The organism is Shewanella atlantica (assembly GCF_003966265.1).
In the GTDB taxonomy this organism is placed as follows: domain Bacteria; phylum Pseudomonadota; class Gammaproteobacteria; order Enterobacterales; family Shewanellaceae; genus Shewanella; species Shewanella atlantica.
This window is the reverse complement of the sequence record NZ_RXNV01000004.1, coordinates 115,343-230,685: the sequence shown is the minus strand read 5'-3', so window position 1 is coordinate 230,685 and position 115,343 is coordinate 115,343. Positions and strand designations below refer to the sequence as shown.

Below are 115,343 nucleotides of genomic sequence, written 5' to 3'. Positions count from 1 at the left end.
GGCGGCTAATGGCTGAGGTGATCGCTTTTCATGAAGGTATACCCGGGCACCACTTATGGTTGACATACCCCCGGGATAATCCATCCAAGGGTTATAATGCCGGTATTCTTGAAGGTTGGGCACTCTACTCTGAATATCTGGCCGATGAAATGAATCTCTACTCCTCAACGTACGACAGACAAGGCATGATCACCAAACATCTTTGGACCGCGAGTCGTCTCATTGTTGAGCCCGGCCTTCACTTGCGATCTTGGTCGCGTGAGGATGCTATTCGATTCATGTTGGACAATACGGTGATGTCTCGTACCGAGGTTGAAATTGAAGTCGACCGCTATATTGCCATGCCAGGTCAATCGCTTAGCTATATGCTTGGTGCTGATCTGATCTTGTCCGAACGCAAGCGAGCGAATGATATTATGGGCGATGCATTTGATATTGCTGCATTTCATGATGTAATCCTAGAACCGGGCGTGCGCCCACTGCCTGAAGTTCGTGAAAATATTAGAGCCTGGGTCCAGCTGGGTAAGTAAATGAAAGGCACTACAAAGTCAGTAATGACGCATTGACGCAGTATCAGGGAGCATCCATCTCATTAGCATAATTTTTGTTATTTGACTTAGTTTCTACCGACTTACTATTTTGAAACCCTACTGACACTATGCTGTCAGTAGGGCGCGCGTATTCTTGTTGGTGAGTTATTCATTCAACAAGGAGAGCATTATGTTACAACAAGCACCTTTGGTCTGGGGCGAGATAGCCGTCGACAATATGGACCGCGCCGTCAATTTCTACGAGACCCATTTTAATGTGAGTTTTTCTCGCGAGACCATGGATGGCATGGAGATGGCCATATTGGAAACCGAAGAGAGGGAAGCGGCCAGTATTGGCTTAGTTAAGCATGAGATGATGAAGCCCGGCACCGACGGCAGCCTTCTTTATCTGCATCTCAGCGATAAGTTGACTCCACTGGTTGAGAAGCTCCATATGGCTGAGGTTAATGTGCTACTGCCCGTAACCCCGATTAAAGGGGGGGAGTGTGGCTTTATGAGTATCTTTATCGACAGCGAAGGCAATAAGGTGGGATTGTGGTCTAAGCTTGGCTAACGCTGATTTACATGAGTATGTAAGAGTCTTAGTCACAACAAACAGGGAAACATAATCGATGGAACGTATTCACAAAAGCGCCCAGGGGCTATCAGGGCTCATCACCCGGACCAATAATGCTGCAGAAACAGAAGCTGAAACCGCCAAAATTGGCCCGTTATGGCAGCAGTACTTTGCCGAGAATAACGGCCATTTAACACAAGGTAAGCCTATGTATGGCGTCTACCATGATTATCAGTCTGATATGAATGGAGATTATTCTGTGCTGGTTGGAACCCTGGCGGAACCGGATGATATGTGTGATATCCGCTTAGCCGAAGGGGATTATCTGAAGTTCAGCGGCAGTGGGAAAATGCCGGATTGTGTGGTTGAGCAATGGACAGAAATCTGGCGATACTTCAGCTCACCCGAGTGTCGGCATCAACGTAGTTATCTGACCGATTATGAAGTTTACCCGGATACCACTGGAGTGGATATTTACATCGGTATTATAGGCTAGTCATATTTTTCTATAAATAACCAAAGCTATGAGCCAGGTTTAATCTCAGATTGAACTTGGCTCTCTTGTTTGGGAAGATGAGAGCGCTTTAAGTGCCCCTAAAGGATGACAATGCGCCGCGCCGATAGATTATTTCAAATCGTACAAATCTTAAGACATCGAAGGCTCACGACTGCCAAGGAGTTGGCAGAGCGATTAGAGGTCTCGACACGGACCATTTACCGTGACGTACAAGACTTGTGTCTGAGCGGTATTCCCATCGAAGGGGAGGCGGGTGTGGGATATCTGTTGCGCCAAGAGGTGAGTGTTCCACCTTTGATGTTTAATGAGATCGAGCTCGAAGCGATACAAGTCGGGATGCGTATGGTGCAGGCGCGGGGCGGAAAAGAGTTAGCCAGCGCAGCCAGACAAGCGATGATTAAAGTGGAGGCCGTGTTGCCGACGCGTTTGCAGGAATACCAATCTTTGATGTTTGCCCCCGACTTCTATATCGACAGTGATGAATTTAAATTCTTGGATCTGCTTCGCAAAACCTCCAGAGAGCGGGAGTACCTGCAGATGGATTATAAAGATGCTAAAGAGGCGGTGACCCGGCGTGAGTTACGCCCTCTGGCTATCTATTTTTGGAAAGGAATGTGGACCCTGCTTGCCTGGTGCGAGTTGCGCAACGATTTTCGAAACTTCAGGGTAGACCGGATAGCCTGCTTGACTCCTTTGGGGCGTCATTTCAGTCTTACGCCCGGCCAGGAGATGCATGACTACATCGAGTTGATGGAAGGCGAGTATGGCAGTCGAAACTGAGGTGTATGCTCACTTCGCCGGAATTATCTCATCGATTTATCGGGTAACAGAGCCCTTTGGGCGTTATTGACTAATAATGAATAGAATCGATTGTGAAACTATCTGAAAGGAGATGGGTTTATGCCATCAGTAAAGTTAATACTTCGCCTGTCGGCTTTGCTGGCGTGCGCCTCACTCCTGGGTTGTGCTGCTCCCCGCGAAGCAAGTTCAGATAACAAGCTCACTGCGACTATAGCTACGACTACGGCTGTGACAGTTATGCAGGTATTGACTGATAACGAGGCGGGCGTCGACGGGCTGGATAACCCAAGGGCTGTAAAAATTTCCCCAGATGGCACTTATGCCGTCGTTGCCAGTGGAGACGATAATTCACTGGCTATCTTCGACATTAATGATGATTTCAGCCTGAGCTTTAATCGGGTATTTAAAAACAATACCCATGGTGTTAGCGGTCTGGAAGGTGCTTCGCAGATCGCTTTTCTCCCCGGCAGTAACAAGTTTTTTGTCGCCAGCTTTTATGATAGTGCGCTGGTGGTGTTCGAGCGCGATGAAGATAATGAATATAGGTTCAAGCGCAGGGTGAGTGACGGGCTGAGTATTGAACGTATCTTTAACAGTACTGAGCCCCTTGGGGCTTTAGATACCCTGGGGTTATTAGGGGCCTGGGATGTGGTCGTATCTGATGATGGTCAACAGCTATTTATTGCCAGCTATAAGAGTAATGCGCTCTCAGTATTTGAAACATCAGTCTTTGACGCATCAGAGCCCGGCGTATCAGGGGGCGATAATCATTCAGATGACAGTGTGCTTGTTAATCGCGTCGAGGGAGGGGAGCTTGGGTTAGGTGGCGCCGTTGGCCTGGCCTTGTCTGGTGATAACACCTTGCTTGCTGTCACAGGTTTTGATGAACATATGCTGACACTATATAACCGCACAACGGATGGTGATCTGGAGTTAAGTCAGACGTTGAGAGGAGGGGATACGGGGATCCCTCAGTTGGTTAACCCACAAGTCGTTAAGTTTTCGCCCGGTGGTCATTACATCTATGTCGCCTGCGCTGGCAGTGACGCTATAGTGGTATTTAAAAGAGATAAAATCGGCGGAGAAACGGCAAAGTATGCCCTGTTTCAGACTCTAACCAATGAGCAACTCGGCGGTGGGTTGAAAGGTGCCGGCAGTTTGGCTATCTCACCGGATGGACTCCGTATTTTCGTTGCCGGCGAGGCGGATACCGGTGTCATCGTGTTGAGAAAAGAAAGTGACGGCCGGTTAAGGCTTGAGTCGAAACTCCTTACTACTGACCTGATCATTTCAAGCTTGGCCATTGATGACAGTATCCTTGCTAATTTTTTACAGGGGATATCGTCGCTTCAGCTCTCAAAAGACGGCCAATATTTGCTGGTGACATCTGCAAAACAGGATTCATTGTCCGTGCTTAAGTTAGAGTCTGGTCCGGAGGATTAATGGCGGATAAGTAAAAAGGAAGAGATCAAATCTCTTCCTTTTCTTTATCTTAAGCATCTGAATATGCTCAAACCCCTGATATCAGTGCACAGGGGCTTAGCCCTGCTAGGCCAGTTTAAACTTACTCACGAGCGCGGTGAGCTGCTCGTTAGCCGCAGCCAGATTCTGAGTACTCTCAGCAGCTTCAACACCGTTTTGCGAGAGCTCCTGTACCGTTGCCTGAATCGTACACATGTTGCGGTTGATCTCTTCGGTAACCGAGCTTTGCTCTTCGGATGCAGTGGCGATCTGCGAACTGAGGTCGTTAATCAGAACCACAGAGTCAGACATGATATCTAAACTCTCGGTGACCCTTGAGGTTTTCTCTGCCGCTTCCTGGCAACTCCTCTTCGTGGCATCCATAACTTCAACTGCGCTAGCCGCATCTTGAGTTAAACGGGATAAGATGGTGTCAATCTCTGCCGTACTGTCCTGAGTTCGCGCCGCAAGAGTGCGCACTTCATCGGCGACCACAGCGAAGCCACGCCCCTGTTCTCCGGCTCGGGCAGCCTCGATTGCCGCATTGAGCGCCAGCAAGTTCGTCTGATCGGCGATACCACCAATTACGCCGAGCACAGATACAATCTGCTGAGTATTGGTATTCATGGTGTGGATGCGAGTCGATGCTTCATCGACCTCATTGACTAACGCCATTACACTGCTGGAAGCATCGGAGACGATCTCTTTCGCAGCCATGGCTTCTTCGTTAGCACTTTGTGTGTTCGATGCCGTTTGAACCGCGCTCTGTGCCACGGTATCGGCAGTTGAACTCATCTCTGTGATGGCGGTAACAGCCAGCTCGGTCTCAGACGAGTGGGTGTTCAGGGCGACGTTATTGCGCTCAGATTGTGCGTTAAGCTGCAAGATATCATCGGTGATCTGCACCGTGGCCTGAGAGATATCCAACATCATAGACTGCAGGTAGCCGATGAAATTATTGACCGACTGGCTGATGTCACCCACCTCATCATGAGAGTGGATATCCAGACGAGAGGTCAGGTCGGCTTCACCGGTCGACAGGGTATCGATTCTATCTTTAAGTATCACCAACTCTTTGATGATGCGGCTGACGACCCACACTGATATAGCTAGTGCAAAGATGAATAGCACGGCGGCAAAGGTTATGCTTTCAATGACCTTCTCGGTAAAAATCTCTTCGGTAGCATTGGTCAGGCCTTCCTGGATCTCGGTGACATCGCTCAGGTAAGCACCCGTACCGATAATCCATCCCCATTCGGGCAGAATGCGGCGCACATAACCAATCTTCTGCTCGGTCTTACCTGTTTGCGGGTTTTCAAACTCCATGCGTACAAACGCATCATCTTTACCCCTGAGGCTGGCTACAGACTGCTTGGTGCTCTTTAGTGTTTTGCCGACGACCTCCTGCTTAGGATGCGCTAGAATCTTCCCTTGATTGTCCTGGATCCAGAAGTAACCATTCTTGCCGTACTTAGAGGCGGTAATATTTTTAAGTACCTGGTCGATTTTGTCCTGCTTCAAGGTGCTGACATATTCACCTGTGGCAACGACCAGGTTCATCGGCTTGAAATAGAAGGAGGCTGAGATCTTCTCCTCAACCTTGCCCGATGTCTCGTTGAGGAAGTAGTAGCTGGTAAAACCAACCTCCTGGCGTTTCGCTGCACTGACAATATCACGGCCGTAATAATTGCCCTTCTTGTCAGTCGAATCTTTCTCATTTTTGCCTATGTAGCTTTTATGAGCACCATTGGCCACATTCACTATTGAGTCGGCATCATAGGCGAAGATATAACGTCCATTATCCCATCGATATTCGTTGATGAAGGCATAAATTGCTATTTTAGCTTCTTCATGTGAGGCGCTGCTGTTGTAGATATTCTTGATAGTGTCGGTGAACGTTGTCAGCTCGGCTTGTAAGGCCAATTTGATGTTCGTGACTTTAGATTGTTCATACAGCCCGGATATAGATAGGGTAATACTGTCTACCTGACCCTTAAGCTTATCGTTGACCAGTTCTTCAACTTTATCGGTAACATTTATTTCCTGCTCTTCGAGCACCGCAAGTTCGGTGTTTATCATGTTAGTGATAAAAAAAGCACTGATAGCTAATAGTGCAACGCTAACCGTTGCAATGAGTTTTACCTTTATGGTCATTTTCATTGTGTCTTCTGCCCCCACAGTTTTGACTGGCGAAAATAAAAAAAAGCAGTGGATTCTATCGATCTGTTTCGGGTTGCACAATTAGTGAGTTCTGTATCTGTGATGTGTGAACTTGTTATTTGTGTGATGGGTAATTGTGATACTGGCTTTATTGTTAACATATTGTTGTAATAGGACTTTGTGCAGCAATTGCTTAAGTAGTTGAGCTTGGTTTACACCGCATTAGAAGGATGAGCTTTGAATATCCGGAATGTGTAGAAAGGGAGATTAGTAAAGGGGCTTCTGCCAAAGAGTCGAGATATTTTAGCATCGGCTGCAACTCAAATTTTCTTCGATTAACCGGCTTGACTGTGTGGTGGTGTGAAAAGCATAAATGAGTTTACGTTAAAGAGATGAATGGACGACGTGAATTGGCGAATAGATGCCGTATAGCTAAGCTTTATACAGGCACATCATCTTACTTTAAAGTCGATGAGTGCCTGTAGGGGAGCTGTCTGTGTATTAGGTTTTTGCCAGTTCCAACAACTGGGGCAGGAATTTCTTATCTTGTGAGGCGATTTGCGTCTGTTCGACGAGTACCTGCTGCAGAATTTCATCGGTCGTCAACGGGTTTGCCAGCACGACACGAAATACCACAGACTTCAGATCGACACCTAAGTCATGGTTGTTTTCAGGATTAATACGGGTACGGGAGACGAAGGAGGTGCCTTGCTCACGCTGACGTTTCTGCACAAACTTAGTTAATCCATCGAGCAGACGATTAAACTGCAATAACCTCTCAATATCACCATCGGCTCTCGCTTGTTGCATAGCCTCTTGTACAGCCTGTGGCACATAGCGGTAGGTTAGCAGACACAGCTCTGGCTCTGATACCAGTTCAAAGTTGTCTGTTGTCTTGATTAACTCGGCAAAGTAACGGGCTTTTTCCAGACTGTTATTGATCAGTATCTCGTAGCCGTCTCGACCGATGATCTGCAAGCAGGCATGAACTAACATCGCCATACCCGGACGAGATCCCTCCAGGGTCTGGCTACCTAAGTCTTTAGAGCCTTTACGAAGAATGTATTCGGCGTGATGCTTGATGGCGTTGGCGAAGGTCGGATCTTTAAAGATCACCATGCCGGCGCCCATTGGCACATACATCTGTTTATGGGCATCTATGGTTACTGAGTCGGCGCGTTCTATGCCTTTAAGCAGGTGACGGTATTTCTTGGATAGCAAGGATGCGCCGCCCCAGGCCGCATCGACATGGAAGTGACAGTTCAGTTCTTCAGCCAATGTGGCCAGCTTATCTAAGGGGTCGATGTTACCTGTCTCTGTCGTGCCGGCTACGCCCACTATCGCCATGACCTTGATATTGTCACGCTCTAGCGCCTTAGCCGTGATACGCATCTTATCCACATCAACCCGATTGTCGTTGGTGGTTGGGATCTGAATGATGTTTTCCCGGCCAATGCCGAGTAGATCGGCGGTTTTACTCAAAGAGTAGTGGCCACGCTCGGAAACCATAATGGCTAAATCGTTGTAACCATAATGGCGTAGTCCCTTCATCAATCCTTGTGCGGCGATGCCTTTAAAGTCACCATCGGCTTTTAACAGTTGGTTACGGGCGGTCCACAACGCTGTGATGTTAGCCACGGTTCCGCCGGAGCAAAATGCGCCGAGGGAGACGTTTGCACTGTGCATCCAGCTTTTATAAAACGCTTCACTCTCATCATAAATGAGGTGATGCATCATGCCCAAAACCTGACGCTCGAGTGGCGTAAAGGCCTTCGAGGTTTCAATTTTAACCAGGTTTTGATTGAGTCCCACCATCATCTTGGACAGGGGCAAAACAAAATAGGGCAGCGCCGAGGTCATATGGCCGATGAAGCTGGGGGCCGAGGTGTGCACCGAGTGCGCCACTAAGGTTTTCATCATCTCATCGGCATAATCAGAGACAAACTTAGGCGCTGCGGGGATCTGATGTTCCTGAAAGTCGCGTTCGATCTCGGTCAATGGCTTTTCGACCGCAACCACGCTCTCTTGCAAGAATCCCATTAAGTTTTGCGAGATATTTTGTTCAATGACGCTCAGGGTTGAACCCGGGGCTTCGGGGATAGTGAAAATACGCAGTAACGCCTCTTCGGAAGCTTTTGCTTGTCTTGCTGTCATCGGGGTGTCGTCTCTTACCTGGCGTGTCTTTTCTATAGACGTATCTATCGAATGCCGAATACCAAAATGGGAAGTCACTTTACTTTATGATTTATAGCGCATCAAGGGGAAAAGTGAAATCCATTTCATCTTCTGCTAGGGGGAGTAATATTGTTAGTGAATTCCTCTTATTGAGGAGGGGCATTATTTACGGTTAATCTTTCAAGTTTATGGCGTACAGGGCCGCAATATTTCTAGAGCAGGTGTACAGGTTATGTTTGGCATTGGCCAGCACATCTTCTAAGGGCATGGCCCTGGGCGTGATAGAGAATATGGCTTTTATGCCATGCTCCAGAAGCACGTTGGCATCATCACTGACACAACCTGCGATGGCGATGACAGGGATATTTTGTTCATTGGCTGCGCGGGTGACGCCCATAGGGGTTTTACCGTGCAAGGTTTGACTATCGAGTCGTCCTTCACCTGTGATCACTAAGTCGGCGCCATGGAGCTTCTCATCCAGATTAACGGTTTGCATAACGATGTCGATACCGGGTTTGAGTGACGCATTAAGAAAAGCCATGACGCCGAGTCCCATGCCGCCGGCAGCGCCAGCCCCAGGAATGTGTCGTCTGTCGGTTATGCCGGACTGTGCAATCACATCTGCATATTGAGACAGTGCATTATCTAAAGTGACGACCATCTCTGGTGTGGCGCCCTTTTGCGGGCCGAAAACAGTGGTGGCTCCCTTGTCGCCACACAGTGGATTATTAACATCGCAAGCGACCTCAAATTCACACTGTTCAATCAAGGGATGGCGGTCGGTGAGATCTATGCTGTGAAGTTTACTCAGTGCAGCGCCGCCCACGCTAAGCACCTTATTATCAGAGTCCAGAAGATGTATGCCCAGCGCCTGAGCCATACCGGCACCACCGTCGTTAGTGGCACTGCCACCTAAACCGATTAAAATGCGTTGAATGCCGCGGTTGAGGGCATCACAGATAAGTTCTCCCGTGCCATAGCTGGTGGTTATCTCTGGATCTCTGTGTTCGGCACCGACATGGTGCAGACCCGAAGCGGAGGCCATCTCTATAATGGCGGTTCTCTTACGGTTTGAAGTACTGATATCTGAATTGTCACTATCCAGAATGCCACTTCCTAATACGCCACTGCCCAGAATACCATAGTGTGCTTTAACCCGGTTGCCCAAGGGGCCGGTAACCTCGAGTTCGATGATCTCCCCCTGTGTCGCGTCCACCATAGATTGTACCGTGCCCTCTCCACCATCGGCAACGGGCACCTTGATGAATTCGGCGTCGGGCATGACCGACCTGAAGCCGCGTTCAATCTCATTGGCCACTTCCATCGCACTCAGGCTTTCTTTAAATGAATCGGGGGCGATAACTATTTTCATTGGCGTTCCTATCACGAGCTTTTGTATTGATATCGAAAAAGTGGGGAGTATGTAAGCCGTTTCTGAATACCGGTAATGGGCATTCAGAAACTAAGCTTTTAGTTTAATATAAGTTTAATAAACGAGTTACAGGAGTACCAAGCTTAGAATATACACTAATGTCATGGCCGTCAGACCCTGAATGAGTGTAGCCATGGTTTGTGCCTTGTATGCCTGTTTAACGCTCATGCGACTGAACTGAGTCACAACCCAGAAGAAACTGTCATTGGCGTGCGATACCGTCATCGCGCCCGCGCCGATAGCCATCACAGTCAGTACGCGCCCCATATCACTGGCAAGGCCGATATCACCTAACATAGGTGCGACGAGCGCAGAGGTCGCGACCAGTGCAACGGTTGATGAACCCTGAGCCGATTTTAGCGCTGCCGCCACGATGAATGGCATAAAGATACCGATACCCAGTGCCGACAGAGAGGTGCCCAGGAAGGTACCAATATCTGTTGCCTTAAGAACTGCGCCGAATGCGCCACCTGCACCCGTGATCAACAGGATTGGAGCGGCAACAACAAGCCCCTGGCTGATGCGCTCGCTGAACTCTTTGACTTTATCATGACTCTTAAGCAATGAAAGCGACAGGAACAGACCAATCATCAAGGCATTAACGGGTTGGCCTAAGAAAGCCAGAACATCGAACAAGATGCCATCACCCAAAGGCGAGGTCGGGAAGTTGGCGATTGAGCCCAGACAGATGAGAAGAATAGGGATGAAGATTGGGGCAAAGGCACGCTTAGCACTCGGTAGTACCCCGTATGTCTCCTTCAATTTTTCGAAGTCTTCGACATTACTCTTAAGTTCCTCAGCGCCTTCACCATCGGGCTCGGTATTTGCGAAGCGGTTAGCCCAAAGTGTACCTGCCAACGCGGCAATGGCCGCAACAAAGACACCGACGAAGATAACCAAGCCTAAGTTTGACTCCAGGCCTAAGTTACCTGCCGCTGCAATAGGGCCGGGTGTCGGAGGCACGAAGGTGTGAGTGGCATACAAACCGGTTGCCAGCGCGACACTCATAGAGACGCTAGATACCTGCATGCGGTTTGCCATCGATTGTTTAAGTGAGTTGAGGATCACAAACCCCGAGTCACAAAATACCGGGATAGAGACCAGGTAGCCGATGATAGACATGGTGAGTGTCGGGAAGCGTTTTCCCAGCACCTTAATCACCACATCAGCCATGGTGATGGCGGCGCCACTTTTTTCTAAAATCGTACCAATAATCGTACCTAGCACGATGACCAGACCAATATAGCCCAGAATGCCACCAAAACCTGAGGTGATGGTTTTGGCGATACTTGCGCTTGGCAGACCGTAGGCGAAGGCGGTCATAAATGACGCCAGAATTAAGGTTAAAAACGGATGTAGTTTGAATTTTGAAGTAGCGATGACAATGAAAAGAATCACTGCCAACAGAATGATAACTTGGCTCATAGGGTGTCCCTGTTATTGGGTATTATTAGTTATTAGCCATGATGCGGGGCAAGAGTGGAACATTGAATCAAGTTCAACACAGACGCTTTTCCCAAGGGTATTTCAGGCTTGGGCCATTATCCTGTGATATGTACAATCTGGCTTCGTGTCGGGTCACGGAAATACCGATTATATCGACATGATTTTTGTGCGGATGCACAAAAAAACTTTTAGCTGCTCACAAATTGTGATCCAGGTTGGGCTTTTTTACAGTTGGTTTGTTTGTGGTAAGCTGGAGTTATTGCTCTAGTTTGGAGGGGACTGTTCTGCCAACCGTCAATATGAAATTTAAGCTTTGAGTGTCGCCGCTGGGGAATTCAGAACTCATAGTTAGGCGTTGAAAGAGAAGTAGAAGAACATTATAACTGTGGGTCACGCTGCCACTTTTAAAAGCAGCACTATCAAGAGGTGGATAAAGCCAGATGGGTCTGTCATCTGGCTTTATCGCTATGCTTCAGCCGTGGCTGATAAAGCCTGTCTCTTTATTGCCGGCAGTTATCCCTTTGGCAACGCGTTTCATCGCCGACGTCAGCTTGGTGAGCTGAGCCGAAGTGATAACGAAAGGCGGCATGATATAGATTAGGTTGGAAAAAGGTCTGATCCATACACCAAGGTCGACAAACTCCTGTTGAAGCTCGGCGGTGTTCACCGTCGAGTTCATCTCGATAACGCCGATGGCGCCCAATACCCGGACATCTTTGACCTCTTGATAATCGATGGCGTCCTTGAGCTCTATCTTCATCTGACGTTCGATGTGCCTTACCTGATCTTGCCAATCACCCTGGGCGAGGAGATCCAGGCTTGCACAGGCGGCGGCGCAGGCCAGCGGATTGCCCATAAACGTAGGCCCATGCATGAATACACCGGCAGGAGAGTCGCTGATCCCTTGTGCTACCTCATCACTGCACATGGTCACGGCGAGTGAGATATACCCCCCCGTCAGGGCCTTACCCACACAGAGGATGTCGGCTTCTACGCTCTGTCCATCAATGGTGGAATGTTCGTAGGCAAACAGTTTTCCGGTGCGGCCAAAGCCGGTCGCTATCTCATCGAGAATAAGTAAGACGTTGAACTCATCACAAAGTTTACGAAGTTCGACAAGATACTGCGGGCTATAGAAGCGCATGCCGCCGGCACCCTGAAGAATCGGCTCTATGATCACGGCGGCGATTTCACTGTGCTGAGAAATGAGCTTAGCGCGCATCTCATCGAGATCGTGACTTAATAGTGGCTCGTCAAACCCGCTTTGAGGCGCGGAGACAAATTCATGTTGAGTGACGCTGTCACCAAACATAGTGTGCATGCCCCCCTCGGGATCGCACACACTCATAGCGGCGAAGGTATCACCATGGTAGCCACATTTGACGGTAAGGATGCGCTGCTTTTGAGGCTGGTTTCTGCCTTGCCAATATTGCAGCGCCATCTTAAGTGCCACCTCTACGGCAATAGACCCCGAATCGGCCAAAAAGACTTTAGTCAGGTTGGGGCTGGTGATACCAACAAGTTTCTTAGATAGCTCGACAGCCGGCTGGTGGGTGATCCCACCAAACATCACATGGCTTAGGGTACTGAGTTGCTGCTGCATCGTATCGAGAATGGCCGGATGGCTGTAGCCATGTACGCAGGCCCACCAGGAGCTGGTGCCATCGACTAAGACTTTACCGTCGTCGAGTGTGAGCTCGCAGCCCTTTGCCGAGACAACGCCGAAAGTGGGCAGTGCCTGGGTCATCGAGGTATAGGGGTGCCAGATATGTTGTTTATCAAATTCAAAGTCAATAGGTGAGGTTTCGGGCTGATTTTTTTGCAAATTAGCATCGTTCATATTTTAACCGTTAGTAAACCTGTTTATCTGGTTGGCGTTGACAGATTACGACCTACAGGTATCCTAGGCAACATAAAAAAGAAATATATTGAGTGAGAAGGGTAAGTTAAATGTCTGATATACAGCTACGCCACGATTGGAAGCGTGATGAAATTGAAGCACTCTTTGCTTTACCTATGAATGATCTGCTGTTTAAGGCGCATTCATTACATCGTCAGGTTTTTGATCCTAACGAAGTTCAGATCAGCCGACTGCTATCGATTAAAACCGGTGCCTGCCCGGAAGATTGTAAATATTGCCCCCAAAGTGCCCGTTATGATACCGGCCTTGAGAAAGAGCGCCTGATTGAGATCGAAAAGGTGCTGACCGAGGCCCGTAGTGCCAAAGCCGCCGGGGCCTCACGCTTCTGTATGGGGGCGGCATGGCGTAACCCCCACGCTCGTGATATGCCCTATCTGAAAGATATGGTGAGTGAAGTTAAGGCGATGGGCATGGAAACCTGTATGACATTGGGGATGTTGTCAGGCAGCCAGGCAGAAGAGCTGGCCGAGGCCGGACTCGATTACTACAACCATAACTTAGATACCTCGCCTGAGTATTACGGCGACATCATCACTACCCGCACCTATCAGGACAGGCTTGATACCCTTTCCAATGTTCGCGCCGCAGGCATGAAAGTCTGCTCCGGCGGGATCGTCGGCATGGGGGAGCAGGCGAGTGATCGTGCCGGTCTGCTGCAGCAGCTGGCCAATATGGAACAGCATCCGGATTCCGTTCCTATCAACATGTTAGTTAAGGTGGCCGGGACACCATTTGAGAACTTAGACGATCTCGACCCTCTCGAGTTTGTTCGTACCATCGCCGTGGCTCGAATCATTATGCCTCTTTCCCGGGTACGCCTGTCAGCAGGTCGTGAGAAGATGACCGATGAGATGCAGGCCATGTGTTTCTTTGCCGGTGCTAACTCTATCTTCTATGGCTGTAAGCTCCTTACGACCAATAACCCTGAAGAGAATGAAGATATGACCCTGTTTAAGCGCCTGGGTTTGCACCCGGAGCAGGGTAAATATGCCACCGTAGAAGATGATAAAGAGGTGATGGCCAAGGCGAGCGCCAAGGCGAGCGCCAAGGCTAATGCCATTAAGGATAAGCAAACTGGTGCATTTTATGACGCCGGCGCACTCTAATTACTGTGATAAAAAAAGCTGTGGCTAAAGAGGCTGTGATAAAAAAAGCTGTGGTTAAAGAGGCTGGGGTTAAAAAGGCAGGGGCTGAATCTGTGTCTGATGTTAGCGGTGAATCTATGCTTCAAAAACACTCTCTGTCCGACAAGATAGCGAAGCAACAGGCCGAGCTTAACTATGCCGGCCTGTTAAGGCGCAGACAGGCCTTATCGCCCACAGAGGGGGAGTCGGTAGATTTCTCCTTGAATGGCAGGCACTACCTCAATTTCAGCAGCAATGATTACCTTGGCTTGTCTCAGGCGCCGCAACTGCTGGATTCACTGAATAGTGGTGCCAAAAAATATGGTGTCGGCAGCGGCTCTTCCCCATTAGTTACGGGGTATAGCGAGGCACACGCGAGCTTAGAGCGAGCGCTCTGCCAAGTTACCGGGCATGAATCGGGGCTGTTGTTCTGTTCAGGCTTCAGCGCTAACTCAGCATTGATGAAAACCTTGTTCGGTCATGGTGATACTGTGATAGCCGATAAATTGGTTCATGCTTCGATTATCGATGGCTTAACCGACAGCAAGGCGACATTTAAACGTTTTCTGCATAACGATATGCAAAGTGCTGATCGACTCATAGCTAAATATTCTCCCCAGGCCGTTATCACCGAGAGCATATTCAGCATGGATGGCGATATGGCGCCGCTTGAGGCGCTATCAAGCTCTTGCAAACGAGATAATACCTGGTTGATTGTCGATGATGCTCATGGTTTTGGCATTCAAGCTGCCCTTGACAATTATGTTCCTGTCAGCGCCGAACTTGCCGATGTGCAGGTGGTGACTTTCGGTAAGGCTCTGGGTTGTCAGGGGGCTGCGATTCTGGGCAATCAGGCGTTAATCGACTTCTTAGTCGCTAACGCCAGGGATTATATCTACTCGACGGCGCTTTCTCCGGCTAATGCCTGTGTCGCCTTGGCGGCGGTAGAGTTGGCTCAGAGCTCTGATACTCGTGCACTCACTCTTGCGGATAACATCGAATACTTTAAACGAGCTTGCTCGCAGGCAAACATCACGTTGACAGAGTCGATGACCCCCATTCAACCGCTGATCATAGGTGATGTGGATAAAACGGTGTCGGTAGCTCAGCAGTTAAAGGAATCCGGGATCTGGGTCGGTGCGATACGCCCGCCAACTGTGCCTAAGGGCAGCGCCCGATTACGGATAACCATTACGGCGCTGCACACACATGATGAGATCGACAGGCTCGTCAGCGCCTTGACTCTGGCTTTAGGTGTGGCTTCAGATCAGGCCTAGGCCAAGCTTTAGATAAATACTTTTAGCCAGAAGCATTTTAGCCAAATATTTTTAGAGAAATACTTTAGATTAATAACAGACAGCTGCATGACAGTAAAATGAATGAGCTTTGAATTAATAATAGTTGTATGAAAGTGAGCGTGTAGATTGATGAAACCCGAAGTAGTGAATCATGGGAAAACACGGATAGTCGATAACAGCGTGATCGCTGAGCGGTTCTCTGCCGCGGCTAAAACCTATCACAGGCATAACTGTTTGCAACAACTCTCCCGTGATGCCCTGTTTAATGGCATAAAACCCACCGGAACCTTACTCGATATCGGAGCGGGGCCGGGCACAGATTTCAGTCAGTTTGCAGATGTCTCCTCTGTGATAGCGTTAGATATTGCCGAAGGTATGCTTGAACAGCTTAAGAAAACCTACCCTAACTATGAGACGCTATGTGCCGACGCTAAATCGATTCCACTGCCTGAAAACAGTATTGACAGTGTGTATTCAAACTTGGCCCTGCAGTGGTGCGATGACCTGTCGCAGTCCTTTCACAGCACCGCGAAGGTTCTTAAACCATCGGGAGAGTACCATCTGGCCATGGTGGCACAGGGGAGCCTCCCTGAGTTGACGCAGCTAGGATTCAGGGCCAATGAGTTCCGTGCTTTGCCTGAGATAAGCTCACAGTTCGATGCACAAGAGTGGCAAGTTTTCTCGTCCACTCTTGAGCCTATGACGGTCTACTTCGATGATCTCAAGAGTTTACTCTACTCTATCAAGGGGGTCGGGGCTTCAATTCATGCCGATGCCAAAGTGAGTAGTCAGTCCAGGTCTATGGTCAATCATGGTATACGTGGGCGAGGCGACTGGGTGAAGCTCATCGAGCAAGCGGAACGTTTAAGAACGCCACAAGGTATCCCCTTGACCTATCAGATAGCGCTCATTCGTGCAGTAAAACGATAAAAGGTAAATCATGATCTACTTTGTTACGGGTACCGATACCGACTGCGGTAAAACATTTATCAGTGCGGCGCTGCTTAACCGCGCCAAAGAGAGCGGGGTTCATACCCTGGGACTTAAGCCGATTGCCTCCGGTTGTGAAATAACTGAACATGGCCTCAGAAACAGTGATGCCTTGAGTCTAATGGCTGAGTCGACTATCGAGCTGGATTACATTGCGGTTAACCCGGTGTCATTTGAACCGGCGATCGCCCCGCACATTGCCGCCAGCCAAATCGGCATCGATATCTCTCCCGAGTCGATACTCAAGCGATTGAATGCTGTACTGGAAAGCCGGGATACAAGTGAGCTGTGTATCATCGAAGGCGCGGGGGGCTGGCGCTTACCCTTAGGCGAAGGACGTTATCTGTCAGAAGTGGTGAAGCTCCTTTCTGTGCCTGTGATCTTAGTGGTTGGGGTTAAACTTGGTTGCCTGAATCATGCCGTGCTGACACAGGAAGCCATCAAAGCCGACGGGTTAGAGATAGCGGGCTGGGTTGCCAACATTGTCGATGGCGACACCAGCTGTCTCGAGGAGAACCTGGATAGCTTGCAGTCATTGATGAGTGCGCCCTGTTTAGGTGTAGTGCCTCATCTGCAGGATTTGAGCGTAGAGACAGCCGCAAGTTATCTGAGTGTCGACTCTCTGATATAAGCTCATCGAGGGCCTCTATACCATATCTATCCCCCCTCTGTGACAGCCCCGGTGCAAGCTTCGTTCATCAAAAGTTCAAAAGGCATACCTCCATCCCATTAGGTTGTTAATAACATTAACACTGCTGAGATAAAACGTTGAATAGTTATAGTGTGATGGAGTTTGCTGGATAGAATTCGTTATATATTTATCATTTTTGCGATACGGCTAGTGAATAATGAACAAATTAATTGTTACCAAATCAGCTGTTGAAATCCTTTATTAGAAAAACCAGAAAACATTTATATATCATTTAAATATATCAAATTTGTTTTTATTTCTGTTTGATTTTAAAAAATCAATTCATCGATACTAAATATCACTTATGTTGCGTCGAGTTAATTGTTTGTGGCTTTCTTTGTGTGCTTGCTGTTACGGACATTATGTTTAAGTTGCTGGTTGTTAAGCTTTTTTGTTGTAGCTCACTCTTTTTTATTCTGATATTTTCATTTCGGGTCTTAATAAAGAAGAAATAACAATGAAACTACAGAAAACGATATTAGCTGTTGCTTTACTTACTGCACTATCTGCGTGTTCAAGTGACGATGATGACAATAATGCGGCATTTAGCCTTACTATTGCACATGTCAACGATACTCACTCCAACTTCGATCCGGTTAAATCCAGTTTCTCCATGGGAGAAGAGGGAGATGTCGTGTTTAACGAGTTTGGCGGCTACCCAAGGGTGCTCGAGGCTGCCAACGACATAAAGGAAGATGCGGCAGAGGCTAAAGAGCCGTTGCTATTCCTGCACGGTGGAGACGCTTGGCAGGGCACCGCCTATTTTAAACTAAATGATGGTATGGCCAATGCCGATCTGCTGTCGCAGATGGGCATAGATGCGATGGCGCTGGGTAACCATGAGTTCGATCTGGATACCACTAAGCTGGCTTCCTTTATCGATGCCGTAAACTTCCCTCTGCTAGCTAATAACATGAATGCAGACAACGATCCTGCACTCAGTGGTTTGTCTAACCTTTTACCTTATCAGTTGTTTGCATTTGACGGGGCCGTTAAACGTAGAATTGCTATGATCGGCGATGCAACGGCGAGTGAGCAAGTGGTAGCCGTCGTTGGTGTCGTGCTCGAAGATATGCCTACGATTGCCACCGGCACCGGTGAGGCGACATTCTCAAGTGAGATTGAAACCACTCAAAAGACGGTCGATCAGCTAAAAGAGAAAGGGGTTAACAAGGTTATCGTATTGTCTCATATCGGCAATGCGCGCGATGTTGAGCTGGCGGCCGGTACAACGGGTATCGATGTGATCGTCGGTGGCCACTCACATACGCTGCTGGGTGACTTTACCGAGCTTGGACATGGAGATAACGGTCAGTATGCTCAGCTTGTTACCCAAAAAGATGAAGTGGGTAAGACCTGTATCGTTCAGGCCGGACAATATGCACAAGCCATAGGTCAGGCGAGTGTAAGCTTCGATGATAAGGGTGAACTGCTGACATGTAATGGGCACAACACCTTACTGTCTAATGAAACCTATTACAGCGATGCCATGCGTGAATCTGACAGTTTACTGACAGGCGATGCCCATCAAAAGGTTGAGAACTTTATCGATTCGAGTAAGCAGATCGATGATGTTGATGAAGATGTCGCGCTTCGAGCGCATATCGACGCGACCTATAAGCCAGAGGTTGAAAAGGCTTATGGTGAAGTGGTAGCCACAGTTACTGAAGATATTATTCATGAGCGCCGCCCGGGTGACAAGGGCACCGATATGCACGGCTCTGATGTCGCACCATTGATCGGTGAAGGCATGGTTTACTGGGCTAATCAGGAGGGCGTTAAGTCGGTAACCGGTAAGACTGTTCAAATTGGTCTCGTTGGCGCCGGAGGTGTCAGAACCAATATCGATGCCGGTGAGTTCAGAGAGGGCAACGCAAGTCTCGAGATGCTTCCCTTTGCTAACTACCTTTCAGTCTTGACCATTAATGGTGTCGTGCTCAAAGATCTGTTAACTAGCACCATAGACGCGACCCTTCCTGAAGGTAGCCATGCCGGTAAATTCCCCTATGTAGGCGGCATGCGTTACACCTTCACCGAAGATGTGAAACAGCAAAGCGGTCATATCAGTCAGCTGGAGTTAAATACCGGCACCGAAACTGAGCCAAGCTGGGAAGCGATTCAAGACTCGGGTGAATATGTCGTTATCGTTAATAACTATAATGCCAGTGGTAACGATGGCTGGAATGCCCTGGGTGAGGCGCAGCTTACATCGACCGATCGCGTCGACATAGTGATAAGTGGCGATAACTACAAGGCTTACGCGGTCGATCACCTGACCTTCGATGATGGCAGTGGTAAATTCAGTGTCGTTTATGAGGGCGCTGCGCCAAGTTGTGATGACGGCGGTGCAGATATCTGTAATACCGATGCACGCTCTTTTATCGATTATGCGGATCATAAGAAGGTACTAGAGACACTTCCATTCGAGTCAACAACGGTGATCTACAAAGACTAAATAGGGTCTGTTTAGTTAAAGTCTAGAAAGCGCATTCATCGAATGCGCTTTTTTCTTTTCAGTGAATTAATATCGGTAAGAGGGGAGTTTATTCACTCTCACTATGGGGAATGAGCAGGTGTGAAAGCTCACTGCCAACCGGTATCGGGATCTCCTGCTGCAGGCCACAAAACAGGTATGCTTGCTTGTCGCCGATAAGTGATAACTTGTCTCCTTGCCGCCATAGTGCTGTGCCTTCCTGAATGGCGACGATGGGGGTATCAGGATCGACGCAGGTAAATTCGAGTAACCGCTGCGCCCGCGTCTCACCGTTGTGTCCCGGAGCCTGATAGTTGGTGTAATGCGGATTAAGCTGGAAGGGAAGTAGCCCAAGGCTATTGAAGGAGCTGGGTTCAACAATTGGCATATCATTGGTGGTTCGAATACTGAGGCCGGCAATATTTGAGCCCGCACTCCAGCCTATGTATGGCGTGCCCTCACTCACCTTGCTGGTGAGCAGTTTTACCAGATCGTGCTTGTACAACTTATGAAGCAGATTGAAGGTATTCCCTCCACCCACTAATATTCCATCGGCCTGCACTATCGCCTGTCTGGGATCGTCATATTGATGGATCCCGCTTATTTCAATATCGAGCTCGGCTAAGCTGGATATGACCCTAGTCAGATAAGCGTCGTGGCTGATACTGACACCGGCATAGGGAATAAACAGCCATTTTTGATTTTGTGGCTTGATCCGGTTTGCCAACTCAGCAATTAAGGGTTTAATAAAGGGGATGGCGTGGGCAAGGTATGGCGTGTCTCCAACACGTGAGCTGGAGAGAAGTAAGGCGTTTATACTCATATTCAATCCCTTGTGATCTAAATTTAAACCATATTAACAAAGATTAATGCCGATACGCATCTGCTGACAGTAGAGAGCTTATATTTTTAAGATTAGCTTAATGTAAGCCTCCTAGACTGCACATTCTTTAAATTTAGTGGTTTTGTCGTGAGTCCGAATTGAGTCGAATTTGTTCGCTTATACATATTCTTACTCTTCCTCCCTTGAATTCTCATTTTTTGGACATATTATGTCTTTAAGAACGCAAAATCTGGTACTCAGGTACTCTACAGGAGCTTAAATGAAGCGAATTTTTTTATTGATTGCAACGAACATGGCAATCTTACTTGTGGCCTCTATCGTGATGTCGATTCTAGGGGTTAATACATCGACCATGGGTGGCTTACTCGTGTTTGCTGCTATTTTTGGTTTTGGCGGCGCATTTATCAGTTTGGCTATCTCTAAATGGATGGCGAAGAAAACCATGGGTTGTGAGGTTATTACCACACCTCGTGATAACACCGAGCGTTGGTTAGTTGAAACCGTTGCCCGCCAGTCGGAGCAAGCCGGTATCAAGATGCCTGAAGTGGCTATCTATCAATCTCCTGAGCTCAATGCTTTTGCTACCGGCCCGAGTAAAGATAACTCGCTGGTCGCAGTGAGTAGTGGTTTGCTCTATGGTATGAGCCAGGATGAAATTGAAGGCGTCCTTGCACACGAAGTCAGTCATGTCGCTAACGGTGATATGGTGACCCTGACCCTGATCCAAGGTGTGGTTAACACCTTCGTTATCTTCGCTGCACGTGTCGTTGCCGGGATCATCAACAACTTCGTTGCCAGTAATGATGAAGAGGGTGAAGGCCTGGGTATGTTTGCTTACATGGGTGTCGTGTTCGTGTTGGATATGCTGTTTGGTATTCTCGCGTCTATGATTGTGGCCTACTTCTCCCGTATTCGTGAGTTTAAAGCGGATGAGGGCGGAGCTCGTCTGGCTGGTAAAGAGAAGATGATTGCTGCACTCGACCGACTGCGTCAAGGTCCTGAAACCGGTGCTATGCCAGCTCAAATGGCCGCATTTGGTATCAACGGCAAAAAGTCGATGGCCGAAATGATGATGAGTCACCCACCTCTTGAGAAGCGTATCGCCGCGTTAAGAGCGAGCTAATTCTTGGTGCGTTGGTGAATTGAGATGATGATGAATTTCACTCGCACCTCTTGAGAAGCGTATCGCTGCATTAAGAGCGAGCTAATTCTTGGTGCGTTGGTGAGTTGAGATGATGATGAATTTCACTCGCACCTCTGGAAAAGCGTATCGCCGCGTTAAGAGCGAGCTAATCGATTAGTCGATCGCACAGGCGTAAGGCCTGTCGAAATAAAAAAACGGGAGCCTTGGCTCCCGTTTTTTGTTTTTGGCGGTCTAAGCGAAGTACAATTGTTTATCAAAAAGCTTAGGAATTAACTGCATATTTATTGAGTCGTCTGTACACAGATATCAAAATGTTACCCTAACGGACACTATTCAGAATTGCATAGAAAAAGTGTGACAAAGGTCACCTTAATGGCTTTATTGTTTGGTTAAGCAGGGAGTTATTTGATTGAGCGCACGTTTTCTTCTGAGGGCACTTGCTAAAGTAATATAAGCAGAAAAGTTGCGATTTTGCAGTTCCTTAGCTATTTTATGCAAGGTCGTGCTAAGACTTTTGATAGCAAGATGGGGTTAGATCAAGAATAAAACTCCACTATGTTGTCTCTTATAGAGGATATTTATAGTGAGCAAGAAAATTTTAAGTGCGTTATTTGGTGCTGGTTTAGCCGCTTTGGCTTTATCTCCGGCGGCTATGGCTGAATCACAAGAGCTTGCAGAAATGCACGCTGAGATGGATGGTTGTGAAGCATGTCATGCCGATGGCGAGCCTTCTGCAGATGGTGCATATGAGTTTGAACAGTGTCAAAGCTGTCATGGCACTCTGGAAGAGATGGACGCCGTTCATCAACCACACGAAGGCAACCTTATGTGTGCCGATTGTCATGCTCCACATGACATGAACGTGGGTGATAAGCCAGCTTGTGATAGCTGTCATGATGATGGCCGTACTGCGGAATCTACACTTAAGTAATACGCTTAAGTCGTTTTCTACGGTAAATCATTTAAAACGCCAGCCATGAGCTGGCGTTTTTGTATCTGGCACTTTTGCATAAATTCACTTCTCAACAGCATTTCCGACTTCTCCCCGTTATACATAGAAACCTTTAACCTACGTTTCCACTTGTGCACTTTTGGTGCAAAGCCATGCGCTCTTGTTGTTCAATCAATCTAACTATCTCACTATGTCGACATCTTAGTCTAAACAAAACAGTGAGTTAGATTTTGGTATGTCGGTTGCAATACTTCTTTCATCGAACTTGTAGATAACCCCTTGATCGAATTAATGCATGGATAAAGATTCAGTGAATGGCGAGGGGGCATTAGCGGAGGCCTGTTTTGAAAACTGCTGAAATCTTTGAACTGACTGGCGTACTGAAAACCGAAATTAGTCAGGCGCAACCCTATAAGCTGGCTATTGTCGGTGCGGGTTGTGGTGATATTGAGCTGCTGACACTTAAGGCTGCTCGGTTAATATCATCGGCGGAAGTCATCATCTATGACGCTCTGGTCAGTGATGACATTCTTAATTTGGCTACCGAAGCCTGTGAGATGCATTTTGTCGGCAAGCGTTGTGGTCAGCCGAGTAGCACACAGGATGATATCAATGATCTACTGCTTAAATGTGCGCGGCGTGGCATGAGTGTTGTTCGCTTAAAGGGAGGAGATCCAAATGTCTTTGGGCGAGGTTGTGAAGAGGCGCTATTTCTAGCCAGAAATGGCTTTGCAAGTGAATTCACTCCGGGGGTGACCGCTGCACTTGGGTGCGCAGCCAGTGCTGGGATCCCGTTGACGCACAGAGGTGTGGCCAGATCTGTGACTCTGGTGACTGGCACCGTTTTTGATGATAATCCACTAAGGTGGCAATCTTTGTTGTCGGCTCAAACCAGCTTAGTGTTTTATATGGGCAAGGAGCAGGCGGCAAATATTGCCCATGGTTTGTTAGAAGCCGGCGCAAATGTTCAACTTCCGGTGGCGTTTGTCAGTAACGGCGCTCGACCAACACAAAGGTTAACTTATGCCAATTTAGGCAATATGGCCGATGCTGCACGAAAAATTAAGCTTGTCGGCCCCACGCTAATGATTGTCGGTGAAGTGGTTGCTGTGGGTAGGGAGTTATCCGATTTAATGGATAGCTTGGGTGATAACAGGGCTGAATCTGCTCTTGTCCGCGTGGCGAAAGCCGGGGAATAGCTATGAAGCAAGCGTATCAGGCATTGATAAAGGCCCTGGGTCGCGGAGCGAAAGGTGCCAGGGAGTTAACCTTAAATGAGTCAATATTGCTGATCTCAGGTTTTCATTCCGGTATAGGCAGCAAGGTTCAACTTGCTGCGGCATTGATGTTGATGCGGGTTAGGGGGGAAAGCGCTTCAGAGATATCCGGCGTCGCAATCGGCATCAAGTCGACGATAGAAAAACAGTGGGCCGAAGTTAAACCGACAATTGACTGGCCCTGTTATGCCGGTAAACGTGAGCTACTTCCCTGGTTATTGTTGGCCGCAAAAGTGCTGGCGGCTCAGGGAGAACGGGTACTGCTTCATGGGGATCCTAAATCTCTGAGTCATCGCAAACATATCGCCGCCTTTGTCTCTGCATTAGATATCCCGAGAGTATCGACCGCGATTGAAGCCAAATCCGCATTGGATAGTGGCGGGATCTGCTATGTCGATGCCGACTGTTTCTCGCCGCTGGTGGCTAAGTTTCGACATCTGCATCAAGAGCTTGGTCTGAGAAGTCTTTTCCAAACGGCGATACGCTGCACAAATCCGGGTAATGCACCCGTTAGCGTGAGAAGCTACTTTCATCCGGGGTTAGATGAGTTACACGCCGAGATAGCTGCGATTATGGCCGCTTACCCTGCTGATAAAATCATTGACTGCGGTCACAGTCCTTTATATGAGAGCATCTATGAATGCAGGTCTCTGGAGCGAGTCGGAATCTTTAAAGGGGTGCAGGGCGAAAGCGAAATAAACCCAAGGATCACTACAGAGTTGACGATAGTCACCAATCATAGCAGAGATAAAAAGAGCAGAGATAAAGTCTCAATTCCTACCCTGTTAGAGGGGGTTATCGGGCTCAATACCTTAACTTCAACTATTCAGTTGGAGTCAGAGCAAGCCCCCAAACTACTTGCTGAGGTGTGGCTATCAAAGTCGGGAAGTGATGAGGCTTATCGATTTATGTTTCATCAGCAAGAGAGCGCTGAGAAGCTCATGCAGCTTGCTGATGCGAGTGTGATAGGCACCTTGGCTATGGTGTATCTGCTCAATGGACGATCTGAACACTTCAGTGACGCCGAAGCACTTGCACGAACGAGTTGGTTCGGCCGCCATGATGTTTTGAGTAAACCCTTGGTGCATAGGGTCTGCTGAGCTTTAGAATGGTTTTGTGAAAAGCATTTTTTGACGTGGCTTAGGTATTGGTGCTCATCGAAATAAGGGAGGCGGTATGCGAATTTTCACCTGGTTAGATCCACTTTTTTGCCAAACACTTGAATCACGTGGGCAGACACCAGATAACTATCAGTATGCTTTGCGATCGATACCCGAAATGAATGTAAGCAGTGACTGTAATGACATCATCTCACTCACTTCATTGCGGGCGTTGGAAAGTATGCCTCTTTCAGCAAAAGATGATCAGCTATTATTTTTTACCGCGAGTCTGACAGAGCAAGATATCTGTTTCTTACTCAGGTTACTGCGCTTTTCGGCTATCCCTATGATAGTGAATGCCGCGCATTGGCAGGATGAAGGGGTATCGAGATTGCTCGAGTGCGGACGTGTCACATTTGTTCCCGGCGAGCTCGATCCTCAGAGGTTATTAAGCATCATTCAACTCTCTCGTCTGAGGTTTTCTCTAGCAAGTGAACAGGTAAATAAAATGATAGCGCTCGAGTCGTCTCTTCAAGCGCAAAAGTTGCTGGCAAAGGCGAAAGCTGAGCTGCAGCGCCTTGGGTTAAGTGAATCAGAGGCTCATAACATATTACAGAAGCAAGCTATGGAGAGAGGGATCTCCATAGAAAAACTCGTTCATCAACTAGTTTAACCTTGGCTCGTTTTGTCCACACCCTCCACAATTGAAGTCGCACCAGCTCCAGCACCAAAATGGTGCTTTGGGGCTTTTTCTGTGCGTAACCTCTTGTAGATTCGAAAGTTGAAGCTAATTAACCCCTTATTTATTAATTGCTTATAATGATTGTTTTGTTGGCATAGTCACTGCAAGTCTCTATATCAGCTACGACATTTTGTATCTTTGGTTGCAATGTAGCTTAGGTTACATCGTACCTTTACTTGTAATGCAAGTAGCGGCTGCAACCAACAACAATTCAGATCTTATCGGCAATGGCGCCATGTTCTCATCGAGGAGCATGGCGTCTTTTTGTTTTTAACGGTCATCACGAATAATGGAGAGTGCTTCATGGGGTGTATAGAAACTGAGCTGGACCTGAAACCCAAATTACTCGTTGTAGGTAATGGCATGGTCGGTCATCACTTTATCGAGCAACTGTGCGACCAAGGACTTAATGAGCAGTTTCAGGTGGAGGTGTTTGGCTGTGAGAACCTTGCGGCCTATGACAGGGTTCAGCTGTCGAAGTACTTTGAAAATGGCAGTGCGGAGGCGCTAATGCTGGCTAGTGTAGAGGCCTATGCGAAGCGGGGGATCAGGCTGCATTTAGGCAAAGAGATCGTTCGTCTGGACACTGAAACTCGCTCAATATTCGCATCGGATGATGAGAGCTGGAGTTATGACAAGCTCGTTCTCGCCACCGGTTCCTATCCTTTCGTTCCACCAATAGAAGGCAGAGAGCGCCCCCAATGCCTTGTCTATCGCACTATCGACGATCTTGAGCAGATAAGTCAGGCTGCAAAGAAGGCTAAATCTGGTGTGGTTATAGGCGGAGGCTTGTTGGGGCTGGAGGCCGCAAATGCGCTGTTAACTCTGGGAATAGATACTCATGTCGTGGAGTTTGCACCACAATTGATGCCCGTTCAGCTCAATGAAAAGGCGGGGGAGCTGCTATGTGAAAAGATTGAGGCCCTGGGTGTGTCTGTGCACACCAGCAAGGCGACGAGTGCCATCGTTGCGGGTGAACATGCGCGCCATAGAATGATATTTAACGATGATACCTTTCTTGAAACGGATCTCATCGTCTTCTCTGCCGGCATTCGTCCGCAGGATACCTTAGCGCGTCACAGTGGCATCGAAGTGGGTGAACGAGGTGGCATTACCGTGGACTCCCACTGTTTAACCTCTGCACCCGATGTGTATGCCATAGGTGAATGTGCTCTGTGGCAGCAGCGCATCTTTGGCTTAGTGGCACCGGGTTATCAGATGGCGAGAGTGGCGCTCTCCCATATTGCATCGGCAGTATCAGGCTCAGTGGCAACTGAGTTTAACGGCGCCGACATGAGCACTAAGCTTAAACTTCTGGGTGTCGATGTGGCTTCAATCGGTGAGAGTCGAGGGGTTGAAAATGCAAAATTTGTGGAGCTCAGTGACAAACAGAGTGGTACCTACAAGAAGCTCTGGCTGGATGAGACCGGACAATTCCTCAAGGGCGCCGTTCTCGTCGGCGATGCCAGTGATTATAGCCTGCTGTTAAACCAATATCTGTCCGGTGAAAAGATTGAAATGCCGGCGATATCGCTACTGCAACAAGATAGCGATATGCCGGTGGCGTTTAAGGATGATGCCATCATCTGCTCCTGTCACCAGGTGACCAAAGCCGACATAGTAGAGAGAGTCGTTGCAGGCGATCACTCTTTAGCGGCCATCAAGGGCTGTACAAAAGCCGCATCGGGCTGTGGTGGCTGTGGTGCCTTGGTTCAAGAGATCATCAGCCAGACCATGGAGGCTCAGGGGTTAGAGACGCAGCAGGGCATATGCAGCCATTTCGAGCATGACAGGCAGGCCCTGTTTCACCTGTGTCAGGTCGAAGAAATCTCAAGTTTTTCCGCTTTGATCGGCAGGCATGGAACGGTTGATGCCGCTCGGCTGGGGTTAGGGTGCGATATCTGTAAGCCGCTGGCGGCATCGATTTTTGCTTCATTAGAAAATGAATACGTCCTCGCTGTTGAACATGCCAATCTTCAAGACAGTAACGATGCTTATCTGGGGAATCTTCAAAAAGATGGTTCTTACTCTGTCGTGCCCAGAATTGCCGGTGGAGAGATCACCCCGGATAAGTTGATCGCCCTGGGTGAAATCGCCAAGCGTCATGATCTGTATACCAAGATCACCGGCGGGCAGCGTATCGATCTGTTTGGTGCGGCTCTGTCTGAACTGCCCACTATTTGGCAAGCATTGATAGAACAAGGATTTGAGACGGGACACGCTTACGGTAAATCGCTCAGAACGGTTAAATCCTGTGTGGGGAGTACCTGGTGCCGTTACGGGGTGCAGGACTCAGTCGGTTTGGCCATAGAGCTTGAGAATCGCTACAAGGGATTGCGGGCCCCACATAAGATTAAATTTGCCGTATCCGGCTGCACCAGGGAGTGTGCCGAGGCGCAGAGTAAGGACATCGGGGTGATCGCAACCGATAAGGGCTGGAATCTTTACGTTGGCGGCAATGGAGGGATGCGTCCACGTCATGGCGATCTTTTCGCGACCGACATATCCACCTCTGTTTTGGTGGAATACATAGACAGGATATTGATTTTTTACACAAGAACAGCATCGAGGTTGCAGCGCACCTCAGTTTGGCTTGAGTCATTAGAGAGGGGGGTAACCTACCTTAAGTCGGTGATCATCGATGACAGTCTGGGTATCGCAGCGGAACTTGAGCTGCAGATGAAAAAGGTCGTTTCGACCTATCAATGTGAGTGGAAAACCAGCCTCGATAGTCCGGAGTTTTTGGCCAGATTCAGTGAATTCATTAACCCCGAGCAGGTTCCAATCGGTGATACCCCAAAATACCAATATTTAAGAGGGCAACGTTTTCCTGCCGATAAAAAATGGGGCGCGGGAATGATCTCTGTAAAGAATGTCGACGTCGACCCGGGCGAGCAAGGTATGGATGGTTTAGCCATTCAGGTTAGCCCGACAGAACTATTTGAAAAATCGACCCAAAAGGAGTGTGAAGTATGAACTGGTTAGCCATTTGTGAACAGAGCGCGTTACCAGCGTTTGGCGGGATCGCTGCCTGGGTAGAGGGAAAAGCCGTTGCCATTTTTAATCTGGGTGAGCAGGGCATATTTGCCATGGATAATACCGATCCTGCGACCGGGGTCGGCGTGCTGTCCCGGGGCTTAATCTGTGATCTGCAGGAGGATATTTTTGTCGCCTCACCTCTGCATAAACAACACTACAGCCTTACAAATGGTAAGTGCATCGAAGATGAAAGCTTGAGTGTCGAGCTGTATCAGATCAAATGTGAACAGGGAAAGGTGCTAATCAACACCGCAATAGCAGGGGAATAAATGATGAGTAATGAAAAATTTAACCTATTTTCCTTCTCCGGAAAAATGAAAATTATGCACCTGAGTTGGATGGCCTTCTTTATCTCTTTCGTCGTTTGGTTTAATGCCGCGCCTCTGATGAGTGTAATAGCCGAAAGTTTGGGCTTAACCAACGGACAGATAAAGACTTTATTGATTCTCAATGTGGCGCTAACTATCCCTGCCAGAGTGCTCATCGGCATGGTGACGGATAAATTTGGCCCGAGATTGACCTACTCCATCTTATTGGCGGTCTGTAGTCTGCCCTGTTTTATGTTTGCACTGGGAGATAGTTTCGAGCAGTTGGCGTTAGCCCGTTTTCTGCTGGGATTTATTGGCGCGGGCTTCGTAGTTGGCATTCGCATGGTCAGCGAGTGGTTTCCGGCAAATGAGCTGGGCACCGCGGAAGGGATTTATGGTGGATGGGGCAACTTTGGCTCTGCGGCCGCAGCCTTTTCTCTGCCTGTTATTGCCATCTCCTTTGGTGGTGAAAATGGTTGGCGTTACGCCATAGGGCTCACTGGGTTACTTAGCCTGGTGTTTGCTTTTATCTACTATTTTAACGTTACCGATACCCCTAAGGGCTCAACCTATTTTAAGCCCAAAAAAATCGGTGCGCTGGAGGTGACCAGTAAAGGTGACTTGCTTCTGCTGGTGATAATGAAGCTACCCATGTATGCCACCCTATGCCTGCTTGGATGGAAGTTATCGCCGGCGGGAGTCAGCATGCTCAGTCAGGAGACCGTTAATCTCATCTACGCCGGTCTTGGTTTAATATTACTGGTGGATCTTTATCAAACTTATCAGGTGAACAAGTCACTCTTCGAAGGTCCGGTACCCGAATTCGAAAGGTACGCTTTCAAGCAGGTTGCGGTACTGAACGTACTCTATTTTTCCACCTTTGGCTCTGAACTCGCCGTGGTTTCTATGCTGCCGCTCTATTTCGCCGAGACTTTCGAACTTGGTCTGGCGCAGGCGGGAATGCTGGCCTCGACCTATGCCTTTATGAATCTGGCATCTCGCCCCGGTGGCGGCTGGATCAGTGACCGTTTCGGTCGTAAACCCACCCTGATGATCTTAACGGCTGGCTTGGCCCTGGGGTATTTAGGGATGGCTCAGATCACCAGTGAATGGTCATTACCCTTAGCCGTATTCATGGTCATGACCTGTTCCTTCTTCGTGCAAAGCGGAGAGGGGGCCGTATTTGCAGCAGTTCCTCTGATTAAGCGTCGTCTTACAGGGCAGATAGCCGGGATGACCGGCGCCTATGGGAATGTCGGCGCGGTGTTTTTCTTAACGGTTTACTCTCTGGTATCGACTCAGGCATTTTTCTATGTCATTGCTGCGAGCGCCGTTCTGGGTCTGATTAGTTTGCTGTTTTTGACTGAGCCTAAAGGACATATATCTGAGGTGAATGATAAGGGGGAAGTGACCCTAATCAGTGTGAGCTAAGATCAGTGTGAACTGAGGGGCAGTACGAGCTCAGATCTGTATGAAACAGCCTGTTCGGGTGAGTGTTAGTGTGAATTAAGCAAGAAACGGGATAATGATATGACAGCATCGGTACCTGATAAAGTCCTGGATAGCCAAGCTATTTGCTCTCCCGAAGTTACCAAAGCACCGTTATATGATGAAGGGCTGCCACTGAATGGGGCATTAGCAATCGCAGCGGGTCAGTATTCATCCGGAGGTGTGAAGCCGGTAAATGAAGATGCCATCGGGATCCGTATTCCCGATGGTTTGATGCTGACCACCAAAGGGGCCGTGACGGTTATCTGTGATGGGGTAAGCGCCGCTGAGGCGGCTGAGCAAGCGAGCTCGATCAGTGTGAGTAACTTTATCACCGATTACTACTCGACTCCCGACAGTTGGAGTGTAAAAAAATCCAGCTCACAGGTGATCACCGCGCTGAACCGTTGGTTATTTGGTCTGGGACAAGATTACCGGGAGGCACAACGTGGCTATGTTTGCACATTTACCTCGCTTATCTTCAAGTCTTGCACCGCGCACCTGTTACATGTGGGCGATTCGAGAGCCTATCGATTTCGATCGGGAAAACTTGAGCGGTTGAGTCGAGACCATATCACCGTGCTCGGCTCAGATAAGCGCTATTTGGCAAGAGCGCTGGGTTTAGATGTGAAACTTGATGTTGACTATAGAAAGTTGGATATGAAGGTGGGCGATCTCTATCTGCTGACCACGGATGGTATTCATGATGTGGTCAGTGATAGTGAGGTCGGTTCCCGAATAACGGCTTTTAATCGACAATGGCAAGGACTCCGTGAGTCCGTCGATTTGGCTGACTCACATCATTTCGATGATTTTTGTCGGCAGCTCGCCCAAGATTCCATAGCACTGGGCAGCAGGGATAATGTCAGCTGCCAACTGCTCTCGATTGAACGCTTGCCGAGCCAAAATATCGATGATCTCTATCAGCAACTCTCTACACTTCCCTTTCCGCCACCACTGCAACAAGGAATGAAGCTGGACGGCTACCTTATCGAAAAAGTATTGCACCAGAGCCAGCGCAGTCAGGTCTATCTGGTGACTAATAAGAAAGGCGAACGACGTTGTATCAAAACCCCCTCGGTGAATTACTTAGATGACGCCGCATACATAGAGCGTTTCATGTTGGAAAGTTGGATTGGTCATCGTATCAATAGCCCTAACGTGGTCAGATTACTCGACAGAGACCGACCTAAGTCTTCACTCTATTACGTAAGTGAATATCTCAAAGGCATGCCATTGAGCCTATGGATTGATCGAAACCCTAATCCATCTGTACAAGAGGTGCTGATGTTATTAAAGCAGATAGAGGCCGGTGTCAGGGCATTTCATCGTAAGGAGACGATACATCAGGATCTAAAACCGGATAATATCTTATTGACCTATGAAGGACAGATTAAAGTCATCGATTTTGGTTCCTGTCATATCAAGGGGATCGCCGAAATAGCGACCCCATTGCAACGAGATATTATCCTGGGGACGGCGGATTATTCGGCTCCTGAAAGCGTTCTGGGTTACAGAGTCTGTTACAGTGCGGATCTCTTCTCTCTGGCGGTGATAACCTTTGAGATGTTGACGGGACAGCTTCCATTCAAAGGGAAATTAGCTCAGTGCCGCAGTAAGCGTGACTATCATAAATTGAGCTACACTCCCTGTTATGAGCTCAACCCTATGATCCCGCAATGGATGGACCCTGTGATTAAGCAGGCCTTGAGTATCGATCCCGATAATCGGCAAGCGGACACCTGTGAGTTTTTATATGAGCTCACTCAACCCATAAATAAGATGAGTAAGAGGGTGGCAAAGTCTGAATTGTCTCTGATTGAAAGAGATCCACTTCGATTCTGGCAGGGGCTATCGGTATTTTTTGGTTTAATCAGCTTATTGCTGTTAATGACGTAAGGTTTAACGAGCTACGAGCTACGAGCTACGAGCTACGAGCTACGAGCTACGAGCCGCGAGGAACGGGCTAAGCGCAAGAGCAGTTGGTGTTGCCCGCTCATCTCAACTTAGTTAGTTGTTTCTGAAAAGCGTGAAGGTTCATAATTGTAGGAGCGGCTTTAGCCGCGAAGCCTGCCATTTGTCATTTTCATTTGGGTGAGAGAGTGGCCTTAAGCCCTGCCAACAGTGCTCCATAAATAGGATTACAGAAGTCGGCGACCTCATTTTCATTTTCTGACTCGAAGGTTGAGCTCCATTCAACCAAAGTTCCGTTTTCGGACTCCGTAAGTTTAACTACACCTATATATCTGTCTACAGCTGAACTGGAGACAGGGCCTGGTCCATCGTCGATACTGTAAGAGAAAGTGAATGCAGAGGCATCTAGAATCATTAATGTTTCGTGAAACATATCATTCAGTACTCGCTTAGCGCCCACCTCATCTCCATTTTTATCACCGACTTTTGTTACCTCAGTGATAACCTCCGGTGCCCAGGACATGTCATGAAAATCACAAATTGTTTTCCACACAGTTTTGATTGGAGATTTTATCTCTATCTTGTTGTAACAAGTTCCCATCATATTTTCCTCAGCGTGGCTCTAAATTTAAAAAGGGTACTTTTAAATATAGATGAGATTTTGTTGAAGCTAATGGCTTTGGGGATTGATTAGGGAATAATGGGTGGACAAATTTGAATCAATACTGCCTTTACGATACAGTTACAAATGCAATATAAGTCAATGCTTTATTATTGATGGTTAATAAGTATATGAATCATTCAATAGCTGATTTTTTGAGTAAGTCTTAGAGTAGGTATTAGAGTAAGTCTTAGAGTAAGTATCAGAGTGAGCACTTGTCTCTTTATGAAAAATGTTTGTGCGAAAGAGAAACTAATAAGGAGTTGTAGCATGAAACGGATTTTACATAGTCTCTTCCTGGTTATTATCGGCTTGATGCTAATGACAGCATGTTCGAGCAATATTTCATCATCTAAACCTGTTATGCCGCAGACGAATGATAATCTGTTTGAGTCAAAAAGTGATGCTAGCCCCGTCCCCACTCTTGAGCATTTAATGGCGCTGACGCCGGAACAGATAGAAGATCTTCACCAGTTTGTTCGGCGCGAGGATATTGCTCTGTTACCCAAAAATAAGCAGGTACGAGAGTATTTGTTTACTAAGCTGGTCAATTTTAATTATGAAGGCAAGAATCATCCGGCAAGTGTGGCGCTGGAAAAAGGTAGTGGCAACTGTATGACATTGGCGCTCTTGACCTATGCGGTAGCCAGAGAACTTGGAGTTAAAGCCGTGTTTCAGGTGATGCATACTCCGCCTATGCTGTTGGAGGTAACTACTAACCTTGCTGTTACTTCAGATCATGTCCGTACTTTTCTTTATGAAGACGATACCGACAATCAGGGATTTTACTTTTCGGGACGTAGCTATGTTGTTTTAGATTATTTTCCGGACAGGTACGATAGAGGGGGAAGGAAGATTGCTGAGGATCAGTTTTTCGGTATGCTTTATCGCAACCTTGCGGCCGATGCTTTGCTGGCAGGGAAGGTTAATCGGGCCTTTTCTCTGTCAATATACCCAAGAGTATGCGCCACTGCTGAATATGCTGGCAATTGTTCACCGCTGGGCTGGGGATGATGAAACGGCCAAAGAGTTATATCAATACGCGCTAAATGTTTCAGAGTCTAAGATCACTATTTTGAGCAACTACCACTATCTATTAACCCTTAATGAGGAGGTGGAGGCCGCCCACCACGTTAAGTCGCAACTATTGGCCCTCGAAGACACTAGCCCCTATGGATGGTATCTGATGGGAAAGGAGGCTCTGAATGAGGGAGACCATCATAGTGCTGAAATTTACCTGAAAAAGTTTCTAAAAAATACGCCATATTACCACAGGGCATATTTTGACTTGGCTAAGGCTCAACATGCGCAGGGCGAGTCGGCGGCAGCAAGAAACTCATTATCTCAGGCAATATCTTTTGCTGAGCAACCGGAAAGCCAAAGACTATATCAAGCTAAGCTCACCTGGTTAAATCAATAGTGATTCATTACGTCTCCAGAGAGCTAAAGGATAAGTAAGGGGTGGAACAGAGGCGTATTGTTTCGGTAACACTTAAAAGTTACAACACTGGCACCTGGGCTCGTCATACGAATGATTGACAGGTGGCTTGTGTTGTTGCAGACAAATTATCTTTTGTTACGCTTTGAATTTATTGTCTTTTTGCCTTTAATGGTACTTTTGGTGTGTTTCGGCGTAGTGCTTTTGTCTAATTTGATGACCTAGAACGACCCTTTCGGTTACTTTGCTTTCATACTCCCGATGGATGCTCTCTCCATCAGTTCAAGGGATACTTATTAACAATCAATGGCATTGGTCAAAACTTGTTCGTTGACAAGTATTTGGATTGCCGAATAAGAATGAGCTCGTTTAATTAGCCAAAGCACCTACATTATCATATGAAAGTTGTAGCCAGGCTTGTTGCCTTAATGTAGGTTGTATTGTTGCTGGCTTGTTTTGTATTAACTGACTATTTTGTAGCATGGAGTGCGATAATGTTCAAAGTTACCCATTGGGTTGTCATTTCCCGTTCTCAACTTGTGTGTGACCTACTTGAAACCCGCTGGCCCCAAGAATTTCTCATTAAATTGTACAGTGTCAGCCCCGAGTCACTCGAGTGTCAGCTGAGAGAGATGGAGCCATCTCTGGTAATTATCGATCTTGCTTCAGTTGATGTGCAAGTGGCTTACCAATTACAGCGACATATTGAACGTGAATATACAGGCCTGAAAGTTGTTTTCATTCACTTCCCGAAACAGGTCGATATTAAATTTTTAATTAACCCTTCGGTGACGGCTGGTGTTTTTTATAATGATCTCTCCCTCGAGGTTATCGGAAAGGAGTTAAGCAATATTCTCAGAGGAAGGGCTTATATTCCTGCAGAGCTGAACGTTGGCAGCCCTGAGGAGGAGTTAAATCATGAAGAGAGCGAAAGCTTGACGATCCGGGAGCGCGAGGTGCTACAGGCACTACTCTCTGGTAGCACCAATGTAGATATAGCTAATCAACTGTTTGTTAGTGAAAGCACAATTAAGACTCATCTGTATCGAGCATTCAGAAAAATTGGTGTGTCCAGTAGGGGGCAGGCTATTGCCTGGGCTCAGACGCACCTCCATGAGGTTCATGCTTGAGATAGTTTATACCCATATGAAGTCGAGAGAGCAGGAAAGTGATGACTTTCCTGCTTTTTTTTGTCTTGAAAATGGGTGTAATACCGACCGGTAAACGCTTAGTGCCGGGTTTAAGGGGTCACGATGAAGCGAGGTTAAACGCTTGGGTGTTTCCGTGAATATACTTGCGACTATACAGTTGTGTAGTTATTGTGTATACTTGCACGCTCTCATTTACTCATAGAGTAAATTATCATCGTTTAAGTTGAGGTTTTTAAGATGGTTAAGTCACTAACAGCAATCTTCAGCATGCTTATATTGTATTTTGGCACCACAGTTTCTTTTGAATCTAAAGCCGCGACAGTCGGCTGTGAACGCGTTGGTGGGATAAAGTGTCAACATGTGAGCCCTAAACGTGTAAAGAGAGGGGCCGTGATTGTCGTCCCTAAGACTCATCGCCATTATCACTCTTACCACTCTCCTATGTTAACGGCCATGGGAATTGCCATCATTTTGGATGCTGCGGGTAATGCGGTCACTGAAAAGGGACAGCAGGTTGTTGTGTTGGGTGAGGGTAATGAAGTGAGTAATGTGTATGAAAAAGATGGTGTCGTATATCTGATTAAGGCCTAGGAATCATATGAAAAGTAGCAATGAATTTGAGGGGGTCCTCGGGACTCTGGATACGCTGCTCACGATTTCACTGGCTGTGTTGACTATTGGTGGCGGATGTACACTACTGACTATCTATAGCTATCAAGATTCGCTATGGGGAATTCTAGCCCTGCTGACCCTTTCATTTAGTTTGTACATCATAAAGGTCACACTCTTTGGTATGGCGGCAACGTTAATCACCATTGCAACAAATTCGACCCCAAAGAACGATGCAAGAGATGATACGTCGATCGATGAAACCAGGTTGAAGATCATCAAGGTCAAAAGTTTTGGATTATGTTCATGTTGAGACAAAAAATACCCTGGATGGAAAATATGTTTGCTCTGCGTGCCAACACGTTTTGCTCAAATTGAAGGGGTTAGGCTCTATGATCTAGAGTTTGGGCAGGATATCTTGTCTGGCTCTTGATATTTAGAGGTAGCCGGGCGAGTTTGAAACTCGCCCGAGGCGATGGTGTTAGGCTTTTTGTGTTCTTTCGGTATTTAAGAATTCAAAACCTTGTTTGATGAAAGAAAACTCTGCTACATCAGGCAGGTTTTGTACTAATTTGAACATCTGATCGAAGGCGGAATCTATCATGAGTCTATCGGCTAGCTTCAGGTAGTTGTAGACAACGGGTCTCAGTACAACGGTAAAGTCACCGGTTAACTCTTTATACCTCTGCTCTTCAATTGCACAACTGTTTTGCACTAACTCACGCATGCATAGTGCGGCAAGCAGAGAGTTTTTATCACTGAAGGATTGATATTGAGCCGCTCGTGAATATCCGGCCTTCTTATGAACATCTGACATGTTCAGGGCTATCATTCCATGTTCTCTGATCAGATCGGTAGCGGCATTAAGCAACGCGGTTTCTTTATCGGTAAGCATGATGTTATTCCGGAAAAATTTTGTCTATTAGATGCCTAGCTAGTACTCTTGTCAATATCAATGTATATACAATTGTATAATTATTGGCTTTTTGTTTAATTGCTGTTTCTTTTGTGAAGGTGGTTGAACTTGGTAGTAGTTGCTTGTTCATTTAGACAGCAGGTTCAGTCAGCTATAATCGGTGGATGCTTTTAAGAAAGATGAATCTGGTGTGCTATTGATCATAAAGCCTTAAATATAGGTATACTTCTATTATTCCCATCGAGTCGAGGACATTATAGTGGCCGAAGAAACCATTTTCAGTAAAATTATTCGTCGTGAAATCCCTGCAGATATCTTGTTTCAGGATGATTTAGTTACCGCTTTTCGTGATATCAGTGCACAAGCGCCGAGCCATATCCTAATTATACCCAACCATCTAATTCCAACCGTGAACGAAGTTAAAGCATCAGATGAGAAAGCTCTGGGGCGCATGGTGACTGTTGCCGCTAAGCTAGCCGCGGAAGAGGGAATTGCAGAAGATGGATACCGTTTAATTATGAACTGTAATAAACATGCCGGACAGGAGGTGTTTCATATACATATGCACCTGCTTGGCGGTGAGCCTTTGGGACGTATGTTGAACCCTGACAGATAATGGTGAGTACGGAGTCATGAAGGTTAATCCTGAGTTTTTCCCCTTGACACAAATAGCGACCCGTTTCGTCGATCAACTTGCGCAGTGTCGTCGTCTTAAGCTGACAGTGCATGAAGCGAGTGAGCACCATGTACTGATAGAACTGCCCTATAGCAGTGAATTGATTGGTTATCCGGATACCGGCGTTATCCATGGTGGTGTGATCACAACCTTGATGGATACGGCTAGCGGCAGTGCCGTCGTGTGTTCTATCTATGATCACTATCATAGTTTAGAGCTATCACCGACTCTGGATCTGCGTGTCGATTATATGAAACCGGCTGAGCCCAATAAGCCTGTATATGGTTTTGCCGAATGCTATAAAATATCTTCGAGTGTGGCATTTACACGTGCGATTGCCTACCAAGATTCTATCGATGATCCGATAGCTCATGCCGTCGGTTCATTTATGCGGATAAGCCCCGAGATGATAGGCGATAATTTTCGCCAGGCCTTGTTGGGCAAGACTGGTGAGCAGTCCCCGAATGTGTCGCCCTCGACAGAATCTCAAAGCAAGAGTGAAACACACACTCCCGGACGTTCGGCATTGCTGGACGTAAAGGAGATAGTTAAGCAGGCCACCGAGCTAAATGATTTCAGTCACCTGTTAGCCCATGTTCCCTATACCAACTTTATCGGTATGGCAGTCGAGCGTTTCGGTGATGAGCTGGTGTTCAGGCTACCCGCCAAGGATGACAATATCGGTAATCCGACTCTGCCTGCTATTCATGGTGGCGTGATTGCCGGATTTATGGAGATGTCAGCCATCGTTCAGTTAATGGTATTTATGAACACCTCAAAAGTGCCTAAGGTTGTCGATTTTTCAATTGATTACTTAAGGGCTGGTTATCATAAAGATACGTTTGCTGAATGTAAGATCACGCGACAGGGCCGCAGGGTGGCTAACGTCAGCATCGATTGCTGGCAGACAAGCAGGAAGAAGCTTATCGCTACGGCGAGGGCGCACTTTTTGATTGATTAATTTCAGGTTCGGTAACTTCGACCGGAGCCGTTTCTGTTAAAGAGAGAAAATTTACGATGAAAAAATTAATATTGGCGTTTGCCTTAGCACTGTTATTCACCGCCTGTGCCCCACATACCTCAGGTATCATGGGCAGCTCGACCGGTGAGGTGAGAGTCGATAACAGAAGTTTTGGCAGTGAAGTGACTGTTGAGCAGATCCAGGCTCGTCAACAGGGAGATCTGCTGCAGGGCTCGGGGATCATACAGAGCAAGGTTGCCACAGATCTGCGTCTTCAATATAAATTCACCTGGTATGATATCAGCGGCTTTACCATAGAGGATGAAGCGAGTGCCTGGAAATCGTTAAAACTCCACGGAAAGCAACGCATGCAGGTGACGGCGCTTGCCCCGAATGCCAATGCAGTCAGGTATGAGTTGTACGTGAGAAAAGCTTTCTCAAATTAATCATTTTCCGATTAGTCCTATGGTACTCGTTGTGATTGGTTAAAATTTTTACAAAAAACGTCAGTATAGCTGACGTTTTTTTATGAAAATTCACTTAATGATGACATAAGTATGTCAATCACTTGTTTAACTCATGTATACTTGCCGGCGCCAAGGGGTGATCCAGTACTGATAATTGATGGTGCTGTGTCTGAGATGTCACAAGACAAACCCTTTGAACCTGATCCGGCTAATACCGGCGTAGGAATGGGCCAATAAGTACAATTGTATTTGTACAACCTTTCTCGCTTTTCCAGTTGCCGGATCTCAAAATATTAATTTGGGGTCCTATGTTTACGTTTAAATCACTAAGTTTTAATTCTGATACCATAAAACGCGTATCACCCGTCGCACTTGCCATCTCAACGGCACTCTCTACAGCATTGACCAGCGGCTATGCTTTCTCTGCCGAGCCAGTTAATGAGCCTACCGCTTCCGATGATATGGAAGTGATTGTGGTCACCTCCGATTTCAGAGGTGCTTCCTTAGACAAAATGCCTTCGAGCATTACCGTCATCGATCAACAGCAGATCGAAGATGAGGGCGCGCAGCATTTTGAAGAGGTACTTAACTCGATTGCTAACTTCAACTGGTCCGGTGGTAGCTCCAGACCTAAATACTTCCAGATCCGTGGTGTCGGAGAGCAGGAGGAGTATCAGGGCGCACCTAACTCTTCGGTGGGTTACATCATCGATGATATTGATATGTCCGGCCTTGGTATGATCTCCAGCATGTATGATCTTCAGCAGGTCGAAGTGCTTCGGGGTCCACAAGGAACGCGCTATGGTGCTAACGCACTCGCAGGCTTAATCTACCTTAAGAGTAACGATCCTACCGATGTTTTCGAACATGGCGCCGAGGTATCTTTAGGAGGCGATGATCTCACCACATTCAGTGGTTTTAGTTCTGGTCCCTTGACCGATTCGGGCAAGCTACTCTATCGGGTATCTTTGCAGCAACATAAGCAAAATGGTTATAGAGACAACCTCTACCTGGGCTTGGATGACACCAATGGACGTGACGAGTTTACCGGTCGTGCCAAGTTACGTTGGTATGCAACCGACCATCTTGAGCTAGACCTTACCCTGCTTCATGCCGATTATAATAATGGCTACGATGCCTGGACATTAGACAACAACGGTTTCGATACGCTCACCGATGAGCCCGGTGTCGATAAGCAGCGCACCACGGGTAGCTCGCTGAAGATGACCTATTCGGGGGCCGAGTCATTCGAACTTGTCTCTTTGACCTCCTATGCACAAACTCAGCATCATCATGGTTACGACGGCGACTGGGCCAACCCGGATTACTGGGGAGATCTGACTTGTTATGGCGAGGCTTGCCAATATGATTACACCTGGAATAAAGAGGGTGAACGCAAAACCGTCAGCCAGGAGTTCAGACTGAGCTCAACCGAAGCCGGACGAATTTTTGCCGGGAGTACCGACTGGTTAGTGGGGCTCTATGGCATGAAACTCGATGAAGATAACGATACGTTAGAGATCTATAACGGTTGGGAAGATCCATTAACGGCGGAATATGACGCTGAAAACCTGGCTGTCTTTGCGCAATTAGACTCAGATTTAGGTGATGGTTACTCACTTTCTGTTGGTGCCAGAGTCGAGAGCCGTGACAGTGAGTACAGTGATAGTGCCGGCGATGCGTTTAACCCGAGTGAAACTATGTGGGGAGGACATATCGCTCTGAGCAAGACCTTGAGTCATACTCAGCAGGCCTATGTAAGAGTCGCACGAGGTTATAAAGCGGGTGGTTTTAATATGTCGCTGCCAACCGAACTGTCTGACAAGAAAGAGTACGATACCGAAACCCTGTATAACTATGAAATCGGATTGAAATCCAACTGGTTAGAGGGACAGGCGTCAACCAATTTGTCATTTTTCTATATGGACAGACGTGATCAGCAGGTGTCAGCATCTCAGCAAAATCCTGATGAGCCACAGAAGTTTATCCTATATACAGAAAATGCGGGAAGCTCGCACAATTATGGCGCCGAGTTAGAGGGCAATTGGTACGCGACCGATAATCTTAAGCTCTATGCTACTCTGGGCTGGCTGGAAACTGCCTATGGTGATTATGAGTATCAGGATAAGTATGGCGGAACCGTCGACCTGTCGGGCCGTGAACTGGCTCATTCGCCTAACTTCACCTATAGCGCAGGCGCGACCTATCGTACCGATTCTGGCTGGTTTGCTAATCTTACGACCAGTGGCAAGAGTGACTTCTACTATTCAGACAGTAACGAGTCTAAGTCTGATGCCTATACTATCTTTAATGCACGCCTGGGCTATGAAACCGATCTTTGGTCAGCCTACCTGTGGGGACGTAACTTGTTTGATGAACAGTATGGTACCCGTGGCTTCTACTTCGGCAACGAGCCGGATCAGGACTGGGCTGATAAGCAATATATACGTTATGGTGATCCCCGTCAGTTAGGGTTAACCGTTAACGTCAAGTTCATGTAAATCAGTCTAGTGTTAGCTATCTGATGATTTAGTATCTTTTAATTTAATTGTGGCGATTCTCTTCTTCAAAAAGAGGGCTGCCAGAGGTCAATGAAATGAAATTAACTGCTGAGATAAGCTGTTACCCTTTACAAGATAACTACCTGGATCCAATCAAGTGGTTTATCGGTCGGGTCGATAGTTACTCGAATATTGAGCGTAAAACCAATGCGATGGCTACTCAGGTCTGCGGTGAATACAGCGATGTGATGTCTATGCTTGCTGTTGAGATGCAAGCCGCCCATGAGAAGTGGGGCAAGGCCGTATTTGTGTGTAAATTTATTGGTGGTGAGTTGGATCTCTCTCACAGCGAGTAACCGGTATTGCCGGAACACGATGTTATAAACTCATATTTGCTCGTGTAAATATGAGTTTATTCATTTAGCAGATGACTAATCAGACATAGAAAGCGGATAGAGTAATGACAGATTTTTGGGCTGCATTGTTGAATACAGTCAGTGGTGCTTTAGCCGAGGCAAATGCCTTGACGGCGTGGGAGGCAGTTGCGGTTATTCTGGCGGCTGGATATTTAGTTCTGGCGATGAAAGGAAGTATATGGTGTTGGTTTGCTGCATTTTTCAGTACTGCCATCTATACGGCGCTTTTCTGGAAGGTGTCGCTGCTGATGGAGTCGGTGTTAAATATCTACTATATGGCCATGGCCGTGTATGGATTTCAGCAGTGGTCTAAGGGAAAGCAGGATGAACATGGCAGTGCCGTGATCTCCTGGAGCCTGACCCGCCATACTCAGATCATCCTGGTGACGGCGGCTATCTCGGGCGTGGTAGGCTATTTGATGTCTAACCATACTCAGGCTTCCTATCCTTACCTCGATGCGGCAACGACCTGCTTTGCGGTGATGACGACCTATCTGGTTGCCAAAAAAGTGTTAGAGAATTGGCTATACTGGGTCATCATAGATCTTGCTTCTATCTATCTGTATTTGCAAAAAGGGCTGATGCTGACGTCATTGTTATTCATTCTCTATGTCGGTATGGCTATCGGAGGATACTTTTTATGGAAATCGACCATGCGTGAGCAGAGTCGGGCTCTCTCTTATTAGACTGGTTTAATTGAATCGTCTTAATAAATGGTCTTAGCGATGATTAATGGCAAAGCTTAGTCAGTATTATTATCAGTTATGCACCGATTATCTGGAACGTGAAAGATGAGTAAAGTTCAGACAAAGACCCTCCTGTCAGTGCTGCCGGCATCGGTAATCGATGAGCTTAAGCTTGCGGGGTTAAACTTTACTTACGGGAGTGTGGCGACACCGCTCGCTCATGGCCTGAGTAATCAAAATTTTCTTATTAACGATGGCGAGCTGGACTGGGTACTCAGGGTCAACTCATCGGCGAGCAGTCAACTCTGTGATCGTCAATCTGAAGTGAGAAATTGGAACATAGCAGCAAATCAGGGGTTAGCACCTAAGTTGTTTTATGTCAGTCAGGACCATGCTTATTACCTTAGCGAGTATGTTCAGCAAGCTCCTGAAGCACAGTGGGGTAGCTTATTAACGGCAAAACCAGCGCACCCTTTGATTGATGAATCGACGCTATGGCCCGATGCTGAAACCCTGTTGTTACCCTTTCTAAGAGGTATATCTCGTCTGCCTGTCCCCGAAAATATTATGGGGGTAACTAAGCAGTGGCAAACCTATCGGGATAAACTGGCGCTTATCGCAGCTAAGCTGTCGACCCTTCCCTACTCGGAGTTGGCGGTTCAATGGCAAATGAGTCATCTGGAATTGCTGGCATTAGAGGATGATATTAATATCTGGCTCGACCGACTCAATGCCTGTTCGCGCTCAGACCAATACAGTCATAGGGATCTCAACCCTCATAATCTACTGTACAAAGAGGGGAAGCTGTACTGTATCGATTTTGAGTATGCCTGCACCTCTCATCCTCTGTTCGATATCGCGGGGGTCCTGTCGACTCATGCACTTTCCACTGCGCAGCGTCATTTTTTAATCGATGGTTATCTGGACGGTCACCCCAACTTAACCCCTGATGCGAAGACGGCACTGCCGGATGCAATAAATATCTATTGGGTCTTTGCCGCTTGCTGGTCTCTGTTGATGGCGGCTGACAGTGGCGATATTGCCGTTGCCGCTCAAAATAACGATACCGGGGAAAACCCTCATAATTCTCAGGAGTACCTGGATTGTTTCGACGATTTTGTCGCGCTTATCTGCTGAAGCCCATCCGCAGACCCTTCGGTAACAAATTCTAGTTATTTTGATAATGTTGACATAAAGTTAAAGTCTGATGAAAGTTATTCCTATCCATGATGGTCTATTGTGACAGTAGTGATAAAAAGGATTAGCGATGCCACTAGTTAAAATATATCAAAAGATTTTAGGGTTACTCCAATACGTCGAAGGTCTGGCTCCTCTGGCGCTCAGACTCTACCTCGCACCCGTGTTGATGCAGGCTGGATACAACAAGTTATCGCATTTCAGTGATACTGCCGCCTGGTTTGGCAATCCCGACTGGGGACTCGGCCTGCCAATGCCTGAAGTGATGGTGGGACTCGCTGCCGGCACCGAGTTCTTTGGGGGCATACTTCTGATCCTCGGGTTAGCCACACGCCTGGTCTCGATTCCTTTAATGGTCACTATGTTAGTCGCCGCTTTTTCGGTTCACTGGGATAACGGTTGGTTGGCCATCGCAGATGTTAATTCCTGGCTCGCCAACGAGCAGGTTCTCGCAGCGGGAGATAAGTTGGCTAAAGCCAAAGAGTTGCTGCAGGAAAATGGTAACTACGAGTGGCTGACAAGTTCGGGCAATTTCGTGGTGTTAAACAACGGGATCGAGTTTGCTATTACCTATTTCATCATGTTGATGGCGCTGCTCTTTATGGGAGGTGGACGTTACACCAGCCTGGATTACTTTGTGGACAAGCATTTCAATAAGGGCAATTAACCCGGTTTTTGCTCTGTCATGATGACATTTTTGTAAATCCCACCTATTTGGTGGGATTTACGTTTAAACCTTTGTTATCCTATTTTTAAATTGATAATAATACCTATCGGTATAACAAGGATAACAGCTTGGACGCCATCGAATTACTGCTAACCCGACAGTCATCTCCTCGCCTTGTAGAGCCTGGCCCCGATGAGACTCAATTAAAAAATATTTTGGATGCAGCCGTAAGGGTGCCCGACCATGGGGGTCTACAGCCATGGGAGTTTATTATCGCTCAGGGAGACGGTTTATCCCGGCTGGGTGAGGTCTTTCTCAATGCTGTGATAGAGAATGGCGCCGATGAGACCCTGCAAGGTAAGGTGAAAGGGATGCCACTGCGCGCGCCTATGGTCATCGTAGTCGTAGCTAAACCTAAACCACATCCGAAGGTACCAGAGCTTGAGCAGTTGCTTGCAGCGGGCTGTGCGGCGATGGCCATGCAACAGGCGGCTTTTGCTCAAGGGCTTGGCGGCATATGGCGCACAGGTGACATGGCATTCGATAAGCATGTTCATCGACAGCTGGGTCTCGGGGGGAGTGATCAGATTGTCGGCTTCCTGTACCTGGGGACTCCAGCGGTAAAGGCGCCGATAAAAGCGAGTCGGGAAGGATCACATTTCGTTCGTTATCTCTGAACCATTATCTTTTAGACTAACAGTAATCGGTAATAGTCAAAGAAAACGCCCGGTTTATGAAAGTAAACCGGGCGTTTTTATGACTTGAATCAGTGATGTATCTGGGTTATCCCGTCTTACCGACATCGAGTTGTTCAAACCAATCGAGAAACTGAGTGACTTGTTCTCCCCTGAATATGCGTCCATGCTGAGGACACATAAAATCGATGTCGAGCTTTCTGACTCTTTCAATCCACTCATTTTTTGCCCTGTTTGAGGGCATCCAGCGTTGATGGAAGAATTTCATCTTCTTGGTGTGGGCCTCGAAGTCATCGACAAAAATATCCACATCGTGATCTTCCAATGCGGCGCCAACGTCGCCACACATCAAGACTCTGGCTGCAGGATCATAAACATGCATATTTCCTGAGGAGTGAAGATAGTGTGCGGGGATAAGTTGTATCTCAACTTGATCCAACACTAAACGACTTCCCTCATCGGGTATCGGTTCATAAGTGATATTACTCATGCCAAAGTGCCTGATAAAGCCCTCCCAAAGCCAGGGAGAGTAGAGCTTTGCACCGGGCAGAGTCTGATCCCAGAGCCCGAGGGATGAGATGATGTCAGGGTCCTGATGGGACGCAAAGAGATGGGTGAGCTGCTCGAGCGGAATATGTTTAACGATATTGGCTAACATGGGCGCAAATAACTCGACTCCCCCGGGATCCATCAACAGGGCTTTCTTGTCGGTAACTAACATGTATTGATTCGTGTCTATGATCTTTTCCGGCTTCTCCGGGTCCCGGCCAAAGTAAATCCATTTATGCGTGGGCGTTTCAACGATAAGCTGACTCTTCATCTATAGTGCTTCCCTGTCTGTGTGACTGAAATTGAGTTGATTACTGAGTGATTGACTGTGGCTTACGCGGCTTCTTGTCCGCTAGAACCATCGAAAAGAGCGATGGCATTATCGACGCGTTGCCGGATCAGGTTGGCGACATTGTCGACGCGATTCGCGACATCGTTAAAGGTTGCCTGGTTAGCGACATCGACCCGACACGCTTCAATTCTGCATATGGACGCGAGGATGTTGGCGGTTCGCAGGTTTCGCTTTAACTCATGGAGTTGCACCTCCATTTGGTTAATGAGGTGCTGAAATGAATGTTGCAGCTGCTGATAATTTTGGGAGGTCTTCTCGACCGCTGGGGCGATAGTCGATGCAAATTTTGCTTCGCGGGCATTTTTTTTGGCTTTTTCAAAGTGCTTAAGTGCAGTCGCCGCTCTTGCTGTGTCGGTAGCTAACTTACTGGCCTTGTGAGCCAGAATGTTGATGTCGGTTGCGGCCTTCATGGTGTAGCAGGCGAGGTCATCGATGAAGCCTGTTAAGGCCTTAAATCCCAGCGCGGCATTACCTACCCGGGATGATGCAGCCTGAGCATTGCTTGCGGTAAGATTAATCTGTTTGCAATAGGTTAATGTGTGGTTGAGTTCGGCAGCGACAACGGCTGCAATGACATAATATTGGCTGACTTGAGTGCGTTTCCTTGACATAGTTCGCTGCTTCCTCTGCTGGACTGAACAAAGTATAGTCTAATTATTTCATGTCAATATGTTGGAAAATCATTTGATTGTATTGGAAACATCCAGGCTGATCCTGCGTCATTTAGAGATTGCAGATGCAGACTTTATTTTGAGTTTACTCAATACCAAGGGATTTCTGGATAATATTGGTGATAGGGGCGTCAGAGATCTGTTGCAGGCTGAAACCTATCTACTTGATGGTCCGCTGGCCAGCTATTATCAGAATGGATTCGGACTTTATCTCGTTGAGTTAAGAGAGAGCGGTGAGCCGATAGGTCTGTCCGGATTAGTCAAAAGGCCGCTGTTTGATAGCCCTGATTTGGGTTATGCATTTCTCCCCGCATTTTGGGGGAAAGGTTACGCCATAGAATCTGCCAAAGCAGTCCTTCTTCACTGTCAGACATTGGGGCTTAAGCAAGTACTGGGGATCGTCAGTCCCGGTAACGAGGCATCGATTTCGGTGTTAGAAAAAGTGGGTATGTCTTATAAAGAGACAAGAATTTGGGAGGAGGATAACTCGGAAGTACTCATCTATGAGATCGCTATTGGGTCGTGAACTCATTAGGTAATTGTGTTAACTTTATTGATATAGATCAAAGTTGTTGTTTTTTCAGACCGTTCTCAGATGTTGTGTGTGCTGGTCAAACCGTAGGTTTTTATATTCAAGCGGTAATTTAAACAGGGAGAGTGTTGTGAAGAGTGAAGTTCATGCTGAGTGTTTGTCCGGGGAGCATATCCTGCTTGAACCCTTGAGTTTAGAGCATATTCCCGCGCTTTCTCTTGCAGTCTCAGACGGAGAACTTTGGCAGTTATGGTACACGAGTGCCCCTCATCCCGATGAGATGAAAGAGTATATAGAAACGGCATTAGCCGCAGAGCAACGAGGTGAAGCCTTAGCCTTTGCCGTACGGGATAGACATTCCGGTGAGATCATCGGCTCGACCCGGATCTGCAATTGGGATCAGGCAAACAGGCGTTTGGAAATAGGTTACACCTGGTATGCAAAGCGCGCACAGAGAACCAGTGCCAACACCGAGACAAAGCTGTTAATGCTGGAATATGCTTTTGATACCTTGGATGTCATGGCGGTTGAGTTCAGAACCCACTGGCACAACCAAGCCTCGAGAGAGGCCATCACCCGTCTCGGTGCTAAACAAGATGGCGTATTGAGAAATCATAAGTTGCTCAGTGACGGTACCGTCAGAGATACCGTTATCTACTCCATCATAGATAGCGAATGGACTGCGGTAAAACAGAACCTCAAATTCAGGCTGCAGAAATATCAAATGTAATTGGTATTGCGGTTACCGCGCTTCTTCTAAGCCTGCTGTACTCGATTCTTAAACAAGATCAGCGACTTCTATCAGACAAGTTTTAATATCCTCACCTTGAAATTAAGTGAGGTCTAAAGTAAAAATACTAAAAAAAGTATTATCAATAACTATTATCAATAACTGTTACCAATAACAGATAACAATTGCAGCAAGGGATCCTAAATGCAAACTTCAGCTTCATATTCACAGACGGCAAACAAATCCGGAGTCAGGAATGGCTTACTCCTTCTCTCTCTATCCCTTATGGTTCAATTGCCGGCAGTTGCTGCCCCGGTAGCTTCAGAGGCCGAAATTGCATTTAACGGAGAAGTACTCGAGTGTGCGTCTTATTACCAAATTAGCTCAGATGCGATATCAAATATGAATGCCCCACAGATGAAGGCCGTCGGTGAGCGCTTGTTACAGTCATCATTAGATGCGATAGCGCTGGCTGAGAAATATCAGAGTAAAGAGCAAGTCGCAGATACGCTTTCGAGTGTTAAAGAGAAGCAGCTGGCATCACTGCCCAATAGTAAAAGCTTGGGGGGCTTGATGGGAAAGTATAAAGACAGATGTAAGTCTCTGCTCGCCGAGCCGCAAAAACGACTCGATTATTGGACCATGGCGACCATGTAATCGGTATAAGCCGCTCACTCACTCACCCTATGGATATAGATGATTTTTATTAAGCATGACCTTATTTGCTGAAGGTGAGAATTTATTTGAAAGATTTAGATTCACTCTCCTGTCTATTAGGCAAGGTCAACCGATTAATGAGCGAAGGGAAGGTTAGATAAATTCCATGAATCTATATTTTATTGCTGCTGCGGGGATGGGGCTGCTTACCTGTGTAGGCCATTTCACCTATGGCGTTAAACATTTTTTAACGCCAATGCTGGATGCTCAGTTTGAGCCTGTGGCAAAAGCCGTATTGCACTGTGTATTTCATTATGTGTCAGTTTTTTTAGTTTTATCAACGTTAGTATTAGCCTCATGTGGTTTCGAACTCGTGTCACATATGCAGGGCTTTAGTCTTATTCTGTTTGTGGCGCTAAATTTTGGCATCTTTGCCATCTGGCAGATCTATATTGCCTTTGTCAGTGATATAAAGACCCCATTCAGACATCTTTTTCAGTGGGTGCTTTTCTTGGGGATCGCGACGATGAGCCTGATGGGGATCTTCCTCTAACTATTTACTATTCTGATCCTTTTGATCAACCTTTCTAACGTATTGCTTCCATTCTTTGCAATTAGTTGAGAGCCATTCTTAACTAATTGCAAATTTATTAAATTCAATTGCTATTTCATTCACATATCTGTCAATCTGTTGCTCAGGTACCCTGATACATTTTTAATTTGTCTTGAACTCCGGCTGCTTGCATAGGTCTGAATTTAGGCGAGATTTATTCGTACCTTTAAGGCACTAATATTCAGGCACTATCACTTGCGCCTGAATATTATCAATTTTCAATTTTTGCAGAGATAGACATGAGTGTTAGCAAGAGATTCTTATGATTAAAGTGAATGGATTAAAAAAAGAATACCGGATGGGAGAAACCTCTGTTTTCGCCCTCAGAGGGGTAGATTTTACCATCAATAAAAATGAGTTTGTCGCGATTATGGGGCCCTCTGGTTCGGGTAAATCGACACTGATGAATATCATAGGTTGTTTGGATAAACCCAGTGAAGGGAGCTATCAGCTTAATCAACAAGAGGTCGCAAGCCTTGATGATGATGCCTTATCGGCAGTGCGTAATAAGGAGATAGGCTTCGTCTTTCAAAGTTTTCACCTATTACCGCGGATGACCGCGCTACAAAATGTCTTGTTGCCGCTACGTTTTTCCAACCCTCCAAATGATGACGCTAGCTATGCCAGTGAATTGTTAACCCGGGTGGGGCTAGGTAGCAGACAAGATCACCGTCCAAACCAGCTATCCGGCGGTCAGAGGCAGCGAGTCGCTATCGCGCGGTCATTAGTTAATCGCCCGGCAATTTTACTCGCCGATGAACCGACCGGGGCATTGGACAGCAAGACATCGGTCGAGATCATGGCCCTGTTTACCGAGCTGCATAAAGCCGGCCAGACCATTATTCTGGTGACCCATGAAGAGGAAGTCGCAGCCTATGCGCAGCGGGTGATACGCATGCGAGATGGTCATATTGTCGAGGTCGAGGAGCGAGGTGAATATGCGGCTTAATCGTGACTCCAGCAGAGTATTTAACTGGCGTCGGTCCCTGCTGTTGGCCGCTCTTTTACTGCCTTTTACCTCAGTGAACGCAGCGAATGAAGCTCCCGGTTTCAGCTCAAAACTGAGCTCGGACCAGGGCTCAAACAAGCAGGTGGAGCCTGAGCGCTTGTTACTGACAGGCAAGATCTCATCGGTGAAATCACAATCATTTATGGTACCCAAGGCGGGGAATGCCTGGCGTTATCAAATTCAATGGATGTTGCCAGAAGGCTCGATAGCGAAGCCCGGTGAAACCGTGGTCATCTTCGATAAGAGTCAGCTCGCCAATCAAATTGAGCAACTAGAGGCCAGTCTGCTGCGGGTGACGGCTCAAGAGCAGAGTCAGTCTATCGATCTGACTTCCAGCGTATTACAGGCAAAATTTGATCTTAAACAGAAAGTATCCGAGCTCGATAAGAGCCAGCTCGATGCCGATGTACCCGCCGATTATATCGCCGCCAAAGATTATGCCGAAAACCAGTTTAATTTAATGAAGGCAAAGAGTGAGCTATCTAAGGCCAGACAATCCCTTAAAGAGGTATTAGATAAACAGGCGGCGAGTAAGGCCCAGTTGGCCATAGATAAAAATCGTGCAAATCTCGAGTTGGCACAAGCCTTAAATGGTTTAGAGCAGTTAGCGCTGAAAGCCGAGATAAAAGGTCCGCTGCTCTATAGTAGCGATCCCTGGTCACAAAAGAAGTATGCCGTTGGCGATACGGTGCAGATAGGCAGGCAGATAGCGAGTCTGCCAGCCATGGAAGAATTAGAGGTTGTGGCCTGGGTGAATGAGGTTGATGTCGATAAAATCGCTATCGGCAACCCCGTGACCTTACGATTAGACTCGCAATCTGATATCAGTTTTAGTGGTGACATTAAGCTCATTGGCCGACAGGCTCAGAAGCAGCTTGCCTGGGGCAGCAGTAACTGGTTTAAGGTGGAGATCCGCTTTGAGCCTGACGAGCGAGTCAAAATCATCCCCGGGATGAGTGTATTAGTCACCGCAGCGGGGCAGATATGATGTTATCTAATATGTGTAACAAGCGTCACACTCGGCTAAGGCGACTCCTCCCGGCTGTAACGCTACTCATGCTCAGTGGTTGTGGCGGCGCGGCCGTGACCAGTGTGGAGCGAGGCGTATTGAGTCAAAGTATTGATGTCACGGGTGAGCTTGTCTCGGCCGATACCATCTCCATGATGCCGCCATCACTGCGCCGGGTGTGGCAATACCAGGTTAAACAGCTGGCACCGGAAGGCTCAGAGGTTAATCAGGGTGACATGGTCGCTCAACTCGATACTTCGGAGCAGACTCAGCGTCTCTCGGTCAAGACGGCCAAGCTTGAGGCAACGATTCAAGATATTGAAACCTCAAAGTTACGCAATGCAAAAAGGCTGGAGGAGTTGAGACTCGAACTGGCGGAAGCACAGATGAACTTCGAGAAGGCTCAGAGAAAATTCAAACTCTCTGATGAAACGGTCGCCGCAATCGACAAAGTAAAATATGAAAAAGATGCGGAGATAGCGAAAGATAGGGTGGTTCTGACCGAACAGAAGCTGGATCTCGAGGCCCAAAGTGCCAGACAGAGAGAGGCGATGTTGATGGGAGACCAGCAAAAGTTTGCCTCTGAGGTCGATGCGCTTAAACGTGGTATCGCGTCTTTGACTCTTATTGCCCCAAGAGCCGGAATGGTGGTTTACGGTAATGATTCTCAAGGTAATAAGATCAAAGAGGGTCAGTCTGTGTTTATGGGTGATGCCGTGCTGAGTATTCCCGATCTCAATAATATGCAGGTGAACATGACCATTCCTGAGGTCGAGGCAAGAAGGGTTAAGTTGGGGCAGACACTGAAAATTCGTCTCGATGCCAACCCTGACCGTGTTTTTACCGGAAAAATTATCGAGCTCGGTGCCGTTTTTCGTAATAAAAATCAGGATATTCCCTTGGTGATTTTCGATGCTGTTGCCAGCATAGACGAGGCGGACACTGAACTGATGCGACCGGGCATGACCGCTAAGATATCGATAGATATTGCCAACGATGAAGAGCAACTGCTGCTGTCACTCGATGCGGTGCATTATGATGCCGGTCAAGCATACGTATTAACGCCGGGTCTGTTTGGTGAATCAAAACAAAGAGTCACATTAGGCGCGATAGGCAAGGAGCTGGTGTCGATCACTTCCGGCCTCGACGTGGGTCAGGAGGTACTGCTGCCATGAGCACCTTATTTAAAAAGAGACAAACAGGAATGGGGATCAGGCGTTGGCGGGGATCATCTCAGCTATCTAAGGCAATAGCCTTAATCGGGCTCTTAAGCTTGTCTGCCTGCAGCCAACAGGCCGCCGATGGGGTGTTGACTATGGAGGTACAGCGCTCCGACTTTAATGTCGAGATCCCTGCAGTTGGTGAGCTAGAGGCCAGTCAGTCGACAGCGGTAACTGTGCCGTCGGGTCTGCGAGGTCCTCAATCATTAGCCTGGATATTGGATAACTTTACCCCGGTTAAGGCGGGTGACGTGGTTGCACGTATGGATCCTACCCGGGAGACCTACCGTCTTAAGATGGAGCAGTTTGATTTCGATAAACTTGGTTACGACAGTCAGATACAGACAGAGAAAGACAGGACAATTAGCCAGACACTGTCGAGTGGAACAGAAATGACGAGCCGGGAAAAGGAGTTGGCCGAACGTTATTTCAGTGAAGATGAACGGGTTTACACTAAGATCGAGATCATCGACCAGATGCGAAACCAAGACTACCTGGTCGCCAAGATGCACTATTTCGATTGGGGGCTGGATAAACATGGTTCTCAAGCCCAGGCGGAGCAGGAGCTGATTAAGCTCAAACAGAAAGGGCACTCGGCAAAGATAAATCGTTTCGAAAACAATCTAAACCAGATGGAGATCACCGCTCCCCATGATGGACTCTTCGTCTATCAAGCGGGCTGGGATGGCGCATCTCCTGTGGTTGGCGACATGATGTGGTCTGGCTTCCCCATCGGTCTGCTACCCGATACCTCGGTGATGCAGGCTAAGCTCTACGTACAGGAGTCTGAAGCGGCGGGGCTCTCTATCGGGAAAACAGCGACCGTCTATCTCGACGCCTACCCGGACAGAGCGTTCATGGGTAAGGTGACCCAGCTCGATGCATTGGCTAAGCCCAAAGAGAAAGACAGTCCGGTGAATTACTTCCAATTTACCATCAGCCTTGACCACACCGCTGCCGATATCATGCAGCCGGGTCGCCAGGTAAGGGCGCAGGTACACTCTCTCAACCTGGAAGATGTGGTGACCGTGCCCAATCAGGCGCTGTTTCAAAAAGAGGGACAATATTGGGTCTACCTGAAAACCGCTAAGGGTTTTATCAAGCAGGCGGTCACTCCGGGTAGCCGCAGTCTGAATCGTACGGTCATCGCTGATGGATTAGTCTCAGGCGATGTTATCGCCCTGACAACGCCGCCGAAAAGGAGTCGGGTATGAGCATCGTCAATGAGAGCAGAGTCTATATCGAGGGCATTAAGCAAGCCTTCGATGAGATGCGTCACCATAAGCTTCGCACCGCACTAACCTTGCTGGGTATGATCTTCGGGGTCGGCGCCGTGATTGCCATGTTGAGTGTCGGTGAAGGTGCCGAGCGTGAGGCCCTTAAGATGATCGAATCTATGGGGGTCAGAAACCTGGTCGTTAACGCCAGACCCGCCGATGGCGAGGCGCTGAAATCGATTCGTGAGCACAGTATCGGCCTTAGCTTAAGAGATGTAGAAAGCGCTAAGGATACCCTGCCATTTGTTGAAAGCTGGAGTGCGGAGAAACAGGTAAAAACCTTCAGCCTGTTTAGTCTGGAAGGGCGCAGTGACGCACAAGTCAAAGGGGTGACCCCGAGTTACTTCTCGCTCAGTGCACTCAAACTCAGCGGTGGTAAAGCCTTCGACGAGACAGATGAGAGCCATTACAGGCAAGTTGCCGTGCTGGGCCCTGAAGCGGCGAGAAGCCTGTTTCCTCAGGGGCAAGCTATCGGCAGTGTGATCAAGATAAATCATCAGTGGTTTACCGTGGTTGGGGTGTTAACCGACGCAGAGAGTGGCAAGTCAAAGATACAGGGGGTGAAGCTGGGCGGTGAACGCAATCAGGTCTTTATTCCGTTGGCGACGGCGCTGAAGAAGATGAACTTTAAGTCACTGGAAGATGAGTTGGACTCGTTTAAGGTTTCAATTACTGAAAATGTGGATCCGTCACTTGCAGCTAAGAGTCTGCGCCACCTGATTAATCGCCGCCACGGCGGTGAAAAAGACTATGACATTGTGGTGCCTGCGGATCTGTTGGCGCAGCATCAGAAGACTCAGCAGATCTTCAATATTGTTATGGCCTGTGTCGCCGGGATCTCCCTGCTGGTTGGCGGCATAGGGATCATGAATATCATGTTAGCTACCATCATGGAGCGCACGGGCGAAATTGGTTTGTTGCGGGCACTCGGTGCCAGGCGTAAAGATATTGCACGTCAGTTCTTAATCGAGAGCATCGCCATCTCTGCCACCGGCGGGATTATTGGCATCGGTGTCGGTTTGCTGCTGGCCGTGGTGATATCGGCGGCTGCCGGTTGGCCTGTGGCCTGGTCACCTTTTGCCATCATTCTTGCGCTCGGTGTCTGCATGACAATCGGTGTCGGTTTTGGTCTGTATCCTGCCAAGAAAGCCGCCAGATTAGACCCGATTGTCGCCCTGCAACGAGATTAATAACCTCTTATGCTACCCATTATACTAATCGGTATAATGGGTAGCTTAATTCAAGCCAAGACAGGCAAGCCTCGCTCCTCTTTTTACTCTCTCAATCCCTGCAACCATCACAATCCCTGCAACCACCACAATCACAATCAGAAATATTCTGATGATTAGCGAGTGCTTTATAAGCAGAGCCTGAACACCTTTTAGACACTTGTGAAAATGACGTTTGAAATTCCGGCAAAAGCGCTCGGTTGCTTATGTTTTATAAGGGCATAACCGATTTTTTGATATATCCTTACGCACCATTTTTTTGCCTGACGATCCCGTTGACAGGTTTTGAGCACACCGCTCACCGATAAAGAAGTCCGTTATGTTTTACACCGAAAACTCAGCCGTTCGATACCCGAAAGGGAATTTTGCCATGTGGAGCGTTTATAGCTTTACCGGGGCATCCATCCTCGCCTCAATCGTGTTCTCCATGTTGTTATTTTTATCCATCGATGACGACCCATTTATGCAGGTGATGTTTGGCTCCCTTGCGGTGATTTTTGAGTTGGGTAAATTCTTCGCCTGGTATGAGGTCGGCGAACGTCAGGCACGGCGTAACTATAGCGGGATGATATTTGCCTTGGTCTTCTATGCCGTACTGGCTGCCATCTCCATAGGTGGTTCGGTGGGGGGAATAAACAGCGCTACCAATAAGGCTCAGGAACATGCAAATGTTCACCAGAGCAAAGTGAACGCTTACAACATGCAGATTGAGTCGATAGAGAAGCAGATCGAGCTGAATAATGTCGCCGCCGAGAAATACATTCAGATGGAGCGTATCGCAACGGGTGTGAAGCGTATTCAAAAAGAGAACGATAAACTCAGGAGCGAGCAGCAGCGCCTCGCTATGGAGCGCGACAGCCTGCCCCTCATAAGTCAGGGCTCTGTCATCGGCTTAATCGACAGTCTGGCCAACTCCCTGAATGTATCGGCGCAGACGGCGCAACTTGGCTTAGTGGTATTTCTGTCGGTACTGCTCGACTTCTTTGCCGCCTTCTTCGTCGGACTCATAGGTGAAGAGAACCGTTTCAGATATCGGTTCCGCCACACTAACCCGGTCACCATAGAGGGGTTAACTTTGCAGGAGATGAAGGCACCGGATCTGCTCAGTCACTTCAAACCCCATGAAGCCAGTTCGATGCAATATGCCAGCGAAATAGAAGATGTTACTGCTGCGCCCGTAACGCCAAAGAGCGCCTATGAACAAGCTATCCATGCCTTGAGTGCCAATCAGGTCAATTGCAGTAAGCGGGCGGTGAGCAAATACCTCAATATCTCTACCGATGAGGTGGACCAGATATTCAGTCGTTTATTTGATGAAGGCATTGTCAGTAAGAAACCCAATAACCATTTTCAGTGGCATGGTGTGAGTGAGTCTATTGCTTAGTTATTGATTCATGATACGACTTTACCAGCCGCCTGTAAGCCTTGAGGTGGTTGGTTGAGTCGTCCTCTTTCAACTTTGTCACCTTTCCATATCCGCTTCATTTTTAATGCCTTCTCAGATTAATCGAACGCTAATTTAGTCATCACGCTTTACAAAATCCAGATGACCTGTATATTGCATATTGGATATTTTATCTGATTTGGTCGCAAAACAGATAATGCTGTCATTCAATACTGCTGTATCTGTTCCTTCGGACTCAGTTGCAGTGCTCATCTATACCTCCTTGCTTTAAATGAGTTTAACTAACTGTTTAACAAGGCGGGTTTAAAACAATAAGAGAAACTATTGATATGATAAATAAACTAACCCTTTCAGTTTGTGCTTTGGTTATCGGCACTTCCTCATACGCACAGGCTAAACAGCCGGAGTTTGCCGCTCATCACTGTAAGGCTGGTGAAATTAATGCCCAGCACTATAGAAATTTCCCCGCCGCCCTTGAGGAGGCACAAAATAGACTGCAAGGCCTAGCCGCAGTTAAACAAGCCAGAGAGAATAAAGCTGCCGATATCTCTGTGATGGGGATATCAGCAAGCCATAAATACATCATTCCGGTGGTGTTCCATGTCTATGGCACGGTTCATAATGGCGATACGGTTAACGATGCGGTAATCATCGATGCGCTGTATAAGACCAATGAAGATTTTCAGGGGCAGACGGCCGATTTCGCCGACATCGATCCTGAGTTCACCGGTGTAAAAGACAGTTTAAATGTCGAATTTCGTCTGGCCGAATTGGACCCTGAAGGTAACCCGACCTCGGGGATCATCTACCACCCGCAATCTTCCGGCGCCGGTAACTATTCCAGCAGCGATGTGAAAAATGATCATTGGGATAACTACAAATACATGAATGTGTATATTCAAAATGATCTCTATGCCGATGGTGTCACCAATAACTCAGGTGTCGCCTGGTATCCGGACTCCGGCATGTCTGACGATGGCCTTGCCCGGGTCACCTACAACGGGGCTTACCTTGGAACCAACACAGACGAGAACTTTCGCTCTGTATTAACCCATGAATTTGGCCACTTCCTCGACCTTATCCACACCTTCGAAGGCGGATGTAAGCGGGGCGCGGCCAAGCGTTGTGGTAAAACCGGTGATAAGAACTGCGATACGCCGCAGCAAAATAGCTGGCAGATGAACCCCGGAGATGGTGGGATCTTAAACTGTCTGGGTGAGACGATTAACTGGCAGAACTTCATGGCCTATTCGGATCAGTATGCCAATTACACTCAGGATCAGGTCGATCGCATGGTTAATGGTTTAGCCAGCCCGGCGCGTCAAAGCTTATGGTCAGCATCTAACCTGGTGGCGACGGGCACCAACTATTAATCATCAGGTAAAATCTTAACCGCAGGGACGCGGTTTTTTATCACTTCACTGCCTGTTTCATCCTTACCCTGGCGAGCGCGCATCAATATAGCTTCGAAGAGCGGGGCGCTTATATGGGCTCAGATACGGCTCGATTTCACTTCTCAATTCCCCTTAACCTGTTAGAGTAGATACTCGACAACAAATCTTATGGTGTTCATTGAAATATATCGAATTTTTGCTATCTGGCAAACCATGTCAGGAGTAGGATGAAGGGCTAATATAAGAACTAATACAACAGCTAATACAAGAGCCTATACAAGGGCTTATATCAGAGACAAATGTCAGGGAGAGTCGCCATGGAACGCAACACTAAAAGCAGGTTTTTTCATCTTCAGGTTATAGCGTACAAGGGCTATATGAAGGTGTTGAAAGTGGCGGCCAAGATAATCCCTATGCCCAAGCCGACCCTGTTTACCGGTGCCGGTTCTTCACTTGAGTTGTGTGACGCCATGGCTCAGATGGGGATGAAGCGGGTGTTGATTGTTACCGACACGGTGCTGGTAAAGCTGGGGCTTTTAGATGCGATTCAAACGAGCCTGTCGGACAATCATGTTGAATATGTCATCTACGATGGTGTACTGCCTGATCCAACCTATGCCCAGGTAGAGTCCGGCTTAGCCTTATATAAGAGGCATAATTGTGATGCCATTCTGGCTGTCGGCGGGGGCTCGCCGATAGATGCTGCAAAGGTTATCGCCGCCCGAGTGAATAATCGTCGTGAGATCAAAAAACTCACCGGCCTCTTCAGAGTCTGGAAAGCGCCTGCCCCCCTGTTTGCCATTCCGACCACGGCGGGAACGGGCTCCGAGGTGACCATAGCTGCGGTGGTTTCCGATCCTGTCACCCATAAGAAGACACCACTCATCGATCCCAAACTTGTGCCCATGATGGCATCGCTGGATGCATCGTTAATGACAGGTTTACCCGCTCATGTGACGAGCGCGACAGGCATGGATGCACTGACCCATGCCGTAGAAGCCTTTATCTCGATGAACGCTTCACCCGATACCGATGCCTATGCTATCGCGGCGACGCGTCTTATCATGCAAAATTTATCAAAAGTGGTCCTCGATGGCAGCGATCTCAAGGCGCGGCATAATATGGCGATGGCCTCCTATTACGCCGGTCTGGCATTTACCAAGGCAAGCTTAGGTTATGTCCATGCCATCTCCCACAATCTGGGGGCCAAATACGGCACTCCCCACGGATTGGCCAATGCCATCGTCTTACCCTATGTACTTAATTACTCTAAGGCCGAGATCCTGCCACGTTTGGCCGAGCTGTCACGTGCCTGTGGTTTTGGCGCAGATGGAGATACAGACGAGGCGTTGGCACAGGGCTTTATTGAGCATATTCAGGGAATGCTCAAAGAGTATGGCATCGCTTCACAGCTCGACTCTCTTAAGCTTGAAGATGTGCCCGAGTTAGCTAAGGCGGCGTTATCCGAAGCCCACTTTAACTATCCTGTGCCAAAATATATGAATCAAGACCAGTGTGAGTCTCTGATCAAGCAGATGCTGGTGGCGTAAAAGGCCCGGCTCAGCTATCAGGGGCCAGCGAATAGCTGAGCTTACTCATAGCTCTTGGTGAACTCACCCGTAGAAGAGGGTGAGCTCACTCATAGAAAAAAATGCTGAATAGGCGTAATATGCCGTTCCTGTTTTTATGGTGAGCCTCTTATGAAACTTTTTTTTGCCTCCGATCTCCATGGCTGCTTCGATAGCACTTCACAAATGATCGCCGCGTTCGAGCGAAGCGGCGCCGAGCATCTGATCTTATTAGGGGACATACTCAATCACGGTCCCAGAAATGCGCTGCCATCGGGCTATGCACCTATCAAGGTTGCAGAACTGCTGAACCAATACGGTGATAAAATCATCGCCGTAAGAGGAAACTGTGACAGTGAAGTCGACCAGGTTCTGCTCGATTTTCCTATCATGTCTGACTATAACTTAGTGCTGCTGCCTAACGGCCGACGTCTGTTTTTGACCCATGGTCACCTATTTAACAGTGATAGCAGTAATAAGCACCCACGTCTGTGCCCCGGTGATATCATCGCCTCCGGTCATACCCATCTTCCTGTCGCCGCACCAAAGGGTGATTTTATCGAGTTTAACCCAGGCTCTGTGACCATTCCCCGTGGCGGCCATGTTGCCAGTTATGGATTACTCGAGGACGACACCCTGTCGGTAATGAGCTTCGATGGAAAAGAGCTCTGCTCTGTGCGCCTCGACTAAGTATCGCGGCTGCGATATCAATTAACTCATTGACCCGATTCTATTTTCTGTGTTACTTGTTAATCACTATTTGTGTTTAGGTTCGCGTTTAGGCTCGTGTTTAGCTTCGTGATAAGAAAGAGGGAGTAACAGTGAAAACAATCGGCATGATAGGCGGAATGAGTTGGGAGTCTACGGTAAGTTACTACAAGGCGCTCAATGAGGGGGTAAAGCAACACCTAGGTGGGCTACACAGTGCGAAAATAGCACTCGTGAGTGTCGATTTTGCTGAGATAGAGCGGTTGCAACACTCGGGCGAGTGGGGCAAGACGGCGGATATTCTTAGCGATGCTGCCGCTTCGGTCGAAGCCGCAGGGGCCGACTTTTTCATGATATGCACTAACACCATGCATAAAGTTGCCGATGAGATCTGCGCTAATGCGTCTATTCCGCTACTACATATCGCCGATGCCACGGCAGAGCAGTTAGTCAGTGACGGAGTAAAAAAGGTTGGCCTGCTGGGTACCCAATTTACCATGGAGCAGGACTTCTATCGCGGGCGCTTAACGGATAAGTTCGGTATCGAAGTGGTGATCCCAGATAGTGCACAACGAGAGCGCGCGCATCAGATCATCTATGAAGAGCTTTGTCAGGGCCAGGTGAATACCACATCTCGTGAAGCCTACCTCGCGATTATTCAGGATCTACAAGCACAGGGAGCCGAAGCCGTCATTCTGGGCTGCACCGAAATTGCCCTGTTGGTGTCTCAACAAGACACCGAAGTACCGCTTTATGACACCACAGAGATCCACGCCAAAGCCGCAGTTCAACTGGCGCTCTCATAGCCGAAACCGTAGCCTTCGAATGAAGGCTTATTACATTTTCTGATTTAGCTTCTGGGTGAGTTGGTATTGGGGAGTTTTTGTGAAGGTTTTACCTTCAATATGGACTAATAACCTGCGGCTCGTGCCGTGCAGGGATGCACAAATGTCGTGGTGGCAGGTCAATGATGTTCCCTACATCATCATGACATTTCCCATATCCCTATGGGTCAGATGCCTAATAACGACCTTAAAGTGCAGATATTTCTGCGAAACGCCGTGAAGATTTTCGGCCCTGTGGGCTCTGCCAAAACATCCCTGTTTTGGAAGCTCACAGCCGTATCTACACCTGATGATTTTAAAGAAAGTTATCTCGTCGATTTGGCTTTGTTGCTAGGATTTCTAACAGAGTTCTGCCCCAAAGTTTGCTAGCCTTCAAATGAAGACTGATTACATTTTCTATTATATTACTGGTATTTAGTCGTGTGCTTGAAGGTCGTATCTTCATATCTATCTAGACATAATGACTCCCCACGAGGTGCTAGCCTCCAAGTTCGTGGGTTAGTCCAAAATAGTTAAATTGTGCACCAGAGCCATACTGTATTTGTGACCATACAATATTGCAAATGGAGGCTAGCATGAGAAAACATAGCATAATTTTCATAGGTTTAGACACCCATAAAGAATTTATTGAAGTTGCCTATGCCGAAGACGGCCGAGAACATAGTCCTGTTCACCTAGGACGGGTTCCCAGTAACAAGGCTCAACTACGTAAACTTGCTCGACAATTCGAGTCTAAATACCCTCAAGCAACGCTACATTTTGTCTATGAAGCAGGACCTTGTGGCTATTGGGTCTATCGATTTTTAACTAGCTTAGGGCACTGCTGTTATGTAGTCGCACCATCACTTATTCCCAAGAAGCCTGGCGAGCGAGTTAAAACGGATAAGCGAGATGCACTGAAACTGGCACAGCTTATAAAGAATGGCGATATCAGCCCTATTTATGTTCCAGAACCAGAAGATGAGGCTGTACGTGACCTATCTCGGGCACGCGAGACTGCAATGAAAGACCTCAAAGATGCCAAGTACCAGCTTAAAGCGATGCTTCTGCGGAATAATATTAACTGCAAGATAAATGATAATTGGTCGAAGCAACACTTACGCTGGCTCACTGAATTAGTGCTACCTCACCCGTGCCAACAAATCGTTCTACAAGAAGCCATACATACCATTACAGAACGAATGAAACGACTACAGCGGCTTGATAATGAACTTGAATATCAGGTTAAGCTTTGGCGCTATTATCCTGTTGTGAAAGCAGTTCAGGCTATGCGAGGAGTACGCTTGCTTATCGCCGTAGGCGTCATCGCTGAACTGGGTGATTTGAATCGTTTTGACCATCCAAGAAAACTCATGAGTTATGTTGGTCTTGTGCCCAGTGAACACTCAAGTGGCGGACATCGACGACTGGGTGCTATCACCAAGTGCGGCAATGGAAGAGCCAGGCGGTTATTAGTTGAAGGCGCACATACTTATCGATATGCCGCTAACATTTCAACAGAACTACAAAAGCGGCAAGAGTCACTCAGTAAAGAAATTGTTGATATCGCTTGGCAGGCACAGCTGAGGTTATGTCGCCGTTATCAAAGGCTGATGCAACGGGGTAAACACTACAATGTGGTCGTCACTGCTATCGCTAGAGAGATGGTCGCATTTATCTGGGCAATTTCCAGAGAGGTAGTGCTCAGCCCGGTTGACCCTAAGCAAAGGTTAGCAAGGCTACCCGCATGAGATATCAAGTGACGGCAAGGGTGAAAGAGAGATGATAAGTTCAGAGTTAATGCATTGGATCGAGCATCGGAAGTGGTACAAACACCGACGGCGTTAGGACGGCAATCTTTGCGAAAGGGTTGAACCACGAACCTAGACTGAAGTTAGGTACCACGTCGAAAAAAGTAAGGTTGGCACTGCTCTCTTAAGGGAGAGTAACCCACGAATATCAGCATGAGAACCGACGAATCTACTTGCTTCATCTGGTGTATTAACTCATCTAACTATGAGTAATGGTGCCAATTTAAATGGCAGGGATCGCTATGTTTAACTTGACGTGGGGAGTCATACCAACGCCTGCCCGGCGGGCGATGTGCAAATACTTCTGCGAAACGCCGCAAGCACAGTCCCTGTAGGCTCGACGATGGCATCCATGCCATCAACGTCCGCAGCCGCATCTGCACTGGGTTAATTTCTCTCTTCGATTGAGGTTCGATTGTTTTGGCTAACTTGGAAATGCCCCATTTCTTTTTAGAACCATGGCTCATTCAAAATCCGTTAATATAACTTAGCCTTATCTTTTCTAATATTAGAGATTGAGGGTAATTCAATTCAGACTTTAAACTAATTGTGCATAACAAATCGTTTTAGATTGGCTGGGCGGAACTTTAAACAGACGCTTAAACTCACGGCTGAATTGAGAAACACTTTCATATCCTACTCTTCGCGCAGCGAGACTAACACTCAGCTCTTCATGAACGATCATCGTCTTTGCTTTAAAGAGCTTCATTTTTTTTATGTATTGCAGTGGAGATTCCTGAGTTACTTGCTTAAAAGCTCGGTGAAAGGCCGAAATGCTCATACCTGAGCTGACTGCCAACTCGTCTACGGTGTAGTTCTTTGCCAGATCCTCCTGCACTTGATTTATCGTTTTAGCAATATTTCCATAAAGACTGGTAAGGCAAACTAAAGCATAGAGAGGCTGGCCTTGGGGTGAACGCAGGATACGGTAAATAAGTTCGTTTACTATTCCCGGCCCTAACATACGGGCATCAAGTGGGAATTGCAGGGTTTGTAGTAAACGTTGCTGGATTTGTGCTAGTTCAGCGGAAACTGGTACTTGCTCTATACCTGTCAACTTGTCATTTTTCTCGTCAAAGGCGTTAGGATTACAGGATAATATTTCATGAACCATTTGGTGCAGTTTTGGTAAATTTAATTCGATAAAAAAACCTTGCAAAGGTTCATCCAAGCTGGCTAGAGTCTCGCACTCCAGTGGCAGCGGCACAGTGAGTAGCAAATGTTGCCCAGCGTGATAATGAAATTCCTGGCCCGCTAGGTAAGCTGCTTTCTTCCCAGTGCCAATGATAACTATACCCGGTTCGTATACTACGGCAGTACGCGCTGAATAGTGCGGGCTGTGAAAATAGCGAACACCGGGTATTTCTGTATTAACTATTTCTTGTTTCCCTGCCAGCTGATATCGGTGAGTCAGTTGAGCATATAAAGGTGCAAAGTCTGTCATAACCCCTCCTGTTTAAGTAGGAATATACAATCAAATCTCAATTTTTGCTTCCTTCTTAAGCTATCACGGCAGGAATAGGCAAAACAAATCCAGTTCTGTGCATTCCTGATCTGATTTTATATCACTAATATTGATCTCAGACGACAAAACAAGGTGAAGACAATGACAGCAACATTATTTAACGCAGGAAAGAACAGAGTTGAGTTTTTAAGCGTAGGTACTCGCATCGTGGGCAACCTCTATTGTCCTGATAATTTCGACTCCGGTAAGACTTACCCGGCTGTTGTCGTAGGTGGACCACTGGCTACAGTTAAGGAGCAGGCTGCTGGGGTGTTTGCCGAGAAACTGTCCAAGCAAGGCTTCTTAGTGCTTGCATTTGATTATCGCACCTTTGGTGAAAGTGACGGTGAGCTGCGTTGTTATGAAAACCCGTCTGACAAAACCGAAGATATACAAAACGCGGTGAGCTTTCTAGCCACGCTTGAGAATGTCGATAGCAGCAAGATTGCGGCGCTAGGAATTTGTGCTAGTGCTTCGTATGTCACTGGTGCACTGATTGGGGACAAGCGAATCCAAGCTTTTGCCACTGTCAGCGGCTATTTTAACTTACAAGAGTTTGTGACCTTTAACCCTATGGTAACAGAAGAAACACGGGCTTATTTATTTAAACTCTCTAACGATGCTCGGCAAAAATATTTTGAAACTGGTGTGTCTGATCGTAGTGATGTGCTGTATGCACCTTTTGATGGTACTGCGGAAGTTCAGTTTATGAAAGACGTCTATGACTACTACTTTACGCGTGTTGAAAGCTGTTGGCCGAATTTCAGTCGCGAGCTCACACTGTTCTCTATTGAGCAACTAGCGAAATCTAATGCTCTTGATTATGCCAAGTACATTACTACACCATACTTAGGTATTGTTGGAGAAAATGCACCTACCCGTACTCAAACTGAACAGTTTTTAGAGGTGAAATCTCAGGGCGTTGCTGAGTTCAAAGAGCTCAAAGGGGCCTGCCATATCCAGGCTTATGACTTGGACAAGTATGTAGATCAGGCGGTAGGCAGTATTGCCGAGTTTTTTAACAATCAGCTAAATGTTAAAACAATATGAAGGCGATAGTATTTGGCGGCACGGGAATGGTGGGCAGTGAAGTATTACAGCTTTGCTTGAATACCCCTGAGATTACTCAAGTAGTGATGGTCGGTCGCCGCCGAACCAGCCTTTCTCACCCGAAACTAAAAGCTGTGGAGCATCAGGATTTTCTGGATTTTGCTGCGATTGAAAGTGAGCTGGCTGATGCGGATATCTGTTATTACTGTTTAGGCGTGTATCAATGGCAAGTGAGCCAAGTGATGTTCTGGCAAATTACAGTGGGTTATTTCGAAGCATTGCTGGTTAGCTTAGAAAAAGTTAACCCTGATATTCGCCTCTGTCTTTTCAGTGCTCAAGGGGCCAGTCCCGCTGAAAAATCGCTGATGATGTTTGCTAACGCAAAAGGCAGGGCGGAAGCAAAGCTGAATGCAAGCTCCCTCAAGGGAAAATATATCTTTCGTCCCGGTTTTATTGCCCCAGGCAAAGTGGAGACGAAACAAACATTATCAATACGGCTGTTTAAGCCGCTCTACAAACTTTTACCCTTTATAGGGATAAATGCGCCTCATCTGGCAAACGTCATGGTGAATACAGGGTTGGCCGATGGAGCTGATAAAGTCCTTGAAAATGGCGAAATGCGTAAACTATCTAAGCTGCCACTAAACAGCTACCTGTAGTGGATGAGTAAAATTGGTCACTAGTTTGTAGGTAATTCGAATGCTTTGCAGTAGCAGAGGTTATCCGAGATCTCACAGTCTGCTGAAATTCGTAACTCGCTTTTGTCCGTGCGACCTGAGGTCGTATGAAGCGCTGTTCACCGCGATAAGAGTGAACCATCTGTATCACCAGATGCCCCTAGGATCCTGAATAAAGCAGCGGATCCGACAATGTAACGAAGTCCGGTAAATCACTGGACGGGAACTGAATCGTGAGAGGATGTTCTTCCTGATAACCACAATCGGGTAAGTGCTAGGGTGTCAGTATGATGAACGTAAGTGAATCCATATAAGGTGCGTTATACGAGAAACAGCGGAAGTGGTTAATACGCTGTGGCCAAAAGGCACGAGAGTTGGAAAGAGATTGGACAGTGCTCTTTCGTGATCAAATAACTCTCCGCACTATAGTGGGCATCTAACCTGACGTTGCGCGACATACGGAACAGGGTAAGCCTGTATTGCTCCCTTAGGGAAAGTGGTCTGCGAAGACCGCCGATAGTAATGCAGGTAAAGGAGGCTAGAAAAAGCGAATGCCGTGTTGTAATGATGCGGATACAGGTTGTTATCTGGCGCGAAAGCGAGCTGACTTCTAGCTGGTCTCCCGTTGCAAGATGATTTGAAGAACTTTATTCAAGGAGAAACGCAAATGGTGGCTTCAATTGAAGTTAGTGCACCTCCTGACAATGCTCAATGGCAATCCATTAACTGGAAAGCGGTTAAGCGACATGTATTAAAGCTTCAAATGCGCATTGCAAAAGCAACCCGAGAAGGTAAACACGGCAAGGCGAAAGCGTTGCAGTGGATATTAACCCACTCTAAATCAGCAAAATTGCTTGCTGTTAAAAGAGTTTCTCAAAATAAAGGCAGCAAAACACCAGGCGTTGACAGCATCATTTGGAACAGTGATGCTCGTTGTATGACTGCGGTCAATCAACTGAGTCGAAAAGGCTATCATGCCAAACCGCTCAGGCGTATCTACATCCCCAAGAAAAACGGCAAACTCAGACCTTTAGGCATTCCCTGCATGATAGACAGAGCGCAACAAGCGCTTCATCTTCTCGCCTTGGAGCCTATTTCGGAAACGGTAGCCGACCTTAATAGCTATGGCTTTCGACCTAACCGAAGCACAGCAGATGCAATTGCACAGTGCTTCAAATGTTTATGTATGAAGCGCTCTAGCCAATGGGTTCTTGAGGGTGACATCAAAGCTTGTTTCGATAAGATAGGTCATCAATGGCTCATCGACAACATTCAATTAGATAAGCGAATGCTGAAACAATGGCTTGGATGTGGTTATGTTGATAAAGGATTGGTCTATAAAACAGCAGAAGGAACACCGCAAGGCGGGATAACCTCCCCAACGCTGATGTTGCTCACGCTGGCTGGGTTAGAACAGTTGGTTAAGTCTATTGCCTGTAAAACAGGGAATAGAGTCAACTTTATCGGATATGCAGACGATTTTGTTATCACAGGTTCTTCGAAGGAAGTGCTCGTTAATGAAATCAAGCCGCAACTAATTGGTTTTCTACAGGAAAGAGGCTTAACACTCTCTGATGAGAAAACGCACATAACTCATATCGATGATGGTTTTGACTTTCTGGGATTCAATCTTAGAAAGTACAAAGGCAAACTGCTCATTAAACCGAGCAAGAGCAATGTTCTATCATTTTTGAGCAATCTACGTGAATTCATCAGAAAACATCCAACAATACCCGTTAACGATTTAATCAAAATATTGAATCCGAAACTGAGAGGATGGGCGAACTATTATCGCCACAGTGTTGCAAAGCAAGTTTTCGGTTATGTAGGGCATCAACTTTTCTGGCTGTTATGGCGATGGGCGGTAAGGCGTCACCCAACGAAAAGCAAAGACTGGGTACGTCGAAAATACTATATGAATCGCATAGGTGGATGGCAATTCCACGGCTGGCAGAAAATAGCCAACATGGACTGCCATTTTAATCTGGTTCAAATAGCTCAAACGCCAATAAAGAGACATGTGAAAATCAGGAGTGCATCAACGCCATTCGATCCTCAATATCTATCTTACTTGGTTAAGAGGAAACCGAAAAAGCAAAGTCGTAATTCTTGGTTCGATCCTGTTTTGGCTGCTATGTAGGGTGCTGGGTAACAGAATACGCCTTAGTGGAGGCTTGAGCCGTATGCAGTGAAAGTTGCACGTCCGGTTCTTAGGAGGGCGGTACTTGGTAACAAGTGCCGCCTATCCGACAAAAATGAGTAACAACAGAAGACTTTAAAGCGAAGAGATAAACATTCAAGTGTAAACGCAGCAGTGACCGTCCGTGACATGGATGTCACGGCCGAAGCTATAGGGACATACTTGTGCTGTGTCACTGAAGTGTTTGCACATAAGGCATGCTGCAAGCAATTAACTCCAACAAAACTATGCCATTCCATAAGCCATACAAATACCGACACCGTCAGATGAATCATCCAAAAGATATTTGAAACTTGTTATCAGACAAGTAGACAAGTTTTTGTTCAGAAATGAGTATGGCTGGCGCTAAACTCCCGGGCAGTCCAAGCTGGACTGGCTCCAGACCCCAGGCATTTCACATCCGTTTCACAAGTCACTACTTACATTAGCGCTATAGCTTAGTAAATAGAGTCTTAATCATGTCTTGCTACATTGAACTACAAAATATTAGTCAGTCTTTTCAGGCTACTCAATCAAAAGTAACCTTGTTTAACAATCTAAATTTGCGAGTCGAGCAAGGTAAGTCTTATGCGATTACGGGACCTTCCGGAGCTGGTAAATCAAGTTTATTAATGTTGATGTCTGGCTTAGAACAGCCAACTACAGGCCAGGGAATCTATTCAAAAAATGGCCAAAGCCATTCATTAGCCTATTTGAAAACAGACATTGGCTTTATTTTTCAACAATTTCATCTGTTGCCTGAGCTCACCGCACTAAATAATGTGGCATTGCCGTTAAAGCTGCGAGGTGATAAGCGGGCTATGAATAAGGCAAAGATATGGCTGGAAAAGGTTGGTTTACAACACAGAGAAAATCATAAGCCAAGTGAATTAAGTGGGGGTGAGCAACAACGTGTGGCGATAGCGCGGGCACTCGTTTTCGATCCAAATTTTATTTTTGCCGATGAACCAACAGGAAACCTGGATAAAGATAGCGCGGCCAGTATTGCCGATATTTTGTTTGATTGCTGCCGGGAAAATAACGCCGGGCTGGTTATTGTTACCCACAGTGACGCGCTGGCCAATCGTGCTCAACAGGTATTCTCATTAGCAGATGGCCAACTTAATAACCCGCTGGCAAATGTTGAGGTGGCATAATGTTATCCCAAAATCTTCGGCTTGCGTGGCACTTTTTCCAACAACAAAAATCGGCTTCCTATCAGAGATTGTTACGCTGGACACAAGGCATATTGATGATATTTATCATCACGCTAAGCTTGACCAGTAACAGCATACAAGATTATCTGCAAAATAATTTACAGGGTTTACTGGGCGCCGACGCGGTGATCAGTCAGCAGCCAATGCTGACACCACAGCAGCTATCAGCCCTGTCAAAGTTAACCAATAAGATAGCGACAACCCAACAAGTTAGCACGACTCTGACTCATGGGGCTCAATGGCAGCAGGCGAAACTAAAAGCCGTTGATGATAGCTATCCATTGCAGGGAGAGTTATTAACGGCGACAACTCTGCACGGAGCGGGACAAGTAACCAAAGGTGGCCCCAATACTGGAGATATCTGGTTAGACGCTCGACTGTTTGCAAGTTTGTCATTGAATATAGGTGACGTGATTGTCATCGCAGGGCAGGACTTTATCGTGTCTCGGGTGCTGGTGCACGAACCCGATCGTTTAATGGAAGGGCATAGCGTCGCTATGCGCGCCATGATTAATCCGGCAGACATGAACGGGTTAGGGTTTTCGGCAGAGCTTATCCGCCACCGCTACTTAGTTAACGCCGATACCGAACAAACCAAGCAGCTGATAAAGTGGCAACAAGAATACTTACCCGCAGCAAAGGTTTATCACAAGAAGGGTAATCATCCTCTCGCCCTGTTTTGGCAACGAACCGAGAACTTTTTAGGGCTGGCATCCATCATTTTGTTTTTTATGGCAGCTATCGCCATCGAGCAGTTAACCCAAATACATATGAAAAAAGACCAGTACTTTTCGGCCATATGTATGAGCCTGGGCGCTTCTAAACTTACCGGGGTTCAGGTGTCGATGTTTAAGTGGTTATTGGGAATTGCTACCTTGTTGCCAGCCGTTTTACTGTTATCAACCGCAGCTCACTGGTCGATCGTTAACTGGTTGGGGGGCACATTTTCTGACCTGCAGTGGAGCTGGGATTTATGGCCCGTTGTGAGATCTGTCGCTGCTATTTCGCTTGTTTTCGCCGTATTTCACGCACCGGTGTGGGTTTCTCTGTATAAAAACTCAGTCGGCAGATTATTTCATAACAACAATTCCGGCCTCAGCCATTGGTTCAGTAAAGTGTGTAGCGTGCTGGTGCTATCAGGCGTTGCGGTAAGCTATTCAGATAACGGCCTGCTAACCTTGATGATGGTCAGCGCAATCGTCATTACCATAGGGTTAATGATAATCATGAGTTGGAGCTCTCTGACCCTGGGAGAGAAGCTCACTCAGCAGATTTCGGGTTTGATTCCTTTTGCGCTATTTATGATGAAACAGCGCATTCTCAGTAAGAGCACACAGATCATTGGCGTGGGTCTATCAGCATTTATGCTGTTGTTTACCTTAATGCTGCTAAAAGATCTGGGGGCCAGCATGTCCTCTTATCAACGAGAGCACGACGGTAACGTCATTGTGTCCCAGGCAACTCAAGGTCAAATGACCCATATTCAAACCTGGGCGAAGCAAAACGCCATAAACATTCGTCAGAGTAAACCTTATATGTACGCCAAGCTTGTTGCAGTTAATGAGCAAAGCTTAGCTGCGTTTACGCAAAAACCCAGCGATAGCTTAGCCACGTTATCCAATGCCATTCGACTGCATTGGACTCAGGTTATTCCGGCCAATAATCGTGTTGTTAGTGGGCAATGGTGGCAAAGCAACACACAAGATTGGCAACAGGTATCAATCGAGCAGGAGATCATGACAGATTTGGGGTTAACCCTTGGCGACTCGCTAACCTTTGTTGTTGGTCAGCAAAGTATCAAGTTTACCATAGCCGCCAGTCATGAATTTAAACCCGGTGGCGGCTCTATGACCTTTTGGGTGCAGATGCCTCCTGCGGCACTCGCGCATATTGATGGGGCCCATTTCAATATGGCGAGTATGGAGTTAAATGATCAGCAATTTCATCTGTTGACGCCGCTGTGGCAAAAATTCCCCACCTTGCGTATGACGTCGCTGAAAGAGATGACTGCTCGGTTCGATAACATTCTGGCCATGATCACTAAGGTGATTAGCGGGTTTTCGCTGATGATTATATTACTGGCTAGTGTTGTTATTCTCGCATCGGTTAATGCGCTGGAATTAAAAGAAAAAAAGAAAAACAGCATTATTATGAGCTTCGGTTTTACAAGGGGTACCTGCTTTAAACTCAATATTATTGAATGGTTAGTTACAGCGGGCATTACAGCCGCCGGGGCAATATTGGGCACCTACATAGCCGGATTATTGATCTATCAGTCTCAGTTCTCGTTGACTTATCAACCTGACTTTATCTGGTTGCTGCTTACGCTTTCGCTCATTTTATGTTCGGTTACTTGCTTCGGTATTTATGCCAGTAGGCATAGCTTGCGCAGTTCGGTGCGAACATTAATGTCAGAGGCTTAACTATTTCACATCTGTTTCACGCTGAAGCCGTAACACTGTGCATAAATCATTGGAGGAGATATTGATGAAAGCTCTATTAAAACGAACCAAACAACTGTCAATTAAGCTGGCGATGTTTCTCACATTAACCGCTATATCCATACAGCCTGGTGTTGCCGCCGAGACTAAGAAAATTGTGATGGTGATAAGTGGCTATGGTCAGCAGCAAGGTGAACAAAAACCGGGTTATGAATTTGATGAGTTTGCCAAAGCCTATAGGGTATTTAGGGACAATGGCATTGCGGTTGATGTGGCAAGCCCCCAAGGCGGCAAAGTTGTTGCCGACAAATATGACCCAGGCAAACCTTATAATGCCAAAGTGTTAGCGGATGCTGAAGCGATGGCAATGCTGAACAACACATTAGCAACCACAGCACTTAACGCACAAAATTACGATGCTATATTCATTGTTGGTGGTAAAGGCGCCATGTTTGACTTACCTAAGGATGAAGCATTAAAAACAGCCATTGCTAACATCTATCAACAAAAAGGCACTGTAGCGGCAGTGTGCCACGGGCCAGCCGCGTTAGTTGATGTAAAATTAAGTGACGGTAGCTACCTGGTTGCCAATAAAGCGGTTAATAGTTTTACCAACCAGGAAGAGCAATTATTTGGCAAAAAATGGTTAAGCAAGTTCGAATTCATGTTGCAAGATAAACTCGTTGAACGCGGCGCTAAATTTCAGTCGAGTGATATGATGTTAAGCCATGTTGCGATTGATGACCGCCTAATCACAGGGCAAAACCCGGTATCTACTGTTGGTGTCGCAACAGCCTTGGTAACAAGCCTGGGATTAACCCCGGTTGATGCTGAACAATATAGCGAAGATAAAACCATGACGGTCATCGCTAAGTTTCTGTCAGGAGAGGCTGAAGCGATTAATGAACTGGCGAGTAAACCCGAGCTGTATCAACTACCACTCGTTGGCATGTATGGTTTCTATTATCAAAAGTCAGCACAAACGGATCTGCAATTTGAACATGCATTAACGTTAATGATAGTTGCGCAAAAAACAATTAATAACCCGAAGTTAGATATGCAAATCGCTAAGACACAGCATAAGTTGGGCAAGGTTGATCAAGCTAAAGCAACGCTCAATCAACTACTAATAACTAAACCTGATTTCAAAGCCGCGTTAGACATGTTACAAACAGCATTCTAACCATAGACATATAGCAATGAGACAGGTGCCTCGACAGCCAAGGTTGAGGAACTTGTCTTTTGTGTTTTAGCCTGGAATTGGAATGTCGGGAGTTTAACCAACCATGTTTGGAAATTGCTATGACAAGTAAACCTGCTTCACTTTCGATATTACTCGTTGAAGATCAACTTAGTGTCGCACGCAACATATCAGAGTACATGGAAGAGAAAGGCCATGTATTCGACTTTACCGGCCAAGGGCAGCATGGGCTCGATCTCGCCTTAGAAAATTACTATGACCTGATCATACTCGACCTGAACTTACCCGTGATGGACGGTCTTGAAGTCTGCCAGCAAATACGAGCAAAGTCGGCGCGCCATATCCCCATATTAATGTTAACAGCACGAGATAGTATCGAAGATAAGGTGTCTGGCTTTACCGCAGGGGCTGACGATTACTTAACAAAACCTTTTTCCTTACAAGAACTTGAAGTTCGCTGTTTAGCGCTTTCCAGACGTCACCTATTGCAGACTAACGACATACTCACCTTAGGTTGTTTAAGCGTTGATCGAAAGCGACAACAGGCCACCCGTGATGGAAAAGTGCTTAATTTGCATGCCATGGGCTTTCGTATTTTGACAGAACTCGCAGAGGCTTACCCACAAGTGGTCAGCCGTTCAGTTTTATCGCAAAAAATATGGGGCGACGAACCTACCGAGTCCGATGCAATGCGCTCTCATATTTATCAGTTACGAAATGTATTGGACAAACCGTTTGATTATCCGATCTTGAAAACGGTACATGGTATTGGCTTTACTTTGGATATTAACAATGAAAAATAGCTCGGTGAAATTCCATAGTCTCAGCAGGCGAATCGTCGCCCAGTTTTGTATCTTCACCTTAATAATGTCAGTTATTTATGGTTTGTTTAGTTTTGTGCTTTTATACAGCATCGAAGACACTTTTATTGAACGAGAAGTTACCCAAGAGGCAAGTTATCTCAGCAGTGAATACCAAAAAACCGGGGCGTGGCCAATAATCAGACACGATTATCTAACGCTACATTTCTCAAAAGACAGTTTTCCTCAAGATCTAAAGCAACAATCTATCCATCAACCGAATCGGGCTGAATTTTATGGTGAAGAAGGGCGCCATTACCACTTGTATCAGTTTCCACAATACCCGGGAACTTATCTGGTAGCCGAAGTAAGCCAAAAATTATTAGTGCGTCCTATTCGTGGCGAAGTGGTAACGTTTTTAATATACAGTGGCATAGCGTTAACATTAATTGCATGTTTAATAGCTTGGCTGCTTGGCCGAAAAACGGCAAAACCACTGCGGGATCTTGCTGAACTGGTTGATGGCGTTGCCCCCGAAAATATTCCTGACAGTTTCGCTCACAATTACCCGAATAATGAGATTGGCATTTTGGCACGTACCCTTGAGCAATCGATGCGCCAAATAAGTCAGGCGTTAGAACGAGAAAAGTGCTTCACTCGCGATGTCAGCCATGAATTAAGAACGCCGGTGGCCATCGTTAAAAATGCAGTTGAGCTTTATAAAGAGAAAAACCCTATTACTGATGAATCCCACCGTCTCATCGATCGCATCGCTGACGCCACGATACAGATGGAACAGACGGTAACCACCTTACTCGTGCTTGCAAGAGAAGAGCACACCAATGCAGTTCAAGATTCAGTCAAGCTGCTGCCATTGATAGAACAAGCGATACTGGATCACCACTATTTACTGGCACAAAAATCTGTTGCAGTAAGAGTGGATGATAATTGTGATGCGAGCGTATTTGCTCAACAAGGAATGCTAAAAGTATTGCTGGATAATTTACTGAGTAATGCCTTTCAATATACAGACTTAGGTGAAGTTAATATTCGCTTTGTTGATAATAAATTGGTCATTGAAGACACGGGCCCAGGAATTGAAAAATCAATCACTTCACACATCACGGAGCCCGCTGTTAAAGGGAGTCAAAGCACTGGCTATGGTTTTGGTCTATCTATTGTCAAACGCTTGTGTGAACACCAAGGCTGGCAACTAAACGTATCGAGTCACCAGGGCACAAAAATATCAATCGCATTTGTTTAGCTGCTTACTTGCTTAAACTCTTATCTGGCTTGCCGGCATATTGATAATCTGAATAGGTATCGGTGGAGGTTTCATCTATTTCGGAAAATAAAGCAAAGCGTCCTTTCATGTCCATCTTATGCTGATAAGGTAAAACGGCGCTATCAATCTTAATAAAACTAAAGGTCAGCGTTAGCTCAGAAATAGATGCACTAAACATAGGTGAAAACTCAGCACTATTGACGATCATTATCTCCTCTATGAACTGCTCTTGCTGATTGTAAGTTAATCTCCCTTGCAGCTTGCCTACGGCATCATCGCCCAACCTGGCTAGCTGCACGGGAAAGCTCATAATAAGATTTTCTTCATCGGTAACCAGCTGAAGTTCATCCAGGTTGATTAGCTCTCGTAGTTTTAGCGAAAAATTGCCGCCACTTCCTTTACTCTCAGCCTGTTTGCGTTTTTTCTTCACGAATTTTTGTTGCTGTTTCGCTGTAGGTACCTTGCCATTAGCACTGACTAATACCCAAGGATTATCTATGTCCGCAGCTGGCGTATAGCGCTCAATACTCTGGGTAATATCACCTTCTTCATTTTCATAACGTGATACTTGATAAGACCAATATTCTCTCGGCGTTTGTTCAAACTCAGCAATGGCCTGTTCTATTTTTTGCTCAAATTTTTGTTCAGAAGAGGTTGTTTCTGCTGAGTATGCAGTGGTGATAAACAGTGGTAGGGTTAAAGTAAGCCAATATCGATAACGCATAGTATTCCCTTTTTCAATATAGAGAAAATGAGCGTATTAGCTGCAGTGTGAAACCGATGTGAAATATGAAATTGTAATCTGTGTCGTGGGATAGATCATTTGGCACAAGATTAGAGCAACTATTAGGCCCCCATGTTAGCTGGCAGGCTTTTGCATTCAAGACATTTAGGTGTCCTGGCTATTGGTAACAGAATCCGAATCGACCTTTTTACTTGAATGTAATTTGTCTTGGACTAGGTTCAATACACTCTTTATTTACAAGCAGGTTTCGAAGATACGTCCTTTTACATTGTGTGAGTAGCAAGGTGAGATGGCCATTTCAACTGTATCCATAACCCCAGACCCTATCACGGTATCCATAGGTGCGTGTCATTTTCGCATCGGTAATAAAAGGCCTGAAGATTTAATTAAGCTAGTTGATGAGTTTGTTGCTAAGGCTGACAATGCACTGTTTGAGGCTAAGGATCAGGGGCGTAACGGTTTCATTATCTCTGAGTGGTAGGTAATAATTGTTTCTTATTGGGATACCAGTTACTGGCATCAAGCATCAATAGTGACAGGCCACTTATGTTAGTTCGTTTTACGCCCTTAGTCTATTTACTGCCCGCACCGTTTATGATGTATTTATTTGTGCTTTACCAGCCTGAGGGTTCGTTAATGATTTTGATAACTTGATATAGACAAATAAGGATAAAAAAATAATCACGCCCCCCATCATTTTTTGCACCACTACCACCTCTCCAAGCAGGCTGATACTTAATACCAGTGTCCAGATGGGTTCTAAGATCATAATCAAAGATGCAGTTTCTATTTTTACTGAAAACTGCCCAACGGTTTGCATTAGGTAACGCAGCGCAGTTGCGACAACAGTTGATATTGCAAACCAAAACAAAATATGACGATTGAGTTCAAACGCTTCTGGTGACATTGAGGTGAGCGAAACCGCGCCGCCAATGCCAACCATAAACAGTTGCAAACAGATCGATGCTAAGGGGGTAATGGTGGATACCACTTTTTTATTAAACACAAAATGCAGTGACAGCAGCGCCGACGCTAACAGGAAGTACCATTGGTTTGGCTCTACATGCCAATCATTAGTCAAGGTTAATAGTGTCATTCCGGTAATGGCAATCGGGAGTGAAATCCAGAAGGCACGATTTGGGGGGATTTGAAATAGTAGCCATGAAACCAATGGCGCAATAATCATCGCCAAACTCATGATAAAAGCCCCTTCAGCCAAGGTGCTGGAGATAGAGATCGCATGAACCCATACCTGAACCGAGGCGGCTAAAATTACGCCGACGGCGCAAACAGAAACAACTTGCTTGAGAGTGAGTGCAAGAATACGCCGATAACAAAATGGCAGTAGAATGAGGCTGGCAAGCAAGAAGCGAGCAGTGATAAATACCTCTCCCGGTACTTCTGATATGATCTCTTTGGAGGCTATCCAGCCAACGCCAGCGAGCAAGGTCGCCAGCAGTAGATAGATTTCTCCGCGCAGCGTTTGTATTTTCATTATGGTTTTTCTTCTTGATTATTGTACGCTAAAGCGCACTCCCCCCTACGGTAGTGATTAACTATCGCAATGAGCTATCGCAATGAGCTATCGCAATTATCTATAGCAATAATCTATAGCGTATAACCGTAGGAGTTCGCTTGCAGGCTTCAGTGTTATAGCCGAGTAATATTGTTGAGTAATCTAGTTACCAGGAAATACTTATAAGCTCTTTAGTCAGGATTGTATTTCGGGTAGTCGGTCAGTCCTTGCTCTGCACCACCAAACAGGGTTTCTGGGGTGTGCAAAGCTAATGGGTAGCCGTTCTTGATTCGGTTTGGCAGATCAGGATTGGCGATAAATGGGCGGCCAAAGCCAATCATATCCGCTACGCCATCTTCGATTGCCTTAACACCTTTCTCTTCGTTGTAACGACCCGCATAAATAAGCACACCTTGGTACGCTTCACGAACCGAAGTTTTAAATACCTTCGGTGTTTCTGGCGCATCATCCCAATCAACTTCAGCAATATGAATGTAAACGACATTGAGAGTATTAAGCAGCGCTGTCGCGGCAATATAGGTTTCTACCGGTGTGGCATCCACTGTACCGTTGAGTGATGTGAATGGTGCAAGACGAACGCCCACACGATCGGCGCCAATGGCATCTGTCATTGCTTCAACCACTTCACCTAGAAAGCGAAGCCTGTTTTCGATAGAACCGCCATATTCATCGGTACGCATGTTTGCTTTTGAATCGATAAATTGATTAATCAAGTAGCCATTAGCCGCGTGCAATTCAATACCATCAAAACCGGCTTCAATTGCATTTAGTGCAGCTTGGCGATACTCACCAATCACCTGCTTAATGTCTGTCTTGGTCATCTCTCGTGGCTCAACCACATCGACAAAACCGGGTTCTTCGGTGCCGTTGTCGATAAACACCTTTACCCCATCTGCCTTTAGCGCAGAAGAGGAGATAGGCTGCTCACCACCAATATTATCAGGGTGAGTTACGCGGCCTACATGCCAAAGTTGGGCAAAGATAACTCCCTCTTTGGCGTGAACCGCATCGGTTACCTGCTTCCATCCGGCTATCTGTTCTGGCGTATAGATACCAGGAGTCCACGCATAACCCTGACCCATTGCTGAAATTTGCGTGCCTTCGGCTACAATCAGGCCTGCTGATGCCCTTTGAGCATAATAAACTGCCATCATCTGATTGGCATCATTACCCGGTTGTCCGGCGCGAGAGCGAGTCATTGGAGGCATGACGATGCGATTTTTTAGCGAGAGGTTACCAAGTTGAATCGGTTGAAATAGTGCATTTTCCATCTTGTCATTCCTCTGAATTAGCGAACTTGGATCAGTTCAATTTGGTAACCATCCGGGTCGGTAATAAAGGCAATATGTGTTTCGCCACCTTTTACCGGTCCCGGCTCACGAGTCACGTTACCACCTAGGGCTCTGATGTTGTCACAAGCGGTATATATATTTTCTACACCCAATGCTAGGTGGCCAAAAGCATTACCATGATCATACTGATTGGTATCCCAGTTGTAGGTCAGCTCAATTGTGGTGCCACCGGCTTGCTCCTCATAACCAACAAATACTAAGGTATAGCGGTAATCATTGTTCTCAGTTCTTTCAAGTACTTTCATACCCAATACATGAGTATAAAATTCGATTGATCTACCTAGGTCGGTAACTCTTAACATGGTGTGTAAAAATTTCATATATCGCCCTTTGAAACGTATTACCAAATCTGGAAGTAAACAGTATGAGTCGTCCGTTTTGATGATGAGTTATTTTCGATGTAGAGAATGTACAGTGAACTAACAAGAACGTTAAATTATCAATGGTTATCAATGTAATAATATTTTGTTATTACCTAGGGCGTAATATAAAGGCTTCTAAGTGAAGATAGGCTAAAAATGCGGTTAGACCTTAAACCGACATTTCAGTCAATAAGTATATTTCGTTACTGGAGAGGGATAAAAGTGTCTATGTTGGGTTTTTCATTTACTACAGTTTAAAAAATTACAAAAATAATTTGTTTTCCCAGTCTTCAATAAGCAGTCATGCCTAGTTAAAACGCAAAAAAATCAACAATTGTGATACACCTCAATTTGAAGGTATACATTGTGTTGAATCGCACTAAAATTTTGCGAACAAAAGTGCATGTTTAGCCAATCTTTAATTAGATTATTCATATGGTCATTATGCAGTTTATATAAATAAAAATAGAAAAAAAGCCTCAACTTAATTGCTGCAAAAGTGCTTTGCGCCACTTGCCTTGAGCCAAAAACAGAGCCGTGGTGAAATATTTGTGACAATCAGGTGCTGCCCATAACAATTTGGCAGCACTTGTGAAAATCAAATATTGGGAAGCCTTATGAAAGCCAAATTAGCCATTGCGTCTGTAATTATTGCAGCCATCTCTATGCCAGCCTGGTCGGATACATTTAAGCAAGAAGTGCCACAAGCTGTTCTACCTATGCACGAAACATCCAAGCCTGTTGAGTTTGATCACTTACGTCACACGCAAGTGGAATGTACTCAATGCCATCATAAAAATGAAGAACGCGGAATGAGCTTCACCTCGTACAAGTGTGCAAGCTGTCACTCTACCGCGAAGAAAGACAAGTCTATTGATAGCTCTTACTTCAAAGCCATTCATGGTCGTAAAGCTCTGCCGGGTGATCTTGGTACTCGTTGCCTTTCTTGCCACGTGAATGAACAAAAGACCCGAAGTAAAGACAAGCCAAGCTTAACTGGATGCACTAATTCCAGCTGCCATAAATAGTAATTAGAATTGAGGTAATTATGAGTATTGACCGCCGTACGTTAATCAAGTTTATGGGAATGGCCGTTGCAGGCGCTCCTGTCGGAGTATCATTCGCCAACAGTAACGCCGATTCATCGAAGCGCAAGCTCTTTGAAGAGACAAAACTGGGCACCTTAACCCTGAAGAACAGACTCATCCGTTCAGCAACATCACAATATCGCGCCACGGTTGATGGTGATCCCACTGAAGATTTAATGCGGGTTCATCGCGAGCTGGCAGAAGGTGGAGTCGGTCTTATTATCACTGGTCTGACTTATATCTTAAAAGAAGATCAGTATGGTCAAGCCGGAACAGGGTTATACGACGACTCTCAGATAGAACTGTACAAAAAAGTTGTTGAAAATGCCCACGAACACGGCTCAAAAATCGCAGTTCAGTTGGCTATGGTTGGTCCGCAGAGTGATTATCGAATCGATCACCGCGATGTATACGGTGCATCGAAAGTACCTCATCCAATCTATGGCACTGTGCCAAACAAAGTCATGACCAAGCAAGACATAGAATATTCGCTTCAGGCATTTATCGATGCAGCCATCAGAGCTAAGAAAGCAGGATTCGATGCCATTGAGTTGCACTTCGCCCACAACTATCTGGTGAGTCAATTCTTATTCCCTTATTACAATGACCGTACTGACGAATATGGCGGCCCAATAGAAAATCGTGCCCGCTTTGCGTTTGAAATTTTAGAGGCCGTACGTGGAGCTGTCGGTCCTGATTACCCAATCATTGCAAAAGTACATGGACGAGACTACTTAGGTAGCCAAGCTGGTGGTAACACCCAAGATGAAAACCTTTATGTCATTAAAGGTTTAGTTAAGCGCGGTATAACTGCATTAGATATTAGTGGCGGTAATAAAGTACGTGGAATGGGAGAGTTCCATCCGGAAATCCAAGACGAAAAAGATCAATCCTATTTCGCTAATGATGCCAAATATATCAGTGAGCATGTGGATATTCCAATGATGGTGACTGGTGGTAACCGTTCGCCAAAACTAATGGAAGAAATTCTTGCTGAAGTTAAAAATGTTGAAGCATTTGGCTTCGGCCGGACCATGTTGTCAGAGCCAAATCTAGCCAATAACTGGAAACAAGATCCAAATCATAAGCCAAGATGTTTATCGTGTAACTGGTGTATCGCCAATTACGGCACGCAAAAATCTCAGTGTGTTTTAAACGTATCCCGCGCTTATATTCCTGCCGGACATTAACTATTTAACCAATTAATTTAGATCACCTGATTGACCGCACACAAACTAATAACCTGTGCGGTCTTCTAAGACCTGTTTATGGAAATTATAAAAATGAACAATACAAGTGTATTTGCTCTGATTTGCAGTGCAATGATGTTAAGTACCCCAGCAATAGCTGAGAGTAATTATGATATGGGCGGTATGGTCCGCGTGAACTATTCCTATGTGGATTATGACGAGGCATCAAAAGACAAATACGGTGACATGAAATTTGAGGTTGCCGCATTTTCGTTTAACGGCGAAATGGATGACTTTGGTGTATCGATGGAATATCGCTTGAGAGCTGATTTTGATGCGATTAAACATGGGTATGCTTACTATACTCCCAATGACGACACTATGATAAGAGCTGGTGTCACTAAGGTACCGTTTGGAAACATAGGCTTTATCTCTAATAGCTTCTGGCTAAGCTTGCAGTACTACGTCGGCTTTGAGGATGACTATGACACCGGTTTTTCTGTTCAATTTGATGGTGAAAACTCTCGTACCGATGTGGCTTTCTTCAAAGGTGCAGAAAACTCTGCATCAATGACCAATCGATTCGCAGCGGATCTCTATACAGGTACTGTCAATGGCACCGAATATACGGCAGAGGAATCCAATCAGATTAACCTTCGCCAATCATTCTTTGTCGATACCTTTGGTATTAAATCTACTATTGGAGCATCAGTTGAGTATGGCCAAATGTATGACAATGCTACAGGTAATAACGACAATCGTTATGCATATGCAGTCCATTATGATGGTACATTAAATGGTTGGAACGTGCAGGCTCAGTACCTAAAATACGAATTTGATACAGCTCCAGAACAAAACGCTGTGGCATTGAGTGTGGTTGGCGCGGCTTATGAGGTGGCTTCAGAAGCCTCCTCTATTACGGCTAACGTATCCAAAACTGCAGAGCTAAGTTGGGGCACATTTAAGTTCTATAATGACTTTAATGTTTTGATGCCAGAGCATGACGATTTTGACGATAGCTACCAAAACGTCACCGGTATGAGTGTTGCAAACGGGCCGCTCCTTGCTTGGTTCGATTTTATTGTGGGCAAGAACATGCTTTGGTCTTCACGTAGCAACCATGTAGGCTTACAAGATGAATTCGGAGATTGGGACAAGAAAATAAACATTAACCTGGGTTACTACTTCTAAATAAACTGGGTTACTTTCTCAAAAAATGGGCCAATCAACTCGATTGGCCTAATTAATTATTTGATAGATAAAGTACACTGCAAAGGCATCACATGATAAATGAAAACGTTACATTAGATGAACTTAGAATCTTAATGGCAGTGTATGAGTCTGGCTCAATAACCTCTGCATCAGCTGATTTGGGGGTAATGCCTTCAACCATCAGTCGCAGCTTATCCAGACTTGAGCTGAAGTTAGACACATCGTTAATCATGCGTAACACGAGAAAGATAGAATTTACTAATGACGGACTAAAATTACTTGCCCATGCCAAAGAGATAACTACATCAGTTAACAATATTGAACATGAATTCAGAACTAACGACTCAACGCCATCTGGTACCTTGCGAGTTAATGGTGCTTCTCCAGTCTTAGTTCATCTGGTTTGCCCGATTATAAAGAAGTATTTAGAACTTTATCCAGACGTGAACATTGAATTGCAAAACAGTGAAGAGATAATCGATATTATTGAAAGCAAAGCTGATATCGCGCTACGAGTCGCTCCCATAACTGAATCGAGTTACCACGTTACTCATATTGGCTCAAGTAAACGGCGCTTATTAGCCAGCTCTGAGTACCTGCGTAGGTATGGCTTCCCAAGTTCAATTGAAGATCTTAAAAATCATATCTTGCTAGGTCTTGAAGGCCCATCCATATTAAATACATGGCCCATTGAAGATGGTAAAGGAAAAAAGTTAAAAATTTGCCCTCGAGTTGTAGCGTCCAGCGGTGAAGTATTGAGGAAGTTGACTCTTTCTGGTGCCGGCATTGCCTGCGTCTCTGACTTTATGACCAAATCAGACCGGAATAATGGAAAATTGATCGAGGTATTGAAGGAGCAAACTGTACATGATAAACGAGATATCAGTGCTGTGTGCTATCGCGGAACCAGTCCTTCAGTCAAAGTATCGACATTTATAGAATTTTTAAAAGATGAGTTACCTATATTTTTATAGCTTTATCTCTTTAAGAATTCTTAGGGTTATGGGGTAGTTTTGGTACTAATTTCTGTTTGTTTTTTCGTCAAGTTGCTCTCTTTAATAATCTTTATCGGTCGTAGGTTTTGTTAACCCTATCTGCAAAATCGTAAGCGTTTGTACACCATGTTCATTTATCCATCCGCTGATCAGTCTGGCCGGGGTGACATCAAAATAGATATTTCTCGGTACGATATGGGGCAGAACAGGTAAGTTTATTTCGGCGGTATCCATCTCTTCCAAATGAATGGTTTCGCTGCTTTTCCTGCTTTGTTTAAAGTTTTCTGCACAGATATAAAACGGGATGCCGACATCATGGGCCGCCAGGGCGGTAAGATAAGTTCCCGCTTTATTAACGACTGAACCGTCAGCCAAAATTGAATCGGCACCCAGTAGAACAACATCTGCTTTTGGCATGAATAAGCCCAATTGTGCGTCAGTGATGTATTGCGTTTCTATGCCTGATTTCGATAGCATTTTGGCGACTAGTAGGCCTTCATTACCCGGTCTGGATTCAGTGATAATCGCGCTTATATTCTTCGTTGCCAGCTTAGTAAAGCAGTTGATAATCGTAGAGCTGATACTATGAGTGAGAACGACACTCTTGTCCGCAATCAGCTCGCAAACATGTTGAACAATGCGATCATTGGCTTGGCTGGATTGCATCATTAAATCGTTTGCTTTACCCAGTGCGACTTGCTTTAAGGTCATTAGATTTGATTGCGGGTTTTTATTCTCATTCTTATTTACTTCCTGTCGCCAGGCATCGATGATATTGGTCAGCATAGCCATGCTGGGACGTGTTTGTTGCAGCTCAAGGGCAAAGGAGTTCAAGTCTTTCAGATAGGTCGCCGGCTCTGTCACCACACTGCGCTGACTATAGTCTGCAAGGGCCTGAAGCGCCACGAAGGCAATTTTAGCAGAGCCACTTTGGTGGTCCGCAATGATTTTTTCCAGGCATGCCTGCTTGAATTGATTGTTCTCCATAAATCAATATTAGTTGATACTGCCCACTTCATCATTGTTTCAGGACCAGGGTTTCAAGAGCTGAGTTTCAGGAGCATTGTTTCAGCATCTGGGTTTTAGAATCACTTTGTGAAGTGTGGTTGTTTACTGCAAACAATACACACCGATGACGCTATGGTTCCCAGCGAATAAACTAAGTACCAAACCCGCCCGATTAGCCCAACCCCGAAAGATAATTGGAAATTGTTATCGGACAAGTGCCTAACCTTGAGTGTTGCAATTTATCTTAACCCCGTTAAGATAATCTCCGGGTCGGCAGTTCACCCAGGCATCGCCACTGCACTTTTTATTGAGCGCAGCGCTAAACCTGCTGATAGCACTAAGGGTATCTAATTAAAGATATCAATTTAAGATTTCAGGCTACCTGAAGATTTGTGTGCCTTGTTTGGAATGGCGATCACTGACCCTTGAATGCTGCTGCATTCGATTATTAGGCACCCAGAAAACGGGTAAATCCTATGTCAAAAAATCTGACCCCTTTTAGCTGCGACGATATCTCTTCGTTGGCTAAATCGTTACGTAAACAGTTGCAACAACATGAGTCGTTTCCCAGCCATGTAGAGATGCTAAATATCCTGGCCAAGGCGACGGGTTTACAAAACTTCCAGCAATTGCGCCAGCAGCATGTTGAACAACGGTCTTCTCAATCCAGTCTATCCGTTCCTATTCCTAAACGGCTGATGCCCTTTATGAGTGCGGACTACATCATGCATACCTGGCCTTCGAAGTATGCTATCCAGCAACAAAGTTTGTGGTTTTTCTGGTGTCGGTTTCAGTACCAACAAAGCTACAGCGAACGGCAAGTGAATGACACCTTAAAGAACTTCCTCGACTTTGAGGATTTTGCTTTGATCCGCCGTGAGCTTTGCAACCATAAACTGCTTAAACGCACCGATGATGGCCGCACTTATTGGCGTGCATCGGCAACGCCTCCCGAAGGTTTTGAGTCTCTGGCCGATTTTTGGTCTAGCTAAGTCTTTTTGGCCTAAATAAGTCCAAGTGCTGAGTGTTAAGTACCATTGGGCTAAGTGCAATTGGCCTGGCCAATTTCAGCGTGATAACCGAGGAGCGTTAAGTGAAGTTTCAAGTGATCAATGAAGAAGATCCCGTACTGGTGAATGAACTGGTTGACGGTGTGCGGGCGCATGTCCATGAACAGTTGGGGGATGAATCAACGCTCCCGCTATCGGTCATAAGTCGGGATGATAATGGAGAATTAATCGGAGGAGTTTCCGGGCGGACCATTTACAGAAACTTCTTAATTGGAGTGGTTTGGGTCGATAAAAAATACAGAGGCACAGGACTTGGGCGGCAGCTGATGGAGTTAGCCGAAGACGAGGCAATAGGGCGAGGCTGCTTAGTTTCCCAGGTGGATACCTTGTCAATCCAGGCACCGGTGTTTTATCAAAAACTTGGGTTTGAGATTATCGGCTCAGTACCTGAGTTCCCGGGAAGCCCTGCGCGCTACTTTCTGATGAAAACCTATGGTGAAACATAAGTATTTAGCGAAACATAAATAATCAGTGAAACAATAGTTATTGAAATATAAGTAATGGGACAAGGCCCCTGTCGCTTGGCAGACAGGGGCAGATTGCTAAGCTCATTTATATTCAAGAATGACTTTAGCTTTAGTGTAACTCTCTGATTAAAGCATCATCCCGCCAAACGCAAACCCTAATGCCACTGAGGTCGATATAGTGACGAGTCCTGGGATCAGGAATGGATGGTTAAATACCATATTTCCGATGCGTGTCGAGCCGGTATCATCCATCTGCACTGCGGCTAACAGTGTCGGGTAAGTTGGCAATACAAATAGGGCGCTTACGGCGGCAAATGAGGCGATAGCGGTGATGGGGGCGACGCCAATGGCTAAGGCTGCCGGCATCAATGCAGTAGTGGTCGCGCCTTGGGAGTAGAGCAGCATAGATGCAAAAAACAGGGTCACCGCCAGCATCCAGGGGTACTGATTAAGCACATCTGCAGAGAGTGCTTTAATATCGTTAATGTGGCTGGACACGAAGGTGTCTCCCAGCCAGGCGACACCTAACACACAGATGCAGGCACTCATACCGGACTTGAAGGTAGCGGCATTGGCAATCTCTGAGGCATCAATTTTGGTGAATGCCACAATCGCAGTAGCAGCCGAAAGCATAAATACCATGATGGCTTCATTGCGGCCCAGAGATGGGTTTGGAATAAGGTTTACCGTGTCTGAGATTAAGGTGGCGTAAACAATGACACCGATAATGGCCGTGATAAATATATAGGTTGCGGGTTTGGCCGTGGGGAGAATATCCCTTTGAGTTTTGCCCTGCAGTTTAATTAATCCCTTCTCCAGGCGCGCCTGATATACCGGGTCATCTTTCAATTCACAGCCTAAGAAATTAGAGACGAAAGCCCCGACCATACAGGCGATGAAGGTGGTGGGGATGCAGACAGCCAGCAGCGTCAGGTAACTCACACCGATGGGTTCTAAAATCCCGGAAAAGAATACCACTGCAGCCGATATCGGGGAGGCGGTAATGGCGATTTGCGAGGCTACGACTGAGATCCCAAGGGGTCTCGATGGCCTGATGCCTTGTTCTTTTGCCACTTCGGCGATGACCGGCAGTGTTGAAAATGCCGTATGGCCGGTACCCGCCAGCAGCGTCATAAAGTAGGTCACGACAGGGGCATAGAAGTTGATATGTTTAGGGTTCTTGCGCAGGAAGGTCTCTGATAGATCGACCAGCCATTCCAGGCCTCCAGCTACCTGCATTGCAGCAATGGCTGCAATCACCGACATGATGATAAGAATCACATCGACCGGAATGTGGCCGGTATCGACGCCGAGAAATAGTGACAGAACCAGCACGCCGGCGCCGCCAGCCAGACCAATACCTATTCCGCCAATTCTGGCTCCAAGATAGATAAACGCGAGGACAACGAATAATTCAACAAAAACCATAAAGAACCTAATCTGAATCAAAGGGGAGATACATGCCTGCCGGGCAGGACGCAATGAATGTTCAGGTGAAGCTTATTAGGAGATTTGGTAGCGCTTTTCCCTGGGACATCGGATTTTACTATCCTTGTTACTTATGTAGGGATGGTTAATTCACTATTTGTTAAAGCTGTGAGTTTGCTCACGTGATAAATGTCTGCGGTAGGGGAAGGTGCGCAGTTATGGGCTGTTTGTGGCATTGACGCAATAAAAAAGCCCGCAGTGCGGGCTCTTATATAAATCGGGATTATCACTCGTTCATTATGAAGATGATCGGCGTTACTTTTTTACCCATTTACCACTCGAATTTTTGATGTACTGACCTTTCTTGGTCGCTTTCATCGCTTTTTCGGCGGCAAGTTTGGCTACATCATCCACTGAGATACCATTTTTTCGGGCGATCTTCTGATAGTGGGTTTTGCGCTTAGCGTTGACCTGCTTAGCGACGGAATTAGATTCCGGGTTACTCTTTACTACGCCCAGGTAACCATTAGGCTGTTCGCCAACGAGCCCCTGAGACTTTGCGTCTTGAAGGGAGATAGCAAACGCATTAAGGCTCAGCAGCAGACCTGCGGCGAGCACCAGTAATTTAGTTTTCATTCTGTACTCCTTAATTAACCGAACCGATTAGAATAACTCGTCGTTGGTGAGTAATTCGTCCAGGTCTTTATCAACCTTTATCTTAATCTCATGTTCAATCTTGACGTTGAGGTTAATCACTATGGGTTTATCTGGTGGCTCAATTTTGACCGTGGGGGTACAGCCGGTCAGAGCCAGGAGTGCAATCATTGCGCTTACGGACGTTCGTAAAACAGGCAATCTTTTCACTGGGAGTTCCTTTTATCTTAATCGGCTCAGACAGATGACAGCCGACGTTTCATATAAGTCTATTATATTGCTCGAAAGATGACACTAAACTGAACGTTTATTTTGAGCATTAAATATTGGCCGCTATTGTCGCACTAACTATATCAATTCAATAGCTTGATGCCATAAATAGATTTAAAAATAAAGTTGGTGCACTAGTTCATCGATTGCTCAATCTGAGTCTGCAGTTTATCACCCACTTGCAGGCTCTTTAATAGTTGGAGCATATTCTCCTCTTGAGAGTAGTTCAGGTGTATAGGTCGTTCAATGCCTTTTCCTCTGCCTTTTACTTTGACCTTAAGTACGGCATCGCCTGAGGGCTCCATATCGAAGGTGCTCGACAGTTGCGTATATTGGAGATGCTCCATGGTCGAAAATGCAAAGTCGAGATAGGGTTGAGACTGGCGCATCTGCTCGACGGCCGGATTGCCGCTCACCGAAATCAAGCCTCCCGGTGCTCGCGCCGCTAAGCGTCCCCCTGTGACTGAGACTTTGCCATTTATAAGATCGACCGGCAATACGCCATCGAAGGTCCCGTCGGCATAGAGTCCCACCTGGGGCTGAATGGCGATTAGCTCCTCTAAGCTCAGGCCTTGTAACACCAGATAACCGTGGGATTTGTCATGTAATTTCAGGCTAAATTCCGGCAACAAAAGCTGGCCTCCAAGAAGGTCGCCTGCGGCATTAAGGTGGATCTCTGCATCACTTAAGTTTGCCGCAATCTTATCGGCAGGCAGGGGCTTTTGTCCGTCTATTAGATTCTCATTGGATGGCTCGGTGAGCCGCGCATCATCGTGGGAGAGGGAGATATCGCCTGAGGCGGTGAGATTCGTTAATAACACGCCGGGATTAAATGCGGCTGCGACGAGATCCATTTCCGGGCAGGTGAAGGTGCTGCTATTGAACTGCTTACTATCTTGTTTCAACTTGAGGTGACAACGGGCAGATATGTCGACGTCTTCGAAGGGAAGGTCGTTAATGCTGCCGCTAAGTGAGGAGAGCTTTGGTGACAATTCGAGGTCGAATTGATTGGCTTGCTCGAACTGACGAAATTGATAATTTGCCTGCAAGCGAGTTTGGCCGTCGATATAAAGATCACCTGGCAGTGAGTAACTGTTTTTAACCGGGAAGAGTAGGGTGCTCAGCTCGGTATCCAGCTGCAGTTTTCCCTGCAATAGTGGTTGGTTTTCAATGCCGGGGATCAGGCTGTGCTCACTCTCAATCTCCAGACCATCGATTGACCAGTGCTCTTGCGAGTCGAGTCGATAGTCATTCCACTTCAGCGTCTGTGACAGACTGGCTTGATAGAGGTGCAGTAGCTTCTGCTTTCTTTTACGCTTATTTTTTATATAAGTGTGATTAATTTCCAGCCCATCGACTTCATAACTCAGCCTATTTTCCAGCATTGAAGTTTTTAACCATTGCTGGAAATCTGACTCATGGTTTGCCTCTGATACGGCAGATTGTAATTGTGGCGAAAATTGAATCGAGACCGAGCTTGGGCTTTCCAATTGAAGCACTAAACGAGGCAGGGAGACAAAATAGTGATCCTTTGAGCTTGTTGGAAAGGGCTTATGGCTTAGCTCGGTTTGTGTTTGCTCCAGTGACAGACTCGGGAGCGATATGTCGAGTGATCTTTGGCTTTTATACTGAGCAGCCTCGTCAGGTTGACTGTCGCCGAGCGTTAATCGGGTATTGCCTTGGCTGGTAAATTGAATATGTTCGGTGGTGATTAGGCTATCGCTACTGCTGCCTTTGCTGATATCGCCTTGGCCACTCTGGTTAATATCGGCGTAGCGTATGGATGAGGAGCTCAGCGTGAAAGGCGCGCCGGTAAACTCGAAGCCAAGATCAGGCTTGTCACCGTCTCTATTACTGGTTTTAGTGAGGCTTACCCTGAGACGGCTAGGCTGGGATGAGCTGAAGGTCAGCGCTTCTGCATCAAACTCGAGCGTTTTAGATTTAGACGAGGGGTTCAAGTGACGGTAAGAGAGCGGGCCCAGACTCATCGTCAGCTTAGGGAGCGCTATATCGAGTCGTCCCGCTTGGTCGTAGCTGACAGCAATATCGTTATGAAGACTAAGCCTCGCCGTTTGGTTGCTGAAGGAAAAATCGGACTCGACTTGGCCAGGTGGTGAATCCTGTCGCTCCTTCACCGTGAACAGACTGGAACTAATCTGCGCATTTTTATTGATATTAAGCTCAACGGAGAAAGACGGTGTTATTTCATTGCTGAGCGGGTCATTATTCGCCGTTATGGCTATACGTCCTTCCAGTGCCAGAGAAGAGGCGCCCAGCGTGATATCTGCAATAGAGTTATTTGCAATGGGCTTGTCTTCAAAGGACTCGCCTGCAATAGACTTATCTTCAATAGAGAGTGGTTCAACTAATAAATCATTTAGCGACAGGGCTTGTTGATGCTCAGCCCTGAACTGCCATTTCCCGTTAAGGCTCAACTGCTGTCTGTTCGCCTCTCTGTTTTTATGGGGCAGAGACAGAGTTACCTCATTTAGTGATATGAAGGCATCAAGCTTCGATTGATTGATGCCGAGCTGAAGCTCGCCCCAGTTGACTCGCTTATCTTGCAGTGAATAGGTGAGAGGCTGTTGCAGACTGAGTTGTATCTCAGGGGATGACTCAGCTGTTAACGTTTGAATTACCTTCGCTATCTGAGCCTTTACAGCGTCATCCTGGATAAGATTGAGCAATACTTTCTGTTGCGCCGGACTGGGGGCAATACTCAAGGTGAAGGGGCGCAGACTCAAGGAAAGATCGGCAAGGTGTCCAATAAGGTCAAACTCTAGATTCACCCTATCGCTCTGATTTTGGATCTCCTGTGCTGACTCCGCATTCTGATAGGTATCGATCGAACGGGGCTCAAGTGTCAGCGATTCCAGATTGCCAAGGATGACTTTGGCCCCTGAGAGTGCATGATGTGACTTCAGCTGAGCGGTTTTGAGGTTAAGATCGATAGTCGAATTCAACCTGCCGGTGAGTTCGATGTTTGCATCTTCTATCCGCTGCTTTAGGTTGAGCAGGGGGAGCAGTGCATTATCATTTAACTCTTGAGTCGATAATCGGCTGAGGAAGGATGTTAGCTCATCGAACACCAAACTGGTGGATATCTGCCAACGTTGCTCGGTTAAATTAGCCGTTAAAGCAAAGAGCTTATTCCCTTGATGGCGCAAACTTGTGTTGAGCTTGCCAGTCTCATCGAGTTGTAGCTTATCCATCACAAGGCTCAGCCTGGCCGGGTCGATGCCGACAAGTGTCAATGAGGTTTTGCCGATATCTATCTCAGGTAATTGATTGAGATCCAGTGCCAGTGTTGGTCCCTGTTCATCGAGGTTTTTGCCCTCTTCGGTGAGTACGGCCGGGTTAAGCGCAACATCAATTTTAGCCAGTGATATTTTATCTATCTGGTTTAGCGATAGCTGGTTTGTAAAGAGCTGAAAAGGCGAAAATGCTTTATCTAAGCTAATTACCAGATCTGCTATTTCAACCAAAGAGCCATGAACCTTGAGGGTTAAGCGTGGAAAATGCCAAACGTTAAGTGAATCAGGCCTGATACTGAGCTCAGTTATCTGAGTGTCATATTCAATGAGATACCGGTTTGCCAGAGTGATGGTCAGCCGCTCATAGGTACTCGCCAGGACGACGAAGAGAGTCAGAAGTATGAGAGTGAAAGCCAATATGAGTCGCTTTGCACGAGATAATTGCCGCAGCATCGATAGCGTGTTTCGGTATTGATTGTAATTATGTTTGAGTTTAGCACGGTATAAATTCAAATAATTGATATTTAGGTCTATTCGGTGGGCTAAACTTGGGTGGTATTGCGAGAGCGATTTAAAATCGCCAGCATTAAAAAAGGCCTTTTCAGTTAGTGAAGTAGGCCTTGTTTTAGTTGTGTTTGCTTGAGTTCAGCTTCTATTTCAGGTTATTTTCCTGCCGTTTACGCTTTCCAGCCAACTTTTGTAGTTAGCGTGTGGGACTCATTAGGGGCTAGCGTCAGTTTGTCTTCCAATACATTAGCCGCTTCTAGACAGACCATGCTGAGGTAGTCATCACTATTGAAGCGCGACAGGCGCTGTGACTTATCTATCCATGGATTCCACAGCACTGCGGACTGGCTGTTTTCACGGCCGACCTCGATAATTCCATCCGGCGTATGCAGCTGTTGATTTTGGCTAAGCTGGGTGTAAACCCGGTCAGTCTCTCTGTCGAAAACGACTTCATCTGTGGTCTGTTGATAGGGACCTTCACCGAACTCAATGTACTGTGAGCCTTCAAAACCGCTGGCCCTTAACTGATGAATATCATTAATAGGGAAGTAGGTATGCAATGCCTGAGTTAAGGGGACTGGCTGGTCACTCAGGTTGGTGTTGGTTAACGAGACCGTCAGTGTATCGGCCAGGATAAACATCACCTCTACACGGGTGTCGTGGGGCCAATATTGTCTGTTTTCTTCGGTTATCTGTAGAGCGAACTTAAGCTCTACCGCTTCAGAGCGCATCTGCACGGACTCGAGGGTCCACAAACTGGTACGTGCAAAACCATGTTGCGGCCAATCAGGGTTATCAGTCATTCCAAACCAGGGCCAACAGATAGGGATCCCGCCTCTTATTCCGCTTCCAGGCTGATAATCGTCTGCACTTGAGACCCACAGCAGTGGTTTTTTCCCTTTAGGTTGAAAGAGATCTATCTGAGCGCCTTGCATAAAAATTCTCGCCTTGCACAGTGGCGTATCAACGTCCACATACTCTAATCCGCTGGCGTGTTTTTTTGTTGTTACAGAACCCATCTATTTCTTCCTCATTCCCTAATATTGAGCTTATTAAGCGTTAGCTTACAGGCTTTTAAACCCTTTCATAAGGGGAAGTTATCTTCATTTCACGGTTACGCTGTTCGAGATCAAAAACAAACTGTGGAATATCGAATAAGTTTGCTTAATAAGTAGACGCCACTTGTAATGAAATGGATTTAAACGCATGATTGAAACCAGTGTATGAAAGGTCAGAATATTTTTGTCTTAATATAAAAATAAAAGGAACAGGGAATGCCGACATATCAAGCCCCACTTCGTGACTACCAGTTTGTATTGAATGAACTTCTTAATATCTATGAGCGCAGCGAACTTCAAGGTTTCGATGAAATTGATGCCGAACTCGCCGATGCCATTTTGCAGGGTGTAGCCGACTTCTCAACCGAAATCATGCTACCGCTTAACGGCAGTGGTGATGTTGAAGGTTGTAAACTGGTCGATGGAAATGTCATAGCGCCTAAAGGATTTAAAGAAGCGTATCAGCAATATGTTGATAATGGCTGGGGCACTTTGACCTGTGATCCTGAATATGGTGGTCAGGGGTTACCCGAAGCCATAGGTGTGTTTGCGACCGAGATGAAAACCGCGACCAATATGGCCTTTGCCATGTATCCCGGACTCACCCATGGTGCCTATGCGGTCATTCATGCACATGGCAGTGACGCACTTAAACAGAAATACTTAGAGAAGCTGGTGACAGGTGAGTGGACGGGTACCATGAACCTGACCGAGTCTCATGCAGGTACCGATCTTGCCCTGTTGCGTACTAAGGCGGTCGAGGCGGGAGAGGGTCAGTATGCTATCTCGGGTGAGAAGATATTTATCTCGTCCGGCGATCACGATCTGGCCGAAAACATTGCCCATCTGGTGCTGGCTCGATTACCCGATGCGCCTGCGGGTGTGAAGGGGATCTCTCTGTTCGTCGTGCCTAAGTATTTAATCAATGAAGATGGCTCACTTGGTGATGCTAATACTCTGTCTGCCACCGGACTCGAGCATAAGATGGGGATCCACGGAAACTCAACCTGTGTGATGAACTTCGATGGCGCCATCGGTGAGTTGGTGGGTGAGCCTCATCAGGGGCTTAGGGCCATGTTCACCATGATGAATCAGGCGAGACTCGGTGTCGGTGTTCAGGGACTAGGCGTGTCAGAAATCGCGTACCAAAACGCACTCGCCTATGCCAAAGACAGAATTCAGGGACGTGGACTCAGCGGTGTTAAGGCACCGGATATGGCGGCGGATCCCATCTTAGTTCATGGTGATGTAAGGCGCATGTTGATGTCGCAGAAAGCCTTCAATGAAGGGGCGAGGGCGATGATAGGTCAACAGGCGTTATGGCTCGATGAGGCCGAGCGTCACAGCGACCCGGAAAAAGCCAAAATGGCAAATAAGTTGGCCGCGCTATTCACCCCGATCGTCAAAGGGTTTGTAACCGACAGGGGCTTCAATGCCTGTGTCGATGCCCAACAGGTATTCGGCGGTCATGGGTATATTCATGAGTGGGGCATGGAGCAATTTGTACGTGATATTCGTATCTCTATGCTCTATGAAGGCACCAATGGTGTGCAGGCGCTGGATCTCGTCGGTCGAAAGATATTGTCTGACAAGGCGGCAACCCTGATGAACTGGTCGGCGCTGGTGAAGCAGTTGATCGAAGAGAACATGGGCAATGATTCAATGAAGCCCTATCTTGCCGGTTTGATGGATGTGTCAAAGGATCTTGAAAAAGCCACGCAATATATCGCCATGAATGCTCCGAAGAATCCCGATGTTATCGGCGCTGCGTCTATGCCATATATGCAAATCTTGGGGATCACGGCATTAGCCTGGATGTGGACCCGCACGGCGTCGACAGCACTGGCGGCGCTTGAAACAGATACCAATGATAGAGAATTTTACGAGGGCAAACTGAAAACAGCCCAGTTCTATATGGGCTATTGGGCGGTACAGACTCGTAGTCTGCGCAAGCAGATTGAGTCCAGTAGTGAACTGCTGACCGAACTCGGTGAGGCCGATTTTTAAGTTTGTAGACTTTGGCGGAGGGGGCTTCAGAGATTGGATTAATTCTGGCAGAAGATGCGAGAAAGCTTGTCGCTCAGATTGAGCGGTTTAAATTGTGAGCTCCCTCGATTAACCGTAAATCATAGAAAAGGCCTGCAGTATTTAATACCTGTCAGGCCTTTTTTGTGCGAGTTATCTGTTTTGGCTAAATGCTATCGTTGCCAATTAAGTGATCCATTAAGACTCTAATGCTTGAACTTTTACAGTCACTGATGGAGCTATAACCGGCTGGTCCGTAGCAGACTGCTCTGTAACAGACTGGGCCGTTTCGACAATGCCTTCTGGATCATTGAGCATGTATCTTGCCAGCCAGGCCGTAAGAGGGATGGTGAGTACGATGCCTACACTGCCGGCCAACGCATGGATGATGCTCAAGGCGATGACGGGGGTGTTGATAAACTGAGTCAGCGGCATATCCAGCCCCCACACCATCATAATCGTGGTTAACGAACTGCCGGCAAACGCCAGTATCAAGGTGTTGGTCATGGTGCCCATGATATCTCGACCTATGTTCATACTCGCCCTCATCAGCTGCTTAGGGCTGAGCTTAGGATCGGTAATTTTCAGCTCGTTATAGGCCGATGCAATTGAGATGGCGACATCCATCACGGCGCCAAGCGCAGAGACCATGATGGCGACAAACATCAGCCAGCGGATCTGAATCGGTTGTGTGGCCAGATAGATAACGTCTTCGCCTTTATCTAAGTAGATACCGGAAAGGTTGGCAAACTCGCCAAATACCTGCGCCATAATACCGGCCGCAATGACGCCGAGCAGAGTGCCCCCCATGGCGCAGAAGCTCTTCTGGTTATAACCGGAGACCAGGATAAAGTTGACGACAATTTTTAACCCCATAAGGAAAATGGTGACGATTACGGGGTTCCAGCCGGCAAAGATAGCCGGGATCAAGACGCCAATGATGAGCGCCGCGGTGAAGTAGAGTGAGATAACCGAATTCAACCCCTCCTTCTTACCGAATGAGAGCAGCAGCAAGAGGAAGGCAAAACACATCCAATAGATGGCGGTCGAGCGTTTGTGGTTATAGGCCCAATACACAGTGCCGTTGGGTGTATCTCTGATCATCATGATGAAGATATCCCCTTTACCGACCAGTACATTATGTTGTCGGCTCAAAGGGTTTTGTACTTCGACTATTTTACCCGCTTCATCTCCCTCTAAGATCTCAGCAGTGAAAATCTGCTTACCGGTTAATATGGATGGGACTCTGGCATCGGGAGCCAGATTATTTGAGATAACATCGACGACACGCGCCTCTACAAACTCTTGTTGCAGCGGCGTCTTAGGTTTCAGACTATCGCTCAAACTGGGAGAGAAATAGAAAATCAACGTCGAGATCAATGCGATAAATAAGGTAAATCGATAGTCTTTTAACATAGGCAGTTTGTAACGAAAGTTATAAAAATAATCATATTTAGGCAGTCTGACACACCAGTAGACACCGATAATGCCAGACTAACCAAGGCAAAAAAAAGGCCTGTTACCAGGCCTTTATTGGGTGCGATTTACTCAGTTACACAACCTGCATAATCTTTAGTCGGATTGACAAAGTATGAGGTCGCGTCATTAACATTCACCGCGTCCAAAATCCCTGGATACTTAGGGTTATCCGGGTCAATCTTGACACAGATCTCTTTGCTTACCAGTCTATTCCACAGTGCCTGACCTGCGCCATTGTCTGTGCGTAGTAAGGTGATTGCACCATTATCCTGGTACTGTTTAATTTCCCAGTTAGGATTAGTGAAATCACTGGCATTAACGCCTTGGTTAGCAGCAACATATTCTGTCAGCATGTCACGGATAGCGTAAACTGGCTCGTTGACTGAATCATAATAAACATCATCACCGGTTGCCCAGCCAAACTTCTTGATGTTTGATCCCCAACGATAGCTGTTTAAGCCGACCTTGTAGCTTGCTGTAGCATCGAATGGCTTACCATCGATCTCGATGATCTCGATACGGCTACCTTCATTTGTTACCGTATAGTTTTCATCCATGGCAAATGAATCGCCGGTCAGGTCGACAACGAAGTCAATCTTACCGTCGAACTGATCATACATGTAAGCTTTAGCACCTTTCTTAAAGGATACGGTAATATCACCGTCTTTATAGGTATTAAAGTAAGTGTAAGACCACTCCATGTAACGCTTCAGGTTTGCACCTGTCATGTTAATACCGATAAGGGTATTGTCATACTTGTAGAGATTCGTTGAATCTTTCTTAGCGTACTCTTGGCCATCAATCAGGTTAGAGCTATCAGAGAATAGTGACGCAGCAGAGACTACGGCTTCAGATTTCTCTAGCTGGATCTGGTTGATGAAGTCCATCAACGGGGTATCCATGACTTTAGCGGTATGAATCGTTGAATATAGACGACCGGTTTCGTGGTCGTAATCTTCATGTACGGCTTCATCGGCGCCGGTACCCGGAGTAAAGTCACCACCGACTAGACCCAGAACAAGTTGAGCATCGGCTTTAGAGATGTCATGAACATACTGGAACTGCGAACTTGTAGTCTGACTTTCTTCGATATTTTTAGATGTGACATTGCTTAATGTCGTATCGACCATCTCCCACTTGCCATCGGTGTTCTTCTTAAGCTTGATATCAGCCTTAGCCAGCGCCCAACCCCATTTACCCGGTTCGATGATCTTAACGCTCTGAGCGCGGTTAGATTCATCATAGGTACCTGAAAGTGTCTTATCTTCGGCGGTATCACCCGCTTCGACAGAGATATCGGTCGAAACGATATCTTCGCCTTCAGCTACCTTCTGTACGCTTTCGATATAGGTTGCGTGTTCGTGACCGGCTAGAATGACGTCAAACTTATCGGCCATCTCTGCGGCAATCTTGTAAACACCTGCACCACCTTCAGAGCTACGTCCGATATGGAAGGCACCGACGATGACATCTGGATTGAATTTTTCAATTAACTCATCAACCGCCGCACGTGTAGAGGCCAGCTCTTCGTCAAATTTAAGACCGGCAAAGTGTCCGGGTGCAGACGCTTCCCAGTTAGGTACGTTAGATGGTGTCACACCGACGATGGCAACTTTAGCGCCATCGACTTCAAAGATCTGGAAGGCACGAATGTAGTTCGCGCTGTTCTCTTCCCACTTGATGTTATTCGATACAACGGCACCGTTGAAATGGTTCAGGTTACGGTCGATAAAGCTGCGTTCGAAGTTAAATTCGTGGTTACCAGGAACCCAGAGGTCAAAGTCCAGTGAGTTTAAGGTAGAAACGACAGGATGCGTTGGATCATCGTTGAAGAGTTGAGCCGAGTTGCCCTGAACGGTATCACCGATATCGATCAAGATCATATTTGGATTATTTGCTTTTTCAGTTTCAAGCAAAGTTGAGATGCGTGTCAGACCCGCATCAGAGTCGACTGCGTCAAGAGCATAATCATAACCAAAAATGCGGCCGTGGAGATCTGATGTTGCACCGATAGTAATGGTGACTTCGTCGACTTCGTTTTGACTCTTAACTACGATATCTGGCGTGTTTGTCAGTGTTTTACCTTGTGTTACCACAGGTGCATAACCACTGTCCGTATTAATTATTGTTTCATCATCCGAGCACCCAGCTAAAGCAGCGAGTACGGCTAAGCACAGTACACTGCGATTAGTTTTTTTCATTATCAACCCCGTATTATTTTTAATTGTGCATTAATTGCACATATATTGACTAAGGCGAATTGTAACTAGTTTAAATATTGCGATTGAAAAACAATCTCAATATGTTTTTAATTCTCGGAAGAATGCAGTTATTCAATCTATTCTCACTTTACTTATTTAAAAAAAGTTTAAATCAGAGTTGAACTCATCTGTTCCGAGAGTTAAATAATACGCCTCAGCGTTTCGGTTAATTACCAAATGATTAATTAGCTACTTTTTAATAACTTTTAATTAACCGAACTGGATTATATCGGCTTGAGTATTAATGATAGTGATCGGTTTCACACATAATGTGCTACAAAAAGATACATTTGCGTTGTAAAAATACACAACTGAGTGTTCGGTAACCATTTTTAACGGGCGAGGAGGAGTGAGCCTTGTGTTGAAGTGATGATATTAGAAATATTTTATACTAATTGTAATTATCTGAACATTTGAGAGAAATTGCATTTTAATTTTCCACTGTTCTTATTCGTAAACAGTGAGGTGATGGGTTTTTAACTTATTACATATTTTATACGGCATAAATATCGCTCAAAATATTTATAATTATATTTTTGTCAGGTGCAATAATCGATTATTTGCCGGCATAGGATGATCTGCACAGAATTTAAGCTCATGCTTTTTTGCCAGTGCATCAATCCATTCGATATTTCGAATTGCACTGCGGTGATCTCGCTCTTTTAACCAAATATCGAACCTGGCATTACTCTCACTGCTGTACTCGCCTCCATAATTAAATGGACCGTATATACACAGTTGTCCTTTTGGAGCTAAATATTTGCCTATACCGCAGAAGAAAGCTTCAACCATCTCTTTTGACATGATGTGCAGGGTGTTGGCGGTAAAGATAGCATCGATAGTTTCGGACTTCGATAATGGCCACTGCTTTGTGACGTCCAGGGCTATGGGGTCGCGTAAGTTAGGAATGTTGGATTGGGCTAAACGCATCTCTATTCCCTCCAGATAGGCCTCCTGATCGCTGGTTTGCCAGATAAGATGAGGCAGGTATCTGGCAAAATAAGCCGCATGCTGTGCGCTGCCGGTGCCAATTTCCAATACGTGGCTCGATTGTGCAAAAGCACGTTTAATGACCTTCAATATTGGGTCTTTATTGTTTTCACATGATTGAGAGAAGGGGAGTTGACTCATACTGGCTGCTTGTTCTAATGGAAACGGTCGCGTTTATCACGCCTGTTTTTATACTCTAGCTTGAATCGAGTGGGGAAGAAAGTCGGTGCCAGGAAATTTGGCGGGAGACTCGCCATAGCTGTTCTAGCTACGATTTACAGTGAGTTTATATTCTCTCCTTGGCAGCAAGGCGCATTTCTGCTTTCCGATGCTATAGTTGATATTAACTGTACTTTATGAATTCCATGGAGGGATTAACTACAAAATTGTATCGGTGAAAGGAGATGTTTTCGTTTACATTACTAAGGAAAGTAAAATGAAAAAGTACAGCTCACCATGGTTTAAACGTAAGGGATTTGTCCGTTTAGCCTCTTTATTCATTTTTATCGTGTCGACCCACTTCGGGACTTACCTGGTCGGATATTTCAGCGCTTTCTCTCCTCGATGGGTTGATGAACATAGGGAGGTTCAAGCTCGTGTGACAGATCTGTTTTACCAGCAGGAGGAGTTCATTAATTCCAGCGGTGATAAACGTGCACTGGATGGCTATTATCTGAGTTATCAATTCGGGCTTGAGGGAGAGGAGTTTCTCAGTACTAAAGCGATCAGCAGTTCGCGTTTTCTGACCCTGAAAGAGGGGAGCTATGTTTCTGTCTGGTATTCGATAGATAACCCGGAAGTGAGCGACTTGAAAATTCATCTGGCTGCTAAAGTCGGTGAGGACCCGGTAACCGAGAAATTACTCAGTGCGTTAGGTTTTAGTGTCCCTTTCACTATGATGCTCTATTTTCTACTGTCATTTCTCTTAGTCCAGGAATCGAAAAATGTCCTGCCAAAAGGGCTTTACACCGGTAACTCATGGTTGGATATCGAAGATAAGTACCTGGTGCTTATGCTCTGTGATGAACTGGTATATTTTGGCTTCGATGATAAACAATCTGCTGAGATCCTGCGTGCATACAGCAATGAGGTACCGCCAGATAAACTCATTGCCATGAGTAAGCCTGGCAGGCTTCAGCGTATCGCATTTGATGATATAACCTTAGTGTGCAGCGACCACAACTCCGACGTAATAGAGATAGAACATAAGGGTGGATGCGGAAGGTTAGGGTTCATTAATCAGATGGTTAAGTCGCACGCTCTTGAAAATTTAAAACCTTTTTTCCCCGTAGATCTGGGCTATCACAGAAATGAACGTACCCGGTTAAAAGCAGCCTTACCCTCCTTGTTATTTTTGACTCTCTTGATGGTGGGCGGGCTAACGATAAATATCGTAGGTTTTCAGTTACTGGTAGGTTTTATGGGGATATTTATCGTATTGCCTATCGTTATTTCCCGAATTACCAATCCAACTATCACCGAGAAGTGGTGCAGGGAAGAGGCCTTCACACAGATAGAGGGGCCGGCTTAACGTGGCGGAAACGGTTCACTGCAGTAAATTTGAGAGATAAAAAAGCACGGCAATAGCCGTGCTTTTAACTGCTCTATCGATATCTGAATCGATAGCTATACAAGAAAGCTTACTTAGCGAGTAGGCCACGGCTACGAAGCAGAGGATCGATTCCCGCTTCTTTACCACGGAACTGCTTGTAAAGCTTCATCGGGTCTTCGCTTCCGCCTTGTGATAACACGTTATTTCTAAATGCATCAGCGGTGGCTCTATCGAAAATACCGTTCTCTTTGAACGCTTCGAAAGCATCAGCCCCTAAGATATCAGACCATAGGTAGCTGTAGTAACCCGCTGAGTATCCGCCAGAGAAGATGTGTGCAAAATACGTGCTGCGGTAACGCGGCGCAATCTCGCTGATCAAGCCCATCTTGTTCAGTGACTCCGCTTCGAATGCCGCAGCATCTTTTGGCGTGAAGTCTGTGACTGTGTGCCAATCGAGATCAAGTTTTGTTGCGGCCATATATTCAACGGTAGCAAAACCTTGGTTGAACTTGCTGGCTGCCTGGATCTTCTTAACAAGTTCCTGTGGGATCACTTCACCTGTTTTGTAGTGCTTAGCAAATTGTGCCAATACTTCAGGCTGCGTCATCCAGTTTTCCATCACTTGAGACGGGAACTCAACATAGTCACGTGGTACAGAGGTACCGGCTTGTGAGCGATACTTAACATCGGAAAGCATACCGTGAAGTGCGTGACCAAATTCATGGAATAGGGTGCTGGCTTCATCGAAGGTCAATAGTGCCGGCTCATCACCGACCGGACGAGGATAGTTCAACACGTTGACTATGATAGGCTTAGAATCAACGCCATTCATGTTGTATTGCTGACGGTAGGAGTTCATCCATGCTCCGCCACGCTTAGAATCACGTACGTAGTAGTCACCCATGAAGATGGCCATTAGTGAGCCGTCTTTGTCGAATACTTCCCATGTACGAACTTCATCGTTGTACTTAGGCAGATCGGTACGCTCTTTAACTGTGATGCCGAAGAGACGGTTAGCCGTGTAGAAAACACCTTTAAGGGTATTTTCCAGAGAGAAGTAAGGGCGAGTCTGCTGTTCATTGAAGCTGTACTTAGCTACTCGGATCTTGTCTGAATAGTATGCCCAGTCCCAACCTGCCAACTTGAAGTCACCGCCTTCAGAATCGATAAGTTCCTGCATTACGGCGACTTCAGCTTTCGCTTGTCCCAGAGCTGCAGGCCAAACCTTGTTTAAGAGTCCATATACATTTTCAGGTGTTTGGGCCGTACGCTCTTCGAGCACTAAGTGTGCATGGGTTTTGTAGCCCATCAATTGTGCACGTTCGGCACGAAGTGCAGCCATTTTAGCGAGTAGCTTTTTATTGTCGTTAGCGTTGTCGTTATTACCGCGCTCGATGTAACCGTTATAGATTTTTTCGCGTAGGTCGCGATTATCGGCATAAGTTAAAAACGGTGTGATAGAAGGACGTGATGTGGTGAACACCCACTTCCCTTCATGGCCGCGCTTGGTCGCAGTTTGCGCGGCATTGCTGATCACATCGTCTGGCAGGCCTGCAAGGTCGGCTTTATTGTCGATGACCAATTCAAATGCGTTAGTTTCTGCAAGCAAGTTATCGCCAAATTCAAGACTGAGCTTGCCAATCTCTTCATTCAATGCTCTAAGCTTGGTCTTATCGGCTTTACTTAGGTTGGCTCCACCACGAGTGAATGACTTGTAGGTGTCTTCCAAAAGCTTAGACTCTGCAACGTCGAGATTTAATCCATCACGTTGTTCGTATACCGCTTTAACTTTTTGAAATAACTGATCGTTTAATAGGATGTCGTCACCGGCTGCCGAGAGTAGTGGTGAAATCTCTTTAGAGAGCTTCTGCAACTCATCATTTGTATCTGCGCCGGTCAGGTTATAGAAAACACTGGCGACTTTCGTTGTCAGCTCTCCGGCAAACTCCATCGCTTCGATGGTGTTAGCGAAAGTAGGTGCATCCGGGTTATCAATAATTGCTTGAATTTCAGCTTTATGTTGCGCAATACCGGCTTTAAATGCGGGTAGATAATGCTCAGTCTTGATCTTATCGAAATCTGGAATACCCATATAGGTATCGTATGGCTTAAAGAAAGGATTCGTTGCGTTATTTTCAATAATCTGTTGTGCAACGACATTCGGCGCCACGTTAGCTTCATTTGTTGCAGTAGTAGATGAGCTACATGCGCCAAGAGCAAAAGTCAGTGCGATAGCTGACACGAGTGGTTTGAGGGTTAATCCCTTCATATTTATATCCCCGGTTGATGGTTTATTTTTTGCTTGTGTTAATAGGTTTAATCACTACGTCGGTGATTAGTTCAATAATAATGATTACTTTTTACTTTACGTGAAAAGTCTTAATCTGACGTTAAAGTCTTTTAAATATCATGGTTGAAGGTGTTAAGGCTATCAATTTATTGTTTTGTTTGTAACAAATGTTTCGAAAAGGCTGTTTTTATACATCAAATGGCTATTTTTGTGGCAAACTGGCTCAGATACTTTAAAACAATAACAGATGGAAATGTATGAAACAGTTAGCTCTCTACTTGCCTCTCGTCCTCACTTCGCTATTTCCTTTTTATGCAAATGCTTTGACCTCTGAAGCTGAGTCAACGGCTGACTATGCCGTAAAAACCTACGAAGCGGGAATGTTAGATTCATTAACACGCCTGGTCAGTTACAAGACTGTTAGCGCTGAGGGGCTAACTCCGGATACTCACCCTGAATTTATCGGTTTTAAGCATGAACTGAGTCAATTGAGTCAGAAGCTTGGTTTAGACTACTCTGATCATGGATATGTGATCTTAATTGGTCTGGGTAACAGTGAAAAGAAGCTAGGTGTCATCACCCATGGCGATGTGCAACCTGCCAATCCTCAGCTTTGGCAAAGCAATCCATTTGTGCTCGATGTGACATCAAAACCCGGTAAGTTAATTGGTCGGGGGACAGAAGATGATAAAGGTGCCATAGTCACAGCCATGTATGCGATGAAGTCGATTCAGGACAAGGGGCTGAAATTAGACAGACGGATAGAGTTGATGGTGTATTTCGCCGAGGAGACCGATTGGGATCCCCTCAGAGCATTTTTGAAAAACTTCACACCGGCCGATATCAATATCACCATCGATGCCGAATATCCTGTGGTCACGGCCGAAAAGGGATGGAGCAAGATTAACCTTGTTATTCCTCCCCAGGAGATGGCTTCCACGGCCGATAATCGTGCCAGACTCGTGTCATTCTCCGGTGGCGTTTTTTCGAGTCAGGTTCCACAACAAGCCTATGCAGAGCTTTCGGGAGTGAGTGATGAATTACAAACAGCACTCGAGGCGCAGGGAGAGTTACAACCAGGCATGCGGTATAGGTTCGATACTAAGGGGGACACGCTTGTTATATTTGCCGACGGAAAGGCGGCACATTCATCGGCGCCAGAAGATGGTATAAATGCCGTGACTCACCTTGCCGAGTTACTCTCTATTCATGACTGGCCGAGATCTCAGGCGGCTCTTACCATGAGTTTTATACACGAGATGGTCGGGCTGGGAGTTTATGCCGAGCAGTTTGGTGAGATAGCTTATAAAGATAACTTTATGGGGGCGATGACGTTGGCGCCCACAGTGATCAAGCATACAAAAGATGGCACTGAAGTTGTGATGAACCTGCGTAGACCTATAGGGAAGAGTCCTGAATTGCTCGATAAGCAAACACTCAAAGCGCTCAACGACTGGCAGGGAAAACATGAAACAGAGCTCAAAGGTATCGATACTTATTGGGGAACACCTATGGTGATGGATGATGCGCCTCATCTGGATACCTTACTTAACGTGTTCTCACACTTTACCGGTGTCATAGATCCTAAACCTGTCGCCATCGGCGGCTCTACCAACAGCAAGCTTTTTCCTAATGCGTTGAGTTTTGGCCCTGCTATGCCAGGTGTCGAATATACGGGGCATACAGAAAATGAATTTATGACCCATAAACAATTTATGTTGAATTTAAAGATGTATACGGCTGCATTTATTGAGTTAGCGGTCGAGCAGTAACCGCTTTTGTTTCTGACCTGAGATAATAGATATTTTTCCCTTTTCCGGTCTGCGCCAGTCTTAGCACTTACCCATCGCTAAGATTGGCCTTTATGCCGATCAGTACTATTTATTATGTGTAAACCCTTTCTTTGATATATCCAAATAATACACATGCATATCATGCATTTAAATTGAACCTTAAATGCTGGTACGTGAGTGTTAATTAGTTTGTTTTTCTACATTTAAATTGACAACAATCAATTATTTACTAATCGACATTTGTAACAATGCTGCTCATTCCTTCATCAGCTATAAGAATTATATCAATGCGCAATAATCAGCCTGTGACGCAAAAGGAAAAGACCCTAACCGATAACTGTATTTTACTCTCCACGACCGATCTCGATGGCAACATTAAATATGCCAACGAAGGTTTTACCAGTGTCAGTGGTTACAGTTTCGACGAATTACACCGCCAGCCTCACAATCTGGTGCGACACCCTGATATGCCTGAAGCTGCATTCAAGTCGATGTGGGAGAGAATAAAGCAGGGGAAACCCTGGATAGGTGTGGTAAAGAACCGCGCCAAGAGCGGTGATCATTATTGGGTCAATGCCTATGTCGCCCCAGTCTATGAAGATGGAAAAATTCACGAGTACCAGTCAGTCAGAAGAAAGGCTACCGCCGAACAAATTAATAGCGCAACGCGTATTTATGCCGACTTAGAAGCTGGGAAGAAGCCTAAGGCACTAAGGAAAGGTTTACTGGGCTTTAGTGGTAAGCTGTTTGTCTGCTTATTGCTTACTGTGCTGTTAACTGCGGTACTTGCCAGTTACTCGCCCCTTGTGGCTTTCATTGTGGCCGCTATTTTCGGCGCTATCGGCTTGAAGCTTATTCTTGCTCCTTTTAATGCCTTGCTCGAGAAGGCGGTGAATATTATTGATGATCCACTCGCTACCGGGGTGTATGCGGGCAGGCAAGATGAGTTAGGTAAAATAAGTTTTGCCCTGCAGTTTCTCATTACCGAAACCGGTGGGGTGGTTGGGCGTATGGCCGATTCAGCGGGCTCAATCGAGGGGCTGAGTGGCAGTTTAAACGATACGATATCCAATACCCGCGAGCGGGCCGATAGTCAGAGTCAGCAGACCAGCCAAGCCGCGACTGCCATGGAGGAGATGAGCGCCAGCTTTGCCGAAGTGAGCAGTAATATCCACAGTGCAGCCGAAGAGATGACGACCAGTTATCGTTCGGCCGAGGAGGGGCATGAGCGGATGGAGATGGTGATTGAAGCGATCAATCAATTAAACGATGAAGTCGGCAATTTCTCCACCGTTGTGGCTTCTATCGAGCAAGATAGCCAGGATATCAATAACGTACTCGAGGTCATTCGTGGCATTGCCGAACAAACCAATTTACTTGCCTTGAACGCCGCTATCGAGGCCGCTCGAGCAGGGGAGTCGGGTCGTGGGTTTGCTGTTGTGGCAGATGAAGTACGTCAACTTTCGAGTCGCACGAGCGAGTCGACTTCTCATATCGAAACAATAGTGAGTAAATTCCGCGAGAGTACGCTAAAAGCCACTCAAACCATGGAGTCCGGCCAACGTAAGGCGGAGCAGTCCGTAGGACTGGCACAGCAGGTCGATGAGTCTTTTGAGGGGTTACGCTCATCGATAGGTAAGATGAATGTGATGAGTGATGAAAATGCTTCTGCCATGTCACAACAAACAACTGTTGCGAACGATATCAGCCACTCTATTCAGGTGATAAATGAGTTGGCCCTGGAAAGTCTGGAACAGACACAAGATGCGACAGAGCGTGGCCAACAAGTGTCGAGGTTGTCGGCTAAGACTCATAATTTATCTAAACAGTTTTGGCGCCAAAGCGTGCAGAGAAACTATTAAGGGTAGAGACTGAACCGCTGTTAAGAAGAATTTTTATGGGGGAAGCATTACGCTTCCCCCATTTTTTTACGTGTTAATACCTTAAGTTAGTAACCAGCGGTTTCGCTGCCGGCACGTCTGGGGTCCGATGCCCCGAAAATACCCTGCTCTGTGACCATAATAGATTGGGTAGAACCTATGGCATTGTTGACTTTTATCTTGTGCCCTTTTGCTTCCAGGAGTTCTATGGTGTCTCTATTGAGACTCTGTTCGACTCTGAGGAGATCGGGTAGCCATTGGTGGTGAACCCGCGGAGCAGCGGTGGCCTCGGCGATATTCAGATCATGATCGATAACATTCATGATGACTTGCATCGTGGTAGTGATTATCCGTGAGCCTCCGGGGCTGCCTGTGACGATAAACGGCTTACCATCCTTCATCACTATGGTCGGACTCATGGAGCTCAGTGGGCGTTTATTTCCTTCGACCGCGTTGGCTTCCCCCCCCACCAGTCCGTAACCATTTGGGGTACCTGGTTTAGCCGAGAAGTCATCCATCTCATTATTGAGCAGTATGCCCGTCCCTTTTGCGACAAGGCCGGAACCGTAACTGAAATTCAGGGTATAGGTGTTGGAAACCGCATTGCCCCATTGGTCGACAACGGAGTAATGGGTGGTTTGGTCACTCTCATAGGGAGCTAGGTTACCAGGTTTTATATCACTACTGGGGGTTGCCTTATTTGTTTTGATTTGGCTGGCCAGTTTCTTAGCGTAATCTTTGTTGATGAGCGCCTCAACCGGTACGTTGTAAAAATCTGGGTCGCCAAGGTATTCACTGCGATCGGCATAGGCGCGTTTCATCGATTCTGTCATCAGATGAAGTGTGGCCGCGGTGTTGTGGCCCAGTTTATCGATAGGAAACGGCTCTAACATATTGAGCATTTCTATGATGTGTATACCACCCGATGAAGGGGGAGGCATAGAGACCACCTGATATCCCCGGTAATCGCCTTGCACCGGCTTACGCTCTACAACCCGATAGTTTTTCAGGTCCTCGAGAGTCATAATCCCGCCGACCTCTTGTATTGCAGAAACAATCTTCTGTGCAGTTTCGCCTTGATAAAACCCGTTACTGCCATGTGCGGCGATAAGGCTGAGAGAGTGAGCCAACTCAGGCTGCTTGAGCGTCTCCTTGACTCTATAGTTACTTCCGCCGGCTTTATAAAAGATCTTTGCAGAGCTAGGCCATTGTGCGATGCGCTTCTTCAGACCTATAAGCGAGGTCGATAGGTCGGGGGTTACTTCTATGCCCTCTTTGGCCATTTTAATTGCCGCGGCCGTCACCTGCTTCATTGTCATGGTGCCATATTTTTGTAAAGCCAGCTCCATTCCCATAACGGTTCCCGGTACACCTACGGCCAAACCATGTTCCCGGCTTAAACGCGGATCGGGGTCGCCGTTATCATCGAGAAAAATGTCTTTGTGAGCCTTAGCGGGCGCCATTTCCCGATAGTCGATGGCGATAGTTTTGTTGGCCTCGGCAAGATGTACCATCATAAAGCCCCCGCCACCAAGATTTCCGGCTCTGGGCAAGGTTACCGCAAGGCTAAATCCAACGGCAACGGCCGCATCTACGGCGTTGCCTCCCTGTTTTAATATCTCTACTCCAGCGCGCGTCGCCAGGGCTTCCTGGCTGGAGACCATGCCATGTTCGGCCCATATAGGTTGAGCCGTGGCCATATGGCTATAGATTGAAGGTTCAGCCGCTTGTATCGATGGCACATGCAGTATTGCAGATACACTGAACAGAGGTACGGCTATAGACATGGCGACGAATAGGGTCTTTAACGGGCGCATGAGTGATCCCTTTTAGTTTTTTTGATTTTTGATTAGTTATCAGTGCAATGTGACGTGAAAAAATGAAAAAATCAAGTCGACCAAAGAGGAAGAACGGTTTGATAAATTAAGTGTTACGAGTTGAGCTTGCTGACGAGAAGGTCTGATTGGTTAAGATAAGTGATAAGTGATAAGTGATAAGTGATAAGTGATAAGTGATAAGTGATAAGAGTGATATGACCCCGAGAAAGTAGACACGGGGTTTAATAGTCAAATGCCGGGTTGCATTATATAGCCATCATTGCGAGCTTATTCTTTGCAAAGTGCCTAATCCATGGCTTTCTTTGCTGTGTCTTGAGCCTTACAAAGTAAAAATTAACCTAGCGCTAACCACAAGCCCACACCGACCATGAGTGAACCAGCTATACGGTTCATCCATTTGATATTGTCGCCTTTAGTGAGGAACACTTTAAGGCTCTTTCCGCCGGTGGCGTAGGCCGTCATGCTGACAAACTCGGTAAACATGATCACACTCAACAGGGCGATGAATTGTGGAGCCAGTGCCTTATCGACATTAATGAAGGGGGGCAGGAGAGAGATCATGAACGCCCACCCTTTGGGGTTGGCGATGGCGGTGATGAAGCCTTGAGAAATGAGTGCGCCGTTGCTGATGTTGCCAGACTGATTATCGAGCTTGGCCATCTTGCCTTTAGCACGCCACATCTGTATGCCGATATAGCCCAGATAGAGTCCACCCACCCACTTTAACACCTCAAAGAGTTGCGGATAGTTGAGCATGATACTGGCCACGCCCATGACAGCCAGAACGGCCACTAGCGCGACCCCAACAAGCTCTCCTATCATCATCCAAAAGGTTCGTTTGATGCCGATACTCATGCCCAGAGTCATGGCGAGGGTCATACACATTCCCGGTGTGATGGAAACGAAGAAGAAGGTAGGGATAAAAGCGGCGAGTAGAGCGTAATCTGGCATGGGTATGATAACTGTCTATTGTTTCGGTGGCTCAGTGTAGATAAATATTTGTGGTGTGAAAACAAAAAACCAGCCAAGTTGGCTGGTTTTACTTTTTGTTAACCAAGTTTAAACGATTAAAGTACACCGCGGCGCTGTTGATCTCGCTCGATAGATTGGAACAGGGCGGTAAAGTTACCCTCGCCGAACCCCAGATTATTCTTACGTTGAATGATCTCGATAAAGATAGGACCGAACAGATTTTTAGTGAAGATCTGTAACAGGTAACCCTCTTCGTCGCCATCGACTAAGATCTGATGATGTTTAATTTTCTCTCTGTCTTCTGTCACCTGTGGCAGTTTTTCGAAGATGGTGTCGTAATACTCAGGGATAATATCTAAGGTTTTAATCGATGAACCTTCCATCGCATCGAGTGATGCGACAATATCCCGACTTCTGAATGCCAGGTGCTGAACGCCTGGTCCATCATACTCTCTGAGATATTCATCGATCTGATTCTTGTCACTGCCTTTCCCTTCATTAATTGGAATACAGAAACTGCCATCGGGAGAGCGAAGTGCATAAGAGACTAAGGCTGTTTGGGCTCCTTTAATATCAAAGTAGCGCACTTCTGTGAAACCAAAGATATCTTTGTAGAAGTTGGCCCAATGCTCCATTGTCCCCTTGTAAACATTGTTGGTCAGATGATCGACTTCGATAAAGCCTTTCTCTTGCGTGATCACAGGCTCTTCAAGGTCGACAAAATCCTTCTGGTAGATATTATCTTCATCGCCGAACACGTCGATAAAATAGATCAGGCTGTCGCCGATACCGTAAATAGCCGGGTAGGGGTGATCTTTAATTTCGTCAGCTGCGGGTTTAGCGCCGCGTGCGACTGCACCTTCGAAAGCAAATTGAGCATCTTCAACACGCCAGCCCATAGAACAGATCGCAGGGCCGTGACTCTTGGCAAACTCGGCAGAAAAGCCGCGAACTTCACTGTTCAGCAAAAAGTTAATGTCGTTCTGCTTATAATAACTAATATCTTTAGTTTTACTTTTCTTTAGTTTAGAAAAACCGAAATCAATAAAAACTTGATGCATGAAATCAAGATCTGGGGTGGCAAATTCTGTAAATTCTATGCCCAATAAACCCAGTGGATTTTGTTCGCTCGCCATTGTCTTGTCCTCGTTAAATTTATTTCTACTCGCCGTCATTCTTTGATGACTTGCGGGTGGTGCTAAGTCTAATACCAATTGGTATATTCATTGATGCTCGACTTAGGCGGTTATCACCCATGGAGCCAGTAGTGGTTTCATGCACCTCAACAGATGCTTAATATTTCAGTTTTACAAATTAACTACTCTGGTTAACTGCCCGGAGGTTAACTGCTTGGATGGACTTGGCAGTTTTAATTAATTTGTGACACATCTATCAATTTAGTTGCTCAATCCAGCAAAAAAAAGAATAATAATTCCTTTAACTCAATCAGAATTTTAGATTGTATTGCAAGGTTTACACGAGTGAGGTGAGTATGCGGGTCGATGTGGATGCATTTAAATTGCTGGAGGTGTTGGTCGAAGAGGGCAGTTTCTCTAAGGCTGCAGAGCGTTTGCACAAGGCTCAATCTGCGGTGAGTTATCAGGTGAAAAAACTCGAGCAGCACTTAGGTGTAAACCTATTTTGTCGTGATCAGTACCGGGCAGAATTAACACCAGAGGGGAAGGTCATCCTTGCCGAGGGGCAAAAGTTACTGCAAAACCTTGCAAATATTGAACATTTAGCAAGCAGGTTCAGTGAGGGGTGGGAACCTAAACTTGAGCTAGTCGTTGATGGTGCTCTCCCTATGGAGCCGATAATGAAAGCCCTGAAACGTATGGCAGCGCATCAGATCCCAACCAAGATCCAACTAAACATGGAATTTTTAGGCGGTGTTCAAGCCAGGTTTGAACGAGACAATGCCGACCTTATGCTAGTGAAAGACTATCGGACCGGGCCTAATTATCGTCCTCAACCTCTTCCTGACATTAAGAGTATATTAGTGGTCAGCGAAGACCATCCCCTCGCGGGCGAAAAAAGCGTGTCACTGTTCGATCTGCAACGATATGTCGAGTTGACGATTGAAGACTCATCTCCCGAGATCAATTATCGAGATGACCTCCAGTTTGGTGGTGATAAAGTCTTCTACCTTTCAGGCTTTATCATGAAAAAAAATGCGCTGGAGATGGGACTGGGATTTGGTTGGATGCCTGATTTTCTTATTCATGAAGAGTTGAATCGTGGAGAACTGGTTGAGGTAGATTTTCAAGGCGGTAGCCGATACAGCTTTACGCCGCAGTTAGTGTCGACGATGGAGCGTCCACTGGGTAAAGCCGGGAGGTTATTTACCCAACTTATTCTCGAGGAGTTCGGAAACGCCAATCTGTAACCACAGATTGCTCACCACTAATTCATCGCCACTATGCATCATCACTAAGCGAGCGATATAAGGCTAAGCGATGCGTTATCGATTTTTCGCGAATCGCGGTTTATCGCAATTTTCATGGCAAAGTGAGAATGGGGGCCAGCTGGCATTAATCAGTTGGATAGTGGTCAGCGTGTTTAAATTTGTTTGTTTTCCATCAAGTCAGTCTTCGTTCTAGTCGAGGAATCTATTTAAGTAATTGTATACTTGTGATTTTATTCACTCATCACCTTTATCCCTATGTCATACCGTTAAGTCTGAGTACAGTTTAGAGTCGATATAATAGATATAAGTTTAAAAACTCGGATGAGTGGTACGGCATATGCAGCATCTGTTTAAACACTACAGAGTGTTGTGAAAATGCCGATAGTTATTACATAACACTGAGCATTCCGAGATTGTTGGAGGTGTTAGATGACCCATATATTCTTGAAACATACTTCGAGTCTTTATGCTAAATACGTTAATGATTTAGCATGCGGAGAGAGGCCCATTTCAGTTTGTCGAATTCAGGAGTTCACAGACGATCTTGCCAAAAGCTCAATGCTATTGAGTGAGTTCCAGTGGGACGATTGGTATCATAATAGCCATTTAGTTGACAGGCCTGAGTATATTGCTGATGCGACGCTACATGAGTGTAAGTTATTGCTAACTGCCATGACTAGATTAGAGCGTTTTAGCCCGGGAGTGTTGGATAATATGCGCCGTCGGGGAGTACTACTCGCGATTATTGAGCGCTTTAATAGCTTCCCATTCAAGCTGGTGGGTTAATAATTCAATTTATACAGATAAAACGCCAGCATATTGCTGGCGTTTTATTTTGTTCACAATAGCTATAAGCCGATAGGCTTCTTATGATGCTATGGGGTATTTATCAAATATTAGTTACCAAATGGGACGGGCTTAGGCGTATTCGCATTCGATGGTGGCAGTATCGGTAGCACTATCTGTGGCTGCTCTCCGGTAAGCGACTTAAGAAATGCTACCATCTCAACAGTCTCTTTCTCAGATAATTGCTGTCCAAGCTGAATATCGGCCATGGTGTTAACCGCTTCCTCTAAGGTCCAGGTCGCACCGTCGTGAAAATATGGGTAAGTTAATTCGATATTACGCAGGGTAGGCACTTTAAAGACATATTTATCTGCCTCTTTTCCTGTTACTGCGATACGCCCCTCTGCCGGATTTTCAGTGTGGAATGGCTTCACGAGTCCCATCTTCATATACATGGTGCCACCAACCGCGGGTCCATTGTGACAGCTGGTACAGCCCTTGTTTTTAAATAACTGGTAACCTGCTTTCGCTTCAGCTGTTATCGCAGTCTGCTCTCCCTGAAGGTAGAGATCGAAAGGACTGTTCGGTGTAACCAATGTTTTTTCAAACTCGGCTATGGCATCGGTAATATTGTCAATGTTGACCGAATTCTTACCATAAATGGCAGCAAACTTTGCTCGATAGGCTGGCATGGAATTTACCGTTGAGACGGCAAGTTCATGGGTGTAGCCCATCTCTCCAGGATTCGCGATCGGCCCGCCAGCCTGTTCTTTGAGATCTTTTGCACGTCCGTCCCAAAATTGTGCCAGACCGTATTCAGCATTCAGGACCGTAGGAGAGTTAATCGGTCCCTCTTGCCAGTTGTGTCCAATTGAGGTTGGAAGCGCATCCACACCACCAAGGGACAGGTTATGGCATGAGTTGCAGGAGATAAAACCTGATTTTGAGAGTCTTGGTTCGAAGAACAACATCTTACCCAATTCAACTTTTTCTGGTGCCGTGATCTTTGCTGGTTGGATAATTTCGATCGGCTCTTTTGCTACGGCAGGGGCTGCACTCATGGCTGCCAGAATAGCAAGAGAAAGGGGAGAGACTAGTTTCATTTGAGACCTCACATTAAGACTTGTTTTTTATGTGGTTATTTAATGTGGATATCTTATTAATCTGAGAGGAGTTTAGATAACGCTTTGTTTCGATAGGGACTATCGTTGATTTGGATTGAGTTTTCGTGAAGCGCGTCTCGGTTCGGTTTGCCATTCTAAGGCAGGTTGGGCGTTCAACCTCTAAAGATTGGCATTTGTGTGACTCATGCTGAGAATGAAGGGGCTACAGATTAAGACTTCATTTTTCTTAATAGGATTTTTCTATCCAGCCAGGTGGCCGAGGCGTTGAGTTGGCGTTGACTCTTACGCAGCCACACCTTAGCCCAGGGGTATTCCAGACTTAAGATGGCTAAACCAACGGGCAACAGTAGCCAGGCTGGCCCGGGTAAAATTAACAGGGATGCGCCCGTTAA

At 46.4% G+C, this 115,343-nt stretch carries 100 protein-coding genes and 1 riboswitch (2 of these 101 running past the window's edge); of the genes, 69 read left to right on the top strand and 31 right to left on the bottom strand.

The genetic code is table 11. The features are described from left to right. From EKG39_RS12270 to EKG39_RS12250, 5 genes are all read left to right on the top strand, one after another. On the top strand, positions 1-530 hold the final stretch of the coding sequence (locus EKG39_RS12270; RefSeq protein WP_185817588.1) for a DUF885 domain-containing protein. Its footprint begins 934 nt before the window's first position; only the last 530 of its 1,464 coding nucleotides appear in the window; the start codon falls outside the window, past its left edge; it ends in the stop codon at positions 528-530. Between the two features lie 190 nt (positions 531-720). Next, positions 721-1,104 (top strand): VOC family protein, encoded by a 384-nt coding sequence (locus tag EKG39_RS12265; RefSeq protein ID WP_126506034.1) that lies wholly within the window; start codon positions 721-723, stop codon positions 1,102-1,104. 58 nt (positions 1,105-1,162) lie between these two features. Then, positions 1,163-1,603, top strand: a complete 441-nt coding sequence (locus tag EKG39_RS12260; RefSeq protein ID WP_126506033.1) for a GyrI-like domain-containing protein — start codon at positions 1,163-1,165, stop codon at positions 1,601-1,603. A 111-nt stretch (positions 1,604-1,714) separates the two neighbouring features. Beyond that, positions 1,715-2,404 carry a helix-turn-helix transcriptional regulator gene (locus EKG39_RS12255; protein WP_126506032.1) on the top strand — a complete coding sequence of 230 codons (690 nt, stop codon included), beginning with the start codon at positions 1,715-1,717 and terminating at the stop codon, positions 2,402-2,404. Between the two features lie 120 nt (positions 2,405-2,524). After that, positions 2,525-3,868 (top strand): beta-propeller fold lactonase family protein, encoded by a 1,344-nt coding sequence (locus EKG39_RS12250; protein WP_126506031.1) that lies wholly within the window; start codon positions 2,525-2,527, stop codon positions 3,866-3,868. A 105-nt stretch (positions 3,869-3,973) separates the two neighbouring features. On the opposite strand, the gene EKG39_RS12245 is transcribed toward EKG39_RS12250, so the two are convergent. The 5 genes from EKG39_RS12245 to bioA form a co-directional block, all read right to left on the bottom strand. Then, complete coding sequence (locus EKG39_RS12245; RefSeq protein ID WP_126506030.1) at positions 3,974-6,046, bottom strand: methyl-accepting chemotaxis protein; 2,073 nt, start codon at positions 6,044-6,046, stop codon at positions 3,974-3,976. Positions 6,047-6,547: 501 nt separating this feature from the next. Then, positions 6,548-8,200 (bottom strand): pyridoxal-dependent aspartate 1-decarboxylase PanP, encoded by a 1,653-nt coding sequence (panP, locus tag EKG39_RS12240; RefSeq protein WP_126506029.1) that lies wholly within the window; start codon positions 8,198-8,200, stop codon positions 6,548-6,550. Positions 8,201-8,393: 193 nt separating this feature from the next. Further along, entirely contained in the window at positions 8,394-9,593 is a 1,200-nt protein-coding gene (locus tag EKG39_RS12235; RefSeq protein ID WP_126506028.1) for a glycerate kinase, read from the bottom strand. Positions 9,594-9,719: 126 nt separating this feature from the next. Next, the gene (locus EKG39_RS12230; RefSeq protein WP_126506027.1) at positions 9,720-11,078 is read right to left on the bottom strand and encodes a GntP family permease; all 1,359 of its coding nucleotides are present in this window, start codon (positions 11,076-11,078) and stop codon (positions 9,720-9,722) included. Positions 11,079-11,571: 493 nt separating this feature from the next. After that, complete coding sequence (gene bioA / locus EKG39_RS12225; protein ID WP_126506026.1) at positions 11,572-12,939, bottom strand: adenosylmethionine--8-amino-7-oxononanoate transaminase; 1,368 nt, start codon at positions 12,937-12,939, stop codon at positions 11,572-11,574. Between the two features lie 110 nt (positions 12,940-13,049). Between bioA and bioB the strand changes: the two genes are divergently transcribed. From bioB to EKG39_RS12200, 5 genes are all read left to right on the top strand, one after another. Continuing rightward, entirely contained in the window at positions 13,050-14,126 is a 1,077-nt protein-coding gene (bioB, locus tag EKG39_RS12220; protein WP_126506025.1) for a biotin synthase BioB, read from the top strand. A 116-nt stretch (positions 14,127-14,242) separates the two neighbouring features. Beyond that, a complete protein-coding gene (locus EKG39_RS12215) occupies positions 14,243-15,421 on the top strand; it encodes an 8-amino-7-oxononanoate synthase (protein ID WP_126506106.1) in 1,179 nt (392 codons plus the stop codon). Between the two features lie 150 nt (positions 15,422-15,571). Next, positions 15,572-16,372, top strand: a complete 801-nt coding sequence (locus EKG39_RS12210) for a methyltransferase domain-containing protein (RefSeq protein ID WP_126506024.1) — start codon at positions 15,572-15,574, stop codon at positions 16,370-16,372. Positions 16,373-16,385: 13 nt separating this feature from the next. Then, positions 16,386-17,063, top strand: coding sequence for a dethiobiotin synthase (bioD, locus tag EKG39_RS12205; RefSeq protein WP_185817593.1), 678 nt, complete (start codon positions 16,386-16,388; stop codon positions 17,061-17,063). Positions 17,064-17,580: 517 nt separating this feature from the next. Continuing rightward, positions 17,581-19,578, top strand: a complete 1,998-nt coding sequence (locus tag EKG39_RS12200) for a bifunctional metallophosphatase/5'-nucleotidase (RefSeq protein WP_126506022.1) — start codon at positions 17,581-17,583, stop codon at positions 19,576-19,578. Positions 19,579-19,666: 88 nt separating this feature from the next. On the opposite strand, the gene pepE is transcribed toward EKG39_RS12200, so the two are convergent. Further along, a complete protein-coding gene (gene pepE / locus EKG39_RS12195; RefSeq protein ID WP_126506021.1) occupies positions 19,667-20,419 on the bottom strand; it encodes a dipeptidase PepE in 753 nt (250 codons plus the stop codon). Positions 20,420-20,699: 280 nt separating this feature from the next. Here pepE and htpX point away from each other — a divergent pair, with 280 nt between their 5' ends. From htpX to EKG39_RS12150, 9 genes are all read left to right on the top strand, one after another. Continuing rightward, positions 20,700-21,563, top strand: coding sequence for a protease HtpX (gene htpX / locus EKG39_RS12190; RefSeq protein ID WP_126506020.1), 864 nt, complete (start codon positions 20,700-20,702; stop codon positions 21,561-21,563). Between the two features lie 604 nt (positions 21,564-22,167). Then, on the top strand, positions 22,168-22,515 hold the full coding sequence (gene cctA, locus EKG39_RS12185; protein ID WP_126506019.1) for a tetraheme c-type cytochrome CctA: 348 nt from the start codon (positions 22,168-22,170) through the stop codon (positions 22,513-22,515). Positions 22,516-22,880: 365 nt separating this feature from the next. Continuing rightward, positions 22,881-23,735, top strand: coding sequence for a uroporphyrinogen-III C-methyltransferase (gene cobA, locus EKG39_RS12180; protein ID WP_126506018.1), 855 nt, complete (start codon positions 22,881-22,883; stop codon positions 23,733-23,735). A gap of 2 nt (positions 23,736-23,737) precedes the next feature. Next, a complete protein-coding gene (locus EKG39_RS12175) occupies positions 23,738-24,913 on the top strand; it encodes a glycosyl transferase (RefSeq protein WP_126506017.1) in 1,176 nt (391 codons plus the stop codon). Positions 24,914-24,989: 76 nt separating this feature from the next. Then, entirely contained in the window at positions 24,990-25,586 is a 597-nt protein-coding gene (locus EKG39_RS12170) for an ANTAR domain-containing response regulator (protein WP_126506016.1), read from the top strand. Positions 25,587-25,958: 372 nt separating this feature from the next. Further along, entirely contained in the window at positions 25,959-28,631 is a 2,673-nt protein-coding gene (nirB, locus tag EKG39_RS12165; RefSeq protein WP_126506015.1) for a nitrite reductase large subunit NirB, read from the top strand. Continuing rightward, positions 28,628-28,963, top strand: coding sequence for a nitrite reductase small subunit NirD (gene nirD, locus EKG39_RS12160; protein WP_126506014.1), 336 nt, complete (start codon positions 28,628-28,630; stop codon positions 28,961-28,963). The genes nirB and nirD overlap by 4 nt, the downstream gene beginning before the upstream one ends. A 3-nt stretch (positions 28,964-28,966) precedes the next feature. Next, complete coding sequence (locus EKG39_RS12155; protein ID WP_126506013.1) at positions 28,967-30,433, top strand: NarK family nitrate/nitrite MFS transporter; 1,467 nt, start codon at positions 28,967-28,969, stop codon at positions 30,431-30,433. Between the two features lie 99 nt (positions 30,434-30,532). After that, positions 30,533-32,389: a bifunctional protein-serine/threonine kinase/phosphatase gene (locus tag EKG39_RS12150; protein WP_126506012.1), complete on the top strand. Its 1,857-nt coding sequence runs from the start codon at positions 30,533-30,535 to the stop codon at positions 32,387-32,389. A gap of 187 nt (positions 32,390-32,576) precedes the next feature. Here the strand turns inward: EKG39_RS12150 and EKG39_RS12145 are convergent, their stop codons facing one another. Further along, positions 32,577-33,005, bottom strand: a complete 429-nt coding sequence (locus EKG39_RS12145; protein WP_126506011.1) for an SRPBCC family protein — start codon at positions 33,003-33,005, stop codon at positions 32,577-32,579. 330 nt (positions 33,006-33,335) lie between these two features. On the opposite strand from EKG39_RS12145, the gene EKG39_RS23625 reads away from it, so the two are divergent. From EKG39_RS23625 to EKG39_RS12125, 5 genes are all read left to right on the top strand, one after another. Then, positions 33,336-34,079 carry a transglutaminase-like domain-containing protein gene (locus EKG39_RS23625; protein WP_246028486.1) on the top strand — a complete coding sequence of 248 codons (744 nt, stop codon included), beginning with the start codon at positions 33,336-33,338 and terminating at the stop codon, positions 34,077-34,079. Continuing rightward, positions 34,045-34,485: a tetratricopeptide repeat protein gene (locus EKG39_RS23620; protein ID WP_246028485.1), complete on the top strand. Its 441-nt coding sequence runs from the start codon at positions 34,045-34,047 to the stop codon at positions 34,483-34,485. The genes EKG39_RS23625 and EKG39_RS23620 overlap by 35 nt, the downstream gene beginning before the upstream one ends. A gap of 512 nt (positions 34,486-34,997) precedes the next feature. Beyond that, positions 34,998-35,633 carry a LuxR C-terminal-related transcriptional regulator gene (locus EKG39_RS12135; protein ID WP_126506010.1) on the top strand — a complete coding sequence of 212 codons (636 nt, stop codon included), beginning with the start codon at positions 34,998-35,000 and terminating at the stop codon, positions 35,631-35,633. Positions 35,634-35,891: 258 nt separating this feature from the next. After that, entirely contained in the window at positions 35,892-36,245 is a 354-nt protein-coding gene (locus EKG39_RS12130) for a hypothetical protein (RefSeq protein WP_126506009.1), read from the top strand. 7 nt (positions 36,246-36,252) lie between these two features. Next, a complete protein-coding gene (locus EKG39_RS12125; protein WP_126506008.1) occupies positions 36,253-36,576 on the top strand; it encodes a hypothetical protein in 324 nt (107 codons plus the stop codon). 168 nt (positions 36,577-36,744) lie between these two features. Here the strand turns inward: EKG39_RS12125 and EKG39_RS12120 are convergent, their stop codons facing one another. Next, positions 36,745-37,158 carry a TetR/AcrR family transcriptional regulator gene (locus EKG39_RS12120; protein WP_126506007.1) on the bottom strand — a complete coding sequence of 138 codons (414 nt, stop codon included), beginning with the start codon at positions 37,156-37,158 and terminating at the stop codon, positions 36,745-36,747. Positions 37,159-37,438: 280 nt separating this feature from the next. On the opposite strand from EKG39_RS12120, the gene hinT reads away from it, so the two are divergent. The 9 genes from hinT to EKG39_RS12075 all read left to right on the top strand — a co-directional run bounded on the left by hinT (position 37,439) and on the right by EKG39_RS12075 (position 45,427). Beyond that, complete coding sequence (gene hinT / locus EKG39_RS12115; RefSeq protein ID WP_126506006.1) at positions 37,439-37,795, top strand: purine nucleoside phosphoramidase; 357 nt, start codon at positions 37,439-37,441, stop codon at positions 37,793-37,795. Between the two features lie 16 nt (positions 37,796-37,811). After that, entirely contained in the window at positions 37,812-38,816 is a 1,005-nt protein-coding gene (locus EKG39_RS23875) for a PaaI family thioesterase (protein ID WP_126506005.1), read from the top strand. A 56-nt stretch (positions 38,817-38,872) separates the two neighbouring features. Beyond that, positions 38,873-39,262 (top strand): YcfL family putative periplasmic lipoprotein, encoded by a 390-nt coding sequence (locus EKG39_RS12105; protein WP_126506004.1) that lies wholly within the window; start codon positions 38,873-38,875, stop codon positions 39,260-39,262. Between the two features lie 143 nt (positions 39,263-39,405). Further along, positions 39,406-39,526, top strand: a riboswitch (TPP riboswitch). A gap of 65 nt (positions 39,527-39,591) precedes the next feature. Then, positions 39,592-41,784: a TonB-dependent receptor gene (locus EKG39_RS12100; RefSeq protein ID WP_126506003.1), complete on the top strand. Its 2,193-nt coding sequence runs from the start codon at positions 39,592-39,594 to the stop codon at positions 41,782-41,784. A gap of 95 nt (positions 41,785-41,879) precedes the next feature. Beyond that, on the top strand, positions 41,880-42,140 hold the full coding sequence (locus EKG39_RS12095) for a YkoF family thiamine/hydroxymethylpyrimidine-binding protein (RefSeq protein WP_126506002.1): 261 nt from the start codon (positions 41,880-41,882) through the stop codon (positions 42,138-42,140). A 104-nt stretch (positions 42,141-42,244) separates the two neighbouring features. Then, complete coding sequence (gene pnuC, locus EKG39_RS12090) at positions 42,245-42,886, top strand: nicotinamide riboside transporter PnuC (protein ID WP_126506001.1); 642 nt, start codon at positions 42,245-42,247, stop codon at positions 42,884-42,886. Positions 42,887-42,991: 105 nt separating this feature from the next. Next, positions 42,992-44,023, top strand: a complete 1,032-nt coding sequence (locus EKG39_RS12085) for a phosphotransferase (RefSeq protein WP_126506000.1) — start codon at positions 42,992-42,994, stop codon at positions 44,021-44,023. 130 nt (positions 44,024-44,153) lie between these two features. After that, positions 44,154-44,750 (top strand): HvfX family Cu-binding RiPP maturation protein, encoded by a 597-nt coding sequence (locus tag EKG39_RS12080; protein WP_126505999.1) that lies wholly within the window; start codon positions 44,154-44,156, stop codon positions 44,748-44,750. Positions 44,751-44,878: 128 nt separating this feature from the next. Continuing rightward, on the top strand, positions 44,879-45,427 hold the full coding sequence (locus EKG39_RS12075) for an NAD(P)H nitroreductase (protein ID WP_126505998.1): 549 nt from the start codon (positions 44,879-44,881) through the stop codon (positions 45,425-45,427). Positions 45,428-45,533: 106 nt separating this feature from the next. Here the strand turns inward: EKG39_RS12075 and EKG39_RS12070 are convergent, their stop codons facing one another. Next, positions 45,534-46,265 carry an oxygen-binding di-iron domain-containing protein gene (locus EKG39_RS12070; RefSeq protein WP_126505997.1) on the bottom strand — a complete coding sequence of 244 codons (732 nt, stop codon included), beginning with the start codon at positions 46,263-46,265 and terminating at the stop codon, positions 45,534-45,536. A gap of 62 nt (positions 46,266-46,327) precedes the next feature. Then, positions 46,328-46,957, bottom strand: a complete 630-nt coding sequence (locus tag EKG39_RS12065) for a chemotaxis protein (protein ID WP_126505996.1) — start codon at positions 46,955-46,957, stop codon at positions 46,328-46,330. A gap of 58 nt (positions 46,958-47,015) precedes the next feature. Here EKG39_RS12065 and EKG39_RS12060 point away from each other — a divergent pair, with 58 nt between their 5' ends. From EKG39_RS12060 to EKG39_RS12015, 10 genes are all read left to right on the top strand, one after another. After that, complete coding sequence (locus EKG39_RS12060) at positions 47,016-47,543, top strand: GNAT family N-acetyltransferase (RefSeq protein WP_126505995.1); 528 nt, start codon at positions 47,016-47,018, stop codon at positions 47,541-47,543. Positions 47,544-47,679: 136 nt separating this feature from the next. Continuing rightward, entirely contained in the window at positions 47,680-48,279 is a 600-nt protein-coding gene (locus EKG39_RS12055; protein ID WP_126505994.1) for a GNAT family N-acetyltransferase, read from the top strand. Positions 48,280-48,564: 285 nt separating this feature from the next. Next, entirely contained in the window at positions 48,565-48,936 is a 372-nt protein-coding gene (locus tag EKG39_RS12050; RefSeq protein ID WP_246028487.1) for a hypothetical protein, read from the top strand. A 166-nt stretch (positions 48,937-49,102) separates the two neighbouring features. After that, the gene (locus EKG39_RS12045; RefSeq protein WP_126505992.1) at positions 49,103-49,489 is read left to right on the top strand and encodes a hypothetical protein; all 387 of its coding nucleotides are present in this window, start codon (positions 49,103-49,105) and stop codon (positions 49,487-49,489) included. A 322-nt stretch (positions 49,490-49,811) separates the two neighbouring features. Beyond that, the gene (locus EKG39_RS12040) at positions 49,812-50,498 is read left to right on the top strand and encodes an ABC transporter ATP-binding protein (protein ID WP_126505991.1); all 687 of its coding nucleotides are present in this window, start codon (positions 49,812-49,814) and stop codon (positions 50,496-50,498) included. Beyond that, positions 50,488-51,546 carry an HlyD family secretion protein gene (locus tag EKG39_RS12035; RefSeq protein ID WP_126505990.1) on the top strand — a complete coding sequence of 353 codons (1,059 nt, stop codon included), beginning with the start codon at positions 50,488-50,490 and terminating at the stop codon, positions 51,544-51,546. Before EKG39_RS12040 ends, EKG39_RS12035 begins: the two co-directional genes overlap by 11 nt. Further along, complete coding sequence (locus tag EKG39_RS12030) at positions 51,543-52,742, top strand: efflux RND transporter periplasmic adaptor subunit (RefSeq protein WP_126505989.1); 1,200 nt, start codon at positions 51,543-51,545, stop codon at positions 52,740-52,742. Before EKG39_RS12035 ends, EKG39_RS12030 begins: the two co-directional genes overlap by 4 nt. A 29-nt stretch (positions 52,743-52,771) precedes the next feature. Beyond that, on the top strand, positions 52,772-54,001 hold the full coding sequence (locus EKG39_RS12025; protein WP_126506105.1) for an efflux RND transporter periplasmic adaptor subunit: 1,230 nt from the start codon (positions 52,772-52,774) through the stop codon (positions 53,999-54,001). Continuing rightward, positions 53,998-55,254 (top strand): ABC transporter permease, encoded by a 1,257-nt coding sequence (locus EKG39_RS12020; RefSeq protein WP_126505988.1) that lies wholly within the window; start codon positions 53,998-54,000, stop codon positions 55,252-55,254. The genes EKG39_RS12025 and EKG39_RS12020 overlap by 4 nt, the downstream gene beginning before the upstream one ends. A 358-nt stretch (positions 55,255-55,612) precedes the next feature. Further along, on the top strand, positions 55,613-56,677 hold the full coding sequence (locus EKG39_RS12015) for a Preprotein translocase subunit SecY (RefSeq protein WP_126505987.1): 1,065 nt from the start codon (positions 55,613-55,615) through the stop codon (positions 56,675-56,677). A 135-nt stretch (positions 56,678-56,812) separates the two neighbouring features. Here EKG39_RS12015 and EKG39_RS23390 read toward each other — a convergent pair whose 3' ends face one another. Further along, positions 56,813-56,950 (bottom strand): hypothetical protein, encoded by a 138-nt coding sequence (locus EKG39_RS23390; protein ID WP_185817586.1) that lies wholly within the window; start codon positions 56,948-56,950, stop codon positions 56,813-56,815. A 77-nt stretch (positions 56,951-57,027) separates the two neighbouring features. Here EKG39_RS23390 and EKG39_RS12010 point away from each other — a divergent pair, with 77 nt between their 5' ends. From EKG39_RS12010 to EKG39_RS11990, 5 genes are all read left to right on the top strand, one after another. Then, complete coding sequence (locus tag EKG39_RS12010) at positions 57,028-58,071, top strand: M43 family zinc metalloprotease (RefSeq protein ID WP_126505986.1); 1,044 nt, start codon at positions 57,028-57,030, stop codon at positions 58,069-58,071. Positions 58,072-58,409: 338 nt separating this feature from the next. Further along, the gene (locus EKG39_RS12005; protein ID WP_126505985.1) at positions 58,410-59,642 is read left to right on the top strand and encodes an iron-containing alcohol dehydrogenase; all 1,233 of its coding nucleotides are present in this window, start codon (positions 58,410-58,412) and stop codon (positions 59,640-59,642) included. A 150-nt stretch (positions 59,643-59,792) separates the two neighbouring features. Beyond that, positions 59,793-60,350 (top strand): phosphodiesterase, encoded by a 558-nt coding sequence (gene yfcE / locus EKG39_RS12000; RefSeq protein WP_126505984.1) that lies wholly within the window; start codon positions 59,793-59,795, stop codon positions 60,348-60,350. A gap of 131 nt (positions 60,351-60,481) precedes the next feature. Then, positions 60,482-61,174, top strand: a complete 693-nt coding sequence (locus EKG39_RS11995) for an aspartate/glutamate racemase family protein (RefSeq protein WP_126505983.1) — start codon at positions 60,482-60,484, stop codon at positions 61,172-61,174. A 614-nt stretch (positions 61,175-61,788) separates the two neighbouring features. Continuing rightward, positions 61,789-62,943: an IS110 family RNA-guided transposase gene (locus EKG39_RS11990; RefSeq protein WP_126505982.1), complete on the top strand. Its 1,155-nt coding sequence runs from the start codon at positions 61,789-61,791 to the stop codon at positions 62,941-62,943. Positions 62,944-63,541: 598 nt separating this feature from the next. Here EKG39_RS11990 and EKG39_RS11985 read toward each other — a convergent pair. Further along, positions 63,542-64,447 carry an AraC family transcriptional regulator gene (locus EKG39_RS11985; RefSeq protein WP_126505981.1) on the bottom strand — a complete coding sequence of 302 codons (906 nt, stop codon included), beginning with the start codon at positions 64,445-64,447 and terminating at the stop codon, positions 63,542-63,544. A gap of 162 nt (positions 64,448-64,609) precedes the next feature. On the opposite strand from EKG39_RS11985, the gene EKG39_RS11980 reads away from it, so the two are divergent. The 8 genes from EKG39_RS11980 to EKG39_RS11940 all read left to right on the top strand — a co-directional run bounded on the left by EKG39_RS11980 (position 64,610) and on the right by EKG39_RS11940 (position 75,336). Further along, on the top strand, positions 64,610-65,557 hold the full coding sequence (locus EKG39_RS11980; RefSeq protein ID WP_126505980.1) for an alpha/beta hydrolase: 948 nt from the start codon (positions 64,610-64,612) through the stop codon (positions 65,555-65,557). Then, a complete protein-coding gene (locus EKG39_RS11975; RefSeq protein ID WP_126505979.1) occupies positions 65,554-66,216 on the top strand; it encodes an NAD-dependent epimerase/dehydratase family protein in 663 nt (220 codons plus the stop codon). Before EKG39_RS11980 ends, EKG39_RS11975 begins: the two co-directional genes overlap by 4 nt. Positions 66,217-66,901: 685 nt before the next feature. Continuing rightward, entirely contained in the window at positions 66,902-68,374 is a 1,473-nt protein-coding gene (gene ltrA / locus EKG39_RS11970) for a group II intron reverse transcriptase/maturase (protein ID WP_126506104.1), read from the top strand. Between the two features lie 518 nt (positions 68,375-68,892). Further along, positions 68,893-69,570, top strand: a complete 678-nt coding sequence (locus EKG39_RS11960; RefSeq protein ID WP_126505978.1) for an ABC transporter ATP-binding protein — start codon at positions 68,893-68,895, stop codon at positions 69,568-69,570. 95 nt (positions 69,571-69,665) lie between these two features. After that, a complete protein-coding gene (locus EKG39_RS11955) occupies positions 69,666-72,053 on the top strand; it encodes an ABC transporter permease (RefSeq protein WP_246028484.1) in 2,388 nt (795 codons plus the stop codon). Between the two features lie 64 nt (positions 72,054-72,117). Beyond that, complete coding sequence (locus tag EKG39_RS11950; protein ID WP_126505976.1) at positions 72,118-73,254, top strand: type 1 glutamine amidotransferase domain-containing protein; 1,137 nt, start codon at positions 72,118-72,120, stop codon at positions 73,252-73,254. 119 nt (positions 73,255-73,373) lie between these two features. Further along, positions 73,374-74,075: a response regulator transcription factor gene (locus EKG39_RS11945; protein WP_126505975.1), complete on the top strand. Its 702-nt coding sequence runs from the start codon at positions 73,374-73,376 to the stop codon at positions 74,073-74,075. Then, on the top strand, positions 74,065-75,336 hold the full coding sequence (locus tag EKG39_RS11940; protein ID WP_126505974.1) for a sensor histidine kinase: 1,272 nt from the start codon (positions 74,065-74,067) through the stop codon (positions 75,334-75,336). The genes EKG39_RS11945 and EKG39_RS11940 overlap by 11 nt, the downstream gene beginning before the upstream one ends. Positions 75,337-75,340: 4 nt before the next feature. On the opposite strand, the gene EKG39_RS11935 is transcribed toward EKG39_RS11940, so the two are convergent. Beyond that, a complete protein-coding gene (locus tag EKG39_RS11935) occupies positions 75,341-76,081 on the bottom strand; it encodes a hypothetical protein (RefSeq protein WP_126505973.1) in 741 nt (246 codons plus the stop codon). Positions 76,082-76,391: 310 nt separating this feature from the next. Between EKG39_RS11935 and EKG39_RS11930 the strand changes: the two genes are divergently transcribed. After that, positions 76,392-76,583 carry a nucleotidyl cyclase domain-containing protein gene (locus EKG39_RS11930; protein WP_126505972.1) on the top strand — a complete coding sequence of 64 codons (192 nt, stop codon included), beginning with the start codon at positions 76,392-76,394 and terminating at the stop codon, positions 76,581-76,583. A 111-nt stretch (positions 76,584-76,694) separates the two neighbouring features. Here EKG39_RS11930 and EKG39_RS11925 read toward each other — a convergent pair whose 3' ends face one another. The 3 genes from EKG39_RS11925 to gloA form a co-directional block, all read right to left on the bottom strand. Further along, entirely contained in the window at positions 76,695-77,597 is a 903-nt protein-coding gene (locus tag EKG39_RS11925) for a DMT family transporter (protein WP_126505971.1), read from the bottom strand. Positions 77,598-77,809: 212 nt separating this feature from the next. Continuing rightward, positions 77,810-78,910, bottom strand: a complete 1,101-nt coding sequence (locus EKG39_RS11920; protein WP_126505970.1) for an alkene reductase — start codon at positions 78,908-78,910, stop codon at positions 77,810-77,812. Between the two features lie 17 nt (positions 78,911-78,927). After that, entirely contained in the window at positions 78,928-79,311 is a 384-nt protein-coding gene (gene gloA / locus EKG39_RS11915) for a lactoylglutathione lyase (protein ID WP_126505969.1), read from the bottom strand. A 659-nt stretch (positions 79,312-79,970) separates the two neighbouring features. Here gloA and EKG39_RS11910 point away from each other — a divergent pair. The 4 genes from EKG39_RS11910 (at position 79,971) to EKG39_RS11895 (ending at position 83,817) form a co-directional block, all read left to right on the top strand. Next, positions 79,971-80,381, top strand: coding sequence for a cytochrome c3 family protein (locus tag EKG39_RS11910; protein ID WP_012143046.1), 411 nt, complete (start codon positions 79,971-79,973; stop codon positions 80,379-80,381). A 20-nt stretch (positions 80,382-80,401) separates the two neighbouring features. Continuing rightward, entirely contained in the window at positions 80,402-81,631 is a 1,230-nt protein-coding gene (locus tag EKG39_RS11905) for an NADH:flavin oxidoreductase (RefSeq protein WP_126505968.1), read from the top strand. Between the two features lie 78 nt (positions 81,632-81,709). After that, positions 81,710-82,822: a hypothetical protein gene (locus EKG39_RS11900; RefSeq protein ID WP_246028483.1), complete on the top strand. Its 1,113-nt coding sequence runs from the start codon at positions 81,710-81,712 to the stop codon at positions 82,820-82,822. A 92-nt stretch (positions 82,823-82,914) separates the two neighbouring features. Next, a complete protein-coding gene (locus EKG39_RS11895; RefSeq protein WP_126505967.1) occupies positions 82,915-83,817 on the top strand; it encodes a LysR family transcriptional regulator in 903 nt (300 codons plus the stop codon). Between the two features lie 81 nt (positions 83,818-83,898). Here EKG39_RS11895 and EKG39_RS11890 read toward each other — a convergent pair whose 3' ends face one another. After that, positions 83,899-84,825: an eIF2B alpha/beta/delta subunit family protein gene (locus tag EKG39_RS11890; RefSeq protein WP_126505966.1), complete on the bottom strand. Its 927-nt coding sequence runs from the start codon at positions 84,823-84,825 to the stop codon at positions 83,899-83,901. A gap of 497 nt (positions 84,826-85,322) precedes the next feature. Here EKG39_RS11890 and EKG39_RS11885 point away from each other — a divergent pair, with 497 nt between their 5' ends. After that, positions 85,323-85,838 carry a DUF2087 domain-containing protein gene (locus EKG39_RS11885; protein ID WP_126505965.1) on the top strand — a complete coding sequence of 172 codons (516 nt, stop codon included), beginning with the start codon at positions 85,323-85,325 and terminating at the stop codon, positions 85,836-85,838. A gap of 101 nt (positions 85,839-85,939) precedes the next feature. Beyond that, positions 85,940-86,362, top strand: coding sequence for a GNAT family N-acetyltransferase (locus tag EKG39_RS11880; protein ID WP_126505964.1), 423 nt, complete (start codon positions 85,940-85,942; stop codon positions 86,360-86,362). 147 nt (positions 86,363-86,509) lie between these two features. Here EKG39_RS11880 and EKG39_RS11875 read toward each other — a convergent pair whose 3' ends face one another. From EKG39_RS11875 to EKG39_RS11855, 5 genes are all read right to left on the bottom strand, one after another. Beyond that, positions 86,510-87,811 carry an anaerobic C4-dicarboxylate transporter gene (locus EKG39_RS11875; protein WP_126505963.1) on the bottom strand — a complete coding sequence of 434 codons (1,302 nt, stop codon included), beginning with the start codon at positions 87,809-87,811 and terminating at the stop codon, positions 86,510-86,512. 315 nt (positions 87,812-88,126) lie between these two features. Then, positions 88,127-88,447, bottom strand: a complete 321-nt coding sequence (locus tag EKG39_RS11870; RefSeq protein WP_012143038.1) for a YdbL family probable chaperone protein — start codon at positions 88,445-88,447, stop codon at positions 88,127-88,129. Between the two features lie 27 nt (positions 88,448-88,474). Beyond that, entirely contained in the window at positions 88,475-88,636 is a 162-nt protein-coding gene (locus EKG39_RS11865; protein ID WP_398355961.1) for a YnbE family lipoprotein, read from the bottom strand. 233 nt (positions 88,637-88,869) lie between these two features. Next, positions 88,870-92,406, bottom strand: a complete 3,537-nt coding sequence (locus tag EKG39_RS11860) for an intermembrane phospholipid transport YdbH family protein (protein WP_185817585.1) — start codon at positions 92,404-92,406, stop codon at positions 88,870-88,872. A gap of 260 nt (positions 92,407-92,666) precedes the next feature. Continuing rightward, positions 92,667-93,515: a D-hexose-6-phosphate mutarotase gene (locus tag EKG39_RS11855; RefSeq protein WP_126505961.1), complete on the bottom strand. Its 849-nt coding sequence runs from the start codon at positions 93,513-93,515 to the stop codon at positions 92,667-92,669. Positions 93,516-93,770: 255 nt separating this feature from the next. Between EKG39_RS11855 and EKG39_RS11850 the strand changes: the two genes are divergently transcribed. Beyond that, positions 93,771-95,561 (top strand): acyl-CoA dehydrogenase C-terminal domain-containing protein, encoded by a 1,791-nt coding sequence (locus tag EKG39_RS11850; protein ID WP_126505960.1) that lies wholly within the window; start codon positions 93,771-93,773, stop codon positions 95,559-95,561. Positions 95,562-95,777: 216 nt separating this feature from the next. Here the strand turns inward: EKG39_RS11850 and EKG39_RS11845 are convergent, their stop codons facing one another. From EKG39_RS11845 to EKG39_RS11835, 3 genes are all read right to left on the bottom strand, one after another. Further along, positions 95,778-96,995 carry a YibE/F family protein gene (locus EKG39_RS11845; protein WP_126505959.1) on the bottom strand — a complete coding sequence of 406 codons (1,218 nt, stop codon included), beginning with the start codon at positions 96,993-96,995 and terminating at the stop codon, positions 95,778-95,780. A 128-nt stretch (positions 96,996-97,123) separates the two neighbouring features. After that, positions 97,124-99,259, bottom strand: a complete 2,136-nt coding sequence (locus tag EKG39_RS11840) for a bifunctional metallophosphatase/5'-nucleotidase (protein ID WP_126505958.1) — start codon at positions 99,257-99,259, stop codon at positions 97,124-97,126. Between the two features lie 588 nt (positions 99,260-99,847). Beyond that, the gene (locus tag EKG39_RS11835; protein WP_126505957.1) at positions 99,848-100,450 is read right to left on the bottom strand and encodes a DUF938 domain-containing protein; all 603 of its coding nucleotides are present in this window, start codon (positions 100,448-100,450) and stop codon (positions 99,848-99,850) included. A gap of 295 nt (positions 100,451-100,745) precedes the next feature. On the opposite strand from EKG39_RS11835, the gene EKG39_RS11830 reads away from it, so the two are divergent. Further along, positions 100,746-101,840 (top strand): DUF3592 domain-containing protein, encoded by a 1,095-nt coding sequence (locus tag EKG39_RS11830; RefSeq protein ID WP_126505956.1) that lies wholly within the window; start codon positions 100,746-100,748, stop codon positions 101,838-101,840. A 109-nt stretch (positions 101,841-101,949) separates the two neighbouring features. Here the strand turns inward: EKG39_RS11830 and EKG39_RS11825 are convergent, their stop codons facing one another. Then, entirely contained in the window at positions 101,950-104,130 is a 2,181-nt protein-coding gene (locus EKG39_RS11825) for a M3 family metallopeptidase (protein WP_126505955.1), read from the bottom strand. 278 nt (positions 104,131-104,408) lie between these two features. Here EKG39_RS11825 and EKG39_RS11820 point away from each other — a divergent pair, with 278 nt between their 5' ends. Continuing rightward, the gene (locus EKG39_RS11820) at positions 104,409-105,923 is read left to right on the top strand and encodes a dipeptidase (protein ID WP_126505954.1); all 1,515 of its coding nucleotides are present in this window, start codon (positions 104,409-104,411) and stop codon (positions 105,921-105,923) included. A 308-nt stretch (positions 105,924-106,231) separates the two neighbouring features. Beyond that, entirely contained in the window at positions 106,232-107,806 is a 1,575-nt protein-coding gene (locus EKG39_RS11815) for a methyl-accepting chemotaxis protein (RefSeq protein WP_126505953.1), read from the top strand. Between the two features lie 86 nt (positions 107,807-107,892). Here the strand turns inward: EKG39_RS11815 and ggt are convergent, their stop codons facing one another. The 3 genes from ggt to hppD all read right to left on the bottom strand — a co-directional run bounded on the left by ggt (position 107,893) and on the right by hppD (position 111,770). Continuing rightward, complete coding sequence (gene ggt / locus EKG39_RS11810) at positions 107,893-109,641, bottom strand: gamma-glutamyltransferase (RefSeq protein ID WP_126505952.1); 1,749 nt, start codon at positions 109,639-109,641, stop codon at positions 107,893-107,895. A gap of 354 nt (positions 109,642-109,995) precedes the next feature. Further along, positions 109,996-110,613, bottom strand: coding sequence for a LysE family translocator (locus EKG39_RS11805; protein WP_126505951.1), 618 nt, complete (start codon positions 110,611-110,613; stop codon positions 109,996-109,998). 116 nt (positions 110,614-110,729) lie between these two features. Continuing rightward, a complete protein-coding gene (hppD, locus tag EKG39_RS11800; RefSeq protein ID WP_126505950.1) occupies positions 110,730-111,770 on the bottom strand; it encodes a 4-hydroxyphenylpyruvate dioxygenase in 1,041 nt (346 codons plus the stop codon). Between the two features lie 356 nt (positions 111,771-112,126). Between hppD and EKG39_RS11795 the strand changes: the two genes are divergently transcribed. Then, on the top strand, positions 112,127-113,020 hold the full coding sequence (locus EKG39_RS11795; RefSeq protein WP_126506102.1) for a LysR family transcriptional regulator: 894 nt from the start codon (positions 112,127-112,129) through the stop codon (positions 113,018-113,020). Positions 113,021-113,470: 450 nt separating this feature from the next. Next, complete coding sequence (locus tag EKG39_RS11790) at positions 113,471-113,827, top strand: DUF6508 domain-containing protein (RefSeq protein ID WP_126505949.1); 357 nt, start codon at positions 113,471-113,473, stop codon at positions 113,825-113,827. A 110-nt stretch (positions 113,828-113,937) separates the two neighbouring features. Here EKG39_RS11790 and EKG39_RS11785 read toward each other — a convergent pair whose 3' ends face one another. Together EKG39_RS11785 and EKG39_RS11780 are read right to left on the bottom strand one after the other, a co-directional pair. Beyond that, positions 113,938-114,930 carry a cytochrome-c peroxidase gene (locus EKG39_RS11785; RefSeq protein ID WP_126505948.1) on the bottom strand — a complete coding sequence of 331 codons (993 nt, stop codon included), beginning with the start codon at positions 114,928-114,930 and terminating at the stop codon, positions 113,938-113,940. 230 nt (positions 114,931-115,160) lie between these two features. Beyond that, on the bottom strand, positions 115,161-115,343 hold the 3' portion of the coding sequence (locus EKG39_RS11780) for a PGPGW domain-containing protein (RefSeq protein ID WP_126505947.1). 45 nt of this gene lie beyond the right edge of the window; the window shows 183 of its 228 coding nt (coding positions 46-228); its start codon lies off the right edge, out of view; its stop codon occupies positions 115,161-115,163.

Excerpts from the sequence above, each read along its gene's own strand:
- EKG39_RS12235 (WP_126506028.1), bottom strand. The coding sequence starts at position 9,593 with ATGAAAATAGTTATCGCCCCCGATTCATTTAAAGAAAGCCTGAGTGCG.
- EKG39_RS12150 (WP_126506012.1), top strand. The coding sequence starts at position 30,533 with ATGACAGCATCGGTACCTGATAAAGTCCTGGATAGCCAAGCTATTTGC.
- EKG39_RS12170 (WP_126506016.1), top strand. The coding sequence starts at position 24,990 with ATGCGAATTTTCACCTGGTTAGATCCACTTTTTTGCCAAACACTTGAA.
- EKG39_RS11840 (WP_126505958.1), bottom strand. The coding sequence starts at position 99,259 with ATGAAAAAAACTAATCGCAGTGTACTGTGCTTAGCCGTACTCGCTGCT.
- EKG39_RS12245 (WP_126506030.1), bottom strand. The coding sequence starts at position 6,046 with ATGAAAATGACCATAAAGGTAAAACTCATTGCAACGGTTAGCGTTGCA.
- EKG39_RS11835 (WP_126505957.1), bottom strand. The coding sequence starts at position 100,450 with ATGAGTCAACTCCCCTTCTCTCAATCATGTGAAAACAATAAAGACCCA.
- EKG39_RS11890 (WP_126505966.1), bottom strand. The coding sequence starts at position 84,825 with ATGGAGAACAATCAATTCAAGCAGGCATGCCTGGAAAAAATCATTGCG.
- EKG39_RS12015 (WP_126505987.1), top strand. The coding sequence starts at position 55,613 with ATGTTTTACACCGAAAACTCAGCCGTTCGATACCCGAAAGGGAATTTT.
- EKG39_RS12120 (WP_126506007.1), bottom strand. The coding sequence starts at position 37,158 with ATGCTTACCGATAAAGAAACCGCGTTGCTTAATGCCGCTACCGATCTG.
- EKG39_RS12085 (WP_126506000.1), top strand. The coding sequence starts at position 42,992 with ATGAGTAAAGTTCAGACAAAGACCCTCCTGTCAGTGCTGCCGGCATCG.
- EKG39_RS12020 (WP_126505988.1), top strand. The coding sequence starts at position 53,998 with ATGAGCATCGTCAATGAGAGCAGAGTCTATATCGAGGGCATTAAGCAA.
- EKG39_RS11895 (WP_126505967.1), top strand. The coding sequence starts at position 82,915 with ATGATAAATGAAAACGTTACATTAGATGAACTTAGAATCTTAATGGCA.
- bioA (WP_126506026.1), bottom strand. The coding sequence starts at position 12,939 with ATGAACGATGCTAATTTGCAAAAAAATCAGCCCGAAACCTCACCTATT.
- EKG39_RS11870 (WP_012143038.1), bottom strand. The coding sequence starts at position 88,447 with ATGAAAACTAAATTACTGGTGCTCGCCGCAGGTCTGCTGCTGAGCCTT.
- EKG39_RS12030 (WP_126505989.1), top strand. The coding sequence starts at position 51,543 with ATGATGTTATCTAATATGTGTAACAAGCGTCACACTCGGCTAAGGCGA.
- EKG39_RS12010 (WP_126505986.1), top strand. The coding sequence starts at position 57,028 with ATGATAAATAAACTAACCCTTTCAGTTTGTGCTTTGGTTATCGGCACT.
- EKG39_RS23620 (WP_246028485.1), top strand. The coding sequence starts at position 34,045 with ATGCTGGCAATTGTTCACCGCTGGGCTGGGGATGATGAAACGGCCAAA.
- EKG39_RS12005 (WP_126505985.1), top strand. The coding sequence starts at position 58,410 with ATGGAACGCAACACTAAAAGCAGGTTTTTTCATCTTCAGGTTATAGCG.
- EKG39_RS11975 (WP_126505979.1), top strand. The coding sequence starts at position 65,554 with ATGAAGGCGATAGTATTTGGCGGCACGGGAATGGTGGGCAGTGAAGTA.
- EKG39_RS12080 (WP_126505999.1), top strand. The coding sequence starts at position 44,154 with ATGCCACTAGTTAAAATATATCAAAAGATTTTAGGGTTACTCCAATAC.
- nirD (WP_126506014.1), top strand. The coding sequence starts at position 28,628 with ATGAACTGGTTAGCCATTTGTGAACAGAGCGCGTTACCAGCGTTTGGC.
- EKG39_RS12125 (WP_126506008.1), top strand. The coding sequence starts at position 36,253 with ATGAAAAGTAGCAATGAATTTGAGGGGGTCCTCGGGACTCTGGATACG.
- EKG39_RS12065 (WP_126505996.1), bottom strand. The coding sequence starts at position 46,957 with ATGTCAAGGAAACGCACTCAAGTCAGCCAATATTATGTCATTGCAGCC.
- EKG39_RS12105 (WP_126506004.1), top strand. The coding sequence starts at position 38,873 with ATGAAAAAATTAATATTGGCGTTTGCCTTAGCACTGTTATTCACCGCC.
- EKG39_RS23390 (WP_185817586.1), bottom strand. The coding sequence starts at position 56,950 with ATGAGCACTGCAACTGAGTCCGAAGGAACAGATACAGCAGTATTGAAT.
- htpX (WP_126506020.1), top strand. The coding sequence starts at position 20,700 with ATGAAGCGAATTTTTTTATTGATTGCAACGAACATGGCAATCTTACTT.
- bioB (WP_126506025.1), top strand. The coding sequence starts at position 13,050 with ATGTCTGATATACAGCTACGCCACGATTGGAAGCGTGATGAAATTGAA.
- EKG39_RS12265 (WP_126506034.1), top strand. The coding sequence starts at position 721 with ATGTTACAACAAGCACCTTTGGTCTGGGGCGAGATAGCCGTCGACAAT.
- EKG39_RS11925 (WP_126505971.1), bottom strand. The coding sequence starts at position 77,597 with ATGAAAATACAAACGCTGCGCGGAGAAATCTATCTACTGCTGGCGACC.
- EKG39_RS12095 (WP_126506002.1), top strand. The coding sequence starts at position 41,880 with ATGAAATTAACTGCTGAGATAAGCTGTTACCCTTTACAAGATAACTAC.
- EKG39_RS11940 (WP_126505974.1), top strand. The coding sequence starts at position 74,065 with ATGAAAAATAGCTCGGTGAAATTCCATAGTCTCAGCAGGCGAATCGTC.
- EKG39_RS11875 (WP_126505963.1), bottom strand. The coding sequence starts at position 87,811 with ATGGTTTTTGTTGAATTATTCGTTGTCCTCGCGTTTATCTATCTTGGA.
- EKG39_RS11855 (WP_126505961.1), bottom strand. The coding sequence starts at position 93,515 with ATGGGTTCTGTAACAACAAAAAAACACGCCAGCGGATTAGAGTATGTG.
- EKG39_RS11980 (WP_126505980.1), top strand. The coding sequence starts at position 64,610 with ATGACAGCAACATTATTTAACGCAGGAAAGAACAGAGTTGAGTTTTTA.
- EKG39_RS12145 (WP_126506011.1), bottom strand. The coding sequence starts at position 33,005 with ATGGGAACTTGTTACAACAAGATAGAGATAAAATCTCCAATCAAAACT.
- pnuC (WP_126506001.1), top strand. The coding sequence starts at position 42,245 with ATGACAGATTTTTGGGCTGCATTGTTGAATACAGTCAGTGGTGCTTTA.
- yfcE (WP_126505984.1), top strand. The coding sequence starts at position 59,793 with ATGAAACTTTTTTTTGCCTCCGATCTCCATGGCTGCTTCGATAGCACT.
- EKG39_RS11825 (WP_126505955.1), bottom strand. The coding sequence starts at position 104,130 with ATGAAGGGATTAACCCTCAAACCACTCGTGTCAGCTATCGCACTGACT.
- EKG39_RS11845 (WP_126505959.1), bottom strand. The coding sequence starts at position 96,995 with ATGTTAAAAGACTATCGATTTACCTTATTTATCGCATTGATCTCGACG.
- EKG39_RS12255 (WP_126506032.1), top strand. The coding sequence starts at position 1,715 with ATGCGCCGCGCCGATAGATTATTTCAAATCGTACAAATCTTAAGACAT.
- EKG39_RS12060 (WP_126505995.1), top strand. The coding sequence starts at position 47,016 with ATGTTGGAAAATCATTTGATTGTATTGGAAACATCCAGGCTGATCCTG.
- EKG39_RS11910 (WP_012143046.1), top strand. The coding sequence starts at position 79,971 with ATGAAAGCCAAATTAGCCATTGCGTCTGTAATTATTGCAGCCATCTCT.
- EKG39_RS12070 (WP_126505997.1), bottom strand. The coding sequence starts at position 46,265 with ATGAAGAGTCAGCTTATCGTTGAAACGCCCACGCATAAATGGATTTAC.
- EKG39_RS12130 (WP_126506009.1), top strand. The coding sequence starts at position 35,892 with ATGGTTAAGTCACTAACAGCAATCTTCAGCATGCTTATATTGTATTTT.
- ltrA (WP_126506104.1), top strand. The coding sequence starts at position 66,902 with ATGGTGGCTTCAATTGAAGTTAGTGCACCTCCTGACAATGCTCAATGG.
- EKG39_RS12155 (WP_126506013.1), top strand. The coding sequence starts at position 28,967 with ATGAGTAATGAAAAATTTAACCTATTTTCCTTCTCCGGAAAAATGAAA.
- pepE (WP_126506021.1), bottom strand. The coding sequence starts at position 20,419 with ATGAGTATAAACGCCTTACTTCTCTCCAGCTCACGTGTTGGAGACACG.
- EKG39_RS11900 (WP_246028483.1), top strand. The coding sequence starts at position 81,710 with ATGGAAATTATAAAAATGAACAATACAAGTGTATTTGCTCTGATTTGC.
- EKG39_RS11920 (WP_126505970.1), bottom strand. The coding sequence starts at position 78,910 with ATGGAAAATGCACTATTTCAACCGATTCAACTTGGTAACCTCTCGCTA.
- EKG39_RS12215 (WP_126506106.1), top strand. The coding sequence starts at position 14,243 with ATGCTTCAAAAACACTCTCTGTCCGACAAGATAGCGAAGCAACAGGCC.
- EKG39_RS12250 (WP_126506031.1), top strand. The coding sequence starts at position 2,525 with ATGCCATCAGTAAAGTTAATACTTCGCCTGTCGGCTTTGCTGGCGTGC.
- EKG39_RS11990 (WP_126505982.1), top strand. The coding sequence starts at position 61,789 with ATGAGAAAACATAGCATAATTTTCATAGGTTTAGACACCCATAAAGAA.
- EKG39_RS11815 (WP_126505953.1), top strand. The coding sequence starts at position 106,232 with ATGCGCAATAATCAGCCTGTGACGCAAAAGGAAAAGACCCTAACCGAT.
- EKG39_RS11885 (WP_126505965.1), top strand. The coding sequence starts at position 85,323 with ATGTCAAAAAATCTGACCCCTTTTAGCTGCGACGATATCTCTTCGTTG.
- EKG39_RS12210 (WP_126506024.1), top strand. The coding sequence starts at position 15,572 with ATGAAACCCGAAGTAGTGAATCATGGGAAAACACGGATAGTCGATAAC.
- gloA (WP_126505969.1), bottom strand. The coding sequence starts at position 79,311 with ATGAAATTTTTACACACCATGTTAAGAGTTACCGACCTAGGTAGATCA.
- EKG39_RS11955 (WP_246028484.1), top strand. The coding sequence starts at position 69,666 with ATGATATTTATCATCACGCTAAGCTTGACCAGTAACAGCATACAAGAT.
- EKG39_RS11905 (WP_126505968.1), top strand. The coding sequence starts at position 80,402 with ATGAGTATTGACCGCCGTACGTTAATCAAGTTTATGGGAATGGCCGTT.
- EKG39_RS12050 (WP_246028487.1), top strand. The coding sequence starts at position 48,565 with ATGGTTCAATTGCCGGCAGTTGCTGCCCCGGTAGCTTCAGAGGCCGAA.
- EKG39_RS11820 (WP_126505954.1), top strand. The coding sequence starts at position 104,409 with ATGAAACAGTTAGCTCTCTACTTGCCTCTCGTCCTCACTTCGCTATTT.
- EKG39_RS12035 (WP_126505990.1), top strand. The coding sequence starts at position 50,488 with ATGCGGCTTAATCGTGACTCCAGCAGAGTATTTAACTGGCGTCGGTCC.
- EKG39_RS12135 (WP_126506010.1), top strand. The coding sequence starts at position 34,998 with ATGTTCAAAGTTACCCATTGGGTTGTCATTTCCCGTTCTCAACTTGTG.
- EKG39_RS23875 (WP_126506005.1), top strand. The coding sequence starts at position 37,812 with ATGAAGGTTAATCCTGAGTTTTTCCCCTTGACACAAATAGCGACCCGT.
- EKG39_RS12100 (WP_126506003.1), top strand. The coding sequence starts at position 39,592 with ATGTTTACGTTTAAATCACTAAGTTTTAATTCTGATACCATAAAACGC.
- EKG39_RS11985 (WP_126505981.1), bottom strand. The coding sequence starts at position 64,447 with ATGACAGACTTTGCACCTTTATATGCTCAACTGACTCACCGATATCAG.
- EKG39_RS11785 (WP_126505948.1), bottom strand. The coding sequence starts at position 114,930 with ATGAAACTAGTCTCTCCCCTTTCTCTTGCTATTCTGGCAGCCATGAGT.
- EKG39_RS11790 (WP_126505949.1), top strand. The coding sequence starts at position 113,471 with ATGACCCATATATTCTTGAAACATACTTCGAGTCTTTATGCTAAATAC.
- EKG39_RS11795 (WP_126506102.1), top strand. The coding sequence starts at position 112,127 with ATGCGGGTCGATGTGGATGCATTTAAATTGCTGGAGGTGTTGGTCGAA.
- EKG39_RS11950 (WP_126505976.1), top strand. The coding sequence starts at position 72,118 with ATGAAAGCTCTATTAAAACGAACCAAACAACTGTCAATTAAGCTGGCG.
- EKG39_RS11960 (WP_126505978.1), top strand. The coding sequence starts at position 68,893 with ATGTCTTGCTACATTGAACTACAAAATATTAGTCAGTCTTTTCAGGCT.
- EKG39_RS11865 (WP_398355961.1), bottom strand. The coding sequence starts at position 88,636 with ATGATTGCACTCCTGGCTCTGACCGGCTGTACCCCCACGGTCAAAATT.
- EKG39_RS12045 (WP_126505992.1), top strand. The coding sequence starts at position 49,103 with ATGAATCTATATTTTATTGCTGCTGCGGGGATGGGGCTGCTTACCTGT.
- EKG39_RS11935 (WP_126505973.1), bottom strand. The coding sequence starts at position 76,081 with ATGCGTTATCGATATTGGCTTACTTTAACCCTACCACTGTTTATCACC.
- EKG39_RS23625 (WP_246028486.1), top strand. The coding sequence starts at position 33,336 with ATGAAACGGATTTTACATAGTCTCTTCCTGGTTATTATCGGCTTGATG.
- ggt (WP_126505952.1), bottom strand. The coding sequence starts at position 109,641 with ATGCGCCCGTTAAAGACCCTATTCGTCGCCATGTCTATAGCCGTACCT.
- EKG39_RS12230 (WP_126506027.1), bottom strand. The coding sequence starts at position 11,078 with ATGAGCCAAGTTATCATTCTGTTGGCAGTGATTCTTTTCATTGTCATC.
- EKG39_RS11805 (WP_126505951.1), bottom strand. The coding sequence starts at position 110,613 with ATGCCAGATTACGCTCTACTCGCCGCTTTTATCCCTACCTTCTTCTTC.
- EKG39_RS11930 (WP_126505972.1), top strand. The coding sequence starts at position 76,392 with ATGGCCATTTCAACTGTATCCATAACCCCAGACCCTATCACGGTATCC.
- hppD (WP_126505950.1), bottom strand. The coding sequence starts at position 111,770 with ATGGCGAGCGAACAAAATCCACTGGGTTTATTGGGCATAGAATTTACA.
- EKG39_RS12200 (WP_126506022.1), top strand. The coding sequence starts at position 17,581 with ATGAAACTACAGAAAACGATATTAGCTGTTGCTTTACTTACTGCACTA.
- nirB (WP_126506015.1), top strand. The coding sequence starts at position 25,959 with ATGGGGTGTATAGAAACTGAGCTGGACCTGAAACCCAAATTACTCGTT.
- panP (WP_126506029.1), bottom strand. The coding sequence starts at position 8,200 with ATGACAGCAAGACAAGCAAAAGCTTCCGAAGAGGCGTTACTGCGTATT.
- EKG39_RS12260 (WP_126506033.1), top strand. The coding sequence starts at position 1,163 with ATGGAACGTATTCACAAAAGCGCCCAGGGGCTATCAGGGCTCATCACC.
- EKG39_RS11850 (WP_126505960.1), top strand. The coding sequence starts at position 93,771 with ATGCCGACATATCAAGCCCCACTTCGTGACTACCAGTTTGTATTGAAT.
- EKG39_RS12175 (WP_126506017.1), top strand. The coding sequence starts at position 23,738 with ATGAAGCAAGCGTATCAGGCATTGATAAAGGCCCTGGGTCGCGGAGCG.
- EKG39_RS11945 (WP_126505975.1), top strand. The coding sequence starts at position 73,374 with ATGACAAGTAAACCTGCTTCACTTTCGATATTACTCGTTGAAGATCAA.
- EKG39_RS12025 (WP_126506105.1), top strand. The coding sequence starts at position 52,772 with ATGGGGATCAGGCGTTGGCGGGGATCATCTCAGCTATCTAAGGCAATA.
- EKG39_RS12040 (WP_126505991.1), top strand. The coding sequence starts at position 49,812 with ATGATTAAAGTGAATGGATTAAAAAAAGAATACCGGATGGGAGAAACC.
- EKG39_RS11830 (WP_126505956.1), top strand. The coding sequence starts at position 100,746 with ATGAAAAAGTACAGCTCACCATGGTTTAAACGTAAGGGATTTGTCCGT.